Here is a 109055-nt window from a genome sequence, read left to right as displayed (position 1 = left end):
GGCTCAATCCCTAATCCTTAGGTAAGATTTATATTATCGTCGAAGACGGGATGAAAGTATGTCCATATACACATCCCTTGGAACGGCGTCCCTGCCGTTCACTTCGAGATATAAATCTCAACTAAGGGGGATTTAAACGAAGTTATACGCAGTCTGAAATTTATGTGTAATAACAGGTTATTTTGAAGAATACCCTTATCCCAAATAACCAGAAAAACATCATTCCCAATACCCAGAAAAACCGTCATCCCAAAAGAGTCTAAGCGATATTAGGGATCTCCAACCAAGTGCAGAGGAATCACATAATTCACCTTCAATTAGCTCTTAATAACCAGAACAAAAACGTCATCCCAAAAGAGCCAAGGCGATATTAGGGATCTCCAACCAAGTGCAGAGGAAGTTCATAATCCACCTTCAATTGGCTCATAGTTTAAGAACAAAAACCGTCATTCTAACCAAACAGAAAAAACCGTCATCCCCGTAGCTTGTAAAGTTAGGCAGCCACGGCGATATTAGGGATCTCCAACCAAGTGCAGAGCAAGTAAAGTTCGCCCTAAAGAATGCTTGAATATAAATCGACCCAATGAGGATTGAATTGGGTAATCAAATCCTCCTTCCAAATACGTTTCCATTTTTTAAGCGATTTTTCTCTCAAAATGGCATCTCTCATCTCTTCATACTGCTCAAAATACACAAGTTTTGTTAAGTTATATTTATTGCTGAAGCTTTTAGTCAATTTGTGTTTGTGTTGATAAATCCGTGCTTGAATGTTGCTAGTAACACCAATGTATAACGTGGTGTTATGAGCATTAGTAATTATATAAACCGCAGGTGCTTTCATAATTGAATTCCATTTCAATAATTAGAAGCAGAGTATAGCACCCAAAAATATTTTTATTTTCGGAGTCGCTTGCTGGAGATTCCAAATATCGCTGGGGCGATTTTGGAATGACGATATTTTCTAATAAATCGTAGTAAAACTAACTTTTGACCATCAAGTATTTTGAACAGAATTTCAGAATTGAATCTCAACTAACGGGGATTTAAACGAAGTTATATGCAGTCTGAAATTTATGTGTAATAACAGGTTATTTTGAAGAATACCCTTATCCCAAATAAACAGAAAAACGTCATTCCAAATACACAGAACAAAACGTCATCCCAAAAGAGCCACGGCGATATTAGGGATCTCCAACCAAGTGCAGAGGACGTTACAAATATCAGCAACTCTGACCCCACAGGTTTCTTTCAATTGGTCAAAAATACAGTACAAAGACCACCATCCGAACCAAACAGAAAAACGTCATTCCCAATACCCAGAAAAACCGTCATCCCAAAAGAGCCACGGCGATATTAGGGATCTCCAACCAAGTGCAGAGGAATCACATAATTCACCTTCAATTGGCTCAAAGTTACCAGAACATAAACCGTCATCCCAAAAGAGTCTAAGCGATATTAGGGATCTCCAACCGAGCGCAGAGGAATCACATAATTCACCTTCAATTGGCTCAAAGTAACCAGAACATAAACCGTCATCCCAAAAGAGCCACGGCGATATTAGGGATCTCCAACCAAGTGCAGAGGAATCACATAATTCACCTTCAATTGGCTCAAAGTAACCAGAACATAAACCGTCATCCCAAAAGAGTCTAAGCGATATTAGGGATCTCCAACCGAGCGCAGAGGAATCACATAATTCACCTTCAATTGGCTCAAAGTAACCAGAACATAAAACGTCATCCCAAAAGAGTCTAAGCGATATTAGGGATCTCCAACCGAGTGCAGAGGAATCACATAATTCACCTCCAATTAGCTCATAGTTTAAGAACAAAAACGTCATCCCAAAAGAGCCACAGCGATATTAGGGATCTCCAACCAAGTGCAGAGGAAATAACAAAAATCAGCAACTCTGACCCCACAGGTTTCTTTCAATTGGCTGAAATTACGTTTTATACTGACCGACTAATTTCGACATATCTAACGCGAGATCATTAAGCTGCTTACTTATCATGGATGCTTCGGCGGTACCGTTTGCGGTTTCTTCTGCGACTTCAACAATCTGGTGCACGTTTTGGTTTATGGTCTCAGATACCATAGTTTGCTCTTCAGCAGCAGTTGCAATTTGACTGTTCATGTCGTTGATCGTCGTGACTGAATGACGTATTGCTTTTAGCGCTGTGTCGACTCTTTCTGCTTCTGTCACTGTGTGCATGCATTTTTCATTTATTTCAGTTATCGCAAGAACCGCTTCGTTAGTTCCACCCTGCAATTTAATGATCATGCGTTGAATTTCATCCGTGCTGCTCGCCGTTCTTGCCGCTAGGGTTCTAACTTCATCGGCTACCACAGAGAAACCTCTTCCTTGTTCACCGGCTCTTGCTGCTTCTATCGCGGCGTTTAATGCGAGTAAGTTTGTTTGCTCTGCAATGCCTCGAATAACTTCGATTACACCACCGATATTTTTAGATTCTTCACCTAAATTACCAATAACGTCGACGCCAATATTAACTTGGTCACCTAACCCATTAATGATCTCTATTGCACCATCTAGTATTTTCGAAGCGTCAGTGACTTGGTCTTCCGCGTCATGGGCGGCTTTTGCGGCATTGCTAGCGCTTTTCGCCACATCCAAAGCTGTTGCTGACATTTCGTTCATAGCGGTAGCAACTTGGTCACTTTCTAAATGTTGACGTTGCACACCTGATTCGGCTTGAGCCATCAGTTGCGTAAGGTTCACACTTGAGGTCGATAATATTTGCGTCGACCCATTAATTTGCTTAACCATATCTGCAATTTTTGACGCAAATAAATTGAACGCCGCGGAAAGCGCACCTAATTCATGGCCTTTTGATTCATCCAAACGTTGTGTCAAATCACCATCGCCATTGGCTATTTCATCTAAGGCACTCACGGCATGATTTATTGGTTTGGTAATGGTTTGTACTAATTTGATGGAAATAGCAGACATTACTAATAACAAAACAATCGCTAAGCTAATGATTTTAAAGATACTGTCCGACAACATTTCTTGGTTATGTTGTTTAAGAACACCCAGGGTTTTTTCTAATTCGTCGACGTAAAATCCGGTCGCGATAACCCAATTGGTGTCAGGGATCATTACGGCCTTGGCGAGCTTGGGTGATGGTATTGTTGAGTTTTGTTTGGGCCATGTATATTCAACATAACCGCCACCGGTTAGCGCTTTTTCTATATATTCTTTAACCAGATATCGACCCTGCTGGCTTTTAGAGTCTAAATAATTTTTTCCTTCACGTTCTGGATTATCCGCACTAACAATTTGATTGCCCTGGGTGTCATAAACAAAAAAGTAATTATTGCCTTGCTGGTATCTTAAATTACGTAAGATTGTTTTTTTCGCGTCGTCGGTTTTAGCGGTAGCAACTGAGGTAATAGCAAGTTCGATAAATGAGTCGAGTTGCTCTTTTTTTTCGGCCGTCAGCGAAGTGCGTAATTGGTCTTGGCTTTGTAAGCTTATTTGCTCAGATTGTGTGGTCGCCAACAAGGTAATTGCCAGTGCGGTAAGTGCTAGGGGTAATAATGCGATTGTTAATACTTTAAATTTAATTGATCTATTTGCCATGGGGATCTACCTATCGTCATAACTATCCTTTTTATCGGATAAACATCGTCAATCTTTAAATTATTTAAGTCATTTATGTATTCCAGAGTTCTAATCAGTAACGGTCGTGTTTGCAACATTAGAATGAAAATCAACCCAAAGACTGGCATCGCTAGTTACTAAGCCACAGACAACAATATTTTTACTTTGGCAGACATAACAAAAGTGTTTGGAGTGCTTTAACCAAAAGTTAGTGTAGTTGTCACAAAATGCAAGTTCAGGTGTCCTGCATCGTCGTTGTTTACGCATAGTCTTTTGCCCAAAAATAATCTGTACCTAATTGCCATCGACCTTAGGGTAATTAGTCGGTAAAATTGGCGGTCTTTCTTTATTCAGTCCGTTGGTCATTATTCATGAAGTTATTTATTGCGGAGAAACCCAGTCTAGGTCGAGCGATTGTTGACGCGTTGCCTAAACCGCATAAAAAACAAGATGGCTTTATCGAAGCCAGCGACGGCACAGTAGTGACTTGGTGTATCGGTCATTTGTTGGAGCAAGCACCGCCAGAGGATTACGACAGCAAATTTAAAAAGTGGCAAGTTGAACACCTGCCGATTATTCCAACCCAATGGCAATTAAAACCCAAGCCAAAAACGCGCAAGCAATTAACGGTGATCAAAAAGTTAATTGGTAAAGCAACCACTATAGTTAATGCTGGCGACGCCGATAGAGAAGGGCAAATATTGGTTGATGAAGTGATCAGCTATTGTGGTGCTTCAAAGCGAAAAATTGACCAAGCGCAACGTTGTTTGATTAGCGACCTTAATACCGCTGCCGTGTCTAAATCCTTGCATAATCTGCAGTCTAATAAACAGTTTGTGCCATTAGCGGTGAGTGCTTTGGCCCGAGCTAGAGCAGACTGGTTATATGGCCTGAATATGACACGCCTTTGCACATTGCAGGGTCAGAAGTCTGGGTATCAAGGTGTGCTGTCTATTGGGCGTGTACAAACCCCAATTTTAGGATTAGTGGTAAAACGTGACCTTGAAATTGAACAATTTACCGCTAAACCGTTTTATGAGGTGATAGGCCATTTTCAAACACAAAATGGCGAGTTTTACCAAGGGAAATGGCAACCAAGCGATGCCTGCGAACCTTATATGGATGAAGCATCTCGGGTGTTATCAAAGCCATTGGCTGAAAATGTGGTACAGCGGATCACCGACAAACCCGCCGTCATAGACAAAGTTAAAACAGATAAAAAGCAACAGGTTGCGCCGCTGCCGTTTAGTTTGTCTGGTCTGCAAATTGCCGCGGCCAAAGCCTTTGGGTTAAGCGCAAAGCAAGTATTAGATACGTGCCAATCGCTTTATGAGAAACACAAACTCATTACTTACCCGCGTTCGGACTGCCAATATTTACCAGAAGAACACTTTGCCGATGTCCCCAAGGTCGGACAGGCCATGGCCCAATGTTCCGACACATTAAAAAAACTGTTAGAAAAAGCCAATTTATCTCAAAAAGGACGAGCCTGGAATGATAAAAAGGTATCGGCCCACCATGCCATCATTCCCACGGCAAATGCGAGGTCTGTTGGCAATTTGACATCCAATGAACAAAAATTATATGGCATGATCGGCCGTCAATACATCGCCCAGTTTTACCCTAAGTTTGAATACAAAGAAAAACAAATTGATACCCTTGTCGAAGGGGGATGTTTTGTTAGCAAACAAAAAGAGATCACTCAAAAAGGTTGGAAAAGTCTATTTGAATCAAGCAGTGCAAAAAGCAATGCCAAAACGAATGCAAAAACGAATGCAAAAACGAATGTCGATACCGATGACCAAGAATGGGCAACATCTGAATTGCCTCAAGTTACGGTAGGTCAGCAGGTGCATTGCCAACGTGGCGAGTTAGTTGAAAAGATGACCAGCCCACCTAAACCCTTTAACGATGCAAGCTTGTTGAGTGCCTTAACCGGCGTAGCGCGTTTTGTTACCGATCCTGCGATAAAAAAACTGCTGCGAGATACCGATGGACTAGGTACTGAAGCAACTCGGGCAGGCATCATTGAACTGTTATTTAAACGCCAGTTTTTGACTCGTACCGGAAAAAACATAATCGCAACACCGATAGGGCGACAATTAATCCAAGCATTGCCCGACGTTGTATCACAGCCTGACATGACCGCATTGTGGGAGTCGCAGCTTGAGTCCATTAGCCAACAATCTATGGGCTACAAACAGTTTATAACCCAAATAGAACAAAACCTTGCGCAACTCATCGAAGACGTTAAAACCGTTAAGTTTGAATCACTGCCGCAAAGCCCTGCCAATCGAGGCGCATATAAACCCCGACGACCTCGTTCAACGGCTAAAAAAACAGTTAAAAAGAAACGCAGTACTAAACCAGCCTAGCCCAATGCAGTCACTTAATTTAGTGCTGTATGAGTGAGTATTAAGTGCTTTTAGAGTTTTTTAAAGCGGGTATAACTAAAATTTCGGGTGGCGTAAATCTGTGTAGCTGACTGAGTAACTGACTGAGTAGCTGAATATGTAACTGTGACGTTGGCCTTTTTTTGTTTACTTCTCTTTTCTAATCCTTAGTTTTTGCCTTTAACAATACGGTTATCTCGCTAAGCAGACAATAATATAGGCTCGTGACTACGAGCCCATATCAGCTATCGCACTAGGAAATGTTTCTAACATCTAATTCTGGAGGGTGAACAGGTGCGGTGTCTTCAATATAAAAGCTGTCACTGCGGGCTTTGCTCCACCAAATTTGCCACATGCCAGGCAGTGCGTCGTTCAGTAGCTGTTTGGTTTTCAATTCGGGTACTGTATGGGTGTTAGACTCAAGCATGCCGTTTGGGGTTCTGCGTTTGACCATATTGTAAGTGAGTTTATACACTTCATCTAAGCCCATAGCGCCGAGTAATTCATAAAAGCTGTGTAATGTATGGTGTTGGAACGAAGCGACTCGTTTGGCTTTGCGCTCAACGTCAATAGCTTTGCTGCGATTTTTGTCCTGCGTTGCAATGCCGGTAGGGCATTTGTTGGTATCGCATTGTTTGGACTGAATACAACCCACCGACATCATAAAGGTGCGCGCCGCATTAACCATGTCGGCACCAAATGCAACTTTGTTGACTATGTCGAAGCCAGACGCGGTTTTACCCGACGCGATGACTTTGATCTCTGAACGAATACCTAAACCGACTAAAACGTTATTTACAAAATAGACACCCTCAAGGCACATTAAACCAAGGCGATTACTAAACTCAACCGGAGCTGCACCAGTGCCACCCTCGGCGCCGTCAACGGTGATGAAGTCGACAAACACGCCCGTTTCTATCATGGCCTTACCTAAACACAAAAACTCCGCAGGATTGCCTATACACAGTTTTATGCCAATGGGTTTACCACCGCTGAGTTCTCTAAGTTTTGAAACAAAGCTAAGCAATTCTAAAGGTGTTGAAAATTCAGGGTTCATTGGCGGCGAGACGCAGTCGTGTTCTTTGCTTATTCCGCGTATTACCGCAATTTCATCAGTGATCTTAGCTTTAGGCAAAACCCCGCCATGACCGGGTTTAGCGCCTTGAGATAACTTAATTTCAATCATTTTAACTTGCTCTAGGTTGGCGAGCTTTGCAAAGTCGTCGGCGCTAAATCGACCATTATCGTCGCGGCAGCCAAATAACCCTGTGCCTAATTGCCAAACTAAGTCACCACCGTGTTTTAAGTGATGCGCGCTTATGCCGCCTTCACCGGTATTGTGGTAAAAGTCACCTTGTTTTGCGCCAAAGTTCATCGCTTGAATTGCCTCAGCGCTAAGTGCACCGTAGCTCATGGCTGAAATATTAAGTCGCGAAGCCAGATAAGGTTTTTTACATTGTGAGCTGCCAACACGAATGCGTTTGCTTTCTTCCTTTAAAACTTTAGGTGCCATTGAATGCCAAATACTTTGGTAGTTGGTCTGCATTAAATCGCGCTGCGTACCAAACGGTATGGTATCGCTCACACCTTTTGCACGACGATAAACAAGGTTGCGCTGTTCGCGGTTAAATGGCATTTCTTCAATGTCGTTGGCGATAAAATACTGCTGGATTTCAATTCTAATGGATTCAAAAAAGTACCTAAAATACGCTAACACAGGATAAAGCCTATTTAGCGTATGACGGCTACTGGTGATGTCATGCAGGCCAATAAGGGTATAAAGAGACGTGAAGACCATTAAACTCACGGTCCAGCCATTTATAATATTAAGTAACAGAAAAATGGCAAGGGCGTTGCCAAAGGTTGCGATTATCCATAAAACTCGTTGTGCAGTTGTCATCAAATCATATCCATCTAAAAGTCGTTATCTTCAGCGCCTTATTCATCATAAAACGCCGCTAACCGTTAACTTCAAGAATATACGAAATTAAAAATATGGAAATCGATAGTTGCCTGCAAATTTACGGGGTTGAAGGCGTCGAGAGTTCGAGGCCGCGGCTCATATAGATATCGTCATAGGCGAGCCCGCCATTGCCGTAGGGTTTTTTATGTGGTCCGGTATTCGAGTTAGCAAAAAAGTAGATTAAAGGCTGTTCTCGTTTCATTCTAAAAGCTGCGTTTTTAAATACTAAGGTCTGCTTGGCAAATTCGCCACCTTGAAGATACACATCGTAAGTTTGCCCACCGGCCGCCACCGGCGCATTATTGACCACATACCAAATTTGATACCAAATGTTAGTTTGCAGTGGGGTTGCAGAGCGATTTAAATCATAGTTTTGAACATTGCTGTATTGTCGATATTTATCGTCGCTGTCTATTTTTACCATCAAAGTGCCGTCGTTTTTAAAGCCATTGGACTCGGCTTTATCAGTGACTCGTAAAGTTGGTTCAAAGGCGTTATAGGCTTGTTTGATGATCTCATCCGGCGTTAAATTACTAATGCCAAACGCATGATTGTTGGGAAAGCTCTCAACCAAAATACGAGTATAAAATGTATAGGTGTCACCTACCGCAACCGCTTCTGGTAAGGCTTTAAATGTCAGGGCTTTTCTATTGCCAACAACGCCGTCAGCGGCGGGTTTCTTAAGTAAATAGCGATTATTATTTGCTGTTTTAATCACGGTGACTTGCGGGTTAGCAACAAACGGCTTGGTGTCATTTTGTGTATCCACGATTTGCCAATCGGTAAGTTCGGGCTGCTCAAAGTCATCAACCAAGATCCAATTAGATGTAGGCATAGTGTTAACACATGCACCGAGCATAAAAATGGTTGTAAGCACTAAGACGGTTTTCATATTTAATTGTATTTCCATTTTTAATTGCGGTTTTTATGTCTGCCACTTTTTGGGCTTAGCCTAACTTTTCTTAACTTCACTTAGCTTCACTTAAATTAGCGGACTAACTGACCGGCTGCTCTGGACTGTCTAACGACTATCTTTTTGTCATTCTAACGACCGTGGTGTTAAAGGTCTAATTGATTTGGTTTGTTAAACCGCTTGGGTCAAAACTCATACCTAACTTTTCAAAGTAATCTTTACCGTCTTGTTCAAATTGCTTAATAGCCTTTGTAATATCGGACGTTGTTAGTTTTTGCCAGAGGACTTCATCGAATGAAATAATATTTAGGTCTTTGCTTTGATAAATAAAACGTTTGCGTTCGAATTTTTCAAATGGATTCGCTAGCAAATTACTTTGCAGTTTTTTTGTGTCGTTTAAAAATTCAAGGTTGTTATAAGGGCTATTGTCTCTGTCGGCTTTGCCGTTTATTTCGAGCTGCTTTAAATAGAACGCTTGATACTTCGCAATCATAACTTCCAAGTTTATTTCTCCACGCTGATTACAATGATTTAGGATGATCAACATAAAGATGATTTTATAGCTGAAGGAATAATCTCGTTGTGCCAAAAATTCAAAGAAGTCATCTCGGCGAGTTTGTTCGGTGTGCAGCTTGAGGTTCTTTTTGGTTCTGACAACTGGGAGCAAGTCCTCAGAAAAATAGTTTAATGTTTTAGTGCCAAACGGCAATTGTTTAGTCGCCAGTATTTCACCTTTTCGGATCCAACTTTTAAGTGTTCCTGTTGTTATAAATAATTCTCTGGCAAACTGCTCTTCATTAAGTAAATCCCCGAACTCTTTTTCAAAATTAAAGATATTGATAGGCTCAATTCTACGTTCACCTTCGTATAAACCATCAAGTGTAATAATTTCAGTATGTCTTGTTTCGTTGCTCTTAATGACATTTTCAAATGGCGTATATTTTTCTAATCCAAACAAGCTGTGTAAGCTCCACGGGGACAGTGCAGGGCCGTATGCGTCAACAACATCAATCACATATAATGCTTCTTTACCTTCACATTTTCTCGTTCCACGCCCAAGTTGCTGGGTATAAAGCACTTTGCTCATTGTTGGCCTCGCCATAATTACAACAGAAGTATTTGGTACATCCCAACCTTCATTTAGCAAGTCGCAGGCGCAGATGAACTGCACTTCACCGTTTCTATACTGTTCAATACCGTCCCTGTTTTTTCCATCTACGGATACTGATGATATGCCATTTTCGATTAATAACTTTGCCATAGCTTTTGTGTGTTTAACGTCTACACAAAAGATGACTCCCTGTTTAGGACTTTGGTCAGCTATAAGTGGTTTAGCAAAATATTTTTTTACCACATCAACAATAAGTTGGTTTCTGGATGGAATTAAAACTGTTTTATTTAAGTCTTGTTTTACAAATTCCTTACCGTTAAATCGTACTTTCGAAAAGTCGATATTACTTTCTAACCTAAAGGCACGAACTGGTGGTACTAACCCTTGTTCTATAGCTTGTTGCAATGTTAGATCAACATCGTATTGCCCAAATATAGTTTCAAGCTGTTGTTGGTCTGTTCGATCTGGCGTCGCCGTTAAACCTAATAAAGAGTCTGGTGTAAAATAGGCAAGCGCATTGCGTAGTCCAGAAGCTGCTGCTCGGTGTGCTTCATCCACAACAATATAATTAAAGTGCTTTCTGTTAAATGAATGATAGTGGCGCAGTATATACGCTGAAGTCACGACAAAAATGGCTTGCTCACTGCTAGCTTGCGGTTGCAAGGAATCATAAATGTTAATGTCATCTAATTGCTGGTGCAAACGACTAACGAGTTGTTTTCTCAATTCTCTGCTAGGAACAATGGCTAAAACTTTAAATGTTGAATTAATTGTAAGCTGATGGCGCACATCCTCAATAAATACTTCCGTTTTGCCAGTTCCTGTTGGGAGTACTACCAAAAAGGTATTATTTCCGTTGAGGCGTTGTTGGTTAATTTTAACAATCGCGTCGGTTTGATGTTGGTATCTTTCAAAGGTTAGCTTTCTGGCTGCGCGATAATGCGGTGTTGACTTAAAGTCGGATTTATCACCAAAAAATAAACGCATCTGGTCCGCTAATTTTGTTGTATCAGCCATGCCTCTATCAGACCAGCGATAAACCAAATATCCGTCATAAACTAAGGAATTTTGTTTAAATAATTGCGAACGATATTTCTCTACTGAAATGAGTAATGGGTGATGGTAACGTTCACCATTTAGCTCCACAGCAAATTGCATATTTTGAGTGTCTAATACAAAATCAATAAAACGGCGGTGTCCTTCTTTGTCTGTGTAATTAACTTCTGGTTGAAGGGCGTGAATGGATTTTGTTCCAAAGGTTTGTTCAAAAAAGACCGAAAAATTAAATTCAGGTGGCGTTGGGTCAACATGTTGTAACGAACGGTTTGAACCGTACATTGCTAGGTTGAGATCATCATCTAAGACTTCAGTGATAAAAATGTTTATATCTTCAATAAATGATTGTTTATCTGACCATACAAACCGATATAAGCCTTGAAAGTCATGCATTAATTGATTTTGGTGACTTGTATAATTGACGTAAAGGTAAGCTTTAGGATCCAATGAAAACAGTAAGGTATCGACAAAAATAGCAGGAAAGTTTTGTTTAGCAAAAAGTAATCCTGACTCATGTTGATCAACAAATACGTAGTCAAAATCAAATAAAATATCGCTAATTGTTTTATTCAGTAAAGAGTTAGGTGTTACATTTTCTAAATATTTGCCCGATATATCCTTTATTTGATAGGTCATTTATCCTTTAGTCCCAATGTTAAAACGCAGTTAATTATTGTCTTTAAGCAAAATAGCATTTAACCACTTTTCGTTTTCACGACCAGGTCGGTTGTCGCCTGTTATCCATGTTTCACTGATTGTTAACTCTGGCAGATTGTTAATTAACGCAGTCAAAGTGGACTCGTTCATATCGATGAATTGTCTGCCGTGCTCTATACGTTCAGCGTCACCGTATTTAAAGCTAATATACATAACGCCGCCATTGTTTAAGTGGCTGTTCAAGTTTTTCAGAGAAGGTAATAACTCAGATTTAGATAAATGTAGCAATGAAGCACAACACCAAATGCCGTCAACTTTTTCCTGTATAGAAAACCGCTCGAAGGTTGTAATTGCCACCTGTTGTCCTAGCAAGCGTTGGGCTTTATGAGCGAGTTCAATGGAGGCATCAAATGCGGTAACCTTAAAGCCTTGGCTCTTGAAATAAAGGGCGTCACGACCACTTCCACAGCCTGCATCAACAATTTGGGCATTAGGTTTTAGAAAGGGCAAAAATTTCTGGTAGATATTATTCATATCAACATTAACTGTTGCGTCAAAAAAAGCCTCAGCATGTTGATTGTAGTAGTCTAAAGTCACTTGTCGTCCTTGTTCGGCTTACCGACCTGTACTTTGCCATTTTTGTTGAATCGGCGCAAAACTTTGTTCGCCTACTTTGTGTTTATCTGGCTCTTATTACCAAGATTTTTGTTAGCGAATTTAACGTGCATTAAAAAGTCAATTTACGCATAATTGACACGATAACAATTGAACTTCCTACTTCCAGTAAGTTCTAATATGCTACCGCTTGTTTATGGATTTTTCCCCTATTGTCGAAGGAATGTTATGAAAGTTAATGTTTGGTCTTTGTTGTGTTTTGTCTCTGCGTTGTTTGTGTCTCAGTTGGTTTTGGTGGGCTGTTCTAATGATGACAATGCTGCGTCGGTGGTTGGCGTGGATGAAACGTCGATTTCTGAGGGTGATAAAGGCATTGCTTCTTCGGGTATTGGCGAGGAAGAAGCCGCGCTGGATATGGCTCAGGCGTTAATTGATTACAAAGACGCGCCGTTAAAAATTCTTGATGTATCGGAGCGCAGTAAAGACGGTCGTAATTCAATTGCGATTACCTTGTCGGTGCCGGTCGACCCTTCTAAAGATCTACAAAAGTACTTTGGCATTAGCCAGCAAAATGGCAAGGCCGTCGACGGCGCGTGGGTGATTGCTAAGTCGGGTAAAACCATGTGGTTTCCGTACGTAGATCCAGAGGTTAAATACAAGGTCACCATTTACCAAGGGCTTAAAGCGATTAATAACCGAAGCTTGCTCCGAACCCAACATGCCGATGTGGTCACAAGTCGCGTGACGCCAAGTTTTAATTTTGATACCAGTGGCGCGTTTTTAACTCAAGGGTTAGGCAATGGCTTGCCTGTGGTTACAGTTAATGTAAATGACGTCGACATTAATTTTTACCAAGTGCGAGAAAAAGACCAAAAGCGCTTTTTAGAAGAAATGTCTCACCGTCAATATTACTGGGGATAGAGCGTGTTACTCAGTTTGCCGACTTAGTTTATTCAGGTCGGTTTGAGTTTGACGGCGAGCCAAATACGCGCACCAAAAGCAGTATCGATATCGAAGGCATTCAACAGCTAAAACCGCCGGGGATTCATCTCGCAATTATGGCAAAGGCCGGAACGTACAGCGGTCAACAGATGATGTAGTCTTTAGTGCTTATTTGTATTGGTTTGTGTCGACGATTGCAGCCTGAAACTGCCACAACAGAAGTCAAATTCAATTCCAAAACTAAAACTAAAATCATAGTCAGATATTTTGCCGATGCTTCATATTGGTTTTATCTCATACATTTACCACTGGTGGTGTGGTTGCAAATCGCCTTTGCCTAACTCCCCATTTACTGGGGATTAAAATGGCAGTGTGTCATTGATAACAATCGTATTGGCTTTATTGACTTATGACCTCGCGGTGCGTTCGACATTTATTTGAGCCATGTTAAATGGCAAGAAAAACCAGCCTTACTGTTAGAATCAAAAAACTAAGTTCACCTCTTTACCCTTTATTTTACCTATATTTTACCTTGCCCGGTTTATTTTAATGTCATTACGATAATAAATTGAACCGGCGCTAAATCGTCAGAACAGTTAAATGCTTTAATGCCATGACTTAAGTCAGTGATGACAGCCATGTTCAGGCGGTTGGTAGGAAAATAAATGAGTATAGAAATCAAAGTTAGCGAGCTTAGTCATGGATTTGATGACGGATCGCAATCGATTAAGCTGTTAAATAACGTCAACGCACTATTTGAAGCAAAAAAGCTAACCGCGATTACGGGCATGTCAGGCTGCGGTAAATCTACGTTGCTTACGTTTTTAGCTGGGTTAGATGCCCCTGAATCTGGCCAAATTAAATACATAGATACCAGTACCAATCGTCGTATTTATCGGCGCGATCTTAAAAAATGCATGAGTTTAATATTTCAACAATTTCATTTGTTGCCAGAGCTTAATACCGTGCAAAACATTGCGTTTCCTTTGTTACTTAGGGGGGATAAAAGGGCAATTGACAAAGCCAAATTCTGGTTAGATAAAATCAATCTAACCGCCGCTTGCAATCGGCCGATACATCAGCTCAGTGGGGGCGAGCAACAGCGGGTTGCCATTGCAAGAGCTTTTGTCACTGAGCCCAAAATTATTTTTGCCGATGAGCCAACAGGCTCGTTAGATTCGAGCACTGGCGCCTATATTCAAGCGTTATTGTACGACTTCTGTAAAAGTGTGGATACCACGACAATTTTAGTGACGCATAACGAACAGCTAGCGAAGAGTGCCGACCAACAATTAACCTTCATTGATCGTAAGTTGATGCAAGCCTAATGAATATTTTTATATTAGCCTACCGAATACTGCGCTCTAATATTAAAACTCTTAATCATCGACTCTGGGCGCTGACTCACCTTGCATTAGCCATTTATATTCTATTTGTCAGTGGGGGTCAGGGCGCTTTGCAAAAGTATTTAAATAACGACCTTGCAACTATGTTAGGTGCCGACACAGTAGTAGAAGTCAAAACGCCTATCGCACCTACTTTTGCCACTTTCTTAGCGCAATACTCTGATAGGCAAACAGACATACTAATTGTTGAGCTGGTCATGAGTAACGACACTAAGTGGTCTGAAATATTATTGAAAGCAGTAAATAGTACCTATCCACTCAACGGCGAGATAGAGGTTTCTCAAAAGCTTGGCGGCCAGATAGAGTCCGTGTTGTCAGGCCCCAAAAAAGGCGAGATCTGGTTAAGCGAACGAGCCATCGTAAAGCTCAATTATCACATTGGCGACATGGTTCAAGTCCATGACCGTCAGTTACGGTTGACGGCGGTGCTGGTCAATGAACCCGATCGGCTATTATCTTTTGGTAATTTTAAACCTAATGGCTTGTTAAATCGTGCAGACTTGAGCCATAAATATACGAGTGAATCGAGACAAACACATCGTTTTTTATTGCAACAAACTCAACAACAATGGTTTGCTTTACAAGAGACGCAGAAAGCCCAATGGGTAAGCGAAGCTCAGCAGGATGCCAAGTTTATATCGGTTTATTCAGGTAAACATCCACTTTCTAATTTGCAACAACGTATTTTCAACTTTATCGGTCTTATATCCATCGTGTTACTTCTGTTGGCGGCTATCGCATTTGACCTAGCGGGCAACACAATGAGCAATAGGCAAACTCAGTTTTTTACTGTGGCTATGAGTACAGGTTTAACCAAATCTAAAGCCGTACTCATTTGGTTTTCTGCTGCAATGTTGCAGTTTATTGTCGTGATAGTTTTAGCGATTATTATCGTGACTTTTAGCCTGTCTGGATTGTTTTTCGTCGCTCATGAAGTACTGCCAAACTTAAAGTTCAGTTGGTCTTTGGTCGATATTCTACAGCGGATATGTCTGTTACTGATTATCTATTTTGCTAGTTTACTGCCTGTTCTTTGGAACTTATTGCAGTTAAATGTAAAAGCGCTATTGGTGGCCAATTCAAACTCGAAACCTAACCTTAGCATTCGATTGTTGAGCATTTTGATCAGTTTTTGCGTCATTACCTACACCTATAGCGACAATGCAGTTTTAACTACTTATTTGTATCTCGGGTTTGCCCTAGCGGCCGCTGCTATCTATTTGTTTACATTGTTGACTTTGCATTTAACCTGTCGGCTGTTGGCAAAACGATCGGGTTTTACTGCAATCATAGTTAATGTGATGTTGCAGCGTATAAATACAAAAATTGCACAAATTGTTGGTATTGGGCTGTGCATTTTTGTTATTTCGTTTATCTCTATTTTAACCGAAAACTATTCAAAACAATTTCACACATTAAGTTTTAAGCAAGATGGTAACTTGCTTGTCGAGCAGGCAACGCCGCAGGAAATGAACAGTTTTAACCAATGGCTTGAACAAACAGACTCAAGTTTATTACAGTCAAAGCCTTTTGTTTTTGGGAATCTAATCGGCATCAATGGTCAACCCTTAGGACATTATTCACTTAAACCGAATGAAAGCTTGAGCAAAGTACAAAAGGCGATTCGTCTTCATTGGCTTCAGGATATTGCTGGGGCATGGCAAACAACGCGGAGCCCAAACAAGCAACAAACCCAGGGCAATCAAGCCGCCGAAAAAGTGCTACAGAGTGCAGCGCCTATTTCCGTTGTTGACGAGGTTATGACCGACCTTGAATTGTCCATCGGTGACCGTTTAACATTTCAAATCAATGGCGCAACTCGGCAGTACTATATAACGTCAGAACATCGACATATTCCCGGAAAGAGTCTGCTAAGCTTTTGGTTTGTTCACCCTTTACAACAAAAGACTCAGGCGTTTAGCAATGATAAAACGTTATTTGTGGCGAGTACTTCTTTGTCTAAAGAAGCCCAGGCCGAACTAGCTCATTTTTGGCGGCGATTTCCGCTTATTCAAATGCAACCAACCGAACTCATCGCAGAGAAAATACAAAGTTTTTTACAGGCATTAGAGGTCATCGTTTTATTTTATTCTGGTTTTTTAGTCATGCTCAGCACGCTGGTGGTGTGGACTGGGATCAACGCTTATGTCGACTGTGACAAAATGAGAAATGGCTTAATGTTGAGCTTTGGTCTGTCAAAACTTCAGTGTTACAAAATGACCAGTATCGAATGGCTATTCACGTCGTTTATCACTTCGTTTGGAGCATTACTCGGTGCTTATTTAGCGGTTTATTTGTTATACATATATAGCCTAGGTGAGCCGTTTTATTTTAGTGTTACTCAGTTTGTATCTAGTTTGCTCGAAGGCACGTTAGCGCTGTTTTTTGTGGCGTTTATTTTAAATTATTCGTCGTTCAATATTAGTCCCATCAATTTGTTAAAAGGCAATCTATCGGATAGCTTGAGTTCAAACCTAAAATCGGCCCAAAAGCTCAGTAAACAATGCAATTCGAGTACAAGTTTTATTCGAAAATTTAGCGTTAAATACATTGTTTTTATTATTAAAAATTGGAAAAAGATAGTTAGAAGACTTAAGTAGGAAACATTATGAAAACTTGTTTATTCACTGCCATCATACTAATGGTTCATTGGGTTTTGCTACTGCCAGCGATGGCCCATAATCACAAACTGAATTTTGAAGTGTCCGACGTGACATTCTATCAAAATGGCGAAGCGCTCTTATTTGGTGGGTTGGTTCAAAATAAACCATATTTGAAAATTATGGATAGAAAAGGAAATGGCGAACTCAGCACTAGAAGCCCATTTTATTTAGACAATAATCTGTACCAAGGTTTTGCTACCGCGATGTTAGTTGAATCGAGTACGTTAACTCAAAACGCGATTGAACGGCCCGTTTTATTTGGTCACAATGGCGTCTATACCATAGTCGGAACAGAGGTCGTTGAGCTCATCAGAACCGCGTCAATTTATCGCAGCATTGATGATTCTGCGTTTCGGTTGTTGCCCCATGCGCTAGACGTCAATAATGACGGATTGACGGACTTTGTGATCCCAAATTTTGAATCTACCTCGATTTGGACCCAGAAAATCAATGGTAGTTTTAAGCAACAGGTACTCGATTTTTCTCTGCCTACTGAATATTACGTTGACGAATTTGACCGCGCGAGCTTGTTCATTGAAGTTCCTAAACAAGTTATACAAGCTCAGGTGATAGGTAATGAGCTAGTGGATCTTGTCGTAGTATTTGATGATCAAATTTTGATTATTGAAGCCATTTCAGCGGGGCTGTATGCAAGTCAAGCTGGGGCGAGTGGCAAAAAGGGAGTTAAGCCCATTGAAGTGAGACTGCCATTTGCTCTTAAATCTGAGCATGCTGAAGAGCAAAACAAGGCAAACGGCACCACTTATAAGCTGTTAGATGTACAAGATTTGAACAATGATGGCATTGTCGACTTGATTATAGATAAGCGTTATTTTGACGGTACGGATAATGATGTAGGCAATGAAGAACAATCGATAATTGTATTGTTTGGCGCATTAAAGCAATCCGAGTTGTTCTATGCAAAAACGAATAGTGACGAAATCAAACTCGGTGGTGAGATGCTAGATTATGGCTTTGCTGATTTTAACGGCGATGGCCGTAAAGATTTATATTATGTGTCTGGCGAAATTGGTGCAGGGTCAGTTATGTCAGCCCTGTTTGGTGGGGGCTTTGAAGTCGATATTCGAGTTCATTTACAGCGTGAAGGCATGAACTTTACGACTAAAGTCAAGGCTGAAAAAGAAACGCAATTTTTAGTGGATGTCAAAAATGTAGCATTTGGAACTTTTCTCGAGGTGGCCGATATTAATCATGATGGTAAAGACGATTTGATCTTAAAAGAAAGTGAGCGTTATTTATCGGTGTATTTAGGCAATGCGAAACGGGTTTTAGCTAAAAAAGCGCAAAAGATTAAAATGTCGCTACCTGAAAATCCAGCAAAAATTAAACGACTCAGATTAGGCAAAAACCACTTTGTTGTATCTTACGAGAAGTTAGATCGCCTCGTTCAAATCAAATTGGATTAACAACAGAGTGGTATTAGAAACAAGTGCATTGTTTCTAATACCACTCATTTATTCGGAAGCACATTGCACTTGTTTGATTTCAGTAGATGATATTAGCCCCAGAGTTTTGGCGTTAGGCCCTCCACTAATCCTTTATAGTAAGACAGTCCAAAATCACGGTCCTGTTTTAAAATTATTGGGCCATCCAGATCGGCAAGTTCACAAAACTGCGCGACAACAAAAGCCGGCGCCATACTCAACGAAGTTCCCATAAAATTCCCCACCATTAATTTTAATCCCTTACGTTTTGCTTGTTTAACAAGATGAAGAGCTTCAGTAAGGCCACCGGTTTTGTCTAGTTTTATGTTGATCATAGTGTACTTTTTTGCGGCGTCATCAAGTTCACTTGAGTCTAGACATGACTCATCGGCACAGAGTGGAATAGGTGATTCGTAGTCCAATAATTCATGATCGTAACCTCGTGGTAGCGGTTGTTCAATCATAACGACATTTAATTCTTTAAATTTAGGGGCGAGGTCAACAAGTTGTTCAAATGACCAACCTTGATTAACATCAACCACAATAACGGCATCAGGCCTGGCTTTTCGCACTGCAGTTATTTTTTGTAACGGCTCGATGTCATCAAGTTTCACTTTTAAGTATTGTGAATCTAAAGACTTAGCCTGTTGAGCCATATTTTCTGCGCTGTCGATACTTACGGTATAAACCGTATTCACTTCTCGTTGCGGGACATTAGAGATTTGCCAAATGGTTTCACCCGCTAGCTTAGACTCTAAATCCCATAGTGCACAATCGACGGCATTTCTTGCACCGCCCGATGGCAATAAGGTTAATAATTCTGCTCGTGTACATCCAGCTTCAATCTGCTCTTTAATACTGTTTACCTGGGCAAGCATGGACTCTGCGGTTTCGCCTTGATAAAAGACGCCGCATCCTTCGCCGCGGCCTAAGATTGATTGACCCGTTGATTCGTCTCTAATGGTTAAATAAATAACGCTAGAAGCATGAAACGTATGTCCTGTAATGGCAAAAGGTTTTGCATAGGGCCAAGATTGAATTTCTACTGTGAGGTGTCGCATGGCAATTTCCTTAAAAATTGATTAGTCAAAATGGTTGATTAAATTTTGGGTAATTGCATCACAGCCATCAATCAATGGGTCAACGCAGGGTAATTCTAAAATGGCACTGACATCTTGCAAATACTGGACTCTGTTGGTTTTTGGCAGACCTGAAGTATTTATACTCACACCAATGCATACGACATTTGGATTTGTAAGTCGAGCCGCCCGCAGGTTTTCAGAGATACACTCTGCAATGTTTGGCACTGGATAGTCGTCAAAACCCGCAATAGTTGTGCGGGTTGCATCATGGCAAACCACAATTGCATCCGGTTGAGAACCATGTAATAAACCTAAACTGACAGCAGCATATGCCGGGTGATAAAGTGAACCTTGTCCTTCAATTACTGACCAAAGGTCGTCAGAAGTTGCTGGCGAAACACATTCGGCGGCACCAGAAACGAAGTCGGCGACTACGGCATCAATTGGAATACCATTGCCTTCTAACATGATCCCAGTTTGCCCAGTTGCACAGAATTTGGCTTTAATTGACTGCTTTTTCATTGACTGTACAAGTGATAGAGCTGTATATTTTTTGCCTACCGCGCAGTCAGTGCCAACTGTAAGAAGACGTTTTCCTGGTCGTTTTAGACCATTTGCTATTGGTAATCGTTTTGGTGGTGTTCGAACATTAATCAGGGCAACTTGATTTAAGTCCGCAATTTCTTGAAGTTGAGGAATATCCTCAAGCGCGATATGTAAGCCACTAACAATATCTAAACCCGCGTTTGCCGCTTGTCGAAGTACATCTAACCAATGTTGGTCAATGTTACCGCCAATTGGTGCAACCCCAATCACTAAGCTTTTGACCCCAAGGTTGACCGCTTCTTCTATTGTTAGGTCTTTGACGCCCAAATCTAGCGGATTACCTTTAAATCTGAGTTGCCCGGCAACAAGTTCTGGACGCCATTGAACAATACCCGATGCAGTTTTTGCTGCTGTTAAATTATCTGTGTCACCAATAAATAACAAGTATGGTGTTTGTAAGTTCAGTTGACTAAATTGCTTCATGATTTTTTTTGCCTTTTAAAATGAGCTGTGGTTTTTACTCTAACACCACGATTTAATAGCCGTGGTTGTATACAAAAACAGATCTTAAAGTGGCAGTTGTGCAGCAACTAAGCTCTACATGGCGTCATTACTTTTTACCCAGTTATCACCAATTAATAGAAACGTTCGGGTGATGTTTGGTCCACGGAAAAACAATTTCAAGCTCTCCCGCGATTTGCAGTAAGGTCGCTTCGTCACAATATTTACCTGCTATTTGTACGCCAACGGGAAGACCTTCTTGCGAATAGTGTATCGGTAAAGAGATCGCGGGCTGGCCGGTGACATTAAAAATTGGAGTAAATGGTGCAAATTCAGAAACAGATTGGTTCGCCCAAGAAGGTAGACTTAACGTTTTGGTGTTAGAGTTTAAGGTGCCAATGGCCGGAGGCTGACAGGTAATCACTGGACTAATAAATGCATCGTATTGAGTAAAGAAGTTTCCAACATCAGTACAAATCTTATGTAATGCTTGTAAGCTTTTATCAAACTGCATTACCGACATTGTTTTACCATGTTCTAATATAGCTAAATTATTATATTCACGAGTATCTGGGTTAGATTTTTTATTGAGCATGGTTTCAAAAGTATGAATGCTAAGGGGATGCTTGAAAGACCATAGATCGATGAAGGCATCAAACAATTGTTGCCAGTCATAAGGTAACTGTCTTTCGACAACTTTAAATCCTTTGTTTTGGTAATAATGTACGGCTTTTTCTACCGCCTGAATATTGTCTTTACTTACTTTGGAGCCGGAAGGACTCGTTGTTGTATAGGCGATGGTTAAGCGACTAGCTCTAGTTTTTGCTTCTAGCGCAAATGACCTTGTCGGTGGAGTAAGCTGATACAAAGCTCCGGGCTCATTGCCATGCAAGCAATCGAGCATAGTGGCGGTATCTCGTACGCTTCTTGTTATAACATGAGATACGTTAGGCGCAAAAGGTAAGTACAGCTGGCTAGGTGTACGAGATCTTGTCGGTTTTAATCCGACAACACCACAACAAGCCGCCGGAATCCGAATTGAGCCTCCGGCATCGCTAGCCTGAGCAATCGGCACCGCTCCACAAGCCACAGCGACAGCCGCTCCGCCACTGGAACCACCGGCACTTAACTTCGTATCCCAGGGGTTTCTTGTCGCCCCGTATAATACCGATTCCGTTGTTGACGAACTTCCCCATTCGGGCATAGTAGAAATGCCCATTATGGTTACGCCGGATTGTTTTAGTCTTTTAGTGAACTCCGAGTCTTTTGTGATTTGGACGTGTTGGCCCAATCGACTGCCCAACTCAAATGGTTGGTTTTTTAGTTCGGTATCTTTGATAAGAATGGGGACCCCGGAAAATGTCGTATTACTATCACTTAGGCTTATCGCTTTTGTTGTTTCTTGTTTAGTGTGGTGGGCAAGATAGTTGAGTTCTGGGTTCGTTTTGGCTATTGCAAGGTCTGCTGCATCTGCTAATTCTTTATGGGATACCTGCTTATTGCGGATCAACTCAGCTAGCCCAACACCATCGTATTGACCGTATTCTTTAATGTCCATAACCCTCACCTTTATGTTTTCTTGAATATAAAGGAATACGATTACTTATTGGCTATAGCTAGGGTGCGCATTGAGTCACGTTGCCTTAGCTAGATGTCACTATTGTGCGCATTAGCATTATTGATCGTGGAATGTTGAACAAAAATCAACCATACTAATTTTACTAAAACTATTTAAATCGCGGCATAGTATTAGAGGAGTCTACTGTGATGACCAATTATTGTACACCAACGCTCGATATCCCTAACGGGCCTTGGACTTCAAATGACAACGTGATTAGTATCGCCTCAAAAAAAGCCATTACGCATTTTGATGATGATGAGTTTTTGGCCATGCCAGATAATGATGATATTCCCAACTTAGATGGTAGGCTTACTTACATACATATTAGTGATGACTGTATTGCGCAAATTATCGATGTTCATTTAGCCAATCCTTTTAATGATAAAGGAATTACAGAAGCAGGCTGGATAGGTTTTCAGTTTGCCTTATGTGGTAATCAGATCTCGATAGTTGATGGTTACGGTCAAATGACTTATTCAGGCCCAAGGTTTGGGGTTTGTGCCACAAGCCACGTAACCAAGGCTGTTAAGTTCATTCAACCCGGGTATGTAAACTACGTTAATATTATAGTTAGGCCACAGTTTTTACTGCAACAATTTGGCCTAGATCCGCGATCATTGCCGCATCAAATTCAGGCCATATTAGCAGGCAAAAATGAAGGCTTTTATACGTGCAGTCATCCGCTTAATTCACTGATGAGTAATGCAACTGAGGCTTTAATAAAAAGTACCTTTAGCGGGAAGTTGTTTGAAACTTTTGCCAAAATTAAAATCATGGAATTATTGTGTTTTGCATCTGATTTGATTACGCAACAGCATGAAGTTTCACAATGTAAATTAAAACTCAGTGATCGCGATATTATGTTGCTTAATAAGGTTCGTGAAGATGTACAGGACAATTATGCGGACCCTGCGCCGTTAAGTGAAATTAGTAGAAAAATTGGCTTGAATCGCAATAAACTATCGCTAGGTTTTAAAGAGTTATTTGGTACTGGCGTATATGAGTATTGTCAGCAGTATCGAATGTTACAAGCTAAGAAATTACTGCAAGATACAAAAATGTCGATTTTGGAAATTGCCATCGAGGTTGGATTTCAAAACCATTCGAGTTTTAGTCGAGCCTATAAAGATTTTTATAATCGCGCTCCAAGCCAAGATCGCGCAGCGTAATATTTGTTTTCTTTTTAGGGGGGGAATTGTATTTAAGACTATTCCAACCCGAATTGGTAAATATCATATTTTAATTGTTTAAAGTCTTTTTCGAATCGATAATCTTAGTCAGTGATAAATGGGTGGAATCAGTTGAGTTGATAAAACTCTTTTTTACACACGGAATTTGTGAATAAATTTATGATGCCTGAATATACCTTTTCTATAGCCTCGATAATTAAGCTGCTGTTAGTGTTTAACTGTGTATATGGCTGTTTGTTACTCAATCGTCCAAGGTACACTGGGCTTAAATGGCTATTGCTTATCGCTGGATTGGCTACGACACTCGACCTCACTCAAAATGTATTTAATCTGCATCAAGAATTGGCCATAGCAACGGTATTTACCTTGATTTTAGGACCCGGATATTATTGGTTTATCAAAGGTTTGATTTCGCCTGTTAAGTTTCAATGGCAAAATTTAAAACACCTGTTGCCCGCAATTATCGCCTTGTTTATTTTGAACCAACCACAAATTGTCATTGCTTTTGGCACCTTAAGTCAGCTTGCCTATGGTTATGTGATTTTAAGGCTGATAAAAAATTACCATAAGGCAATACAATCAGAAACGTCTTTTGCTGAATCTCTAAACCTCAACTGGGTAAAATACGCTATGGTGGTTTTGATCTTAAGCATCGTATTTGATCTCATTCGGTTAAATTTACAACCTGTGATCCCAAACGACATCAATGAAGTGTCGCAAATTATCTCAAATGGCATTGCGGTGATCGTCACCAGTTTCTTGGTCATCAAATTAAACCAATTGCCCGAAATATTTTCGGACTTTTCGCTACCACAAGACGCTCAAGCACCTGCGGAACAGCCAGTGGCTGATGCACTCGCAGAGGACATGTTTCAACAGCTGCACCAGCAAATTATGGAACAACGGTGGTTTTTAACCCCTAGGTTAACTTTGAGGATGTTGTCTGAGCTAACCGGCCTTGGCGAAAAAGACATTTCCTGGGCAATCAATACCGGTGGCACAGCCAGTTTTAACGATTACATAAATAAACTTAGGTTAACTGAGTTTACCCAGCGTTTTGAGCAAAAAAATCACAACCAAATGTCGATTCTTGATGTCGCTTTGGATTGCGGCTTTAACTCAAAGTCATCGTTTAATTTGGTTTTTAAACGGGAGCTTGGAGTGACACCGTCGCAATATTTAAAAACGCGTAATTCGGAACCTGGGCGAACTTAAAACCAAATACTCACCCGAAGTGGCTTAACTCATACGTAGCTTAATTTATTAGGTTTTATATTAAATTGTTACCGGAGTTAAATTTACATTAATACCAGAAAACTGTTTTAACGGAGGTTCATCATGGAAGTCGGTCCTAATCCCAATCAATTAGCGCCAATACCAGCAGCAGAACAAGTAACGTTTTTAAAAAATATTATAAAGTCACCCAACATCATTGTTGGGGATTATACCTACCTAGATGACCCTGAACTGGCTCGCGACTTTGAATCTCAGGTACTTTATCACTACCCATTTATTGGCGACAAATTGATCATTGGCAAATATTGTGCAATTGCCCATAAAGCTACATTCATTATGAACGGTAGCAACCATCTAATGAGCGGAGTCTCAACCTATCCATTTTATATTTTTGGCAATGGTTGGCAAGAGGCGGCGCCTGAAGCGGGTGACTTACCCTATAAGGGGGATACAATTATCGGCAATGATGTTTGGTTGGGCTACGACTGCACAATTATGCCTGGAGTGACTATAGGTCACGGGGCCATCATTGCGAGTAAAAGTGTTGTGAGTAAAGATGTTCCTCCCTATGCTATTGTTGCCGGAAATCCGGCGAAAGTGATAAAAACTAGGTTTGATGACGCAACGATATCGAAACTGCTGCAACTACAATGGTGGGATTGGTCACCGCAACTCATTACTACAGCATTACATGCCATAACACATGCTGATATAGAGCAACTCGAAGTACTTAAAGCTGAGCAATAATATATAGGCCTATATCAGTACGATGTTTGTTGCGTTAGGCTGAATCGTTGATTTTCGAGTTGATATTGACCGTTTAAACCCGTCCACTGTTTACTACGTCAACTAACTCAACTAACTCAACTAACTCAACTAACTCAACTACGTCAATTACGCTTGCGAGTAAAAATGATAATGACCATCTGCACAATGAAAACGTTGTTTGTGTAAATTTACCTTTTTTTTACCTCCTTATAATTATCCTATGCAATATCGCTAAATACTGAGTCCAGAATCTGTATTTGGGACGATCTAATAAAGAGCGCCGACGATAATCAGTACGTTACAGCAACCCGAGCCTAAGCTGTACTTGAGTTTTGTGATTATCAAGTATAGGTGGAATTTAATTCATTACAGCTCTTTGTATTTGGTGTAGAGCTGTGCACTTTTTATTGTAAGTGATTTGAAATGGAGCAATTTATGGAACTCATCAAAAGTCGTTTTTATAAACAAAGTTTAAGTGAAAATTATATTCCTCGACGTCGTTTGGTTGAATTGCTTAATGTCCGTAACCACAAGGGACTGACTTTAATTTCAGCGCCAGCGGGGTTTGGTAAAACCGAATTATTAGTGGAATGGACAGAACAGAGCCTTTGCCGCACGGCTTGGTTGTCGTTGACACAACAGGAAAGCGATCTGTATCAATTTGCCCGATACCTAATTGGCTGTTTACACGTTGGGCTTAACCTGAGCTTAGACAAGTCTTCAAACTTATGCACTAAGTCGCTCAAAGAAAACTTTGACCTGTTTTTTACGACGTTTATCAATGAACTGGAAGATTATGAACAGCCATTTAACCTGATCTTAGATGATTTTCACTTAGCGGATTCGGCAGACGTCGATCATTTTATCAATCTGCTGATCGAACATTTACCGAGTACCGTGCGCTTGGTTTTAGTTACTAGGGAAGATCCTAAATTACAGTTGGGTAAGCTGCGTATTTCAACTAGTTATCGTGAAGTGAGAGCGGTGCAATTACGGTTTACTTACGATGAGATTGCATGTTTTTTTAGCCAAAATGTAGAAGGTGAAATAGAAGACAAGTTACTTTCCCGCATTGAAGAAAAAACAGAAGGTTGGATTGCTAGTATGCAATTAATGGCATTGAGTTTGGTCGGTTCAAAAAATATTAGTCAGGATATTTACGATTTTTCCGGCAGCAACCGTTTCATTATCGAATACCTAGTTGAAAGTGTGTTGCAAACCTTGTCCCAGCAACATGTGGACTTTCTAATAAAAACGACGGCGTTTGAAAGGTTTACTCCACAACTATGTGACTATGCACTTGGTACAGAAGGCAGTGCTGACATCATCGCTAGATTTGTTGCGAATAATCTGTTCCTTGTGCCCCTAGACAATAAAGGTGAATGGTTTCGTTATCATCATTTGTTCTCTGAAATATTAACGGCTTTAGATCATTCAAACATTGAAAATGGCAGCGAAATTCACAGTCGAACTGCTGAGTGGTTTGAAAGTCACGGCTATTTTCGTGAAGCAATTGAACATGCGTTTAAAGCGGGTGATGAAATGGCGACGTTGTCGTTGATCAACCAGCACTGGCCGGTGCTTTCATTTAGTGAAACTGATGAGTTGCTAATTAGCTGGATGAACAATATAAACGGTGACTATTTAACTAAGTTTCCCTATTTATATGCATTATTCGGACTTAACTTACTCTCCATTGACTTAGCAAAGGGGCAGGTTTATTTAGAGCGGGTTCAACAGCTTGGCGAGAATGAATCGAACAACAGTGAAGCTCAAACTTACCTAGCCTTAGTTGGTTTAGGCAATGCTTACATTTCAGCAGCGAGGGGGCAATTTGAGCAAATTATTCCAAGTGCAGAAAAAGCGTTACAGGCTTTATCGAATGCCGAGCAATTAAACGACAGTGAAATTGTATGGGTTGGCTCTGCCTATGCGCTGATCTCGACAGCGAGTTGGATGAATGGCGACATGAAAGCCACGATTAAATCACTTAAAAAAGCGATTGGTTATATGCAGACGTCCAATAATACCGGGGCGGTATGGTCTACCAATTATATGTTGTTGCAGGCTTATTTAGACCAAGGGGACATCAAAAAGGCTCAATTTTATAACAGCACCATGCTGGAAGCTGTGCAAAGTACGATACAACAAACAGCACAAAACGCTGATAAATCTTCCCCCCAGGGCGGGGCTGAAATTTTTTTAACTAAAGCCTTGGTGGATTACGAAACTGGAGAGCTTGCCAAGGCGTCGGAGCATTTACGTTATGCGATGAATTTGGGGGTTAAGTCACAGTTGCGTGAAGCGGCTCACAAATATCCGATTTTACAGGCAAAGCTTAATTATTTTTCGGATTCCAAGGACCAGGTTCAGGAACAATTAACCCGCTCAGAAGCTATCCGTATTGCTAATCCTATTCCAGATACCTATTCCGCTGAATATTGGCGCGCACGTTTTGCTTTATTGGATCAGGATGACGCTTATTTAAGTGTGTGGTCGGAAGATAAAGGTTTTAGTTTTGACTATCAGCTTACCGTAGTTGATGAGCCGAGTTACGTCATTTGGCTTCATTGGCTTGCGGTAAAAGGGACCTTGTATCAAACCAGCCGCAGGCAGTTGATGTCCGTTTTGGAGCCTCTGATATTAGAAACAAAACAGCAGGGTCGTTACCGAACGTATATAGAAGTGGTCTTGATCCGCGCGTTATTGCAGCTCAATAGTGGTGCAAAATGCGACGTGACTAGTATCGCTGGAGCAATGGTTATGGCTCAAGAGTTGGGGCTGAAACAAACGCTAAAACAATTTCCTGCCCTTAAGAGCTTGCTAAATCAAGAATCTATTACAGAGCAGTTTACCAGACCATTATTGCAATACGTACGAGGCACAATTTTAGGTGAGGAAGCTTTGCGGGAGCTCAATTTACAACAGGCCAAGAAGCTGATGCTCAGCGGCAAAGAAATTGCGGTGTTAAAACATCTTGCGTCAGATAAAACGGGTCCAGAAATTTGTAAAGCGCTATATGTTTCGTTAAATACGTTTCGAACCCACAGCAAAAATATTTATTCAAAGTTGGACGTGAATAGTCGAATGGCCGCGGTAAAAAAAGCGACAGAGATGCAAATTCTGCAGTAGTGCTAGGTACACAGTAGAAAGTGCCGAACTCATTAGCAAAATCACATCATGATGTGATGACCCAGATTTTTGGGGAAGGATAATAGTTATCAATCTTTTAGTCATTCTTATACGAATTTTTTGGCTAACAGAACAAGTAAGTACTTACCAATTGATAGGAAAAGTAAGTTTAGCCTACAGATTTAATTTTAAAATTATAGGAGTCATTTATGAAAGATATATTTAAGGTCAGTATCATTGCACTGTCGGTGCAACTTGGGGCATGTTCATGGTTTGATAGCGACGACGATTCTAGCAACGCGGATCTGGTTACTAAATATGACGGCGTTTGGTTAGCTGAAGCTTATGGTGAAGGCATCAAAATAGAAAATGGTATTTTCATGACTTTTGATTATACGTCTGACTACTGTTTAGTTGAAGATGAAGACACTATTGATTCAGAAGCCGATATTGAGGAGGTAATATATTCGGCAGACAGCGAACACTTTAAATTAATTGCAGGTTACGGCACTAAAGACTTTCATTCTCCGGGTAAAGAATATACTAAAACGGCAAACGGTTTAATGCCAAGTAGTTGTGAAAATGGCTTTATTGCACAACAGGGTGAGTCGGGTTATCAGCGTGATGTGGTTAGAGATTTAGATTTGTTTTTTCAAACATTTGCTGAATATTATGTGAGTTTTGAATTAACAGGCACCGACTGGAATGCGATTTACAACGCTGCGGCGGCGGAAGTTGACAGTGACACGAGCGATGTTGAGCTTTTTGATGTCTTATATAATGCTATTGCAGCATTGAAAGATTCACATGTGTCAGTAACTTCACCAGATATTGGTGTTGCGTCAGTTAATAACGAGCCGGTGATGTGGGAACAATTGTTAAATGAATATGCCGAGCAGAATAATTTGAGTTTACCTATTCCCGCGGAACACTCGGCGGCGGTCAACGAGTACATTGGTGACAATATCGAATTGTATGAGGCCATTATTGAAACTTATGCAGAAGATGAGTCCGATATCAAAACTGACGGCGTCCTAAAGTGGTTCAAAAATGAAGGGGTAGGTTATTTGGAAATCGGCGCGATGGTGGATGTCGCCAGTACCGGTAATCTAGAAGACATTGAGGCGGATATTGCCGCTGCAAAAAGTGCAATTGAGTCGGCTCTGACAGACCTGAGTGATACCGATGCACTTATCCTTGATGTGAGAATGAACAATGGTGGTCGTGATGTTATTTCAATGGCATTTGCGAGTTACTTCATTGAATCGGCTGGTACATTCGCACAAAAGTCGGTGACGGATCAGTTTGGCGTCACTACAGTATCAAATTATGATTTAACCCCTGCCGCTCAAACGTATACTAAACCGACGTTTATATTAACCAGCGCATCGACAGTGAGTGCCGCAGAAACGTTTGTTATTTTGTTAAAAGCACAGGATCATATTGCTACAGTAGGTCAGCCTACGCAGGGGGCATTATCTGATATCTTGGACAAGACCCTACCTAATGGTTTTATGATAAACCTGTCTAATGAAAAATACTTAACAACAGATGGCGAATGGTATGAAAGAACAGGGATCCCGGTTGATGTACAAGTGCCACATTTTGATTTAGAAAGCCGAGAGTTAGTGATTGATAAGTCTATTGAAACGGTTCTTGCAATTTTAAGCGGTGAATAAAAGACAGTACGCATTAAGTAATTTAAAAAGGGGGAAACCCCTTTTTTTGTGCCTGATTTTTGGCTTGTGATCTTAATTTAAAACCTTCGCCAATGATGTGAACTATCATCAAAATCACATCATGATGTGATTCTCTAAAGCGCCGCAATTTTTAACATACTCCCCTAGAAAATTTTGTTTTAACTGCACTTATCTGGCACCTGATACATCAGTAAACGCCTCTAATTGTAGTTAAAACCAATGATTGACCAATTTCACTCAATTTTTAAAAGATAGGTTTTGCAATGCAAGAAGAGACATCAAGTGCTTACGTAATATCACTAAAAGGGCAATTGGATAAAAAGTGGAGTGTCTGGTTTGCTGGTTTTGAAATTACTACCACAGACTCCGACACGTTGCTCATTGGACAAATAGAAGACCAATCTGCCTTACATGGTTTATTAAGAAAAATAAGGGATGCGGGACTCAACCTTAACTACATAAAAAAGATGGCAGGGCCAAACGATGAGTAATCACCAACCTCAATACCACAGCCGGAATCAGCAACTCTGTCAGGGGGTCAATCGAAACCAAAGCCGGCGCCAGAATCAGATCCAAAACCGCAATGTTGAGAACTATGTTTCGCTTAGCTCTAATTCGATATTTCAAGCCGTGTTTGTGGAATTAACGGAGCTAATCTCCAGCAGAGAGCTTTATAAGCAACCTAGATTGTCGGTTAAAGATATCTCGGATCTTACAGGTCTGTCTATTAAAGACATTTCTTTTGCCTTTAGCGAAGGTGGTGGAATGAACTTCAATCGTTTTGTAAACCTCAAACGTATTGAAGACGTGCAAAAATCATTAGCGGTCACGGCAAAACGTCGATCGGTACTTGAGATTGCCTTTGCGTCAGGCTTTAATTCTAAGTCTTCGTTTAACTCTGTTTTTCGAAAAGAAGTAGGGGAGACGCCGTCCCAATTTGCAAAAAGGTGCAAAAAGGTGCAAAAGGCATGTGTAAAGGAGGTAGGAAGTATTGGCCATCAGATAAAAGGCGCTCTTTAAAAGGTATTGTTTTAAAGGTATTGATTAAAAGGTATTGGTCAGGATAAAACGTGATAATGGCAAAATTGTGGCCGCTCACGAATGAACAGCCAGCGTACTAATATTAAATCTTCACCCGAGAGGGATCAGGTTTTACTTTTTATTCTGCAGTTAAATTAGACGTCGACAATAGCGAAATAAGGCCAACAAGTTGTTTCAAGTCAAACGACAATAATGCTAAAAATGCATGGGTTGCGATGAGCGTTTTGTTTATTGGCGCATTGTATTGAAATTGCATTTCTAATAGTTGGGCCATAGCCATGTCATACCCTTTGGTTTTAAACGTTTTTAATATGGTAACGCTATTTTCTTCAGCGGTTTTTGCGCGTGCTACCGGGGTATAACCTAAACTCACAATGATTTGTTCCGATAACTCCCAAACAGACCAAGGGTTTTGGCCGGTGATCAATTTTCCGTCGACCACGACATTATTTAAATACATAGGTCCAGCCTCGAACTTTGCACCCATATCTTCAAGTTTAGTCTGTAATAAATACGGAAAAATAGCCTCCGCTTCGGGAATGAATAACAACTCTTCTTCATTTGTGAAAGCGGCAACGTGTTTGTTTTCCAACAGATATAGGTCATTGTCTAACTTCACGTTGATTAAAGCTGCTGGTCCGTGACATACCGCCGATACAACCTTGTCTTCGATCCAAAACTGCCTAACTAAACGTTGAATATCTTGATTGTTTGGAAAGTCAAACATAGTGCCTTTCCCGCCAACAAAATAGACGGCTTGATAGTCTGCAGCGTCAACTTGGCTGACGCTCAGAGTATTTTTAACTTTTGCCATCGCGGCGGGGTCATTAAGAAACGCAAAATCAAACGCGCCCATATCGTCGTCATCTCTTACCATTGGCGGCTCACCTCCAAGCGGACTGGCGATATCTACCTCGAAGCCATTGACTTTAAAAACATAATAGGCGCGGGACAGCTCAGTAAGTTCATATCCAGCTTGTTTTTGTTGCGGGCCCATAGTTTTAGTGTTTGTAACTATGGCCAGTATTTTACCCCGTTGCGTCGGCAGGGATTGTTGTATATAGGCCAAGTCATGGGCTTGCTGGTTGCTATAATCAACCGATAGTTCATCGGAAAACATGCGTACAAACCAATAACCTAAAACGGCCAATATGGATATAAATGTCACTACGGATAAGATGAATTTTTTTAACATTGCACTCGCTTCCTACTTATTAAGTTGTTAAACAAGATAAGTGAAGGGAGGTAAAGCAAAGGTAAACTAGCGTATAAACTTGTAATAAATTGCTTTTTTATTGGACTAAAATGGGGTCTAAATCGATTTCTACTATATAACTTTCTCCCAGATCCTTTTTGGTATAGGTCAAATGTTGTGAATCTAATAACTTCTCGATTAAATGGGTACCATGGCCAAAGTTGTGTGTAACACGTTTTCTTTGTTTCAGATCTATACATTGATTGGTTATTGTTAGTTTATTATCTGCAAAACTAAGCTCTATTGTTTGCTCTTTATTACCGTGAAATATTGCGTTTTCGATGACGTTTCTAAATAGCAAGGTTAACAACTGCTGGTTTGCTAACACGTAAATATGATTGTCTACATTGAGTTCGATTTCATTTTGGTTTGTTATTAAATTGTCGTGCTGAGAAATCACAACCTGCTCGATTACAGAGATTAAAGTAACCCTTTGCTGACTTAAATTTTCCTGACGAGCAATGGCCAAAAGTGTAGAAATGATATTATTCATTTCGTTAATGGCTTGCGTAAAGTGATTGTACCCAGGATGAGTTGGGTCTAATCCGACTGCATAATTGTTGATGTAAGTGAGCGGCGTACGTAATTCGTGGCTGATGTCTGAGGTGAAATTCCGCTCACGTTTTAGGGCAAATACGATTTGGTTCATGGTGACATTCAATTTATTGGCTAAGAAGCCAACCTCGTCTTTTCTATCGAGTAGACGATTTGAAATGTCACTATCTTGGGTAAAATTATCAACTTCATTCGTTAACAATTTGATTGGAGAGGCAATGTATTTTGCGGTGATTAACGCTAAGAAGGTCGCTATAATTAGCATAAATAAAGTCACGGCAACAAAGAAGTAAGTGAGCTCCTTTGCCAAAGTGGTCACAACTAATAGGTTGGATACTTCTGCGACTAAAATACCAAATCGATTATTGCCATGATAAATGTGTTTTAAATGGTAGTGAACACTGTTATCGATGAAAAACTCGGTTTCCGCGGGGTGTTGTTGCAATTCTTTTCTTAGTTGAGTTGGTAATTCAGATTCGTTTTTATAGTATTTGATATAGGCTGGCAGGGCGTAATTTTTGGGTGTTTCGGATGTGATGTTGGCAGCTTCTAGCGTTAACATTCTGTTTAACAACGAATCTTCAGTTACATAAGCCACTAAAAATATAACCGCGGTATAAACCAGACTAAACACAAAAGTCATAGTAAATAAGATGAAAAAGAGCTTTTTGGTAATATTATTAAACATCGGTCATTTCCAGTCGATATCCGACACCACTTAAGGTTGATATTTTAAGATTAGGATAAGGTTTTAATTGTTGCCTTAAGCTATAGACATGTACTTTTAACGCGTTGGTTTCGGGTGGTTCATCAGCCCAAATATCAAAAATGAGTTCAGACCGAGTTATGGCATTGGGGTAGCTTTTTATAAGTTTTTGTAATATTTGAAACCCAACTTTAGTTAAAGGGATTTCATTATTGTTAATTCTGACGGTTTTATCTCGCTGGCTTAGTTCCATATTACCTAACTGAATGGCATTGCTTTCATGGAGTTCATGTCGCCGAGCAAGCGCTTTACATCGCATCGCTACTTCTCTTAAATCATACGGCTTTGTTAAGTAATCATCTGCGCCGGTATCAAATCCAGTTTCTAAGTCTTCAAACGAATCCCGGGCGGTTAACATTAAGACCGGTGTATTGCGAATATTGTTTGTTTTAATGTGTTGGCAAACCTGTGTGCCATCGATGTCGGGTAAACTTAAATCAAGGATCACGACGTCGTATATATTGTCATTCAGTAAATCTATCGCCATTTTGCCCTTAGCTGCAAAATCGACGGTCCAGGATAAATTTTCTAAAAACGCAATGAGTTGCTCCGCAAGTGAAATATTGTCCTCTACTACTAAAACAGTTATGGGATTGGCCAACATTGGAACGTTTCCTTTTTCAAATTGACGTTTAAATAATGCTCGCAACACTGTGTTTAAATCACAGTTTAGTCAATATTTAATAGCAGGGGGCGTCATTAAAATTAAACTTTTTTGTGTTGTTCGTTGGTACTATTAAACCAATTTTTAGAAATTAAACGTCCATTATCTGTATTTTAGACGACTAATTTTTTACATATTTTACTCTGCTCCTATACGCAAAGCAGGAGATGAACTATGTACTATGTAAATCAATTGGTGAAATTTATATTTTTAATACTGGCCGTGAGTATCATACTTGCCGCGGCACTATACGGTGCTTTTTATTCAACAGGAGCTAGGCTCGATTGGGATAAAACACAGCCAGATTTACTGATCACTAATATCACAATTATCACCGCTGATTTGAATCAACCCGAAATATCAAACCAAAATGTCCTTATTCAAAATGGCAAGATAACAAAAATTTCGTCAGATTTAGATCATTTTAAGTCGCAACTTGGTGAAGTGAAATTTATTGATGGTAACGGCAAGTTTTTAATGTCGGGGATCATTGATGCCCACGCTCATATTGAAGACAGCGCCTATTTAACCTTGGGCCTGTCTAAAGGCGTGACCTTAATTAAAGGTATGCGTGGCAATCAAAGACAACTGGCATGGCGTAACGAAATTAATAAAAGACAATGGTACGGCAGTCGGTTTTTGGTGTCATCTCCAATCTTAGATGGCGTACCTGGCGATCCATTTCATCATTATGTCGATACGCCCCAAAAAGCAAAACAAGCCGTTACGAAATACAGAAATCAAGGTTATGACTATATAAAAATTTATGGCGACTTTGATCCAGATGTATATATGGCGATTGTTGAACAAGCCAAAAAATTAAATATTGAAGTTTCAAAACATGGTCCAGTGCCTGTCGACGGGTTAGGTTTTAGATCATTACGGACGTTGTCGAGCATGGAGCATATTGAAGATATTTTTGCCCATGGAATGCATTATAAATACGACCAAGAGGAGTTGGAACGTCTTGCGCTGCATTATTTGCAATTGCAAGTTCCTATCGTCACTACCTTAGCTGTCTATGAAGAATTGACACTACTGAGCAGTCAAGGGCAGGCCTATTTAGATAAGCAAGCTTTAGAATATATGAATCCGGCGCATTTGTATTTAGCAAAGGCGTTTGGTGTAAACTGCTGGTTGGACTCAAGTCCTAAACTTGCTAACCGTAATAAAGAAACATTGGCAAGGTTATTGGACATAACTAAGTTTTTACATGACGCCAGAGTTAAGTTATTGGTTGGCTCGGACTCCGGAGCATTAATTGGGCAAGCGGGCATCGCAACGATTAGAGAGATTGAGCTGCTGGTGGCCGCCGGTATTTCTCGGCACTCGGCGTTGATCGCCACTACTTATGATAATGCCGTAGCATTAGGGATAGATCAGAAGTATGGGTCGGTTGAAGAGGGTAAAATTGCTGATTTACTGCTATTGCCAAGTAACCCCCTGAAAGATTTGTCGGCTTTACATCAGATTGAAAGTGTAATTTTTGATGGCCAGTTACTTGACCAAAATAAATTAGAAGCCTTAAAAACCAATGCTTTAGAAGTTCAAAATGGTTGGTTCACCTTTACCTCAATCATATTTGATGCGTTTAAGTTAATGCTTTAATCACAGGGTCGTGCGGCAAAATCACATCATGATGTGATTACCGGAAACCCTCGATTAGGCAAAATGGCTGCAACTTAATTGAGGAGAAACAAAATGAAATTTACAAAATTAGTAACAGTAGCAAGTCTTTTGTTAACAACAATCAGTGCGCCTATTTTAGCAGATACCTGGGACACCACATTAAAGGTTGGGATCGGTTCTAAAGCTTTAGAAAGCGAGTGGGAACGGTTTGATGAGCACGATTCAGTTGGCTTTATGTTAGACCTAAAACACCAGGACTATCCAGTATCGATTGCTATTGATGCGTTTGGTACGGGCAAGGAAATAAAGGAAGATGGCGACAAAACTGGCGTATATTCAGCTGAACTCGACTTAGGTTTACGTTATACCTATGAAGATTTTGGCGCGGTTCAACCTTATTTAGGTGGTGGTGTTGCGCTAGGTTATGGCAACATCGAAGTTGAAGAAGGTAATCAAACCATTGAAGTAGAAGACCATGGCACGGGTTATTGGGTTGCTATTGGTGCTCAATTTGAGTTTTCTAACTCTGTCGTTGCGGGTATTGATGTACGCCAATCTAGTTATGATGTTGATTTAGATGGTGACGACTATGATGCTGGCGGCAAACAAGTAACCTTCTTTGTTGGTTATCAGTGGTAATGAGTAGACTATGAACTGGACGAAATTTGTGACTTTGTGACGTGTTAAAATGCCGATAAGTTAAGAAAACACAATATTTGATCAGTAAATTAAAACCACCAAAAGCATAGATGTTTTTGGTGGTTTTTTATTTGTAATTTTAAAACTCACAGCTTTGGTGTTTCGGGCCCAAGGCCTGATGAGTTGATTAGGGAATTAGGTGCCGTTGACGATGTATAACAATAAACAGGTTACAATAGTAGGTGCTGGCTTAGCCGGCTTATGTTCGGCCTATTTTCTAATAAATAAAGGTTATCGAGTTTCGATAATTGAACAACAAAAATCAGTCGCACTTGGAGCCAGCTATGCTAATGGTGGATTATTAACGCCTTCAATGCCAGAACCATGGAATGCACCAGGCATATTCTCGCAATTGCTTAAATATCTTGGCAAAAATGATGCGCCGATGTTGTTAAAACCACGTTATTTGCATCAATACATAAGTTGGGGGGTGCGGTTTTTATCAAACTCTAACTTAAGCCAATACAAATTTGCGACTCTACACAATATGAAACTCGCCATGTTTAGTTTGGCTAAATTAGCAAAAATAAGCGAGCAGCTAGAGGGGACATTTGAATACAAATTAAACGGAACGATCAAAGTTTTCAGGTCAACTCAAGCTTTAGAACAAACCCTTAAGCGGACACGTTTTTTATCCGATAATGGGTTGGCGCACGAGGCATTAACCACGCCGCAACTTATAGAGTTAGAACCTGCATTAGAAGACGCCCAATCTCAATTGTGCGGTGGTATTTATTACCCTCAGGATGCAACGGGTAATGCTCGACAGTTTTGTCATGCATTAGCTAGATACATCACGCTCAATGGTGGTGAATTCCATTTTAATAGTGATGTACATAGGCTAAAGGTACATGGCGGTAAAATATATGGGGTTGTCACAAATAATCAAGAATTTGACTGCCAATCCTTAATTATCACCGCTGGTGCATGGAGTACAGAGTTGTTGAGTTCGCTCGGCATAAATATTCCGGTCAAACCTGTCAAAGGCTATTCGCTGTCGGTACCTGCAAAACAAAGTAAATATATGCCTCAACATGCCATTTTGGATGATGAAATGCACGCGGCAATTACGCCTTTAGGGAAGCAAATACGATTAGCGGGTACTGCAGAATTTAGTGGCTGGAATGCAAAAATAGATCCCAGTCGAATAGAAAACCTATGGCATTTTTTTCAATCACTAATGCCAAACCTATATGCTAATTCCAACCGTCATGAGTCTGAATCATGGTGTGGTTTCAGGCCGATGTCGGCAGATGGACTGCCATTTATTGGTGGAACCCATGTCAAAGGGCTTTATGTTAATACAGGGCATGGTCCTTTAGGTTGGACACAGGCAGCCGGTTCAGCATTTATATTAAGCCAACAAATTACAGGCGGTGTGGCAGGCATAGACGCTTCGCCTTACCAACTTAGAAACTAATTAGGAAAACAAATGAAACCACTATTTTTAGGCAAACCAATTGTGTTACCAAATGGGTTAACTGCGCCTTTATCTGCGGCGGTTAAATGCCAAGATACTATCTATCTGTCTGGGGCATTAGCATTTCAACCGGATGGTAGTTTATGTACAGCGGATATTACTAAACAAACCAGTATTGTATTGAGGAACATCGCAATGACGTTGCAAAGTGTTGAATTAAGTATTGAACATATTGTCAAGGTGAACGTTTGGCTAACAGACGTAGAAGATTATGCTTGTTTCAACACCGCTTATGCTGAGTTTTTTGGAGCGCATCGACCTGTGCGTTCTGTTGTTCGTTCTGACTTGATGTTAGCCGGAGCTAAAATAGAAATAGAGGCCACCGCCGTTATCTTTTAGCACTATGATTTCATTGTAGGCTAATTTCACCTGGGATCACGGTAAATCTTATTTAGAACAATCCGCATCACATATTATGGCGCATCATGAATTCATTTTGGTCTGTTACTGCTCCGTCTGTTGTCACCACATTATGCTCAAGCATAACCGGGATCATTTTAATAAACTTTGTCCAGGTGATCAGTAATGAAGCCGTTACTGTTGTCGCTGTCGGCCAGCGCATTAACTTAACACATTTGAGTTTTGTTATGGGGATAGGCGCCGCCTGCACCGCATTAGTTGGACTGTCTTGGGGACGTGGTGAGCGCGGTTCTGCCGTTAATGCCCTGCGTTCAAGTTTGCTGGTTGGTGGGGCAATTAGCTTGTTAATAGTATGTATAGTGATAGGCTTTAACCGGGAAATTATTGGTTTTTTTAATCTTTCTCCTAATATTGTTGCCGATGGTTATCATTATATCATTGGGTTGACTTTAATTTTCCCGGCGCAACTTGTCATCTATATTCTAGATTCGGCTAACCGAGCGGTTGGCGATGCATATACTCCCTTAAAAGTGAATTTAGCGGCTAATCTCATGACTATTGTATTCGCTTATTTATTGTGTTTTGGTCGGCTGGGTTTTTCTGAATTGGGATTGTTCGGGATTGTAGCTGGTTGGGGTCTTGCGGTTTGGTTGATGGCTGTCGTTTATAGCTATTGGTGGTTAAGTGATAAGTTGAGACTCCCTGTTAAAGCGACAGGCGTTGCTAATAAAACAAACTGGAACGACTTTTGGCATATATCGATGCCGGCATCGATTGAGCCGCTAATTTTACAAGTATCCATGGTGTTTTATACCGGTTTTATTGCCCAGTATGGTGTGAATGAGCTCACCGCATTTGGTATAGGAATTAATATATTCATTATATTTAGCGCTATCGGTACTGGATTTTCAATGTCTGGTTCAGCACTTGTGATGGCGGCACTCGGAGCAGGCTGCAAAGAGACCGTAATTAACAAAGCATATTTAACCATTAGATCTGCAATATTTATGGTTACGATCAGTAGCGTTGGTTTAGCGTGGTTTTCAAATGAGATTGCCAATTTACTGGTTCTTGATGAGAACATCGTGGGTACTACAGCGGCATTTCTGGTTGTTTTAGCGATTGTTCAGCCCTTTGTTGTGTTGGACCAAATTTTGTCAGGAATTCTAAGAACAGCTGGTGACGGACATTTTACAATCAAAGCTATTTTGATTTCTAATTTTGGTGTTCGAATTCCGCTAGGGTATTTTGTTGTATTTAGCCATTGGCCAGTAGAATATTTGTTTTACGTACTCATTATTGATGTTGTCGTAAAGTTTAGTTTTATATTTCCTCGGTTTTATACATATGGCTGGATTTGTCGGCATATAAAGTAGAGGGAATGACTGGCTAGTTAAAAGCACGAATCGCTAGATAATGCCCGGACAAATGTAGTACGGGCATTGATTAAGACGTCACCAAAATTTGTAATTGACCACCATAAAAGCGCTTGTACTACTTGTGTTATCTACGATTGGTGAAGACGCTACGGTATCATCAAGTTTTGCATATCGAGCCGCGAGCATAAACTGCCATTGAGCGTTGAAGGAATACAGGGCTGATACGCCAAGTCCGATGTTAACGCCTGATGACGCTTCATAAGGCTCAAATGTGCTACTTTCACTTTGATCTATTCCAAAATAAAAGTCATTAACTTTTTGGCTTAACCAGGATGTTTCAATTAATGGGGTAATGGTTAATTCAGGACTTACTGTCATTGGATATGCGTATTGTGCAACAACTCTTTGGCCTGAACTTTGGCCCGAAATATCCTGCTCTAATGACGCTGAAAACGCCCCCCAAGTGCCATAAAAACTGACTTTGCTATTTACGTAAAGGCTAAATGAACGGTCATCGAGTTGTTGAATATAAACATCATTTGATTTTGATGCATCCAAGAAAAATTCGCCCGGTGAAATGCCAACTGAAACGGCGTAACTGGCTTCTTGTTTAATGTTATAACTAGCACCAAAGATACCGACTTGAAAATTGCCTTTAGCATAGTTCACGGTGGGGAAAAACATTTGTTGAGTACTGGTTTCTTGATAGGGCATTTCAAAGCCTGCGGCACCAACACCTATCGACAAACTATCGGCTGAGCTAGTAAAACTCATGCCTGACAAAAGGAGAGTCGCGGTTATCGAACTTAAAGTGCGGCGCTCATAACCGCGTTTACCTAATTTGTGCTTTTTAATCATATATCCTCCGAAGTTTTAAGTTGGATTAGTTTTAACTTTGCCTAGAAAGAGCGGCGGTGAAATGGTCTGGTATTGACGATTAAAATTCGACCAACATCTGGATTTTGGACGAACCATTACGTTTTCCTATGTTTAATGCGGATTCTTGAAGATTAAAAGGAGGACTAAAAATGGTTTACGCTACACACTCAATATTTCGACTCGCGGCCTTGTTATGTGCTTTGTGTTATATCGTGGGTATTATTTACATCGCTGTCATTGCCCCTAATTTTGCTGACTCGATAATGTCGCAGTTTCAACATCTAGTGAATTACCCATCAAGCATGATGGTGTGGTATGCCATTTTATACGTTGTATTTGGGTTGAGCTTGTTAATGCTAAACCACAGTGCGCGCTATGTTTTACCGCGGGAAAAAGCCAATGCATTGTGGTCTTTCTCTTTTATACTGGGTGATATTTGGTCCGGTTTTGTATTAGCCACTGGATTTATCATGATTTCAACCATAGGTTTTTTCCAACACCATGGTGAGTTGCAGGGATCTTTTCAGGTAATTTGGCAAACGGTTTATATCTTAGTGCAATCTATTGGTGGTGGAATCGAACTGCTAGGCGGTCTGTGGATGATGGCCATTAGTATGATATGTCGACAGAACCAATTGATTAACAAATTGACACTTTATATCGGCATTATGATTGGCTTGGCTGGGGTGCTGACGATATTCCCAGCTCTAGAACAACTGACTTTGGTTTTTGGCTTAGGGCAAATACTTTGGTTCTTCTGTTTAGCTGGTGGTGAAATGGCAACGAAAAAATAGATTGTTATATGAATACAAAGCCTTTTTAGTAAGCGAATAAGGTGGATACGGCTAATATTTAATTATTGCTGTTTCGCAATGTATATACGAAGGTGATGATTGGTTACGCAACAGTGACTACAGGCTAATCTTTACCTAGGTGTAAATGGCAGACTCAAATGGAAGTTAAGCAAATTGAATATTTTAAAATAATAAATTCTATTTTTGGGAATACCAACATGAAACGTCAAATATCAAACTTAGCCACAAAAAATCGCTGGATTCTGTCAGCCTCGTCTATTTCTGTAATGTTAGCATTAAGCTCTCATTCATTTGCTGCTGATACCGCATTAGATCAGGATAATGTGAAACAAGAAGAATCGTTTGAAGTCATTACTGTAACAGCCACTAAACGAGAAAAGTCGCAACAGGATATTGCTGCAAGTATTTCCACTTACAGTACATCAGATATCGAAACACTTGGTATCGATGATTTAGAAGGTATCGCGAGGTCGATGCCTGGGGTTACTTTAAATCAACCTATTAAGAACCGATCAGCCTTCAATATCCGCGGTATCGCAACATCGACAAGTGGTGGCAATACGCAGGATCCAGTTTCGGTTTACATCAATGATATGCCTGTCACGGATACTTTTGGCGCTTCAGTACAACCGGATTTACGCCTTTATGATGTAGAACGAGTTGAAGTGTTACGTGGGCCACAGGGGACATTATTTGGTTCGGGATCTTTGGGCGGGACGATACGAGTGATCACCCGAAAAGCCGAGTTAGATGAGTTTGAATCATCTGCACGGATTGATTTTGCCAATACCAAAGATGCCGGGTTACGCCAGCGATACGACGGAATGATCAATTTTCCTGTTGTCGAAGAAACGCTTGCGGTTCGTGCGGTGGGTTACTATCGTGATGAGGCTGGTTGGGTTGAAAATATTGCATTGGATACCGACAACTCGGTAGTTGAAAAGGGTGGGCGAGTATCGGCTCGTTGGCAAGCCGCTGATAATTTGGACGCGACTTTCGAAGTGTTATATCAAAGTAGCAAACCTGAAGACAGTGATGCCTGGGCACCTGATTTAGGAAAGTTTAAAAAATCTTCAGCACAATCTGAAGGGCGTCCTTCAACATTAACCAGCTATAACGCAACCATTAACTATAACGTGATGGATTTTGCTACTCTAGTATCATCAACTTCTTATACCTCGTCAGAAACCGCGGTTCGAATTGATTATGGCGACATAACGGGACTTGGATTTCCACTATTAGCGAATAATGAGCCATGGGAAGTAGAATTTGTTTCGCAGGAATTGCGCCTTGTCTCTAACGCCGAGTCGAAGTTAGAGTGGATAGGTGGTTTGTTTTATATTAACCGTGAATCCAATGCTGATTTTCAATTTACTTTACCAGGGTTCGCTGATTACATTAATACTAATGTTGCTGCGGGGTTGATGGAAGATGACATATTTCTTAAAACAAATACAAAAACAGAGTCGGAAGAGTTAGCGGCTTTTGGTGAACTAAGTTATCAGTTTACCGATGAATGGGTTGGAACAATAGGTGCTAGGGTTTCAAATGTAAAAGTGAGCATTAAAGAGCCAGAACGGCAAGTGCTCAATTTTGCTACCTTTGCTAAAGAATCTGTTGAATTTTTCAATCAAGGAGAAGATAACGGCACAACTACGTGGCGCGCATCCTTGTCATATCAACCGTCCGACAATTGGCACCTTTACAGCAGTGTCGCAACGGGTTATCGAATTGGTCAAACTAACCCGTTCGTAGGAAAGAGCCCTGTAGATCCTGACGATCCTCTTGATATACCTAATTTGTATGGCCCCGATAAAACGTTAAATTATGAATTTGGTGTTAAATCTTTCCTTTTCGACCGACAAGTTAGACTAAATGCTGCGCTGTTTTATATTGAGTGGAGTGACATTCAAATAGATGCCATTCGTTTGTCTGATGTTGCCAATTATATTGCCAATGCGGGAGAAGCTGTTTCTCAAGGTGCCGAATTAGAACTAGAGCTCAGAGTTGTAGACGATTTAAAACTCAATCTGGCTGTGACATTACAAGATTCTGAAATTACTGAAATCAATAGCGCAGATAGCATTCGTTCAGGTGTCGTAAAGGGGGATTCATTACCTGGCGCGGTGGATTACCAAGTTGCAGTGTCGGCGCAATATGATTGGGATGTTTACTCTAAATACGAAATGTTTGCGTATGTTGGTGCGCAATTTGTTGGTGATTCACTCAATGGCTTTTCTAATCAGGCCGGTGCGACAACAGCAAACCCATATTTAGCTGAAAATGACGCTTACGAAAATGTAGAAGCAAGTGTCGGTATTTTTGTTGATGAATGGGAAATCAATGTCTACGCGGAAAACTTAACCAATAACGATGATTTTATTCTCAATAGTGGTGACTTATCTTCAAGTTATATCAATACCTTAAGGCCGCGAACAGTTGGCTTACGGTTACATTATAGGTTTTATTGAGGTTAGGAATCAGATGAGTTTAAAAAGCAATATCTTGATCCAAAAACTTATCGCGCCGATTGTTATCGGCGCGGCTAAGGTGGCCCCCCAATTGGTTTTCCCGGTTGTTAAACGACCTAGCCCGGTGGGGCCTTATCGAGTTGGGTTAAAGAATGTGCAGGTCAACCTGTCAGAACAGTCCTCAAATCAGTCAAATCAAACGCCTTTTTTACCATTAAAACTATGGTATCCAGCGGCGTCAGTTGACGGCCATTTTCGAACGCCTCTGTTTAAATCTGCTGAATTGGCGGAGATCAAATCGGAGTTGGCAGCCGCGCTAGGTCTGCCGGAAAAACTGCTGCCACAAATGACCAACTCGACAACATGGTCTTACGAAAATACGCCATTGTTGAAATCGGCCCCTAAAACACGGCCAGTGGTGGTTTTTTCCCATGGGTTTGGGCAATTAAACAATAGCAATACCCAGTTATGTGAACATCTTGCGAGTTGTGGCTATATTGTTATTTCTGTCGCCCATGTTGGGCACTGCGGTGTTGCTAAGTTAAATAATGGCGAGGTAGTGACGATGGATCAAGCCGCTGCTCAATTGATGCAAACAGGCAAGTTATTTAACGCGGTTCTTCCACTGATTAACGCGCCATCCTTAGTTCAGCGAGAACAGTTTACTCGAATCTGGTCCAGCGTAGAGGAAGCTAAAGTCTTAGAGGCACAGTGGGTAGATAATATAAAGGCTGCGTTAGATTTTGTTGAAAGTGGGGGGGCGGATGATGCACATTGCGCATTCAGCCAATTTGCCGATTTTAATCATATTGCCGCAGTTGGCATGTCATTTGGCGGTTCCGCAAGTGCGACTTTCGGGCATCAAGATGCGAGAGTTAAAGCTGTAGTAAACCTTGATGGTGGGCAGGTGGGGACTGAGTTGATGGATACAAACATTGCGACGCCACTGCTAATGTTACACTCTAACGCCATTAAATTAAAAAGTCCTGGTGGGTTTAACGACTTTCATTATGAAACCTATGACAACACTGGCAATAACCCAAATGTAATTCGAGCTGTTATTAATGGCGCTGCACATAATGACTTTTCTGATTGGGCACTATTACAAGGAAAAATACTGCGTTCTCTTTTTATGTTAGGCCCCCTAGAAGGTGAGAAAACAGTTCAAATTATTAATGAATTAACCTCAGCCTTTTTGGCGCAGCATTTACCGAGCGAAGCAATAAAGTCGCCAAAAAATCAGGTTTCAAGTTATCACTATCCTGAACTTGACTGGCTAGACGGTGCGCATATTCGCAATGCTGCAAGCGCAATAGACAGTAACAAAATTCGAAAGGGGAAACACAAAAATGTCCCTCACTAATTTGCTCATTGAGCATGTTCAATCTTATAAGCAATGTTTTGACGAACTGCAGTCATCTGCTGGTTTCGAGCACTTAATTTTATTTGGTGGCACGACCGAATACCCTTATAAAGATGATATCCCGTATTCGTTTAAAGCAAGTTCAGAGTTTAACTTGCTGTGTCCTATTTTAAATATTCCTGATTGTTGGATTGTGAATACAATTGGTAAAAAGCCAAAACTTCTTTTGTTTTTACAAAGTGATATTTGGACATCGAAGCAACAATTGCCCTCAGAAGACTGGTTAAATCAATTTGATGTAATTGAAATGTACCAGCGAGAAATGGCAAAACAGTTTTTTCCAAATACTGGTCGAGTCGCTTTTGTTGGACCTCAAGCCGACTTTTTTTGTCACTGGCCGTTGGGAGAACGCAATCCGTCGAGGTTAATTAATTCTATAGATTGGCAACGGGCAAATAAAACGCAATATGAACAAGAATGCATACGTCAGGCAAATCATACGTCCGTAAATGGACATGTGGCAGCGGAACAGGCATTTAATAGCGGCGCTAGCGAATTTGAAATCAATTTGGCATTTTGTCGCGGCTGTCAACAGTCTCAATTTGAATTAGCCTATCCAAGTGTGATTGCAACGAATGCCCATGCAGCCATTTTGCATTACGGAGAGTTTGAACGGCAAGTCACTCCCGGCAACCGCAGTTTATTAATAGATGCGGGGGCGACGCATCATGCGTATAAGGCTGATATTTCACGCACATATGCCGCTAAAAACAAAGTGCCTAGTGATGCTAAGCAACTTTCCATTGAACCATTTTCAGAGTTAATTACAGCCCTTGATGTAACCCAACAATCCATAGTTGATGAAGTGGCACACCATGCTAATTTTGAAAGCTTAAATCTTTCGGCGTTTACCCAAGTGGCGACATTGTTAGTTGATTTTGGTGTGATTAAATCTTCCGTTGAGTCGGTTTTAGCAAATGGGTTATTACGGTATTTTATGCCTCATTCCATTGGACATTTCATCGGATTACAAGTTCATGATGTCGGTGGTCGGTTTGCCAATAGCCAAGGTCAAATTTATATTAGTGAATCAAATGAGAATATCAAGATGGGTAGAGCAATAACCAATGATCAAGTGTTTACCATTGAGCCTGGTGTATATTTTATCGATTCACTGCTGAGTTCATTATTTGCCGGTCAACACAAACACGACATTGATTGGCGTTTAGTTAACGCACTTAAACCTTTTGGTGGCGTTCGTATTGAAGACAATATTTTAGTCGGTTCCAGTGGCGTAGAAAACTTCACTCGACAGGCTTTTAGCCAACATGCCACAAATCAATTACAGGACGTTTTATTATGACGACTATTAAACAACCACATACTGATACTGAAAGTGCTCAATTATCCTTTAGCCAAGGATATAAGCGTTATGCTTTGTTTCTTCTGGTGATGGTTTCGATATTTAATGCGATAGATAAAACCGTATTTTCGGCGTTGTTAGAACCGATCAAAGTCGAATTTATGTTAAGCGACCTGCAATTGGGAATTGTATCGGGACTGGCATTTTCATTGTTTTACGCGACGTTAGGGTTGCCTTTCGCTCGGTGGGCTGATCTAGGGAACCGACGTACGCTTTTAACTCTGACCGTCGGGTTTTGGAGTTTTATGACTGTACTTACGGGGTTAGCTCAAAATTACTGGCAAATGTTTTTAGCACGAGTTGGTGTGGGGATTGGAGAAGGCGGCGGTCACCCAGCGGCACTCTCTATGTTAAGCGACCTGTATAGCACCAAAAGTGGTGGCTTGGCTATTTCGTTATTTTTAATTGGCGGCACAATTGGCAGTGTTGTTGGTTTAGCTGGCGGTTCCTTTATTGCAGGCGAATGGGGCTGGCGCTATGCATTAGTCTTAATGGGTGCGCCTGGGATTTTGTTGGCGCTATTGATTCGATTAACAATGAAGGAACCAAGAAAAGTATGCCGTTTTCCTAATTTTTCAGAGGTACTGGGCAAGGGGTTTATGTCTGCTTCCAGAACTTTGTTCAGTAAAAATAGTTTCTTCTACTGTATCATTGGTTTCACCGTTTTTGCTGTATTTGGCCAAGGAAGTGGACAATGGACAATGAGTTATTTAATTAGACATTTTGAGTTGGACTTAGCGCAAGCTGGCGGCTCATTAGGTTTTGTTATGGGCGTAAGTGGGGTTTTAGGCATGTTGTTTGGCGGACTTATTTCTAACTTCATAGGTAAAGTAAATGTTAAGTGGTATATCTATTTTCCAATACTGGTCATTATACTCTTGATTCCCATAACCGTTGCCATTTACATCTCTAGTTCATTGTCGTTAGTTTACTGGATGCTAGGAGTTTCCGGTACCTTAGTTGGTCTAATGACGCCACCGATATTTGCCCTCGTATTTGGTATATCTGGGGTGACAAATAAAGCGCTAGGAATCGCAATTTTGGGTATGTTGGCAACATTGGTTGGTGGCGGCTTAGGCCCCATGATAATTGGTGGGATAAGCGATGTGTTAAGTAATTATTATGGCGATGACGCGTTACGACTGGCCCTGTTAACGAGCGTTTTATTTTTACCTTTATCCATATTGTTTTTCTATTTAGCGTCGAGAACTCTTGAACAAGAGTTTGAAAATTAAACATTCTCTTACTTTCCATACGATTAACTAGAATGAGGTAACCTTCATTCTAGTACTTTTATTTAAAACACCTCTTTTACCAAATTAGTATTAAAAATAAACGTAGGAAAACAACCAAACGCACCTTCAAACCTAATTTTTAAGTCTTCCGTGATAATTCGTTAAGTCTTTGTGATGAAAGGTAGAACAGCCTTTTATTACTTGTGTAAAGCTAGATTCATACGATGTTCTCAAAGCAAATGTTATAGCTTTTGTTGGCACAACGACGTTGTTTATAGCCTTGCGGTGAGTCGTTTCGCTAATCTTAAAGATGGAGTGATCAGTACAATATGAATATTTTTACTGCCTGTCTAAATACAGAATCCAATACCTTTTCTCCTCTACCTACGGGAATTGACGACTTTGTTTATCTTACAAATGATCAATTTCTGGCTGACCCATACATTGTTGATGGCAAAGGGCCTGTGTCTGTGTGGCGAAGTTTGTGTGAGGAGTATAACTATAAACATCATTTTGGTTTATTAGCGCTTGCTGAGCCGTCTGGTGTAATAGTTCGTTCAGTTTATGAGTCGATGCGCGATGAGTTGCTATTTAGAATAGCAGAAACAAAAACGTTGGATATCATCCTGTTAGATCTACATGGTGCCATGGTCGCTGAAGGTTATCCAGATTGTGAAGGCGACCTATTAAGTAAAATTAGGGTACTGGTAGGAGACAAAGTTGTTATCGCGATTGAGTTGGATTTGCATGGGCATATTAGCCAAAGCATGTTGGATCATGCTGATATTATTGTTGGTTTAAAAGAGTACCCCCATACCGATATTAACGAGCGTGCAGAAGAAGTTTTCCATCTCGCAGTTAAGGCCAAGCGACGGTTGATTAAACCAACGATGGCAATATTTGATTGCAAAATGATTGGTATCTTCCCGACAACTTCGGATTGTATGCGTTTATTTGTATCACAAATGTATGCCGAGGAGGCGACTGAACTCGTCTTATCGATGACATTGATGCATGGTTTTCCATGGGGAGATACGCCAGATAGCGGCATCAAAATGTTAGTGATCACAAATAACGATTATCAACTAGCAGAGTCTATTGCCATGCAGTTTGGTATGAAATTTTTTGCATTAAGAGAGCAGGTTAAATTTGATTCTATCCCACTAAATGAGGCGCTGCTAAAGGCTACTAAGAGTGATAATTTTCCTGTGGTAGTCGCCGACCAATCCGACAACCCTGGCGGTGGTGCACCCTCTGATTCGACATTCGCTCTCAAATGGCTTATTGATCATAATATTCAGACTGCATTAATTGCTTTTATATATGACCCTGAAGTTATAAAGGTGGCCAAAATTGCCGGTGTTGGCAGTAAAATCCAAGTCCGAGTTGGTGGTAAAATGAGTGCGCATTCTGGCCAACCTGTTGATATCCTTGCTAAGGTTATTGGTATCGCTGAAAATTATATTCATACATTTCCGCAATTGGAAAATGAAGACTTTGTACAAAATATTGGTGACGTTGTAGTGTTAAGAGTCAATGGTATTGATTTAATCCTGTCGTCAAAAAGAAGCCAATGTTTCTCTCCCGATTTTCTAGATTACTTTGGATTAGTTGCAAGTAATTACAAAGTCATTATTCCAAAGTCTACTCAGCATTTTTATTCATCATTTTCAAAAATTAGTAACGAAATCATCTATATGAGTGCATTTGGAGCAATTACGCCAAATGTTAAATTAATTCCATACAAGGTGACCAATACTGAATTTAAATACCCATGGTGTCAAAACCCTCATATTGCTAACCAGGCAGACACTTTAACTAACCACCTTTAGGAACATAATAATGAGCCATACACTATTGGACAGATTAGATCTCGATACTTTATTAGAGCAACTGCGGATTAAGTACAACGTGGTTGGAGCAACAGTGGCAGTGATGCATCAGGATAAAGTTAAGACTGCATCTTCAGGCGTTTTAAACAAAAATACCCAAGTTGCGGCAACAGATGACTCGTTGTTTCAGATTGGTTCTATTTCTAAAGTGTTTACAACGACTGCGATGATGCAACTTGTCGACGAAGGGAAGGTGAATTTAGACGATTGTGTTATCGATTATTTACCTCGATTTAAGGTGGCTGACGCTGTTGCGACAAAAACAATTACGATTAGAAATTTATTGTGTCATACCAGTGGTATGGAAGGGGACTTTTTCCCTGAGGATGATCCGTTTCAACCCACTGTAGAGAAACTTATCGACCGCTGCTACCTATTGCCGCAATTGCACAATGTTGGCGAATATCTTTCATATTGCAATACCGGTTTTACTTTAGCTGGGCGGATCATTGAGGTTGTAACGGGTCAACCGTGGGCGAAAGTCATCGAAGATAAAATACTCAAACCTTTAGGACTAACCGAATCAACTTCTGAACCGACAGAAATGTTAAGGTTTCGTGGTGCTGTAGGTCATATTCCAAATGAGGAACTTGGTGGTGAATTACAAGTCGCGCCAAAATGTTACTTGCCTTTAAGTCATGCACCAGCGGGAACCGTGTTGTCTATGTCCGCAAGAGACTTGTTAACTTTTGCGAAGTTTCACTTAAATTCCGGTTTGAAGAAACAAGATATCGAAATACTATCGCCCGACTCGGTGGCGGAAATGCAACAAAAACAATATGTCTTGCCAAATATCGGCAGTGGGATAACCGAGTGGGGTCTAGGTTGGTATTTAGTAAACCGTCCCGAGCGAACGATGTTTGGACACACAGGCGCGACAATTGGGCAACTTGCGTATTTAGCGGTATACCCAGAACAAGGTTTGATTATGTCGTTACTTACCAATAGCCCTAGCGCGATGTTGTATATAGAGTTGGAGAATATTCTTTTAGACGCTTTGACAAATGAAAAACGAGAACCAGATTTAAGTCCTTCTAAAGGGAACGTTGACCTTTCACAATATGTTGGCAGTTATGCCAGTATTGGTAGTCAAATAGAAATCTATGAGCAAGAAAATAAATTGCTTTGTCAATTCCCTAATGTTTCCGGTGGGGTATTTGAACTTGAATTAAACCATGTGAAGGATAATGTGTTTGTTTGTTTTAGTGGTGAAAACGAGCCAGCTAGAAACATCATGTTCTTAATCGAGAAGCCGTCCAGTTATTTATTAACCGGTGGACGAATGTATAGAAAAATTTCATAAGTGTGTTAACTACTGGCTTTGACTGACAATGGATGTCGGTCTTCCTGTTTTTATAATCGAACTCTTTATCATTTTGCAAAGGCTGGTTATGACGGAAGTCTAACCTTTTTAGAGCGACAACAGTTGTGTCGCTTTATCAAACATCAAACATCAAACATCAAACATCAAACATCAAACATCAAACATCAAGCACACTCACATTAATAGAACTGGCTTTAATCACATCATCATGTGACTCATTTGTCAGCGGAACTCATTAACATTAACTGAGCGAATTAATTCAAGCTAGGAAAATGAGGAGAAGGGTATGCAAGTTCAACCAAACAAGTTGATTCGATTTATTGGTAAAAGCACGACAATTATGGGCGCGATATTAGCCATTTACCTCGCAATTGCTTTTTTGTTAATCGTGTTTGGTGCCGCAAATGAGTTCACTTTGAGCGCGCCACAAAAACTGCACAAAACATTACCAAAAGAGGGATCGCTGCTTGATAACGAATTTCCCAATGAAGCTGTGCTGCACTTGCCAGTCGGTAATGGAGATACATTATATTCCCGTTATATCCAACAAGATCCTGAGCAAATTATTGTCTTTTTACATGGTGTGGCAGCAACCTCAGAAACCTTAGTCGAATCCGCAAGAATGTTGGCTAAAGCAACAGGTGCCAGTGTAATAACACCAGATTTAAGGGGGCATGGAAAATCGCATGGGCGGCCCTTTGATTTGGATTATATAGGTCAATATGAAGATGATTTGTTGGCCATGTTATCTGCAATAAAAAGTAGGTTTAAAACCGACAAAATATATATAGCTGGTCACTCAATGGGCGGTGGCATTGCGTTAAGGTATGCCCTTAAAAAATCTAAAGTAATACCCGCTGGCTATATTTTATTTGCACCCAATATGGGGGAAGGACCAACAGAACGTAAAAGCTCAAATACCGAAAATAATGATCCAGAAAACGCACTGGTTGTTTTTGACCTTAAACGGTTCATTGGGCTCATCATGCTAAATACCATTGGCAGTCACAGTTTGGACCACAACGCGGTACTGACATTTAAATTCAGTTATCCGCCTATGATCTATTCATACCGTTCGATTATGTCGGCGCAACCGATCAGACCAAATACGTCGGATGTTGCATTGCAAGCCATACAAGCGCCTTTGGTTGTGGTTGTTGGTGAAAATGATGAAGTGTTTAACGCCGCTAATTACCCTGAATTTGTAGCGGAAAACAGTCATGGTGAAACCTATTTAATTCCCGACGTGGACCACAATGGTGTTTACGAATCACCACAGGCATTTGACCTAATTGGCAAATGGTTTCAAAAAACCAAGCACTAAGCTGTAACCAGTTTTTAAATCGTGACGAGTTTTGCGACAAGCAAGGCAGTTGAGTTTATTGGCTATGAAGAAAATTTGATTAAAAATTAAGATAAAAAACGACAAGAAAAATGGAGAGAAAAATGACAAAAGTCGCACTGGCGGGTAGCACAGGATACCTTGGTAGTTACATTGCTCGTGAGTTAACATCACAAGGCTATTGGACTCGATTATTGGTTAGAAATAAAGCCAAACTAACAAGCTTAGCAATTTCATCTAATGAGGTTGTTACGCTTGATGTTACAGAAAGTGAAGAACTAGATGGCGCCTTAGATGGCATTGATGTGGTTATTACCACTATCGGCATTACAAAGCAGCGTGACGGTCAAACTTATTACGATGTTGATTACCAGGCGAATTTGAATATCTTGCTGGAAGCAAAAAAGTCAGGGGTCAAAAAATTCATTTACGTATCTGCACTGAATGGCGAAAAGCTAACAGAGTTAAAAATTTGTGAGGCAAAAGAAGCGTTTGTAGCGGTATTGCAACAATCGGGTTTGGACTATTGTGTGATTCGTCCAAATGGCTTTTTTTCCGATTTAGGAGAGTTTCATAAAATGGCGCAGCAAGGCAGGGTGTATTTGTTTAAAGACGGTAAACAGAAAACAAATCCTATTCATGGGGCTGATTTAGCAAAGGTATGTGTCAGTGCAATTAGCGCGTCCGAGCAAGATGTATTAGTGGGAGGCCCAGATATTTTAACTCACAATGAAATCGCAACCATGGCATTTAATGCGGTCGGTAAGCCTATAAAAATAAGCTATGTGCCAGAGTGGATGCGTAGGTCGATTCTTGGATTTATACGTTTAGCGCTAAGTTCAAAAACCTACGGGCCAATTGAGTTTTTTCTCACTGTATTGTCAATGGATATGGTTGCCCCTAAAACTGGTGAGCATCACTTGGATGACTATTACACAAATTTATCTAAATAATTTGGTATTAGAGCTGCGTAAAGTAGAGCCTAAACTAGGCTCTACTGTTAGGTGGAATTGTTCCTACGGATTTGCACCACCTCGGGTTTGTTAACCAATAATGGTGGCTCGTTTTAAATGTCTCAAATTGTAGGTGAATTCTTCAGCGGCCGAAAATATAGTGTTGTTGACTAGAATGTACACCGGTGTATCGAAAAAGCTTTTTAGAGGTGCTTATTTAGTCCAAAACTCACGAACGATTTTATGCTTAGGCTAATGAATTGTATTTAGTAAAGTGAGCTCGCGATAAAAGTAACTTCTTATATATTGAACCATATCTGGACGGCCCCTTTATTTTCCGTTAAGTTCAAAATTTATGCGTCAACGCCCTGCATCTGGAGAAAGATATTATCCAAAATAGCTTTGCCTAGTTGATTTGGTTCGGCAAATCCCCAAAAAGACACATAACCTATGTTTCCCTCTAGTATTTTCTTTTGAAATGCAACCAAAACTGCAATGTGGGTCGATTGGCTGTAAACTAGTTTTAAGAAAATTTGCTATTTTTTTTGTCGTTTGTAAAAACTAGATTGAACTGGCCTGTTGCAAAATGGCGGCATGCACTTTAGGCAATAGTTCTTTTTCAACGTAGTGTTCGGTGATCAACGTTGTCACTTCCGCGAAGATTTGTTTTTTATTGGCAAGTGGCGCGTTGGTTGCTAAAAGTGGAAAGCTCAACACTAATGTTAGTGTCATTGTTAACGCTGTTGTTAAGGATTTTGTTAGTGATATTGCTTTCAGCGATGCGGGAATCGCTAAGTTCATATTCTCGTAACCATTGGCAAATTAAAAAAATGGCCTATGTTTGACTAAAAACCCCTATTTATCAATTGCTCACTTCCAGATATTGGACGTTTTATCATTTGAAGGAAAACTGAAAATAGGGAAGTCATCGGTGTTCGAGCTGGTGTCACTGTTAAATTGACTGAACGTTTACAACTTTCAGCCGTGTTTGACCTAGCAGAATATGATTACATCGTCTGTTTTTACACTCATTGGTTCCATGTAGCGGCTTTTTTGTAATTGTCCTATTTATTTTAGTGCGTTTAGTGCGCTGTTTGGCGATAAAAACTAAGCAGAATGATGACATGGCACAGGCCATAAAGCCAAGCACTAACGGGCCAAAAGTACCGTTATAGTGGGACCCAATCAAGCCACCGATAAATACAGAAATGAATGTTTGTACCGATGTCACCGTAGAGTTGGCAACACCTGCAATATGGCCAAGAGGTTGTACGGCTAAAAGGGCTATAAATTCGCGGGCCGTTTTACTTGAACAGTAGAGCCGTTATGGGGCATTTAAGGTCTCAATTTTTTAGCTAACTCAGCGCTATTTTACCTTTTATGCGCGCCATCCTGTAGTGGTAAGTTTAAAATTGTTTTTATTCTGTTTTTTTGATTTTATACTGCTGATATTAAGTGTTTTTTTTGTATATCGATGGTGGGTTTGAATATTGCCTTTTTAATGCATTTTTTAAATAAATATTGTTTCCCAGTTTTAATTACCTAACATACCGATATTTGTAACTTTATTTTAGCCAGAATTAATTAAACTCAATGCGGTTTGATTGATCCTACTTTATTTACCAATTCCCCAATTGTCGAAGGAATGTTATGAAAGTTAATGTTTGGTCTTTGTTGTGTTTTGTCTCTGCGTTGTTTGTGTCTCAGTTGGTTTTGGTGGGCTGTTCTAATGATGACAATGCTGCGTCGGCGGGTGGCGCGGATGAAACGTCGATTTCTGAGGGCGATAAAGGCATTGCTTCTTCGGGTATTGGCGAGGAAGAAGCCGCGCTGGATATGGCTCAGGCGTTAATTGATTACAAAGACGCGCCGTTAAAAATTCTTGATGTATCGGAGCGCAGTAAAGACGGTCGTAATTCAATTGCGATTACCTTGTCGGTGCCGGTCGACCCTTCTAAAGATCTACAAAAGTACTTTGGCATTAGCCAACAAAATGGCAAGGCCGTCGACGGCGCTTGGGTGATTGCTAAGTCGGGTAAAAACATTTGGTTTCCGTACGTAGATCCAGAGGTTAAATACAAGGTCACCATTTACCAAGGGCTTAAAGCGATTAATAACCGAAGCTTGCTCCGAACCCAACATGCCGATGTGGTCACTAGCCGCGTAACGCCAAGTTTTAATTTTGATACCAGTGGCGCGTTTTTAACCCAAGGGTTAGGCAACGGCCTGCCTGTGGTTACAGTTAATGTAAATGACGTCGACATTAATTTTTACCAAGTGCGAGAAAAAGACCAACAGCGCTTTTTAGAAGAAATGTCCCACCGTCAATATTACTGGGGGATAGAGCGTGTTACTCAGTTTGCTGACTTAGTTTATTCAGGTCGGTTTGAGTTTGACGGCGAGCCAAATACGCGCACCAAAAGCAGTATCGATATCGAAGGCATTCAACAGCTAAAACCGCCGGGGATTTATCTCGCAATTATGGCAAAGGCCGGAACGTACAGCGGTCAACAGATGATGTGGTTCTCAGTAACCGATATTGGTTTGCATGCGCGTTTTTACGAACAACAACTTGATGTTTATGCCTCGTCGTTACTTACCGGGAAACCGATTGAACAAGCGCAAATCCAGCTAGTAAACGACAAGGGCGAAATACTGCAACAAGTATTAACTTCCCCATCGGGTGAAGCGTCCTTTACCACCGATCTTAAATCTGCGTCGCTTATCGTCGCGCAAAACAAGCAACATTTTTCTGTGGTTGAAATTAATAAACCGGCATTGGATTTATCCGACTTTGACTTAGGCATGCGTGCTAACCGAGCTCAGGAACTCTTTATCTATGCGCCACGAGACTTATATCGTCCGGGCGAGTTTGTTGACTTCAATGGCCTTTTACGGGACGCCGACGGAAAATTGGTGGCAACCGATATGTTAAGCGTGTCGATTAAAAGCCCGACGGGGGCCAAAATAAAATCCTTTAAATGGCACGGCAATGATATGGGGTATTTTCATTACCAATGGCAAATTCCAAGCAGCGCACAAGTGGGCAATTGGCGTTTTGAAGTGGAAAGCATCACCAAACAGTTGTTTGTTTACGACTTTAAAGTAGAAGAGTTTTTACCCGAACGTTTAAAGCTGACGTTTAATCCAGAAGACGTACATACCACGCAAATTGTCGACAAATGGCAACAAATCAAAGTGCCTGTGTTAGGCGAATATCTATTTGGCGCACCGGCGTCTAATAATCGCCTGTCTACCGATGTCAGTGTGTCACTGTGGCGTAAGCCGGTAGAGCGTTTGCCAGACTTTGAATTTGGCGATATCAAACAATCTGGTCTCGCGAGTCGTGAGTCACTTGACGACATTCAACTTAATGAACAAGGCATTGGTGAGCTTTATTATAAAGGCGACTGGTCGCAGTTACACAGTCCGCTAAATGTTAAGTTTATCAGCAGTTTATTTGAAACCGGCGGGCGTCCGGTATCGCGTTCGTATTCAACCTTAGTGTGGCCAAGTGATAAAATGATAGGAATTCGAGCTGACTTTGGCGACAACAATCCAGAGGCCAATTCTAAGGTTCGATTTGACTTAGTTAAAGCCTCAATTAATGGCGACAAACACCCTGCAACAAATCTCGACGTAAAACTAATTAAAGAAGACCGCCGTTATTTTTGGGTTTATTCCGACCAACAAGGTTGGCATTACAAATGGAACGACAACGAGTTTACCGAGCTGACAAGGTCGGTTGATATTGCCAAAAACGGGTTAGGGACTGTGGAATTCCCTGTGTCTTACGGTCGTTACCGTATTGAAGTGCGAGACCCTGCGGATAACCTATTAACCAGCAAACAGTTTTACGCTGGTTGGAATTGGTATGAAGATTGGCAGAACAGTCGTTCGGGCAGTGGTGCGGCGCGTCCAGATAAGATCACGATGGCATTGGATAAAGGAGCCTATGAGGTAGGCGACAACGTTGAAGTGAATATTATTCCACCTGAGGCCGGTGAAGCGATTGTTATTGTTGAAGGCGATACGCCATTGTGGTCGACCCGCTTATTTATTCCTGCCGAAGGTGCGACGGTGACTATTCCTGTCGCGAATGATTGGCAGGAACATAACATTTATATCAGTGCTGTGGTATTGCAGCCTGGCGATAAACTAAAAGCCCTTACCCCAAAACGAAGCTTTGGTTTAGTGCATCTGCCATTGGCCAGAGCGTCGCGACAATTAGCGGTAGAGTTTGACGTCGCAGAGAAGGTATTGCCAAATAAAGTTATGCCGGTCAATGTCAAAGTCACCGATCCCCGTTTAACGGGCTTAACCGACTTAACCGCAGTTGGCGAACAATCGGTATTTATGACATTAGCAGCGGTTGACGTGGGCGTATTGAGTGTCAGTAATTTTGAGTCACCGGACCCGTTTGACGCGTTTTTTGGTCAACGCCGTTACAGCGTTGATTCGAGAGACGTATACAGCAAAGTGATTGAAATGAGCCAGTCGACAAAAGCCAAAATGAAATTTGGTGGTGACGACGACTTAACCCGCGGAGGCGATGCGCCGCAGTCAGACGTTCAAATCGTTTCTCTGTTTAGTGGCTTGGTCAAACTCGATGAAAATTTAGAAGCGCAGATCCCGGTAAATCTACCTGACTTTAATGGTCGAATTAAACTCATGGCCTTGGCGTTTTCAGCAGACGCATTTGGTCATGGCGAACAAGAAGTCACTGTGGCCGCGCCGGTTGTAACCCAAATTGCAATGCCGCGATTTTTAGCCAAAGGTGACAAAACACGCATCGCACTGGATGTAACTAACTTAAGTGGTGAACGTCAAGAATTGCAGGTGACATTTGCAACAGCCTTGGAGGATAGTGAAGAAGCTGTAGCAAAAGCCGAGCCAAGCGTTGAGCCAAAGACAGAACTAAAAGCAGAGCTAAGCACAACAAGACATTCGCCAGTTAAGGCTTTTGATACCACACAGACTATTGTGTTGGACAATGGCGCAAAACGCACATTGCTTTACGACATAGAAGTAACAAACCACACGGGAGTCGCAACGTTTGAGCTTAATGTTAGCGGCGACCAACTTGCCGAAGCAATTCAGCGTCAATGGACGCTAGGCGCACGTCCGGCTTACCCAGCAACGTTTACTAATATGCAAAAAGTACTTAACAATGGAGAACGCTTCACGATTGATGAAACCGCCATTGAGTCGCTCATCGACAGTTCCGTTGTGGCGTCTGTGGCCATTTCACCGTCTGCGAATATCGACTTAAATAACCAGTTAGATCAGCTTTTACAATACCCATATGGCTGTTTGGAGCAGACCAGTAGTCGCGCTTATCCTTTATTATTTGCCACCCCAGTTGTGCAACAGGCGTTTGGCATCAACGCCATAGATGAAAGCAAACGGGTTGATATGATCAACAAAGGGTTTGAGCGACTCGCATCTCTGCAACTCAGCAGCGGCGGCTTTGGTTTATGGCGTAATACCTCAGATGAAGAACATTGGTTAACTGCATATGTTGCCGACTTTTTGTTAAGTGCTCGGGCTATGGGGTTTGCTGTCCCAGAGGACATGCTGAAAAATACGTTAACGCGTTTACAGCAATATTTAGCGCGTAGTGGCCGTTTTTATAACGAACGTTGGAGTAACGATCCTGGCCACTATCATTTTGCCTACAAAGCTTACGCAGCTTACGTATTGGCGCGAGTAAATCAAGTGCCGTTGGGCACATTACGGAGTTTGGCGACCAACAATAGTCGTTACGCGCGAACCGGTTTATCACAAACGCATTTAGCAATTGCACTGATAAAAATGGGTGATAAAAGACGTGGCGAACAACTAATGGAAGATGCACTAGCTAATTTGCCAAAACAACGACAACAATACCTAGGCGATTACGGTAGCCAAACTCGAGATTTGGCTTTGATGATCCACCTAATGCTGACCCATAAAATAGCCGAATCTAAGGCAATATCGTTGAGCTTTACGCTGGCCGAGCAGCTAATCAATCGTCAGTATCTTAGTACGCAGGAACGCAATGCGCTGTTTTTGGCGGGCATCGCCCTGAAAGAATTTGACGGTGAAAGCTGGAATGCTGATCTGATCATTGGTTCGGCGACCACAAAGCTCAGCATGACTTCCGGATTCCAAACCCGACTTGGGGCCGAAGACATTAATAACTCGGTATCCATTGAGTCGGCGTTTGCCCATCCATTGTTAGCCAATATTAATATTAGCGGTTATGGTAAAACACCGCCTGAGGAAAGCGCCAATGGCCTTTCGATTCAGCGTCATTGGTTGAACCTTAAAGGCCAAGAAATCGACCTTAAACAAGCCGAAGTAGGTGAGTTGTTTTTGGTGCAATTAGAAGTGAATGCTGAGCAAAGAACACCAGATGCGTTAATTATCGACTTACTACCTGCGGGATTTGAACTTGAAAATCAAAACCTTGAACATGCAATTAAACTCGATGAAATAAAAGTAGATGGTAAATCCATAGCACAGTGGCTTAACCGCAATCCAACCAAATATCAAGAATACCGAGATGACCGATTTGTTGCCGCAGCGCAAGTGCGCAAGCGCCAAACGGTGAATTTGTTCTATCTGGTTCGTGCGGTTACGCCGGGAACATATAACGTGCCTTCGCCTTTGGTAGAAGACATGTATCGCCCGGAAATCCGTGGTATTGGCAAATCCAGTTCGGCCATTACGATTGTCCAAAAATAACTTACATTCAAAGGGCAGGTTAACAACTGCCCCCGTTAACGGTCAAAACAGTCAAGACGGTAAAAGCGGTCAAAACCTTTACATATCGGGTCTGCCGTTTTTATTGTTAATCGTGCGCCGTTTTGCTCGGTATATTGGGCGGTTCCGTCTATTAACGGTATTTGTTTTGGGTCTAATGTTTGTCGGAATGTTAGATCAACTTTATCCATTAAACCTGCCTAAAAACAACAACCTTTTTGCGCGAGTCGTCGTAGATGAAAACAATCGTCCCCTGCGCACCTTTGCCGATCCAAACGGGATCTGGCGATATCCAATAGAGTTATCTGACGTATCTCCGCTGTATATTGAGGCATTACTCACCTATGAAGATCGTTGGTTTTGGCTTCACCCAGGCATTAATCCCTTTGCGGTTTTACGGGCGACATATCAAAACCTGACCAATGGCCGAATTGTCTCTGGTGGCTCAACAATTTCAATGCAAGTTGCCAGAATTTTGCATCCTCACAATCGAAGCTTCACCGGCAAGTTGCAGCAAGTATTAAGAACCTTGCAACTCGAATGGCATTTAAGTAAAAACCAAATTTTGCAAATCTACCTAAATACCGCGCCATTTGGCGGCACAATTGAAGGCGTTGAAGCAGCGAGTTACACCTATCTTAATAAATCCGCCAATGATCTTACGCACTCAGAAGCTGCATTGTTAGCGGTACTGCCCCAGGCCCCAACACGGTTTCGTCCCGATATTCATAATGACGCCGCCCAGCGGGCAAGAGACAAAGTACTAAAGCGGCTTGTTAAATTTGGTGTTTGGTCCCAAGACGAGGTCGACGATGCGATGTTAGAGCAGGTCTATAGTTTTAACTTTAAGCCCAGGCAACTTGCGCCGTTACTGGCGCGGCGCTTGTTGGCTTTTTCAGATGGTCAGTCGGCAGTAAAAAGCACCATTAACAGTGACCTACAACAGAGTTTGCAGGACGCACTTAGCTCGTATATGAGTGACATGCCAAAACAAAGTTCGGCCGCCATTTTAGTGGTCGACAATAAAACGTCTGCGGTTAAGGCGTATATTGGCACCGTAGATTTTGCGAATGAAGATAACTTTGGTTATGTCGACATGGTGCAGGCAACACGTTCTCCGGGCTCGACGTTAAAGCCATTTTTGTATGGCATGGCAATGGATGAAGGGCTTATTCACTCCCATTCATTATTAGCGGACGTACCGCGCAATTGGGGGAATTACCGGCCGGGCAATTTTAACGGTACGTTTAATGGCCCAGTTACCGCAGAAGAAGCATTGCAACGTTCGTTAAACATGCCCGCAGTAGATTTGCTTGAACGCCTTGGTGTCAATCGATTTGCCGCCCGTCTCGAAAACGCCGGTTTAGCGTTAGTTATCCCCAATAATAAGCCAAACTTGTCGATGATTTTAGGTGGCGTTGGTTCGTCGCTTGAGCAACTTGTTGAAAGTTATACCGCGCTGGCGAATCAAGGTAATGTCAGTGAGCTGCGTTATCTCACTGATGAGTTAACGCAACCTAAAGTGACAAAACAGATGTTATCGCCATCGAGTGCGTGGATCATTCAAAATACGTTGTCGGATATTGACCGCCCAGACAGCATTCAGTCAACCGCCAGTATTATTGAAAACTCCCCATTAGCGTGGAAGACCGGAACCAGTTATGGGTTTCGCGACTCCTGGGCCATTGGCGTAAATAACGACTATACCATTGGGGTTTGGATTGGCCGCCCCGATGGTACGCCAATGCCTGGGCACTTTGGCCGTAAAACCGCTGGGCCTTTGTTGTTTATGGCTGCAGATCAATTGGCTGGTGGCTTAGGGGTTAATACTGCTATTGCCTTTGATAGCGAGAGTCAGCAGCCGTATTTAAGTAGCAGCTCTAATATAAGTGCTAAGGGCAATGCAGATCCTAATTCAAACAGTGCTACAGACGATAGACTAAGCCAACCTGAAACGGTGACACAACAAACCATTTGTTGGCCGTTGGGCGTAGCAAAAGACGACAAGAACGCAGCCTTTTGTCATCAACAATATAAAGCGTGGGTGATAAACAACGTTGTACCGCCAACCTGGCATGTTGCTGATGCAGATACCTGGCAAAGTGGATTGTTTACTTATTGGGTAAACCCCGTAACTGAGCAACGCGTGACAATGGACTGTAACGTAAGTAATAAGCAGGTGGAGCAAGTGGCTGTTTGGCCAAAGGTGGTTGAACCTTGGTTAAACGCTAAATATCGTCGTGCGGCTGTTATACCTACGCTCGATCCACAGTGTATTAATAGTGAAATAACCGCCAGCGCCAGCTTAAAAATTACCGGTATTGACAACAACAGTGTGTTTCGCAAAGCAGGTCAAAACGGAAAACACCCCAGTGTTTGGCTCAAAAGCCTTGGCGGCTCAGGCAATAGAGTGTGGTACATCAACGGCAAATACAAATATAAAACTGGACCAAATACCTCGGTGGAACATGTATTCACGGGCACCGGTAAACAGCAAATTGTGGTGCAGGATGAGCTAGGTAATACCGACGTTGTGGTGGTTTTTGTTCAGTAGTTTTTCTTTTTCTCCTCCTCCTTCTCGTTCTCTAGCTCCAGCCTTCTTTTACCTTGCAGTGCACCAGCGAGTTTTTGTACTATTTTTGTTTGATCATCATCCACCTTTTACATGTAAATAAAAATTCACGAGCAGTCCATTTTTTCAAAAATTACCTTAACTTATTAGTATTAAAGCAGTTTATTTATTGTTAAAGTGATGCGCTGTTTATTTGAGCATTCTGTTTTCTGGTTAAATGAAATAATGCTGTAACCCAGACAACATCGATGTTTTGTACACGCCATTTTCTAATTACATTTATAAATTCTCTATAATTGTTAACATCTGTAAAAGGATTTTCCATGGGTTTAAGTAGTAAGTTGTTCCGAATATTTGTTGTATCGGTTTTGCTAGTCTCGGTTTTTGGATGTGGGAAGTCAGACGATAAACAACAACAAGATGTTAAAAATCTCAGTCCAACAGTTTCAATCGCTTTAGACTCTTCCAGTGCCTCCGGTTCTGACATATTAGAAGTTGTTGAAGGCAATCCCAACCTCATTGTAATACATGCCACCGCAAACGATCCCGAAGGGCAATCTCTTTCTTATGAATGGAACGTTACTTCCGATTTGAGTTTGGATTTGGGGAATGTAAATACCAACAAACTTGAGTTTGTTGCCCCAGATGTAAAAGAAGACAGTGTTTTTGACGTTACCGTAACAGTGACCGATGTTAAGGGCGCATCAGCGCAAGCGTCGTCTAGTTTTACAATTAAAAAAGTAAATAATGCGCCGATTATCACTTTAGATGAAACCATGTCGGTCGGTGAATTATCTGCGTTTACGCTAGCGTCAGTGGCCACAGACGCGGATGATGACGAATTAACGTTTTTGTGGGAGGTGACTAATGACAACGGCACGGGCTTTGTCATTAATGATCCAAGTTCCTCTGTTTTAAACGGCACTATTGGCGATGTTGCCGGTAATGTTGCAATTGAGTTAGCGCTAAGTGTTACCGATGATGAAGGGGCAACAACCACCAAAGCGGTTTCAATCAATGTATTAAACGACGCTGACGCGCCGACGGGAATTCAAATCGTATCGGCTTCGGCAGAGTCAATTACAGCCATCACCTTAGATTGGTTGGAAGCGGTGGATAATGTCAGTAACGCATCGCAATTATCGTATAACGTGCATCTGAGCGACCAAAATGGTTTTGTGCCATCGGCGACGACATTACATAGTTCCATTGCTGAGCAATTTACGACTACGGTTGATGACTTAGTCAGTGATACGCAATATTACGTGATCATTGAGGTGGTTGATAATTCAGGTAACAGCGCGTTTTCTAAGCAAGTTGCGGTGTCGACATTGGCCAAACAAACCGTTGTAAACACGGCACAAAAAGTCAGTAATGTAGCCCCTGCAGGCTTTTCCAGTAGTGAAGTTTCTTATCAATTAACCAACGAAGAAGTCGCGCCTGCAACCGGCGACATTGTGGTAAGTACCGATAATGATGGCATGTTACGTAAGGTGACTGAAGTTGTTGTTGATGGCGATACCGTAACATTGCAAACGGAAGCCGCTGCAGTAAATGAAGTTTATGAACAGCTCGATATTTCAACCAATATAAAACTGATCGATGTGTCAAACGACAACCTTGCAGCGGGTCAAAACCGTTTGGCCCAGCGCGGCGTAAGATCAAAGCAAGTCACCTCTGGCGGTAAAAAAGTCTCGTCGGCGACCTGGGTAAGATCAGGCCTGACAATCGTTGATGAAAAAGCGGCAGTCGTGACACCAGTTGTGCCAGTATTAAAGTCAGTGGGTGCTGCGGGTCAAAAAAGTGCAAACGCTAAAGCGGCAAATGCCTCTAATACAACTGATGAATATCAAGAATTAGATGAAGACAATTTGCGACTGCAAGGACCAAAACAAAAGTTGTTCGTGCCAGGTAAATTAACGCAATTTGAGGTCAGCGCTCAGGTTATTCTTGATACCGAAGACAAATTTGATTTAGAGTATTTTAAGCTGGTTAAATTTACCCATCCTAGATTTGGCTCTAGCCATGATCACGGAGCGAATGTCACTGAAGTTCAAGCGGGTGACGGCAGCGATAAAGTTGATTTACTGTTTAGTTGGGTGCCTGGCAAAGACCATATAGATACTGAAAACTACGAACCGTATACCGCTATTTTTGAAGCCAAAATAGATAAAGTTGGTTTGTTAGACGGCAATGATGTTTTAAAAATAGAAGTGGACGTTTATGTTGGCTACGAACTTGAAACAAAATCAAATGAGTCGATTAATGGCGACGGCAATGACGCGTTAGTTAAACTCACCGCTGATACTAATTTTAGCTTTGAGCCAACCATCGACATTAAAGTTGATATCGAAAGCGGCAAGCTCGTAAAAGCCCATGCATTTGTAAAAGGTCTCACTAAATTTGATGCCACGTTATCCATCGAAAGTGATGGTTCTAAAGACTTACACGGCTCTAAAAACTTAATCAGCCGGTCTTTTGTAAAGGTCATTGCGCCCGGAGGCGTGCCAATTATTGTGCGAGGAAAATTTAAACTCGACGCAGAAATTAATGGTAAAGCCGAGGGCAGCGTTAAGCTCAGTCATATTCTCGAATCGACGTTAAACATCACAACGGGTTTTGCCTACGATAATGGCAATTGGGATCCGAGAACGCATTTTGATCCCACCTTAAAATATCGAATTGAAGGGGAAGCCCAGGCGAAAGTTTATGGCGACGTTCGACTGATCCCATCGCTTGAATTGTTTTTTTACGAAGCGGCAACCGGCAAAATCATTGTTGAACCCTATCTATATGCCGAGGCGGGAGTTGAAGGGCATTATCGTTCAGAAGCCAGTTTAGAAACCGGTGTAGATACTCAATTAGATTATCGTTTTACTGAAATGGCCGCTGGCATTGGTGCCGAGTTAAAGCTTAGAGCCGCGTTAGAGATTTTTGATAAAACCATTATTGGCTGGCCGAGCCGAGATAAAGACGAATACAAAACGATTACCTTGATGGCCAAAACCCCTGTGATTGGAATTCCGTCAATTGCCATAGAAGATATCACTAACCCACTAAACGTAAACAGCTGTTTGATAGAGCTAAAAGCCACGGTTACGCCAATTTATAAACCCTTCTCTAGTTCGGAACCGTCTATTGCGTGGCAGTCGGACTCTATAGGCTGGGCAGGTTTTCCACTTGCTGCAAACGATACGATTTGGGCAACCACAAGCAATGGCGAAAACGAGTTTTACGCGCAGGCAACACTAACCTCAAAAACCGATTACGACTTACGTTTTGGTGGACACAGCAGGTTGGGAAGTTGGGCGCGGCAATACCAAGATTTATCTATCGATTTTAGCCCTGACGATTCAAGTTCATTACCAATCTATTGGGCAAATCGTTACGGTTTAAGCCAAGCACTTGCTGATGACGACAACGATGGCTTAACGAATATCGAAGAATTTGAAAACTGCACTGTGCCTAACAATCGTGACTCTGACGGCGATGAAATGTTAGACGGCGACGAGATTAAATATAATCTTAACCCACTTGTTAACGACGCGTCAGACGACGCCGACAACGACGGCATTCCTAATTTAGTTGAGGTACAAGAGGGCGGCAACCCAAATGTCGCCAATGAAGCGCCGACCGCCAAAATTATTAATTTGCAATATAATGTAGAAGCTTCAACCTTAGTCTTAGGCGTTGAAGCGAGCGACCCTGATGGTCAAATCATCAGCTATAAATGGCGAGAAGAAGGTACGAGCGTCGCCACGATAGAGTCGCCAACCAGCTCACAAACCACTATCTATTTGCCCATTGTTCAACAAGATACGGTTCTGCGTTTTAGTGTCACTGTCGAAGACAACTTATATGTAACAACCACTGAGTATTACGAAGTTGTTGTGCCTTATATCGAGCCGGTAAATCAACCGCCAGTCGCGGTTATTGAAGCTAAAATTGTTGATCTCGAAGTTTTGATCGACGGGGCAAAAAGCTCCGATTTAGAGGATGATGAAGCAGGCTTGCCATTAAGCTACTTGTGGGAGCAATTGGCTGGGCCAAATGTCGTTATTAATGATCCAACCTCGGTCAATACTTGGTTTGATTTCCCAATTGTAGAGGAAGACACCGAATTGGAGTTTGTATTGACGGTTACGGATTCTGACGGAGCGAGTTCGACATCTAGTTTAAAAATACAAATTGATGGTCCTGAAAATAGTAACCCGATTGCCGATGCGGGCGACGACCAAGTTGCAGAATCTGGGCAGGTGGTCATTATTTCAGGGGCGGGATCTGAAGATTTTGATAACGATGCCTTGTTTTATACTTGGCAACAAACCGACAACTCGGGCTTTAGCGTAGATATTTCTAATCCAAATGAGGTTATTGTTAACTTTGTTGCACCGACGGTCACTGAAGATACAACATTAAGTTTTGAGCTTAGTGTAACGGATAATAAAGGTGAACCTTCTACAGCTACGGTTAATGTTGTGGTCTCGCCTCAATCGACTGATATAGAAAGCGGTCTTATTGCTTATTTGCCTTTAGACGGTGACCTTGCGGAGTTAACTGGGATATCAGCCTCGATAAATGAAGTTGGCACTGTCGTTTATGTTACTGGTGCAGTGGAAGAGGGGGTTGATTTAGATGGCAGTTCAAGTTTGATAGCCATTTCAGAAGCACCAAGAGCAACAAATCAATTGACAATTTCTGCTTGGGTCAACCCTAAAGAACAAACAAATGATGAATACACCGGCGGTGGCGTTGTTATCAATTCACCAATTTATGAGTTGTCGTTAAATAGCACTAACAATACAATTTTATATTCCTTGACGGATAACTCGCGGGTCTCAAATAAAGTTGATACCGGTGTACATGTGCCACAGGGAGAATGGTCGCACATTGTCGTTGTTTATAATGGTGTGCAGGTTGTCATTTACTTAAATGGCGTAGAAGTTAATCGAGTGGATTACTCTGAAGAAATGCCGGGCGGCACTTGGCCTATGGGTATTGGAGCAAAGTATATACCGGTTGAATTAGGTGCGCCTGAGTCAGGTTGGTATTCGCATTTTAAAGGCTCTATAGATGAGGTGCGGTTATATGACCGAGCGATAAACACAAGCGAGATTGAAACTTTGTTTGCCCAACAAAGTGAAACCTCTGAAACCCCAGCCGCCAATACATTATTAGAGTCTGTTTCATTATCTGAGCTTGAAGGGACCATAGTAGAAATTCGTGGCAGTGACGAATCTGATGATTGGGTATGGGTGCTCAAGTTCACTCATGATTGGCCAATGGATAATTACTTTTTTACTTATTTAGGGAAAAAATCAAGAGCGAGTGACGGAGAGTTTGAGTGGCAAGGATATGATTCAGCGTGGCAATTAACCGACAATAATTTAACAATTTCAATTGGAAATAATGAGTCTGTATTGCCATTTGAAGATGGTGAAATCAACTTAGGTGAAAGCTTAAGTGCTGTAATCGGTGACGGTGCATATGTCTCGGCAATTTATAAAGCTAATGTGGTTGAGTTCAGTGACTTGCCAGGACATCGTCTTATCATCATGCGAGCTCCACTAAACTCTATTATTGATTTAAAACCCAATGGTATAGCTGAGTTTTATCATGAAGGTAGCAATACTAAAGAAACTGCTACCTATGTACTTAATAACAGAGTTATTGAGTTTTATGAAGGGACAACTCAGGCATTTACAATAGGTGAATATTCTAATTTAACGAGTTATCAAGAAATTTATGGCATTTCATTTACGAACTTTTTAAGTCATGTCATGCCAATCCCAGTTGAGGATGGTGCGGTTTCAGACCCCGCTGCTTTTGCGACGTTATGGTCAGTTGACGCTGGCAAGTCAATAACCCTTAAAACCAGTTACAACCAAACTTACGACTATATGGTGGATTGGGGAGATGGCTCTGAACCAACACAAGAAAACGGTAATGCAACACATACCTATGCCGTTGATGGTGAATATACAGTTCAAATTACAGGTTCGGTTCCTCATATCGAGTTGTGCCCATGGGGAACAGAAGCAACCCTGAAAGATGTGACTCAATGGGGAACTCAACAGTGGCAATCAATGGTTAGGATGTTCCAAGGATGTCGTGAGGTTAATTTTAGTGCGACTGGAGCGCCAGATCTGAGTTTAGTTAAAGATATGGGGTATATGTTTGCATTTACTGACAAGTTTAATAGCCCGTTAAATCATTGGGATGTAAGCGGTATTGAAAACATGGATAGTTTGTTTTTGGCTAATCCGGTATTTGATCAGGATTTAGCTGATTGGAACGTAAGCTCTGTTACTAATATGAACGGCATGTTTTCCAGCGGCAGCACATACAATGGTGATTTATCAAGTTGGGATGTCAGTGCGGTTACGAGTATGTCGAGTATGTTCCGCCAAAATGCAAAGTTTAATCAAGATTTAGCAAACTGGGACGTAAGTTCGTTAGAAAATATGGATTACATGTTTAGTTATGCAAGTGCATTTAATGGCGACGTGTCAACATGGAATGTGAGCGCGGTTACGTCTATGCAAGTGTTATTTGAAAACGCGACTGCATTTAACAGTGATATTTCAAAATGGGATGTTAGCCGTGTCACCAGTATGAGAAATATGTTTAAGGAAGCTAATGCGTTCAATTCTGATATCTCTGGTTGGGACGTGAGTTCCGTAGTAGACATGAGCGGCATGTTTTTCAGAAATTTAGCATTTAACGGCAATCTCAATAATTGGGATGTGAGCAATGTAATTTCAATGGATAGTATGTTTTACAGCGCAAATTATAATAACGACTTATCCGCTTGGGATGTCGGTTCCGTCACGACCATGAACTCAATGTTCCATAGAACACCGCTGTTTAACTCTGATTTGTCTCAATGGAATGTAAGTGCTGTTACTAATATGGCCTCGATGTTTGACGAAGCGCGAAGTTTTACTTCCGATCTCACACATTGGAATGTGGGTAATGTGACTAATATGCGTAGATTATTTGCTTCATCTAATATGCAAGGAGATATATCAACTTGGGATGTAAGTAATGTCACCGACATGAGTTATATGTTTGGGAGTGCTGGCGCTTTTAATCAAGATTTAACAAACTGGAATGTTTCTTCTGTACAGAATATGACAGGCATGTTTTCTGGTGCGCGCAGATTTAATGGCGACATTTCAAGTTGGGATGTGAGTTCAGTTAAAAATATGTCGACCATGTTTAGTTACGCTGTTTTATTTAATAGTGACCTTTCAGCGTGGGACGTAAGTTCTGTAACTAATATGAGAACAATGTTTTATGGAGCAGGTCGTTTTAACAGTGACTTGTCTGGTTGGGACGTGAGTTCAGTGACTCAAATGTCCTATATGTTCCATAGTGCCACTTCTATGACTGCTGACTTAAGTGAATGGGATGTGAGCAATGTCACGGAACATACCAGCTTTTCATATAGAGCAAATATAGTTAGCCCAGTTTGGCCTTAACCTTTATTAGATTAAATAACTGAATTAAAAGGCAACCATCAGGTTTGGTTGCCTTTTATTTTAATCTTTTTTACTGATCACAACTTCAATATTTTTGCTTGTACCTGCAAACCACTTTTGCACATAAATACTGCCGATAACCGGCGGCATGCCGTCTTCTGGCACTTCTTTGTAGCGAATGCTGTTTTTGTTTTGTTTTTCAAATTCGAATTTAACGGTTTTTTCAGTCATGGGGGATCCTAAGGTTTCTGATCTGCTTTGATGATATAGGGAGTTGTTGGCAGTTGCTATAGATTTGAAACTGTCCTACTTGTTTTTAGTCTTTACATTTTAGTGTTTGGGTTTTGTTTTTTTAGTTAAATTAAATAGCTTTTAACTTTAGATACCCGCTTGTTTGTTTTTTGAATAATTATTTTTATTGTTTGTGAATGTTATTTTAATTGTTTAATTTCAAATGTTTACTGTTGGTTTTCGGGGTTTTTAAACCTGATGTCGTAAAAAAGTGAAAAAAATTGTCAGGTTTTGTCGTTGTTTATCGACTGTTAGGTAAATCACTTATAAAGGAAGCTAAAACATGACAACAATTACACAAACATACAATGACACTATACCAACATCACGCAGCCTTGTTTGGTTCAAACAAGGCTGGCAATTAATGAAGCAAGCGCCTTTTAAATTATTCTTGTTTTTATTTTCGTTTTTGATCATCGAAGGCGTGATCCAAATGTTACCAGCACCTTATAGCGTTGTAGTGTCCAAGTGGGCAATGGCATTAATGGCCGCGTCAACCTGGCCATTGTTACAACATTTAGCCAAGCATCAACGTTTTTCACTCAAAGCCATTTTTTGCAGTGGTTGGGGAAAAATGCTCGGACTCGCCATTGTCTTGATATTGCCTTCAGTTATGCAATTATGGACGGCAAATGCATTACTAGGCGCCGATGGTTTAGCGCTATTAATATACGGGACTATGGTTGAGGTAACACAATTACAGCTTGGAATTATTTTTGCGTCAGCCACACCAGTGATGCTCTTTTTAAGCTTTGCATCGGCAAGGGTATTACTTGCGGATGATAGCATCACTGCCGCAATCCGGGCCAGTGTGCAAGCGGTCATCCGTGCGTGGCGTCCAATGTTAGTTATTATGATGGTAAATGCAGTTTTGCTTTTATTGGTTCCGTTTACCTTTGTATTAAGTGCATTATTAACGGGTCCATGGCTAGCATGTGTTACTTATCAAGCCTATTGTGAGTTGTTTGACAATGACTCAAACACCACTCAAATTATCAAGGAAATGTAGTGAGCGACAAGCTTGATATCGCAACCTTACTTAAGGAACACGCGCCGCTAATGGCGCGTGTTGCGACAACTTACGAAGCGGATGAAAGTTTGCGGGAAGATTTGATCCAAGACATGTCCCTTGCCGTTTGGCGCGCACTCGAAAGCTTTAGAGGCGAGGCCAATATTAAAACCTTTATTGCCCGTATTGCCCACAACCGAGCGGTAGATCACGTATTAAAAGAAACTCGACGCCACGACCGGCATAACCTCGATGAGCCATTAGAGAGCATAAGCAGTTCAGTGACCTCTAATAAACAAGATATTGAAATAGATTTGATGACGGCATTGCGTAAGTTAGCTATAGGTTACCGACAAGTGATAGCGCTGCAACTAGAGGGATTTAATCAAGCTGAAATTGGCATCGCCCTGGGACTTACGGAAGCAAATGTGGCGCAACGTGCTCGGCGCGGGCGGGCACAACTAGAGCAGATTTTGAATCGGAGATGAATATGGATCCACAATTTGAAAGTTGGCAGAACGCGTTTAAACAAGCGACGCCAAAAATAGATGTTGATAAATTACTGTCTCAGGTTAAAGCCAGTAAATTCAGACAACAATTAAAAGCGTATACCGATATGTTAGTTGGCGTTGCTGTAAGTGCGTATAGTTTTTATGCGGCACTGTGGCTTGCTGACAGTATGGCGCAAACCATGCTGTTTATAACATTAACGCCTATTCCAATTGCTTTTAGTGTTTGGTCATTTGGTCAACATTCGCGCCTCTGGCAACAGCAAACGTTAGACATTAGCGCTTTATTGGCTTTTAAACGTGACGAATTGGTTATGCGATTAAAGTACTGGCGGATAAGCACACGGGTTTGCATAATTCTGTACGTGGCATTAGCAATCATCGCCGGTGTTAATTACCTTTTGTATAACACGGTTTTTGTTTGGCTAGTGCAGCTCGGCATCAACGGCGCCATATTATCGGCTGTCATACTGCGCTACCGTTATTTAGAGCAACATTTGCCACAAAAGCTTAAAGAAATAGATGATATGGGAAAGGCGTAGCGGAATCTGACAATGGTGATAGATATTAGGTGCTAGCTATCAGACGGTAACTGTCTAGCGGCCTTGTTTGAATAAACCCACGGCGCATAGCTGTTTATGCGCCGCTTTAATTGACAACCCAATTTTGATTGGGAATAACGACAATTACCAACTTAGTTTTTGTTTTATAAACGCGGTTAACTTATCTGCGTTGTCCACATGTTGATTAACTCTAGGGTGAGCGCCGTAGCCGGTAAATCTAAACATTAAGGTATCTATATTTGTGGCTTGGCCATTTGCTTTAGCCTGTTGTTTTATATTGTGAACGGCTGTAGTTATGTATTCTGGCCAATGGTTATCGCGGTTATTAAAATCGGTGGCGTCCATGCTGCCCAATGCGCAGATAAAATAGGCGTTAGGGTGTTTTTCCCGAAGGGTTTGAATGAAATTGTTATACGCCCTCACGATTTGTTCAGGCGTAGCTGTAAGGCGTTTCTGATCGTCTATCAACCAACTGTCATTTTGCCCTAAATTAACCACTACCACATCAGGTTGCCAACGGTTAAAGTCCCATTGGCTCTGATTATCATTCTCGCCCGTAAGTTGGTCGTAGTATTGTGGCATGATGAAGTCGAACCAACTGATCATAAAACCAATACCGCTTTTGGCGATACTTTGAAATTCTGCATTTAAGTTCCGAGCGGTTATTGCGGCATAAGACAGATAGTGATTTTTATCGACAGGGTTGCTATCTCCCGTATTGTGCGGGGCTTCGTTACCCATGCCAGCGGTTATCGAGTCGCCGTAAAATACTATTTTTCGAGTCGGGCTAACAGGGGGGGTGAGCAGTTTTGCGTTTTGCCCTAGCTTGACCGCAACTAAGTGTGTGCCACCTTCATCCCCTTCGGTACGTTTAAATATCTCTACTGTGGTTACTTCGGTATTTATCATATGGCTTAGGTTGTATTCGTGAAGCCCTTTTTTAGCCGCCAGCACATATGGAGTTTGGTTCTGGCCATTAAAAATCACGTTAAATAGGTTTCTGCCATTATCGTCATTTAGTTTTAGGCGCAGTTGATTGCCGGTAAATCGAAACTTTACGCTGGTGCCTGGCCACGTTAAATAAGGGCCCGGAACTTGATTAAAGTCAATGCGTCCCGAATATGAAAAGTTATCAGCGATTTGCAGTTGGCTTTTTGTGAACTCAACAGTCGCTTGGTCAGCATGAGAAAAAAGGCTAGATGTTATCAGCAGTAATGCAACAAGCGTTAAGCATGACGACTTTATTGTCGTTAGAGAGGGTATTGAATTAACGGATAGAGAAACCGAAAATAAACGCATGAATGACTCCGTTAGAGATGAGATTAATTGGGTTTACGAGTCTACAACATGTTGCATTTGGTAAATGCCAATGACGTATTATCGCAATAAATAGCCACATTACCGAATAACCAACCAAAAAGCTGTTTATGACTACAAGTTATCTATTTATCATATTTTGTAATTTATGATTGGCCCGCAAATTAAGTAGTCATTAATTCGTCAGTGATTAGAGATGGGCCATTACGTATCAATCTCTTTGTTATTAAAGAAAAGAGTTGAGCCTTTACACTATTTTCAGAGTCATACAAATCAATCCGTTAGAGCTAAAGGCGACGTCAATAATTGCCTCACCTTTTGTGTTGTTGAAAAAACAATCAAAAAAAGCCAATGTTTAATAGGTTGTAGACGCTAATTCCTGTACAATGCGCGGCCTTAAAACTTTGCGCTTTTTTGTAATTTAGAACTAAGCCATTCAATACACATATGTACTAGGAAATATCTCTTTTGATCACTACGTCTAACATTACAATGCAATTTGGCGCAGAGCCTTTGTTTGAAAATATCTCAGCTAAATTTGGCAATGGTAACCGTTATGGTTTAATCGGTGCGAATGGTTGTGGCAAGTCTACGTTTATGAAAATACTGACGGGCGAACTAGTCCCAAGTTCAGGTAACGTTTCAATTACGCCGGGCCAAAAAGTCGGTACATTAAGCCAAGACCAGTTCGCATTTGAACAATACAGTGTTATCGATACTGTGATCATGGGTGACGTTGCGCTTTGGGAAGTTAAACAAGAGCGTGATGCAATTTATGCCAACCCAGAAATGACGGAAGCTGATGGCATGCGCGTTGGTGACTTAGAAAGCCAGTTTGCTGAAATGGACGGTTATAGTGCAGAAAGTCGCGCCGGTGAAATTTTACTCGAAGCGGGTATTGAAGAGTCGTTTCATTTTGGTTTGATGGAACAAGTGGCACCGGGTTGGAAATTACGTGTTTTACTTGCTCAGGCCTTGTTTGCTAATCCGGATATTTTATTGCTCGACGAACCAACCAATAACTTGGACATTCATACGATCAGTTGGTTAGAAGCCGAATTGAACAAACGTAAATGCACCATGATTATTATTTCGCATGACAGACATTTCCTTAATTCTGTATGTACACACATGGCTGACATTGACTACGGCGAGCTTCGTATTTATCCAGGTAACTATGAATATTTCTTAGAGCAGTCTGCGTTAATTCGTGAACAGCTATTGTCTGGTAATGCGAAAAAAGCCGCTGAAATAGAAGAATTGCAAGACTTTGTAAATCGTTTTGGTGCCAATGCCTCAAAGGCAAAACAAGCCAGCTCTCGTGCCAAAAAGATGGATAAAATTAAACTTGATGATGTGAAATCGTCAAGCCGTATTACACCGCATATTAACTTTGCACCGGGTAAAAAAATGCATCGCCAAGCGTTAGAACTTGATAATTTAGGTCATGGTTTTGACGGCGAAATGTTATTCCAAAACGGTGACTTGTTATTAGAAGCCGGTGCTAAACTTGCCATTATTGGCGAAAATGGTGTGGGTAAAACAACCTTCCTTCGTTGTTTGATGGGCGAACTTGCGCATCTTGAAGGCGTGGTTAAGTGGTCTGAAAATGCGTCTGTTGGCTATTGCCCACAGGACAGTGGCAGCTATTTCGATAACGATTTGACCCTTATGGATTGGATGTCACAGTGGCGTCGTAGCTGCCACAACGACCTTATGGTTCGTGGCATGTTAGGCCGTTTGTTATTTACTGAAGACGACGCCAATAAAAAAGCCCGCAACTGTTCAGGTGGAGAGAAAAACCGCTTGTTATTTGGCATGTTGATGATGCAGGACATTAATGTCTTAATCATGGACGAACCGACTAACCACATGGATATCGAAGCCATTGACGCGTTAAACAATGCGCTAAAAGGCTTTGAAGGTACATTGATATTTGTTAGCCACGACCGTGAATTTGTATCATCGTTGGCAAACCGCATTATTGATATCAAAGATAAAGCCATAGTAAACTTTGACGGCACGTTAGACGAATACTTGTCGAACCAATTGACGGCAAAAAAAGTAGCATAAGCTACACTAAAATAGGCGATGAGTTCATCAACTTGAAAAACGAGGGTTCACTTATTTTTTCAGTAGATGTTTCAGTTGCCTAATTTGATTAGACGTTATCTAAATAGTATTTGACGAAAGTCAGCAGAGAAGATTATGAGTACAGAAGAAATTTACAAAAACAATCCATTACACGGAACGAGCTTAGAGCAAGTTGTTGAAGAACTTGTGGCGCATTATGGCTGGGAAATATTACATGCCTATATGAATGTTAGTTGCTTTAAGATAAATCCAAGTATTGAGTCGAGCTGTAAATTTTTGAAAAAAACACAATGGGCTAGAGAGAAAGTCGAAGCGTTTTATCTTTATAAGCTTAAAAACTTACCTAAACCAGATAATACACAATACGACTTACCACCACGTGACCGCATTGTCCCTTTGACTGATAAGCCTCGTGAACCTAAAGAACTAAGTATTAAAGACGCAGAACGAGTAAAAGCGTTAAAGCAAAAAGCCAATATGCAACGTGCCAGTCGCCAAAGCCGTTCAACGCCGTCAAACCCTTGGGGTGTGTAGTTTAAAAATTTTATTTTCGAGTTTCCATTAAACGGTCAATGAAAAATTCATTGACCGTTTTTTATGGGGAAGTGTAAATATTGTTAATATGTTTTTATGTATGGGCAATAAAAATTGCCCTTACATAGGCCGTGAGTCGAACAAAGTTTGTCTTTATGTATTGTCTAAACTTTGAAAATACTCGTCGTGTTGTGGTTCCCAATCGTCAGGGTCTAGCTCGATGACAGGTACTGCTTGATTCGCACTAAAGTAAATACAAGCTGGTGACGAATAAAGCGGTACTCCGTCGTAGGAAAATACCGAGTAGTATTTTGGAATATTCGGGTTGCCAAAATCATCGATTGTATATTCATCTTGACCACCATAAATTTTAACGCCGTCCTGCGGCGATTTTGGCGGATGGAATCGATTACGGACCACAAATGCCCCAACAAAGTTTTTGTCTTTTGGATTTGTCCACGTTAATTTTGCGAGGTTTTTTTCCAAAGTCACGGTGAAGTTGGTTGGTGCAGGTAAAGGCACTTTTGAACGTTCGATATACTCAATTACCAATTTCGGTTGCTGATAACTGGGTTTGTTTAGCCAGTTAATTAATTCATTTTGACCTTTTCTATTAGGCGAAGTTGCACGAATTAAAAAGCAAATAGGCGTTTGTTCACTATATAAACGCTCAAGTTCTGTTCGAGCAAAACTGTCAAAGTTGAAATAATGTGGTTTTTTGTCGCGCAGTTCACTGTGGCTAACTTCATACCCAATATATTGAATACTATCGCGCAATTTTACTGAGTTATAAGACAAGTTGTCGACTTCGGCTAGTTCGACCGAAAAACGAATATCTTTTTTAGGGCCTAATGCGTTGGTGTTTTGTATGACTAAATAGGCATCGGTGATCACAGTAAAATTAGGATCGGGCATACCCTGCATCGCAAAGGCAAGTTGCCCATAAACTTTTTCGCCATCAGCGTCGAAGCCAGCTGAAAGTATCCCGGTTTCAGTATGAGTTTGATAAATACTGTTAACAGCTGTCGGGTAAAGTTCGGCAATTTGCGGTTTTCGTGAGTAGGTGAGTTCAATGCTTGGTCGGTAATGAATACCCGCCCCAAAACGACCAAAACCAATGTCAAACTGCATCATTTGTGACTCATGTCCGCGTGGCAATGTTGTTGGGCCTTCGATGCGGATCAATAAACTGCCTTGAGCGATAAAATGTTCCAGTAATTTTCGTTCGCTGCCATTAAACGACCAATTACTCCATACACCTTGTGTTAGCTTGTCCGACTCAATTGCCTGACCGGTATGCAGTACAGTCGCATTTTGAATGGCGTCAAAATTACGGATATCTGGCACGCTCGTTGGGTCAAGAATTGAAATTCCCCACTCACCGTAATTTTCTATTTTTGCCCCCACTCGATTAAGTGGATAGAGCGAAAATGATGCGGCTTCTATTTGCGCGTCGTCCGGAACTTTATCCAATTTAAACTCGATGACGCCATAACATACGCCGCGGGATTTATTTACCCCAATAAATAAGGAGTTTTGACCAAAGTGCTCACGGTTTTTTTCTAGCGTATATTCGCCAACATAACCGATGTCATTTTTTAGTGGGAATAAGGTTCGACTAAAATGGTGTGTTGCTAGACTTGTTTTTAGTTTTACCTCTGGCGCATATGGCCCCGCAATTTTTTGATCAGCAAAAACGGCTCTTATTTTGTAGTAATAATAGCTGCCACTTTGAAGCTGCACATCTGTAAAGGTCGTGGCTTTAGTTAAGCCAACTAAGTTATCTTCAGTACAGGGACTTTTGTGTTGTTCATTGCGGTATATTTCAAAGTAGACCGCTTCATTGCCCGAGTATTCCCATTCTAACGTTGCCTCTGTTGCAGCAACGTCTTTAATCGTAAAATTACTGACTCGAGCAGGTGCTATTGAGGAATAACAAATTGCTGAATTAAGCGCATGGACTAATGCCGGAATATTTTCGTTAACACTTTGCGACATATTCTCCATGTAGTCAGGAATATTTCTGGTGCCAACTTCGACTACGGTCGCAATAATGCCTTTGTCGTAATAGTATTCGCGACCACTGCCATTAATTAAGTTTGTTGGTGGTTTACCTCGATGAATACCATATTTTGTACCTGATACTTTTTGAATTTCGTGGGCCATGTTGGCGCATAAAGTATTAAGGTCGGTGGTATCTATTTCAGCTTCGTGATTAAACTTATGTGCTGGGAAAAATACATTGCCCTGAGAATGGTAATCAAGAGAGATAGTAATGTTTTTATGGTTATCTACAAAATCCCTTATGGCACGAGTTTCAGGCTCTGAAAAGGCTTCTGGTCCGCCGTAAGTTGTGGCATTGGTATCGTTTCGTTTTTTAAATCGGCTTCCAAAGTTGCGGTTTAAGTCTACACCATAGGTGCCGTCGCCATTGTTTCTTCTATTTTTACGCCAGAAAGAAAAGTGTGTACGCGAAAACTCAAAACCGTCTGGGTTTAAACAAGGCACGATATACAGGGTATTGTTGCTTAACGCCTGTTTCAGTTTTGGATTAAATTGGTGATTGTCTACGATATATTGCACAAAGCTATTGGCGAGTTCGATGCCAATCCATTCTCGAGCATGAATAGTTCCTGTGTACAATAGAGCTGGTTTGCTATCGGCATTTTCTAAGTCTAAAGAAATAGTTGCCAATACTATCGGTCTTCCTTCCCACGTTTCGCCGATGCTTTCTATTCGGATAAGGTTGGGATGTTCACTCTTAACCTGCTCAAGAAACGCCATAGTTTCTTTATAAGAAGTGTATTGTTTTTTCATCAGTGGCCTATTGTCCGGTATTTAAAAAGCCTAAATTATCAAATTTAGGCTTGTTGTGTTTACCTTTTTCTATTTAATTTAAAGGTGACTCGTTTGTTTCATCGGACGCTGGTATCTCACCGTCACTTGCTGCCGCTTTGTCTATAGCTATATCTGCAGGTGCTTCCGTAATGTCTTTTGCTTTAGGTGCTGAGTGAGGCACATTAGCCGCAGATTTATCACTGTTTTGGCGACGAACATAATTGTCCTGTCGGTTCCATTTTTCGCTTGGCCACTCTTCGTTAGACATGTCTTCATCAAGTGCCACGATAGGGTAATTATCTTCACTGATCTTAGAAAATGTTTCACCGCTATCACAACTTGGAAAAACGTGTTTGCCAAAGGTAATATATCGCATAGTTCGCAGTAACGATGGGCTAATTTTACCCAGTTCTTCCCAGTTATATAACGGGATGTGAGGAAGTCTAAATTGACCGTCTGAAATATTCCACATGATGTATTGGCCAATCCAATCGCGAATGTATGGGAATGCTGCAAATGCCGTTGCGCATTCTAATATTCTCAATTTTCCGTCTATACCGACGGCAATATCGCATGCCCAATATTCCGCATTTGCGGCTTTAGACACCTTAACAGCTAAATCTAATACTTCGGTTGGAACATCTTGGTAGTCCATGCTACCGCCTTGGCTGGTATTTGTAAGCCAGTCGCCTTCAGGCGGTCTACGCCAAAACGCACAAACTGGCTTGTGTCCAATTAACATCACGCGGATGTCGGCACTCATAGGCACAAAGTCTTGGACATAAACAGGGTAGTATTTTTTCTGGGCTAAAAGATCTTTAGCTTCTTTATAGCTATCCGCTTTGTGAACAAAATAACCGCCGTAATTAGATGGACCATAGGATTTTTTAATTATTTTTGGGTACGTCGTTGTTTTTAAAAATGTGTCAGCATCAGCCAATTCGTAAAATATATTGGTTGGTGGGATAGGGATTTGATACTTTTCGCAAAAATGCGTTACATTTTCCTTCGACTTATTGCTGAATTGAGTGTCGAGTGACGGCAAAAACCGGACATTTGGTAGAGCCCGAGAGATCTCCCGGAAAGTTTCATAAGCTGTGGCAGGAATATTACCAACCAAGATTCCAATTTTTTTTCGTTTAATTTCATCAATCAATCGGTTTTTATCGTTGCCCCAATGGTAAACCACAGTTTCGATTTTATCAGGCCAACCTTTAAAGTTGGATTTGTCAAAAAAACGCATAACGTGATCAAGATAAAGTAGGCCGAGTTTAGGCAGTGTGTTTTTGCTCATAAATACTGTCTTCTATTCGTTCGAGTAATGGGAGGGGTTGCGGTTGAATAAATACGGTGCGCTCGATGAGTTCAGCAATGGTATCTATTTTTTTCGTATTAAAATCAATCCCTAGTTTTTCTTGTTCAGGTGTTGCGAAGGCTGGAATGCCATTAACTTCTAGAACAACATATTCTTCTGCATCTAAATCGTAGAGCAGGTCAACGCCGGCGATTTCTAGGCCAGTGACTTTTGCAGCTTGTATTGCAAGTTCAATAACCTCGTCGGATGGTTGTCGAGTGATGACACTGCCGCCACTTGTGACATTTGTTTTCCAGCTGTCTGTAGGGGCTTTTCTGCCGTAACAACCGATGTATTTGCCATCGACAATATCTACTCGATAGTCAGATTTGTCGTAATTGATGTATTTTTCAAGATAGAAGTGAGGCACATCTAAGCGGTTTAGAAAAGGAACGAGTACGTCTAAGGAACGTTCATCTTCAATTTTAACTATGCCTGTTCCACCCCAACCGTCGGTAGGTTTATAAACCACTCTGCCATTCCATTCTCTAACGGTATCTCGCAGTCCTGAAATATCTTCGCGGTTAAATACTCGATATTCTGGACAACGAATGTTGGCTTGGTTGAGTGCGTAGGTGGTAAGAAACTTGTCTTCACTTAATGAAAACGATTCGAAGTTGTTGATTGTTGGGACGAGTTTATTTATCGCTTGGTATAAATACAATTGATAAGGAGTTTGTGCGCCAGCGTTGTAAGAAAAAAATAAATCCAGCTCCTCCATCGTTACGCCGTTACAAATAATCTCTCCGTTTTGAGCGGAAGCGCGTGCTAAATCCAAGCCTGTTATCACATTTATCCCGCGTTTAGCGAGTTGCATAATAAGCCGGTTTTGGATCTCATCCCCGCCACTATTTTGGTACATCCACATCCCTATAGTAGGGCCATTTTTTGCAATTAACTTGTTACCCATATAGACCTCTAAAGCTCTCAAATATGATGTATAGAACGTTAAATTCATACCCTACGTCAGTTATAAAACAGCAATATTAATGCCATATGATTTCACTGGTTCAGTAATTGCAGAGTTCAGTAAATGGCCTGTTCAACAGTGTAGATAAATTCTTTGTGTTGGTGAGTCAATAAATTGCCCAAAGGCATTCTACATAGCGTCAACGAAGACTTTCACGGAATTAGATTAAGTTTGGAATGAAAAATATGATTAACTTTGCCGAATTAAAATCGATTATTAATTTAAATTCGTACACCAAAAATAAGCAGGGTGTAGATCAAAATGGTGCAATATTTCGCACTTGGATGGAGCAATTGGGATTCCATACTGAAACTTTTCAACGAGAAGAAATAGGGGATCATTTATTATTTTGCAGTTTACATAATTCTAGTTTTCCTAGGGTCCTGTTGTTAGGTCATTTAGATACGGTTTTTCCGCCGAATACGTTCGAAGGATTTAAGGAAGATGCGGATTGGGTTTACGGGCCAGGCGTGTGTGATATGAAGGGCGGCAATATAGTCGCATTAGAATCCCTCAAGCGATTGGAGCGCACACAAGGCGGCTTATCTAATATTGACATGTTGTTAGTTAGCGACGAAGAAAGTGGCAGTGATGATAGTAAACACTTGAGTTCTGAATTAGCCAAAAATTACGATATTTGTTTGGTGTTTGAAGCGGCAGGGAAAGATCACGAAGTTGTTGTTGGCCGTAAAGGTGTTGGCACATTTACGATTTCATTGGTGGGTAAAGCGGCACATGCAGGTAATCACTATGCAACGGGATGTAATGCTAATCTTGCAGCGGCGCATATGGTGATTGCACTTACCGCGCTTACCAGGCTCGAAGCTGGTAGCACAGTTAATGCAGGTAAAATATCAGGTGGAATTGGTGCCAATACTATTTCACCTAAAGCCTCAATTGTAGTTGAACTGAGATATACACAAACACTTGAACGTGATCGATTATTAAAAGGCCTAAATGACATTGTTGCTACAACTTTTGTTGAAGGGGTAAGTGCCGAACTTGAGGGCGGTATCCAGCGAGATGTAATGCAACCGTCGGCAAAACAGGCTGATTTACTCCAACATATTGAAGCGCTTTTGGGTTACCCATTAAAAACAGAAAAACGTGGTGGTGTTAGTGACGCAAATATTGTTTCTGCAGCAGGGGTTGCGACTCTAGACGGGTTTGGGCCATTTGGCGATGGTGACCATACGATACACGAACGGGCAAGCAAACTAAGTTTTGAAAGACGAATAGACGAAGTTTCTAAAATATTGCTCGCTTATAACTGCTTTGGCAAAACGTGATAGTGAAAAGCGAGTAAGGCAAGAAAAAGAAAAAGAAAAAGAAAAAGGAAAAGGAATTCTAAATTAAACGAAAATTTTGGTTACCTTAATTTTCGATAATTTATCGTGTTTTTTATTTTGATCCTCACTTTTTGCACATTTGTACGTTAGAATTTTGATCATAGTTATTAATTATGGTCATAAGATGTTGATATTAAATTTAAAAACGCCATGTTGCGCAGAATTATTTAGTACATTACCAAGGCTTAAATCAGCGGCATTGTCCAAGTTTTTGGGTTTGGTTTGCCTTAGTTTATTGTTGTTTGGCTGTGGTAGCGACTCTTCAGAACCTGACGTTGAAGTGCCTGTTGAAGTTACAAATAGCGCGGTAACTGGAACTGTCACAATTCATGGTAGCTTAGACGTTGGTGAGGCATTATCAATCACACAGACCTTGACCGATGGCAATGGTTTGGGGGATTTTAGCTATCAATGGATGCGCAACGGCAATGACATTATTGGTGCAACCAATTCGACCTATACCTTAGTTCAAGAAGATGTAGGGTTTACCCTATCTGTGGTCATCACATTTGTTGATGGGGATGGATTTAATGAAACAGCGACAAGTGCAGGTCGCCTATTTAATGATCCCCAAGCGTCCAATGACAAGCCCAATATTTTATTGATTATTTCTGACGATCAGGGCATCGACGCCTCTGCGCAATACCCGTATTCAAATGATGCCCCCGTTACACCAACATTAAACTCGCTTGCGCAATCTGGGATCGTTTTTGAAAATGTTTGGGCAACACCGGCTTGCACGACCACTCGCGGCTCAATTATCACCGGGCAACATGGTGTTAACAGTGGCATAACATACGTACCGGCAAAATTGGACTCCAGTTCTACAACATTACAGTCGTATATTAAGACGCTTTCCGGCGGCTCAGTGTATCAAACTGCGGTTTTTGGTAAGTGGCATTTAGGTGGTGGTAACCCAGATGACACTCATCCGAATGACAGTGGTGTAGATCATTTTGCGGGTAATATTAGTAATTTAACCGATTATTATAATTGGTCTTTAACCGAAAATGGCGAAACCACGCAATCGTCTCTATACCATACGACGCAAATTACCGACCTAGCGATTGATTGGATTGCCCAGCAAAATGGCAATAATACGCCTTGGTTTACCTGGTTGGCGTATTCAGCACCCCATACGCCACTGCATTTACCGCCTAGCGATTTACATCAACGTACAACATTAACCGGCACCGATAATGATATTAATTCAAAACCACGGGAATATTTTTTAGCCGCAATTGAAGCAATGGACAGTGAAATTGGCCGATTGCTCAACTCAATGTCGCAAGCCGATTTAGACAATACATTGGTGATTTTCATTGGTGATAATGGCACAAGTGCCAAAGTACTCGACAATTCGGTATTTAGTCGCTCGAACAATAAAGGGTCGCTAGGTGAAGGGGGCGTTCGTGTCCCTATGGTGGCTTCTGGTAAAGGCGTGACAAGACAAAATGTCCGCGAAGCAGCTTTAATCAACTCAACCGATCTGTTTGCAACCATAAGCAGTGTTGTTAAAGGCGATGTGATCCAGTATCAAAATAGCTATAGCGTATCAGAGTTGTTTACCTCGGAGGACGCAGGTCTTCGCAGCTACAATTATACCGAGTATGAAAGCGATAATGTGACTGGTTGGGCGGTTAGAAATGATGAATACAAACTGGTTGAATTAGCCGATGGAACGCAATCTTTATTTCATGTTGTTAACGACTTAGATGAGAACAATGATCTAATAAACGATAGCCAATATGCGTCGATAGTTACTGAATTGGCACAATACGCGGCTGTAATACGGGGAGAACAATCTGCAGGTCCTATCGACATTACTGATATGATCCTCACCTCCCGCAGTGGCAATTGCGTCGACTATGTTGAAAGTTACGAATCGACTGTTTTAGACGTAAATAACTCAACTGTATTTAATGGCGATTTAGAGATATCAGTTGTAGGGGACAAGTGCCTGTTTGCCACTAACATGATCCCAAATCACGACTTTAACGATGGCGTCAATGCTTTTCCAAATCAGGTCAGTGCTCAGGACGAAACGTTTGAGATAACAACATCGCCGAGCCACGCGGCTACGATAACCGACCTAACGCTGATGATGGATAATGCGTTAATGTTAAACGGCGTTAAGGTCGACTTGATTGCGGCAGCTTGCTACAACGTTGGTAACGAAAAAATTGGTTGTAATGACATGTCGACCCCATGGCGTTTTGACCCGGTATATATCCCCAACGGATTCCGCGTCGACAGTCATAACGCGCATACTCAGCCGGACGGCAGCTACCATTATCATGGTAACCCTAATGCCTTATTCTGGGATGGCGACGACACTGTGGTATCGCCGGTGATTGGGTTTGCAGCCGATGGATATCCAATATTCGGGAGCTACTTTGACGACAACGGCGTTATTCGTAAAGCGCAATCGAGCTTTAAACTCAAAGCGGGCAGTCGTCCAAGCGATGCCAGTAGCCCTGGTGGCACCTATGATGGTACTTATCGTGATGATTATGAATATACAGCGGGGGCAGGGGATTTAGACGAATGTAATGGGATGACAGTCGACGGAGTTTACGGTTATTTTGTTACCGATGGTTATCCTTATGTCATGAGTTGTTTTAAAGGTACGCCTGATCCTTCATTTTATAAATAAAATTAACGTTATCGGCAGTCTTTGATTGTCGTTAACGTTCACGTAAAGATGAAGGGGCCGTATAACAAGTGACGTTATTTGACGTAAATTAGCTGCTAAATATTGAAAATTACCATTCTATTTCATCGTTTTCGCAGTAATAGAAACATGGGCCCGTTGGTAGGTTCATTTTTATCACTGTCAAATTAGTCGGTTTTTGCGTATGATACTGGGTCATTTGTTCAAATTATCGTTACATAGGCGCGAAGTATTTAATGCGAAAATTGCTCTCATCTCCAGTCCAAATGGGTCTTTCGGAAGCCGAAAACACTCTATATCAAAACATATTAAAATATGCCGCTGAGCTTAGCCTCAACCTAATGGCAGTTAAAGTTGAAGATCGACCTGAAAATTTTTTGGCGTGGTGCGAAGAATTGTATCGTTTATGTCGTGATGGCATCAACTACGATTTGATGGAGCCTGCACAACTCGTTCCTCTTAAAAAAATGCAGGACTTGTTAATTAAAGGCATTAGCATCGGTCGCATCAAGATGTTACGAATCGCGTCATGGCCTGTATTTGCTGAATTTATTAAAAAGCAAAATGCAGACGTATTAGCCGAAAAACTGCGTTTACTTGATTTTGTAAAACCATTGGCTGGAAAGCCCCTTGGTGAATTAACTAGCTTAGACTTATTAACCATTCTTGGTAAACATACACAGGATCACGATCCTAGCGTTTATCAATTTGACGTTGAATGGTTTGGCGCGACTAAAGGCGCTAAAACATTCCAGTTGTTGTTAAGTGAGCAAACTGAAAAATTTGATCAAGCATTGGAATTTATTCCACTTGAAGGACCTGTAACAAAAGCTGATTTCGACAAGTTTGTGGCAAGCTACAGTGCAATTTTTCATTCGTACACTGAAGATAAAGCCAATGGCGAAAAAGCGCCATTGGTTCCAGCAACTCGTTTGCTAGGTATGCGTCGTCCAGATCAATTTGTTGTGTTAACCGCACCTAAGATTGACGTATATTGCCAAGGTTTGGCTGTTTCTAAATTTAATGGTTTTGACTTTGATGGCTACTGGCAAGATCTTGTAGAGACGGTTCACAATGCTTCATGGTGGCGTCAAGCAGAGCCAGAAGATGAACTTGAAAAACAAATTTGGAACGCTCGTGCTGTATTAACAGATATGTATTTGTTTGCTGACGATAATATCGCAGAGCAATCAAACTACGTTAAGTTAAAACTTAAAATTGAAGCTCGCATGAGTAAAGTGGCTGCCGGGGGCGCACCTCGTCGTCGCAGTAAAGAAAGTGCTGAGTCATTAGTTGACAGACGTTTGGCTGAAGACGACATTCCTGAGTACCTTCACGGCAAACGAGATTCGTTAGTTCATGAAGTGAAAAACGGAAAGTCTGTAGACCAAGCTATTAAACTTTTCCGCGCTATATTTGGCTAGTCTCCTTTAAGGGTCACGTCGTTGTTCGTTATGCCATAGCATATGCCTGAACAGCGGGTGACCTTATATTCCTCTTACGTTACCATTACGCCTTTCTATTCTTTGTTGGATCCCACATGTTTGGTGCAGATATTATTGATATCGCTCAGCTCTTCGGCTTATTGAGCTTTGTCATTGGGACCTATACTTTCTCGCAAAAAAACGACCAAAAATTAAAGTTCAGTTTGGGCTGTTTGTTTTTGTGTCAGACCTTACATTTTTATTTATTAGGCTCGACAAACGGCGCTATTGCTAATGGCATCAGTTTTATTCGAACGGTTATTTCCATTAAGTTTCATGGCAAATATTTGGGGTGGATTTTTCTAGCGCTAAATATTCTGTGGGGTGTGCCAATGGTTGAAAGCGCAGTGGATGTTTTGCCAATAATTGCGGCTTGTTGTGGTACGTTTGCTATCTTCTTTTTGCAGGGAATAAAAATGCGTTTGGCCTTTATGACAGGCGCTGTATGCTGGATTGTCAATAATGTTATCGTAGGCAGTATTGGCGGTGTTATGTTGGAGTCTATGGTTCTGATCACTAATTTAATTACGATAATAAGACTCAAGTTTGCGACCAAATTGCCAGTGGCCCCTTAGTTTTAATATTACGAACGACTAAACTCGCAATTGTTGTTCGCTTGTACCACTGGCGTTCGTGGCGGCACTGATATGTAGCTCGGGACAGGGCCAGCTATCATTGAGTTGAGTCGGCCAGCTAAAATTAAGCACGCCGCTAAATGGCACTTTACCAAAGATGACATCTGCGACCCCTTGGCCCTCTGAACCCGGCAGCCACCCAACGATAAAGCCGTCTGATAATGCGAGTTCTTGATCCACATTGAGAGGGCGTCCCGAAATTAAGATGGTAATAACCGGGATCCCTTTGGCTTTTATTGCTTTGATAACAGCAATATCTTCAGGGTGCAGTTCGGCCAATGTGATCGTTTCGCCATAAGGTTTTATGACGTTAAATTTACCCTCAATATTAGATACATAATCACCAACAGCATGCTGCTCGTCTCTAATGTCGCCAAGTCCTTCGGCGTAGGGTTTTTCGCCAATAACCACAATGGCTAAGTCGTGTTCTAACGGATCGGCAGCGTCGGCAAGGGGCTCAAAGGTGATCTGCGCATTTGGTGAAATCGCTTGGATCCCTTGCCAAATACTGGTGGCATTGTCTAACTCTTTGTTTCCGCTAAACCCTTGCCAGTTTATGGTAAATCCGCCACATTGATGTCCAATGTTATGCGCATTTTTGCCGGCTACTAAAATACGTGATGCAGGGTTGATGGGCAGAACATCGTCTTCCCCTTTTATTTTTATCAGAGATTGTTGTACGGCACGTCTTGCTAAGTCCCGGTGCTGTTTGCAACCTATAACATTTTGTTTTACCAAACGATTCTCTGACGGCATTGGCGCGTCAAATAGACCCGCTGCAATTTTAACCGAAAGAATGCGCCGTACAGCATCGTCTATTCGAGTCATTGAAATGGAGCCAAACTCAATGTGGTGGTGCATATATTCAATAAACAGTAACCAGTTTTGAGGCATCATAAACATATCTATGCCAGAGTTCACGCCCTGTGCAACGGCTTGATAAAAGTCTTCACTTAAAAAGTCGATGCCCTCCATATCGGATAAAATAAAACCATCAAAGCCCATTTTAAGCTTTAATAAACGCGTTAGTAATTCGTGATTTGCGTGGCACTTCACGCCATTCCAACTGCTAAACGACGCCATAATCGTTAAAACGTTGGCGTCCACAGCGGCATAATAAGGCGCAATGTGTTGCTCATGTAATTCATATTCGGTTAACCGAGTGTCACCTTGGTCAACCCCAAACATAGTACCACCATCACCGACAAAGTGTTTTGCACAGGCAATTACAGCTTCAGGTTGGTCGATGTTTTGTGTTTGATAACCAATCACCAAGGACTCGGTTAGACTTGTTACGTATTGTGTTTGGTCTGAAAAACTTTCGTAAGTGCGGCCCCAGCGCGTATCTTTTGCTACAGCGAGATTAGGGCCAAACACCCAATTTACACCTGTTGCTTTAAGTTCTAACGCGGTTGCGCGGCAAATTTGAGCGATAAGTTCTGGCGATTGTGTTGCACCAAGGCCGATTTGATGTGGAAAAATGGTAGCGCCTTTAAAGTTTCCGTGGCCATGGATTGCGTCAACACCGTATAAAATCGGGATCCCCGAGTTATTTGGCTGCTGCGAAATAGAGGCGCGCCAATATTCGTCTACCATATCGAGCCAGGCTTGTTGGGAATTGTCACCGGGGTAAGAACCCGCAGCACTTAAAACTGATCCAATATGGTATTTTTTGACATCATCAACACCACAGGTACTTCGTTCAACTTGGGTCATTTGACCTATTTTCTGGGCAAGAGACATACTAGCCAGCAACGAATTTGCACGTTGAAGGATATTGTCGTTTAAAAATGTTGAAGGCATTTACACTTACTCCGCCACAATGAAAATAATGAACCAAAACATTAATAAAGCCCTGAACGAGGCATTAATATTAGTGAGGCAATTGGTTTGACTCACTGTACTTACTATTTAATTACAAAAGAATAACTGCAAAAATTGCATGGTTATTGAAATTAATCGAAATTAAATAGTTATAACAACAAACAGTAAGCCACTGAGAATTCAATATTCCGATATGCCGTCAGTGATGATCTTTAACTGATTTCTATACGGCCGGATGCATCGGAATAAATAATATTAGGTTGAACCGATAATTGTACTAGCCAAATAAGTTAAAGCGGACTCATGGCAAGTTGATGTGGAATTTGTGTGTGCTTCATACTGGAACAGTTGTTTTTCCATGGTGAAGTGGCAGACGGTGGCTGTTCTTTTGCGAGACCACTTGGTCGTAGCCCTATGCCCTTTTCATCGCTTTTCACTTGTCGATGAAAATTCAAGCAGTACTGTAGAAACATGTAATCGCATCACAATGTTGGTTTGAACATCATTGATTTCAACATCATTGATTTCAACATCATTAGTTTCAACATCAGTTGCGAGCATTAATAGAGTTCCCACAACTAAGCGCATCTATTTTCCCGGTAGATGCGCTTTTTTTAAATGGATATTTTCATGTCAAAAATAATAAAAATAAATAATCGTTCAGCAAACGCACTCGTTTGGTTTGTATTACTTTCAACATTATCAATATTACCAGGATGCAGTGAAACCGAGTCAGACAAACCTACCGATATTGAAAATCCAATCGAGGATGACAATTCAACGGATGATGGCAATTCTACTGACGGTGAAACGGATGAAGGCGAAACCGACGGCGGTGAGGGCGAAACGAATGAAGATGACGATAAAACGGACGATGACTCTGGCGATGAGGAAGGACAAATTGAGATTGAGCTACCTTATACCATCGAAGCAGAAGATTATGTTGCGTTTACCGATTCTGACTCGATAAATGAAGGCGGTGCTTTAAATACAGACGGTGTCGATATTGAAGCCACAAATGATTCCGGAGGGGGTTACAACATTGGCTGGACCCAAGTTGGCGAAACGTTGTCGTATTCCATTTCATTACCAAAGGGCGATTATGAACTGCAAAGCCGAGTGGCATCAGAAGTCGGTGGTGGTGCCTTTTCCGTCACTATCAATAATCAACTTATAGGGACTGACCAAGTTAGCCCAACCGGCGGTTGGCAAACATTTGAAGATCATATTGTTGGTGGGTTTCAAATTGCAGAAGGCGGTGAATTTAGTCTTGTATTAACGGTGACGGGGGCAAATTTCAACCTTAATTGGCTAAAAGTGGACTCGATTATTGATACCGATGCCGATGGCATTAAAGACAGTGGCGACCTATGTCCGACAACTCCAGCGAATATGAGTGTCAATAAAGATGGGTGTCCTGATAGTGATGCCGATGGCATATTTGATAATTATGACCAGTGTGCTGACACAGAAGCCGATACCCAAGTGGACTACCACGGGTGCGAGCTAGTTTCACCATTACTCGAAGTCGCTGAAGCCAGTTTATTGTTAGTGGGTGGTCAGGACTCAAGTAAACCGAATTACACTCTTTATGTGTTTGATGCAGACATTGGTCAATCAACAAGTCAGTGTAACGACCAATGTGCGGTTAATTGGCCGCCATTATTGGCTGAAGATAATGCAGCAAATGGGGTAGCTGGACTAGGATTGATCACACGTAACGACGCAACACAGCAAGTGACATTTGAAGGCAAACCTTTGTATTTTTACATTGGCGACCAAGCTGAATCAGATAAGAAAGGAGACGATGTCCCAGGCTGGCATAGTGTTTCCGTCGGGCAAGTGGGCGACCTAACAGCGTTATACAATGTGGGAACAGTGCAAGAACCCGCAATCCATTACGTTTTTGAAGACAAAGTTATTACTAAATTAGCAGACCGTGGACGTGACAGACACGCCAAAGAAGATCAGTTCCAGCAATACGACCACTATTTATCGCATTATTGGACACACCGTACTGCACGATTTAAATTTACCGATAATGTTGCCTCAGGCGGTAATAAAATCTTAGTGGAATGGGTATCAGAGTGGAAGTTACAGGCACTCGAATTTCGCGCTTGGTACTCGGGTATGAATACCGTTGCGCAATATCATGGCAATTATGAACCAGATGTTGTTGAACATGGTAAAGGCACTTATGACAACGAAATGGAAAAAATAAGTGATGAGGGCGACCAATATAAATATTCTTTAGAAATTAATGAATATCGTAATTTACATGGTAGTCGTGAGTCATTAGCCGTTGGCCAATATATGGAGATTGAGGTGAGTCAGTTTTTAGATGGCGTACCTGAAGGACGAACAAACTATTATGGCACGACCTATTTATATCAAGTTGGAACGGGCGGCATGGTGCCGTGGAAAACGGTCGGGGACTTTGATGATAAAAGCTCTGAGCGCGAAAATTCCCATCCAATCGACCAGGCAGCTTGGTTGGGGGGCAAAACCACGTTGCCGTATCAATATACCAATGAACCGAACGATCACTATATGCAGATGGCAACAAATTTGTCATCGGTTAATGGCCAACCATTTGTCTTAGGGCGTCGAGTGCACCACACCTCATTTGTTGACGGTTCTCATGATGAAGACCCTGCCAATGGCACGTTCAATGCGCTTAAAGACTTATCAAATACAAGGATGGTGAATCATAGTTGCGCAAGCTGTCATGAACGAAATGGCCGTGCAGCACCAGCTGAAATTGGCGAGTCGTTGACGAAGTGGGTTTTTAAAGTGGCGACTGCCGATGGCGAAACTCACCCGACATTAGGCAATGTTTTACAACCAGATACTTTGGCCGATTTTGATTCAGAAGGACAAGTGGTTATCGCCAATTGGTTAGAAGAAGACGGTCTTCGCCAACCGCAATACCAGTTTACTGGCGTTCGCCCGGATAAATTTTCTGCTCGTATTGCCCCACCTTTGATTGGACTCGGTTTATTAGAAGCAATTGGAGAGCAAGCCATCATTGCACTTGAAGATGTTGACGACAAAGTTGCACCGTTTGGGATATCAGGTAGAGCGCAAAAAGTAATAGATCCGGTAACTGGCGACACGCGATTAGGTCGATTTGGTTGGAAGGCTGCGACATCGAGTGTTAAGCATCAAGTTGCGGCCGCACTAAATACCGACATAGGGGTAAAAACCACGGTATTACCTGTGCTCGACTGTGGTTCAGAACAAAACGCTAAACATCAATGTGATAAAGGTTCTGCGACTTTAGACGATGAACACCTAGACAACCTTGTAAAATATATTTCGTTATTAGGGGTTCGAGCGCAGCGCGATATCGACCAAACAAATGTAATTAATGGTAAGGCTTTGTTTAGTCAAATCGGGTGTGCCGATTGCCATACTCCGACTTTCACCACTGTAGAATATCACCCACTGGTTGAGTTGGCTGGCCAAACAATCCACCCTTATAGCGACATGCTGTTGCATGATATGGGACCCGGACTTGCGGACAATTTGGGCGAAGGACTCGCGTCTGGTGCGGAGTGGCGTACAACCCCACTTTGGGGAATAGGATTATCTGCCTGTGTCACCGGCGGAGTTGTTAATCTTATTGGCGGTCAAGGAAATGAAGTCTGTACGCCGGTACACAGTTATTTGCACGATGGCAGAGCTCGTACATTAGAAGAAGCCATTTTGTGGCATGGTGGTGAAAGTGAGGCTTCTAAAGAACAGTATGAGCAACTATCCGAAGACGAAAAGTCTGCCGTGCTGGCATTTTTAAAGAGCCTTTGATATTTGTTTAACCATTTGCAAGCGGTATCTCCATCACATTAATTGAAAGTTGGGGGTAACGGGTAGTGCTTAGATTCCAAAAAACCAACCGAGTTAGGTTGGTTTTTTATTTGAAATACCACTGAAGCACTTAATTGTTAAAGCCTTCTAAAACAGACAATAAATAAGCCCGTGTACGGACATCTCGATTATGTGTGCGGCGCTTTAAATTTGGTCTAGGTCTAACTTTAACTTTATTCTGAACTTGTGTCAGGCACTGATCTGTCCAAGGTATATCGAACCGCGACAATGCCGCACGGGTATGCTTTTGAGTGTTCGAGTTTGAGTTTTTGCGGCTGCTGACATTCACTAAAAATGGCAATACCTTTGCCATTGATTGTTGGGTTAATAAAAAGATTAAACTCGTCGATAAGTTCATTGGTAATTAATGACGCTACAAACGCTCCGCCGCCATAAACAATAATATCCTGACCTTCTTGTTGTTTTAATTTGTTTATTTCTTGAACCAAATCGCCATTGGCGAGTGTAGTGTTCGGCCAGTCAGACTTCGTTAATGTTTTACTCACAACAATTTTATGGGTATTCACAAACTTTTGACCTGCGGAATGTTCAGGGTGGTTTTTATCATCCGCCACTTTAGTCCAGTGAGGGATAAATCCCTGGGCCAAATTTTTACCCAGCAAAATAGTATCTACCGACTCTGTTAAGTCTGCAACCGCTTGTTTTAGCTCGTCATCCCAGTCCCATACCATCCAATCCATTTCACCGTTGGTGCCGGCAACAAAGCCATCTAAGGTCATTTGCATTTGTAGCTTTAGTTTTCTCATGATTGCCCTGAAATTTGATTTTAAAATAAACGTATTATGTAAAACATTGAAAGTGAAGTGTTGCTCATCGTTCCCGTTATTTGTTGATATTGCAGACTAAAGCGTGAACTTCAACGGTTTGAACTAAGCTACAGTAAGCCATAAGGTTAGTCGACCAAAATTGAGTGATCAAAGGCGGAAATTAACAGATGAATTGTGCCGTACTATTTGGGCTGACCATTGAAGTTAGTGTCAGCCAACTGACTTATCTATTATCGGAATGAAGTTATGGCGATAGAAATAATAAGGGAAATTGATTTTAGATTTAGAGTCGCGTGTTGAAGGCCAGATCGGGACAAATGAAAACGCCCTTAAACCGAAGTTTAAAGGCGTTTTTTAAGGGTTACACTAAGGACAATTTATGTACTTAATAAAAGTACAGGTTGTCAATGAAGATCGTACCATTCCCAGTGTTTTGCGCATCAAACTTAAATTGAAATGCATTTGTTAAGTCAACGACTGAAGAGAAATCACTAAGTGGGATCTCAACACTCTGCCAACCGCCTTGAGTCGTGGTGATGGTGTGATTCGTTTCTGCCCCAGGGCTGATTAGGAACAATTCGAATGCTGTTGCATCGGCAGTCCAATAATCGATGTGTAAGGTCGTTTTACCTGAAACATCTTTATTAGGAAATTCAATTCCTTGGTAGGTTAAACCATCCATTTTAACCGTATTGTTACCCTCAATACTTACAATTGAGGTAGCCGTTGATTGGCCCCAATCTGGGTTTACATTTACGCCATCGATATTGGTAAATGCATCGCTAAATATTGAGATTACATCGGCATCAAGTGCTGTTGGTGTTGGTGCCGCTTCAGTTGGACCGGTTGCAACCGGAGGGGTAACAGAACCATCGGCAGATGAGAAGTACAAGTTGTCGACATAAATTGTACCGCCACCGGTATTTTGTGCGTCAAACTTAAATTGGAATGCATTTGTTAAGTCGACAACAGAAGAGTAGGTACTCAGCGGAATGTCTAGACTTTGCCAACCGTCTTTAGTTGTCGTTACAGTATAATTTACTTCTGCGCCTGGGCTAATTAAGAATAACTCAAATGCGTCCGCATCAGCTGTCCAGTAGTCAATATGTAGACTCATTTTAGAAGATACATCTTGGTTCGAGAACTCAATACCTTGGTAGTTTAGGTTTTCCATTTTGACGGTATTATTACCGTCGACATCAACAATACTTGTGGCAGTCGCTTGACCCCAATCTGGATTTACATTGACACCGTCAACGTTGGTGTATGAATCACTAAATATTGAAATTACGTCAGATGCTGATGCCATTGGCACCGGCGCGCCCGCAGTAGGACCCGTTGTTATTACTGCGCCTGAGCCTGAACTGAATGTAATATTATCGACGTAGTTTACGGTCGCTTGAGCTCTACTACCGGTTCTGTCTGGGAACACGACAAACGCACCGATATCATCATTTTCAGGTAAACCAATCATACTGCAGAAATTAAACGAGAGTTTTTCCCACTGATTAACAACGGTATTGGTAGCCGAAACTGTGCCATGAGAGCCCCAACCATCACCATTGAATTTTTCAAATTTAACGTCAACTGGACTTAAGGTATCTTTGTAAACATCCATAGTTACCAAACAGTTTGAATCACTTAGCGCAAAATTATCGATGCCCTCAGTTCGTGCTCCGATCCACTCGCCATCGCCTTGAGCAACGTTAAACAGACCTGCAGTGGCAGAGGCATTGATCCCCGTTGTGTTTGGATTGCTTTCAAACATGATATTGGCTGTGTCAAACGATTCCCAAGTCAGTTGTGAGCCTTCAAAGTCGATACCTAATGCAGTCGTTGTGGTTGCGCCATTGCCATTGCTGTTTGAAATCGCGCCGTCTGCATTAAATGCCACGTTATCTAACTTGAACATTGCGCCATCGCCTTGGCCCCATTGTGGGAATACCAATACGATATCAACTTTTGACATGTCGAGTCCGTTGTCAGCTAAACTTTTAAGATTAAACGTATACGTCTGCCAAACATCTAATACCGGTGTTACGTGACCTTCTTGGCTAGTGGAAATATTAACTTCTACAGCTGTACTTGGATCTGATGTTTCTAGTTTAACAAACCAAGAAACGGTTCCTGCGGTAGGTGCCTGCGTCATTTTAAGGTCAAAAGACAAGGTACCGTCATCTGTAATGCTACTTGCGTTGTGGATTACGCCATTTGTCGCACCGTGAGCTTCTCTCGTTGTGAAACCTACAACCGTGCTACCTGTAATTTTAAATTCAATGGCCTGGCCGTGATCAGCGTCATCGGCACTTACTACTGGTGGGTATGTACCAGAGTCGTCCCAAGCGAACCAACCCGTTTGCGTACTTTCATCAAAAATACTTAAGGCGCCAGTTGTCGGTGTGAGGTCGACTACGCCCGCCGCTGCTACGGATATCGTAAAGGTGTCAGTAATAGCGTCGGTACCGTCAGATATAGTTAAGACTACACTATGATCACCAACGTCTGCTTGAGCAGGTGTGCCACTTAATACGCCGCTATTTGCGTCAAATGATAGCCAACTCGGAATAGTCGTGGCACTAAGGGTTAATGTATCACCATCGGCGTCAGAACCGGTTAATGTGTAGCTATAAGCGGTATTTTCAGTTGCTGCTGTCATTGAGGTACTTGTGACCATAGGGGCAGTATTTGGAACTGTAACTGAAATCGTAAATGAAGATGTTGTTGTATCTGTGCCGTCGCTAACCGTAATAGTAACGTCGTGATCACCATTGTCGGTTGCCGTAGGTGTACCGCTGAGTGTCGCGGTTGCTGTATCAAAACTTAACCAGCTTGGTAATGTTGTTGCGGCATACGTTAACGTGTCGCCGTCGGCATCTGTTGCAGTAACGGTGTAAGTGTATGCATCGCCGGCTGAACCTGACGTTTGAGCTGTACTTGAAATCGCCGGTGCAGCATTGACTGGGTCTGTAACGACAACTTCTTCGTCATCATCAGAACTACAAGCACTCAGTGCCATAACCATTGCGCCAAAAACCAGCGATTTATTAAATTTAGTGTAATTTGAATTCATGTTAACCCCATTATCGTACGACCAAATAGTCGTTCTTTTTTATTATTTGCCAATTCGGCTGAATCCACTGTTGGTTATTTAATCCATTACGACAATCGAAACGCGACAGGGCGGTGCAAATTTTGCGACTAGGTGGAATACCGATAAATTTGAAACTATAAATAGGTGAGCATAAACGCCTGCTCTTCTTTATGTTCTCTGACTTAAAATAGGAGAGGATTTAGCAGGAATGACTTTACGGCCAAAGGGCAAAAACGGTGATTTGTCCGCTTTATCTTTCTAACGTCCCGCCTTGGCGATTATTTTAATAGCGCATCAAACTGCTGTGTTAAAAATTACCCTAGCGAAATATACATTTGGTAACGATACGTTTTAACTCTCAGCTCGGGAGTAAAAACAATAATAATAATTCGAGTACCCAATAAATTCACATTGGAGATAAGTAATGAAACTCAACAGGGTTACACAATATGCAAGATGGCGTTTGCTTACAGTCGGACTTGCCTTATCTGGAGCCATAGTCGGCTGCGGAGATACCATTAAAACAGAATCTGATTTCACCCCACCGGACTTAAGAACGCCGAGTTCTGACTGGGAGTTGGTATGGAGCGACGAGTTTGATGGCGCCAGCTTAGACATGTCAAAGTGGTCGTTTGAGATCAATTGTAGTGGCGGCGGTAACAATGAAGCGCAATGTTATACCGACTCTCCTGAAAATTTATTTTTACAAGAGGGTATTCTAAACATCGTTGCCAAGCCTACAACACCGGGGTCGGGTTTATCGAAACCGTATACTTCTTCAAGAATCGTCACCAAGGGAAAGGGGGACTTTAAATATGGTCGTATTGAGATAAGAGCTAAATCACCTGAAGGGCAAGGGACGTTTGCTGCAGGTTGGATGATGCCTACCGACAGTGTTTATGGTGGTTGGCCACATTCTGGCGAAATAGACATTATTGAATGGGTCAATATAGGTGAACTACGCGCAGATGGAGAAATTGATTCTCATGTGCATGGCACACTGCATTACGGTCCACTTTCTGGCAACCATGACTATTCGGGTAATGAATATGCTTTGCCAACTAACCAAGGTCCTGAAAGCCAATTTTATACCTATGCCGTTGAGTGGGAAGAAGGCGAAATTCGCTGGTATGTGGACGATGTTTTATTTGGCTATCAACGTGATTCTGAGGTGACTTACCGTGCGATAGATAATGAGGCGAACGGGTTAAGTACTAAAGGTTGGTATACCGTAGATCAAAACTCTGTAGATAAAGACATCATGTATGGTCCAGCACCATTTGACCAAAACTTCTTCATCATTTTAAACAATGCCGTCGGTGGTGATTGGGCTGGCAATGTCAATCAAGCGTTCGACTATCAGGTTGGCGATGACAAAGGCACGTTAGCTAATGGTGTGTCTCATTCTGCGTTTGCAAATGGCAATGCGTTGCTGGTGGATTATGTGCGGGTTTATCAATGTTCCAAAGATCCGGTTACGGGTAAAGGCTGTGCGACAATCAATTCAGATTATTACAATAATACCTTTATTCGTGGTGCCGCTCCTGTACCTATTCCGCCAATTTTGCCTGTACCGGTTGGCGTAGACTTGTTTGAAGACAGTGATTCAAGTTGGAATTTAGTGGGTGATTCTGCGTCGATAGTTGATTCAAATGATGAAAACTATGGCGAAGTTGCGTTATTTAGCAATGCATCATTAACAACCGAGTTTGGTTTTTCGGGTATCGCATATGACGGCACTTTGTTACCAGATGACGCAAAAATCGAATTTGATGTCAAAGTGGTAAGTGTCCCGCAGGACGCATCTCTCGATTGGACAATTAAAATAGAATCGACTAAAACCGACGGCACTACACAGGAAACAACGGTTACTGCTGGTGAAGTGCTTTTATCGTCTAATATTGATGGTGTATCGCTCGTCTCGGGTGAGTGGCAACATGTTATGTTCGATATTGGTTCATTTCGAGCTTTAGGGTTAGATACGTCAGCAATTACTGCGATAAAATTTTTAAACGCTCTTGGTGAATTTCAAATCGATAACGTGAGCATAGGTGCGGCGTTTGAAGGCGCAAAATTAACGTTATTTGAAGACGACGTAAATCAAAACTGGCCAATGTGGGATTCTAGGGTTGCTGATGGTGAGAGTGACGCTGTACCAATGGTGGTGCAAGATGATGATGAACATGGCAATGTCGCTGAGTTTCATATAACGGGAGCAGCCGTTGTTGGATTTAATGTGCGGTCTGATCAAGGTGGTTCTGGTTATCCTTTTGACGGCAGTTCACTTTCACAATCTGGCGTAATCGAGTTTGATTTAAAGTTAATGTCCCCACCATCAAATCCTAACGCACCTTGGTACTTAAAAATTGAATCAAATGGCGGAACGGCATTAGGCGGTACAGCCGACGAAATTCGTTTAACAGATAGTCCCATTCTAAATGAATGGGTTCACTACAAACTTCCTCTAGGTCCACTTGTTGAAGATGGATTTGATGTCTCTGCAATTGACGTTGTGTTGGTTTTTCCTGCCTGGGGACAAGGCGATGGCGCAATATTTCGTTTAGATAATTTTAAGATACATAGTTCTGGCCCGGTTGACGGCGGCACAGGTGACGTGAAAGGACCAGATAATACCGTTTATGACCGTGCATATACTCTTTACCAAGACGCAGTAAACAGTGCTTGGAGATTATGGGACTGCTGTGCATTTTTACCTCAAGTTGAAGCCGAAGATGATGCTGAGCATGGCAGTGTTGTTGAATTTACCATAGGTGAAGGTAGTGATGGTGGCACTGTCGTAGGATTTTTTGGTCGAGATACCGGAGGCGTCGCAGATGTTGATGATTATATCAACGAAGGTGTTTTACGTTTCGACATGAAAGTGGTCACAATGCCAGACAATGGTGAAACAAGCTGGTTATTAAAGTTAGAAAGTGCCGGTGGGAACACCGCTGCAGAGGTTGAGCTGACAACAAGCAAACAAGGCGAAACACCAGTACTTGGTGAATGGCAAGCATATACTTTTCCACTAATAGAATTAGCGTCTGCCGGTTTAGATTTGACCGCTATTGATATTGTTATGATCTTCCCAAGTTGGGGCAATGGTACCGGCGCAGTTTACCGAGTAGACAATATTTATTTTGGTATCCCGTCTGATGATGACATTTCAAATGATATTTCAGAGCAAAAAGGCAATGGAGAGGAGCTTATCCTCAATGGCATGTTCGACAGTTCTGCAAATTGGGGCGGCACCGACGGAATGGTGGACAGCATATCTAACGGCATATTCACTGCGGATGTTGCAGTCGCTGGAAATCCATGGGACGTGAGTTTAAAGCAAAATATGACTTTAATTGCCGACCGCACTTATGTCTTGAAGTTTGATGCACGTTCAGACGATGCTCGCGACATTATCGCCGGACTTGGTCTTGACCATGATCCTTGGACCAATGTTGTCGAAACAGTGACGCTGACTAATGAGTGGACAACTTATATGGTCACTATCACAACCGTTGGATTTGGTGATGACAATAGTCGCGTGTTGTTTGACCTTGGGGCAGCCGTAGGCGAAGTTCAACTTGATAACGTCAGTGTTCAACTTGTCGGTGAGGGCTCAGGAAATGGTGGCGGTACTGTCGTAACAACTCCAGGCGAAGAGATCGTCGCCAATGGTGGTTTTGACTCTGCAGCAAGTTGGGGCGGAACTGACGGAATGGCAGCAAGCATTAGTAATGGAATATTCAGTGCCAATATCGCCGCGGCTGGAAACCCATGGGATGTGAGCTTAAAGCAAAACATGACCTTGGTTCCGAATACGACTTACACATTGACCTTTGATGCACGTTCTACTGATTCTAGAGAAATAATGGCTGGACTTGGTTTAGACCATGATCCTTGGACCAATGTTGTTGAAACGTTGACCCTAACGCCAGATTGGACAACCTACACGTTTACGATAACCACGACCGGTTTTGGCGATGATGCAAGCCGAGTGTTCTTTGACTTAGGCGCCGCGACGGGCGAGGTTCAATTGGACAACATTAGCGTGAAAATCGTTGATGACGGCAGTGGTACAGGAAGCGGTGGCGGCACTGGTGGTACTGCAGGTGGCGAATTATTAATAAACGGTGGTTTTGACTCAGCAACCGGTTGGGGCGGAACAGATGGTATGGCGGCAAGTGTTGGTGGTGGCATCTTCAGTGCTGATATAGCCGCAGCTGGTAACCCTTGGGACGTTAGCTTAAAGCAGTCCATGACCTTGGTGCCAGGTACGACGTATTTATTGAAATTTGACGCGCGATCAGACGACTCCAGAGAAATAATGGCAGGGCTTGGTTTGGATCATGAACCTTGGACTAATGTCGTTGAAACGTTAACGCTAACGCCAGACTGGACAACTTACACGTATACGATTACTACGACCGGCTTTGGTGATGATACCAGTCGCGTATTTTTCGACATGGGCGCGGCCGTTGGCCAAGTGCAGTTGGATAATGTCAGCGTCATGGTTCAGCAATAGCTGGGATTTACATGGAAATAAGGGTGAGTGAGCTTGCCCTTAATAAAAGTGAACTAAAACTATTTATCAATGTTTTCAACCAAATGAGTTTTAGTTGTTCAGTAAACAAATTATTAGAAGAGAAGTTATGAAATCACTTAACTTTAAAAAGAACAAATTGGCGTCGTCATTGGCCATTATCCTTGGTACAGCTGTTGTGCTTCCAAGTTTTGCAGCCGAAGATGACAAAATTGCCGACGACGAAATTGAAGTCATTCAGGTCAAAGGGATCCGAGGTAGCTTAATTCGATCAATGGATCTAAAGCGAGACAGTTCAGGGGTTGTTGATGCAATTTCTGCCGAAGAAATGGGTAAATTTCCGGATACGAACCTAGCTGAATCCTTAGGCCGTATTACTGGCGTATCTATTAGTCGGTCAAATGGCGAAGGAAGTCAGATCACGGTTCGTGGTTTTGGCCCTGAGTTTAACTTAATCACGCTTAATGGCAGACAAATGCCGGGTACCGGTTTTACCCGTTCGTTTAGCTTTGAAAACTTGTCGTCAGAAGGTGTAAGTGCACTAGAAGTTCAAAAAACGGCTCGGGCAGAAGTGCCTACCGGTGGTTTAGGGGCAACCGTTAATATTGTTACGGTTAAACCTTTACAATCACCAGGCGAGAAATTTAGCTTGATGGGTAAAGGTATTTACGACTCTTCAAACGTGGCTGGAGATGATATTACGCCAGAATTTGGTGGCATCTACAGCAATACGTTTTTAGACGAAACCTTTGGTGTTGCCCTGTCTGTTTCTCACCATCGACGTGACTTTCAAAAGCAAGAAGCCAACATTCAAGGTTGGCAGGCCAATGTAGGCCTCCCAACATTAGATGATGACAAGGTTATTGACCCTCGTCCTATGGACAGTGAAGGTAATCGGATTGGTAATCACTATTTTGCCAAAGACATGAACTACGGTATTGCCGACGTTCGTCGCGCCCGCACGAATGGTCAACTTACTTTGCAATATGCAGTCAATGACGACTTTGTTATTACAACGGATTACACAGCAACCAATGCTGTGACCGCGACCGAATCTATTGGTTGGGGGATTTGGAACAACTTTGGTGCCAATATCAACAGCTATGAACTTGATAGCAATGGTACGGCTATTTATGCTGATATTAGTGGTGACGACGGTTCATTTAGCGCGAGCAAAGATACTACCGAAGTTAAGTCTAGTTCATTCGGTATTAATTTCGATTGGCAATTAACAGACGATTTGCATATCGAATTGGATTACCACGACTCCATCACTGAAATAGATAATGGCGCAGATAAAGGCAGCGGTAACTCGGGTCAGGTTATTTTGGGTTCGGACCAATTAGCATCTAAAATTTATGATTATCGTGAAGGTGAAATCCCAAGCGTAAATATACTTTGGAAAAACGGTACAAATGAAATACTGCCGAGTGAAATTGACTCTAACTTCAGTCAATTTTTACATAATCCAGGTGAGTCTACTGTGCAGCAATTTCAATTGCACTCAACCTGGGCTAACCCATATAACTCATCTCTAGCGTATGTTAAAGCAGGCGTTTCAAGCACCACACAAACCATGAGCGGTTCGTCTGCTTGGAGTGGACTGCGTGGTGGACCAGGGTTTGATCCTAGTTTTGTTGAAATGTTGCCAGACGATATGTTTGTTAGACACGATACGGGAAATTTCCTCGACCAGTTTGACGGTGGTGGCAGTGATTTAACCCCAGGATATTATTACACATACGACTTTGACGAAGCAGTTGCGAGACAAACCGCGGTGTTGACTGAAGATGTGTTAGGGGCGAATGCTTATGTACCAGATGCCTATTACAGTGGATCTGTTCCACAATCGTTAGTTGAAGAAACAACAACAAGCTTTTATTTGCAGACAGAATGGGATCTTGAAGTTGGAGATTTCCCTGTCCAACTAAATGCTGGTATTCGTTATGAAAAAACCGAAGTGGTTAGTCCTTCAGAAAGCCAAATTCCATTGCAGGTAAATTGGGTTGCGGCGTCTGAGTGGATAACTGACTTTAAACCAGAATTAGAAGAAGTTACCTACACCGGTGAATACGACCTTATTTTACCTATGTTAGACATCAAAGTTGATTTAACTGATGAGTTGGTCGGTCGTATGTCGATGGGTAAAACCATTACACGCCCTGGTTTAGGCAATTTATTAGGTTCGTTTTCGGTCTCGGGTAGCCCTAAAATTGGTGCGCGCACCGGTGGCAGAGGTAACCCTAACTTAGAACCATACCAATCAACCAACGTAGATGTGTCATTCGAATATTATTACGACGATGCAAATTATTTGTCTCTTGGCCTATTTGCTAAAGAAGTGGATAAATGGATTGATAACTCACAAGTTGAGATCACGATTGATGGTATTCACGACATCTATTTAGGTGACCGCTGGAATGCCGCGGTAGGCCAAATAGAAGCGCGTGGCGAACAAGCGACTGACAGTGCAATTTTTCAGCAGATGTTAGCCAATAACAATGGCAACCTAGATGGCGTAATCGAACCCGATCCAGCAACCGATCCATTAGTAACGTGGACAATCAGTTCACCTGAAAACGTGGACGAACGTTCTGTATATGGTTTGGAATTTGCGGTGCAGCACGTATTTGGAGAATCAGGCTATGGTTTTGCGTTCAACTCGACATTTGTTGACGGTGACGTTGAATATGATCCTGAATTACTTGAAATCCAAGCCGTGTTACCAGGTTTAAGTAACTCAGCTAACTTCCAACTGTTTTATGAAAAAGACGGTTTGTCGGTTAAAACTACATATTCATGGCGTGATGAGTACTTGATTGGTCAAGGCCAATCTCAAGGTTCGTCAGATGTTCCACCACAATTTGCGAAAGAATTTGGCCAATGGGATATCAGCGTGAATTATGACGTAACTGAGCAGTTTACGGTCTTCTTTGATGGCGTAAACTTGAACAATGAAACCGAACAAGGTTTTGGCCGATACGAAGAGCAATTTTTATACGCTCGACAATACGGTACACGTTACGTAGTTGGTGCTAGATACAGCTTCTAATGTTGTCTAAGTTGTAACGCTAAAGGCCGCTGCAGTTGTTGTAGCGGCCTTTTTACGTTTTGTTCTAAGTAAATGACATTACTTTTCTGGCTTTGACAGGGGAAAACTGGGGGGGGGTGTCTACGTTGTTTTTCTTTAGGCTTTGACAGGGAAAACTAGGGTGGGTGTCTGCGTTGTTTCTCAGGCTTGGGCAGGTGAAACTGAGGTGGGTGTCTACGTTGTTTCTCAGGCTTGGGCAGGTGAAACTGAGGTGGGTGTCTACGTTGTTTTTCAGGCTTGGGCAATTAAAACTGGGGTGCGTGTCTGCGTTGTTTTTCAGGCTTTGACAGGGAAAACTAGGGTGGGTGTCTACGTTGTTTTCCAGGCTTGGGCTGGTGAAACTAGGGTGGGTGTCTGCGTTGTTTTTCAGGCTTTGACAGGGAAAACAGGGGTGGGTGTCTTCGTTGTTTTCCAGACTTTGATAGGGAAAACTAGGGTGGGTGTCTGCGTCGTTTTTCAGGCTTTGACAGGGAAAACTAGGGTGGGTGTCTACGTTGTTTTCCGGGCTTGGGCTGGTGAAACTGGGGTGGGTGTCTGCGTTGTTTTTTGGACCGCTGAATTTGGGTTAAATGACCATTAGCTCCAATAAGTTATCGCGGTCGCACTGGCCGTTAAAAATGTCCACTTTGTCTGATTTTAATTGTAATGCTATTTATTGAGGTTAATGTCGTTTCTTTGGTGGTTCTAAAATTTACAACTATTGACCGTGAATAAACGGGTTAACATAGGCAAGTAATACATGGTGTGCTAGGTTTAACCGACTGTTTTAAAACGTAATGGCGCTATGATAAAAACAAGAATGTCGCAATTTTGGGTAATGCAGGTAGGCTTTTGGGCTTTTCTTTGTATTATCAGTCTGTTCACGCTAACGCTTTGGTATGCACAACTCAATTTAATTTATGTTGGCCATACTTTGCTGCAAGGTATTGTTGGGTTTATTGTTTCGATTCCCTTGTACAAAGTGTTTATGAGTGTATGGAATAAACCCGCCTCTATTAGGTTAACGGTTGGTTTTATTTGGATCATGCTCGTGGCTGCCATTTGGACCGCAATTCGAATTGAAACCTACATGTTTATGACGAACGAAGGTGGCGTTTGGCGAGATTTTGGCGGTTGGTATTTTGGCAGTATTTTTATCTTTTTATGTTGGGTAAGTATTTTTCATGGATTGCGTTATTATCAATTACTCGAAGAAGAACATCGAATTATGTTACGGGCAGAGGCCGAAGCTCGTGAAGAGCAATTAAAGCGTTTAACCGCACAAAGTGTTGCACGAGACGCCAAAATTAAGATGTTGCGATATCAGTTAAACCCTCACTTTTTATGTAATACGCTCAATGCAATAAACTCCCTAATCGAAGTTGAAGCATCAGAACAAGCACAAAAAATGACGGTGCAATTAAGTAAGTTCTTACGTTATTCATTAGATAACAATCCAGACACTAAACTGCCTTTAGACAAAGAGCTTAATGCGCTAAAATTGTATTTGGAAATTGAAAAAACACGCTTTGGCGAGCGCTTAAAACTCGACTTCAATGTGAGTGAAAACTCAAAATTGGCTTTGGTACCTAGCCTATTAATTCAGCCCATTATTGAAAATTCGATGAAACACGTTATTGCTCAGAATGAAGAAGGCGGTACGATAAGTTTAAAATCTTACATTCAAAACGATAAACTGATCCTCGAAATGAGCGATACTGGGGCTGGACCAGAAGTCGGTCGTCAGGCGTCTAAGAGTAAAGTGGACTTCAAGCAAAGCCGAGGTGTTGGATTAAGAAATATCGACGAACGATTAAAAGTTATTTACGACAATAACTACAAATTTGAGCTCGAATCCAAATCGTCTGGTGGGCTTACAACAATAATAACCATACCCTATGAACCAATGGCATAGATGGAACAGAGCATATGAAAAAAATCACTACATTGATTGTTGATGACGAGCCGTTAGCCCTGCAGATCCTGCGTTCGAAGCTAAGCAAAATCGACAATATCGACATAATAGGCGAGTGCTCAAATGGGCGCCAAGCCATCGAAGTGATAATGGAAAAAAGTCCAGATTTGGTTTTTCTCGATATTCAGATGCCGGGAATAGATGGTTTTGGTGTTATTAAAAAATTACAAACAGACGTTATGCCACTTATTGTATTCACAACCGCTTACGAACAATATGCTATTGATGCTTTCGACGTCCATGCTGTTGACTACATATTAAAACCGCTAGATTTAGAACGTTTACAGCTGGCAGTAATGCGAGTGCAAGAACGAATATTAAGTGAAGAAAAAGACGGTAAAAATCGGATTATAAGTGCTATTGATTCATTTCGTGATGATGATTCGATGACAGAAGAAGATTTAGCTCGTGCCGCTAAAAACAACCCTAACCTAGAGCGTAAAGTCCTGATCAAAGACCGAGGCGATATCACCCTGTTAAAACAGTCGGAGATAGAGTGGGTCGACGCCGCCGGGGATTACGTATGTCTTCATGCTGGTGGTGTTACACACATAAAACGCAGTACGTTAAAACAATTGCTAGAGGAATTAGATCCGACAATATTTAAACGAGTACACCGCTCTACTATTGTAAACTTAACGTATATTAAAAAAGTAACACCGCATACTAAAGGTGAGTTTTTTCTGCAGTTAGGAGAATATGATCAGGTAAAAGTAAGCCGTAATTACAAAGATGTCATTAAGCAATTTTTGGTTGATATGTAGATTGTCGAGAAGCTCTTCTTTGTGACGATAGACTGCTCTAATAGGTAAATTGTGCAATCCTTGTATTAAAAATTTGTATTAAAATATACGTTACAAACGTGGTTAGCTTTTTAACTTTGCTAATGCCGCTTGCCACTCTTCAGGTCTGTTGGAATTATACAATACGTCAACATCTTCTAATTTTATTGCTTCTGCATTTATTTTGTCTAAAAAGTGAAACATAGATAAATTTTTCTGAGTATCGGTTATTTCAATTAACGTTTTAAGTATGTCTAAAGATGGCCGGATCAAAACGGGTAGTGGTTGTCGATGAAATGTCACGGCATTTTCATTTATTAATGAGTACTGGGCCAATTGAGTTAACGTTTGTGGTTTGAGCAAAGGTAAGTCGACAGGAACAAATAGGAAGTTGGTTTTGATATCTTGATTGATTGCATAGTCTAAGATCGACAATATGCCACCAAGTGGGCCTAACGAAGACGTTATGTCGGCGATTTGATTAGAGGCAACTGTTTCAAAGCCAAATGGGACAGAATGCAAAACCTGCCGAGCTCCAGCTGTGGTAAGACACTCTGCGGTAAAGTCCGCCATGGTTTTACCATGACGCTCTAATAAGGCTTTATTGGTC

General features: G+C 41.6%; 70 protein-coding genes (1 of these 70 cut by a window edge). 44 read left to right on the top strand and 26 right to left on the bottom strand.

Translation table 11 applies throughout. From position 1 onward, the window contains the following. Positions 1-553: 553 nt before the first annotated feature. The 3 genes from KO525_RS11020 to KO525_RS11010 form a co-directional block, all read right to left on the bottom strand. On the bottom strand, positions 554-841 hold the full coding sequence (locus tag KO525_RS11020; RefSeq protein ID WP_215963853.1) for a GIY-YIG nuclease family protein: 288 nt from the start codon (positions 839-841) through the stop codon (positions 554-556). Positions 842-1303: 462 nt separating this feature from the next. After that, positions 1304-1840 (bottom strand): hypothetical protein, encoded by a 537-nt coding sequence (locus tag KO525_RS11015; protein ID WP_215963852.1) that lies wholly within the window; start codon positions 1838-1840, stop codon positions 1304-1306. Positions 1841-1942: 102 nt separating this feature from the next. Then, on the bottom strand, positions 1943-3601 hold the full coding sequence (locus tag KO525_RS11010) for a methyl-accepting chemotaxis protein (RefSeq protein WP_215963851.1): 1659 nt from the start codon (positions 3599-3601) through the stop codon (positions 1943-1945). A 392-nt stretch (positions 3602-3993) separates the two neighbouring features. On the opposite strand from KO525_RS11010, the gene KO525_RS11005 reads away from it, so the two are divergent. Further along, a complete protein-coding gene (locus KO525_RS11005; protein ID WP_215963850.1) occupies positions 3994-5997 on the top strand; it encodes a DNA topoisomerase III in 2004 nt (667 codons plus the stop codon). Positions 5998-6268: 271 nt separating this feature from the next. Here the strand turns inward: KO525_RS11005 and KO525_RS11000 are convergent, their stop codons facing one another. From KO525_RS11000 to KO525_RS10985, 4 genes are all read right to left on the bottom strand, one after another. Further along, entirely contained in the window at positions 6269-7915 is a 1647-nt protein-coding gene (locus KO525_RS11000; RefSeq protein WP_215963849.1) for an FMN-binding glutamate synthase family protein, read from the bottom strand. Positions 7916-8036: 121 nt separating this feature from the next. Beyond that, positions 8037-8870, bottom strand: coding sequence for a hypothetical protein (locus KO525_RS10995; RefSeq protein ID WP_371744403.1), 834 nt, complete (start codon positions 8868-8870; stop codon positions 8037-8039). Positions 8871-9045: 175 nt separating this feature from the next. Beyond that, the gene (locus KO525_RS10990; protein ID WP_215963848.1) at positions 9046-11694 is read right to left on the bottom strand and encodes a DEAD/DEAH box helicase; all 2649 of its coding nucleotides are present in this window, start codon (positions 11692-11694) and stop codon (positions 9046-9048) included. A 30-nt stretch (positions 11695-11724) separates the two neighbouring features. Further along, complete coding sequence (locus KO525_RS10985) at positions 11725-12312, bottom strand: class I SAM-dependent methyltransferase (RefSeq protein WP_368668272.1); 588 nt, start codon at positions 12310-12312, stop codon at positions 11725-11727. A 246-nt stretch (positions 12313-12558) separates the two neighbouring features. Between KO525_RS10985 and KO525_RS10980 the strand changes: the two genes are divergently transcribed. The 5 genes from KO525_RS10980 (at position 12559) to KO525_RS10965 (ending at position 18768) form a co-directional block, all read left to right on the top strand. Continuing rightward, positions 12559-13251 (top strand): hypothetical protein, encoded by a 693-nt coding sequence (locus KO525_RS10980; protein WP_215963847.1) that lies wholly within the window; start codon positions 12559-12561, stop codon positions 13249-13251. Next, on the top strand, positions 13236-13430 hold the full coding sequence (locus tag KO525_RS20000; RefSeq protein WP_368668251.1) for a hypothetical protein: 195 nt from the start codon (positions 13236-13238) through the stop codon (positions 13428-13430). The genes KO525_RS10980 and KO525_RS20000 overlap by 16 nt, the downstream gene beginning before the upstream one ends. A gap of 507 nt (positions 13431-13937) precedes the next feature. Continuing rightward, positions 13938-14600 carry an ABC transporter ATP-binding protein gene (locus tag KO525_RS10975; RefSeq protein ID WP_215963846.1) on the top strand — a complete coding sequence of 221 codons (663 nt, stop codon included), beginning with the start codon at positions 13938-13940 and terminating at the stop codon, positions 14598-14600. Next, complete coding sequence (locus KO525_RS10970) at positions 14600-17278, top strand: ABC transporter permease (protein ID WP_215963845.1); 2679 nt, start codon at positions 14600-14602, stop codon at positions 17276-17278. Before KO525_RS10975 ends, KO525_RS10970 begins: the two co-directional genes overlap by 1 nt. 8 nt (positions 17279-17286) lie before the next feature. Continuing rightward, positions 17287-18768 carry a VCBS repeat-containing protein gene (locus KO525_RS10965; protein ID WP_215963844.1) on the top strand — a complete coding sequence of 494 codons (1482 nt, stop codon included), beginning with the start codon at positions 17287-17289 and terminating at the stop codon, positions 18766-18768. A gap of 92 nt (positions 18769-18860) precedes the next feature. On the opposite strand, the gene dgcA is transcribed toward KO525_RS10965, so the two are convergent. The 3 genes from dgcA to KO525_RS10950 form a co-directional block, all read right to left on the bottom strand. Continuing rightward, on the bottom strand, positions 18861-19847 hold the full coding sequence (dgcA, locus tag KO525_RS10960) for an N-acetyl-D-Glu racemase DgcA (protein ID WP_215963843.1): 987 nt from the start codon (positions 19845-19847) through the stop codon (positions 18861-18863). Positions 19848-19868: 21 nt separating this feature from the next. Continuing rightward, positions 19869-20897, bottom strand: a complete 1029-nt coding sequence (locus KO525_RS10955; protein WP_252736672.1) for a DUF1611 domain-containing protein — start codon at positions 20895-20897, stop codon at positions 19869-19871. Positions 20898-21042: 145 nt separating this feature from the next. Next, positions 21043-22473: an amidase gene (locus KO525_RS10950; protein WP_215963842.1), complete on the bottom strand. Its 1431-nt coding sequence runs from the start codon at positions 22471-22473 to the stop codon at positions 21043-21045. Between the two features lie 209 nt (positions 22474-22682). On the opposite strand from KO525_RS10950, the gene KO525_RS10945 reads away from it, so the two are divergent. From KO525_RS10945 to KO525_RS10915, 7 genes are all read left to right on the top strand, one after another. After that, positions 22683-23705 carry an AraC family transcriptional regulator gene (locus KO525_RS10945; RefSeq protein WP_252736674.1) on the top strand — a complete coding sequence of 341 codons (1023 nt, stop codon included), beginning with the start codon at positions 22683-22685 and terminating at the stop codon, positions 23703-23705. 168 nt (positions 23706-23873) lie between these two features. Further along, positions 23874-24941: an AraC family transcriptional regulator gene (locus tag KO525_RS19995; RefSeq protein WP_215963840.1), complete on the top strand. Its 1068-nt coding sequence runs from the start codon at positions 23874-23876 to the stop codon at positions 24939-24941. A 123-nt stretch (positions 24942-25064) separates the two neighbouring features. Continuing rightward, a complete protein-coding gene (locus KO525_RS10935; protein ID WP_215963839.1) occupies positions 25065-25709 on the top strand; it encodes a Vat family streptogramin A O-acetyltransferase in 645 nt (214 codons plus the stop codon). A gap of 456 nt (positions 25710-26165) precedes the next feature. Continuing rightward, entirely contained in the window at positions 26166-28862 is a 2697-nt protein-coding gene (locus tag KO525_RS10930) for a LuxR C-terminal-related transcriptional regulator (protein ID WP_215963838.1), read from the top strand. Positions 28863-29071: 209 nt separating this feature from the next. Further along, positions 29072-30541 (top strand): S41 family peptidase, encoded by a 1470-nt coding sequence (locus tag KO525_RS10925; RefSeq protein ID WP_215963837.1) that lies wholly within the window; start codon positions 29072-29074, stop codon positions 30539-30541. 284 nt (positions 30542-30825) lie between these two features. Then, complete coding sequence (locus KO525_RS10920; RefSeq protein ID WP_215963836.1) at positions 30826-31053, top strand: hypothetical protein; 228 nt, start codon at positions 30826-30828, stop codon at positions 31051-31053. Next, positions 31046-31582 (top strand): AraC family transcriptional regulator, encoded by a 537-nt coding sequence (locus KO525_RS10915; RefSeq protein WP_215963835.1) that lies wholly within the window; start codon positions 31046-31048, stop codon positions 31580-31582. The genes KO525_RS10920 and KO525_RS10915 overlap by 8 nt, the downstream gene beginning before the upstream one ends. A 139-nt stretch (positions 31583-31721) precedes the next feature. Here KO525_RS10915 and KO525_RS10910 read toward each other — a convergent pair whose 3' ends face one another. The 3 genes from KO525_RS10910 to KO525_RS10900 form a co-directional block, all read right to left on the bottom strand. Then, complete coding sequence (locus KO525_RS10910) at positions 31722-32798, bottom strand: type 1 glutamine amidotransferase domain-containing protein (RefSeq protein ID WP_215963834.1); 1077 nt, start codon at positions 32796-32798, stop codon at positions 31722-31724. A gap of 97 nt (positions 32799-32895) precedes the next feature. Then, a complete protein-coding gene (locus KO525_RS10905; protein WP_215963833.1) occupies positions 32896-34101 on the bottom strand; it encodes a HAMP domain-containing sensor histidine kinase in 1206 nt (401 codons plus the stop codon). After that, complete coding sequence (locus KO525_RS10900) at positions 34094-34783, bottom strand: response regulator transcription factor (RefSeq protein WP_252736671.1); 690 nt, start codon at positions 34781-34783, stop codon at positions 34094-34096. Before KO525_RS10900 ends, KO525_RS10905 begins: the two co-directional genes overlap by 8 nt. 234 nt (positions 34784-35017) lie before the next feature. Between KO525_RS10900 and KO525_RS10895 the strand changes: the two genes are divergently transcribed. The 5 genes from KO525_RS10895 to KO525_RS10875 all read left to right on the top strand — a co-directional run bounded on the left by KO525_RS10895 (position 35018) and on the right by KO525_RS10875 (position 40387). Continuing rightward, positions 35018-36451 carry an amidohydrolase family protein gene (locus tag KO525_RS10895; RefSeq protein WP_215963832.1) on the top strand — a complete coding sequence of 478 codons (1434 nt, stop codon included), beginning with the start codon at positions 35018-35020 and terminating at the stop codon, positions 36449-36451. 93 nt (positions 36452-36544) lie between these two features. After that, complete coding sequence (locus tag KO525_RS10890) at positions 36545-37111, top strand: outer membrane beta-barrel protein (RefSeq protein ID WP_215963831.1); 567 nt, start codon at positions 36545-36547, stop codon at positions 37109-37111. Positions 37112-37322: 211 nt separating this feature from the next. Further along, complete coding sequence (locus KO525_RS10885) at positions 37323-38591, top strand: D-amino acid dehydrogenase (RefSeq protein WP_215963830.1); 1269 nt, start codon at positions 37323-37325, stop codon at positions 38589-38591. 12 nt (positions 38592-38603) lie between these two features. Beyond that, positions 38604-38990 (top strand): RidA family protein, encoded by a 387-nt coding sequence (locus KO525_RS10880; RefSeq protein ID WP_215963829.1) that lies wholly within the window; start codon positions 38604-38606, stop codon positions 38988-38990. A gap of 86 nt (positions 38991-39076) precedes the next feature. Next, positions 39077-40387 carry an MATE family efflux transporter gene (locus KO525_RS10875; protein WP_215963828.1) on the top strand — a complete coding sequence of 437 codons (1311 nt, stop codon included), beginning with the start codon at positions 39077-39079 and terminating at the stop codon, positions 40385-40387. A 78-nt stretch (positions 40388-40465) separates the two neighbouring features. Here the strand turns inward: KO525_RS10875 and KO525_RS10870 are convergent, their stop codons facing one another. After that, complete coding sequence (locus KO525_RS10870) at positions 40466-41248, bottom strand: MipA/OmpV family protein (protein ID WP_215963827.1); 783 nt, start codon at positions 41246-41248, stop codon at positions 40466-40468. Positions 41249-41418: 170 nt separating this feature from the next. Here KO525_RS10870 and KO525_RS10865 point away from each other — a divergent pair, with 170 nt between their 5' ends. The 9 genes from KO525_RS10865 to KO525_RS10825 all read left to right on the top strand — a co-directional run bounded on the left by KO525_RS10865 (position 41419) and on the right by KO525_RS10825 (position 54087). After that, complete coding sequence (locus KO525_RS10865) at positions 41419-42063, top strand: hypothetical protein (RefSeq protein WP_215963826.1); 645 nt, start codon at positions 41419-41421, stop codon at positions 42061-42063. A gap of 218 nt (positions 42064-42281) precedes the next feature. Beyond that, a complete protein-coding gene (locus KO525_RS10860; protein ID WP_215963825.1) occupies positions 42282-44555 on the top strand; it encodes a TonB-dependent receptor in 2274 nt (757 codons plus the stop codon). A gap of 13 nt (positions 44556-44568) precedes the next feature. Continuing rightward, complete coding sequence (locus KO525_RS10855) at positions 44569-45918, top strand: hypothetical protein (protein WP_215963824.1); 1350 nt, start codon at positions 44569-44571, stop codon at positions 45916-45918. Continuing rightward, positions 45905-47281, top strand: a complete 1377-nt coding sequence (gene pepQ / locus KO525_RS10850) for a Xaa-Pro dipeptidase (RefSeq protein ID WP_215963823.1) — start codon at positions 45905-45907, stop codon at positions 47279-47281. The genes KO525_RS10855 and pepQ overlap by 14 nt, the downstream gene beginning before the upstream one ends. After that, positions 47278-48576: an MFS transporter gene (locus tag KO525_RS10845; protein ID WP_215963822.1), complete on the top strand. Its 1299-nt coding sequence runs from the start codon at positions 47278-47280 to the stop codon at positions 48574-48576. The genes pepQ and KO525_RS10845 overlap by 4 nt, the downstream gene beginning before the upstream one ends. Before the next feature lie 329 nt (positions 48577-48905). After that, positions 48906-50408, top strand: coding sequence for a M81 family metallopeptidase (locus KO525_RS10840; protein ID WP_215963821.1), 1503 nt, complete (start codon positions 48906-48908; stop codon positions 50406-50408). Between the two features lie 10 nt (positions 50409-50418). Beyond that, entirely contained in the window at positions 50419-51771 is a 1353-nt protein-coding gene (locus KO525_RS10835) for a serine hydrolase (RefSeq protein ID WP_215963820.1), read from the top strand. Positions 51772-52078: 307 nt separating this feature from the next. Continuing rightward, positions 52079-53116 (top strand): alpha/beta hydrolase, encoded by a 1038-nt coding sequence (locus KO525_RS10830; protein WP_215963819.1) that lies wholly within the window; start codon positions 52079-52081, stop codon positions 53114-53116. Between the two features lie 122 nt (positions 53117-53238). Further along, on the top strand, positions 53239-54087 hold the full coding sequence (locus KO525_RS10825) for an SDR family oxidoreductase (protein WP_215963818.1): 849 nt from the start codon (positions 53239-53241) through the stop codon (positions 54085-54087). A gap of 90 nt (positions 54088-54177) precedes the next feature. Here the strand turns inward: KO525_RS10825 and KO525_RS19990 are convergent, their stop codons facing one another. Next, on the bottom strand, positions 54178-54270 hold the full coding sequence (locus KO525_RS19990) for a S41 family peptidase (protein WP_215963817.1): 93 nt from the start codon (positions 54268-54270) through the stop codon (positions 54178-54180). 378 nt (positions 54271-54648) lie between these two features. Next, the gene (locus tag KO525_RS10815; protein ID WP_215963816.1) at positions 54649-54888 is read right to left on the bottom strand and encodes a hypothetical protein; all 240 of its coding nucleotides are present in this window, start codon (positions 54886-54888) and stop codon (positions 54649-54651) included. Positions 54889-55737: 849 nt separating this feature from the next. Between KO525_RS10815 and KO525_RS10810 the strand changes: the two genes are divergently transcribed. The 3 genes from KO525_RS10810 to KO525_RS10800 all read left to right on the top strand — a co-directional run bounded on the left by KO525_RS10810 (position 55738) and on the right by KO525_RS10800 (position 70890). Continuing rightward, complete coding sequence (locus KO525_RS10810) at positions 55738-60816, top strand: alpha-2-macroglobulin (RefSeq protein WP_215963815.1); 5079 nt, start codon at positions 55738-55740, stop codon at positions 60814-60816. After that, positions 60803-63388, top strand: a complete 2586-nt coding sequence (gene pbpC / locus KO525_RS10805; protein ID WP_215963814.1) for a penicillin-binding protein 1C — start codon at positions 60803-60805, stop codon at positions 63386-63388. Before KO525_RS10810 ends, pbpC begins: the two co-directional genes overlap by 14 nt. A 341-nt stretch (positions 63389-63729) precedes the next feature. Further along, positions 63730-70890 carry a BspA family leucine-rich repeat surface protein gene (locus KO525_RS10800; RefSeq protein ID WP_215963813.1) on the top strand — a complete coding sequence of 2387 codons (7161 nt, stop codon included), beginning with the start codon at positions 63730-63732 and terminating at the stop codon, positions 70888-70890. Between the two features lie 60 nt (positions 70891-70950). Here KO525_RS10800 and KO525_RS10795 read toward each other — a convergent pair whose 3' ends face one another. Beyond that, a complete protein-coding gene (locus KO525_RS10795; protein WP_215963812.1) occupies positions 70951-71121 on the bottom strand; it encodes a hypothetical protein in 171 nt (56 codons plus the stop codon). Positions 71122-71464: 343 nt separating this feature from the next. On the opposite strand from KO525_RS10795, the gene KO525_RS10790 reads away from it, so the two are divergent. From KO525_RS10790 to KO525_RS10780, 3 genes are read left to right on the top strand one after another with little or no spacing between them, the layout of a single operon-like run. Continuing rightward, positions 71465-72190, top strand: coding sequence for a hypothetical protein (locus tag KO525_RS10790; protein WP_215963811.1), 726 nt, complete (start codon positions 71465-71467; stop codon positions 72188-72190). Beyond that, a complete protein-coding gene (locus KO525_RS10785) occupies positions 72190-72678 on the top strand; it encodes an RNA polymerase sigma factor (RefSeq protein ID WP_272180266.1) in 489 nt (162 codons plus the stop codon). Before KO525_RS10790 ends, KO525_RS10785 begins: the two co-directional genes overlap by 1 nt. 2 nt (positions 72679-72680) lie before the next feature. Continuing rightward, a complete protein-coding gene (locus KO525_RS10780) occupies positions 72681-73241 on the top strand; it encodes a hypothetical protein (RefSeq protein ID WP_215963810.1) in 561 nt (186 codons plus the stop codon). Positions 73242-73385: 144 nt separating this feature from the next. Here KO525_RS10780 and KO525_RS10775 read toward each other — a convergent pair whose 3' ends face one another. Beyond that, the gene (locus KO525_RS10775) at positions 73386-74561 is read right to left on the bottom strand and encodes an SGNH/GDSL hydrolase family protein (RefSeq protein WP_215963809.1); all 1176 of its coding nucleotides are present in this window, start codon (positions 74559-74561) and stop codon (positions 73386-73388) included. A gap of 486 nt (positions 74562-75047) precedes the next feature. On the opposite strand from KO525_RS10775, the gene KO525_RS10770 reads away from it, so the two are divergent. Next, positions 75048-76652: an ABC-F family ATPase gene (locus KO525_RS10770; RefSeq protein WP_215963808.1), complete on the top strand. Its 1605-nt coding sequence runs from the start codon at positions 75048-75050 to the stop codon at positions 76650-76652. A 135-nt stretch (positions 76653-76787) separates the two neighbouring features. After that, positions 76788-77207: a VF530 family DNA-binding protein gene (locus KO525_RS10765; RefSeq protein WP_215963807.1), complete on the top strand. Its 420-nt coding sequence runs from the start codon at positions 76788-76790 to the stop codon at positions 77205-77207. A gap of 153 nt (positions 77208-77360) precedes the next feature. On the opposite strand, the gene KO525_RS10760 is transcribed toward KO525_RS10765, so the two are convergent. The 3 genes from KO525_RS10760 to KO525_RS10750 all read right to left on the bottom strand — a co-directional run bounded on the left by KO525_RS10760 (position 77361) and on the right by KO525_RS10750 (position 82309). Further along, a complete protein-coding gene (locus KO525_RS10760; RefSeq protein WP_215963806.1) occupies positions 77361-80024 on the bottom strand; it encodes a M14 family zinc carboxypeptidase in 2664 nt (887 codons plus the stop codon). Positions 80025-80097: 73 nt separating this feature from the next. Continuing rightward, positions 80098-81339: a RimK family alpha-L-glutamate ligase gene (locus KO525_RS10755; protein ID WP_215963805.1), complete on the bottom strand. Its 1242-nt coding sequence runs from the start codon at positions 81337-81339 to the stop codon at positions 80098-80100. Next, positions 81317-82309: a RimK family alpha-L-glutamate ligase gene (locus tag KO525_RS10750; protein ID WP_252736681.1), complete on the bottom strand. Its 993-nt coding sequence runs from the start codon at positions 82307-82309 to the stop codon at positions 81317-81319. The genes KO525_RS10755 and KO525_RS10750 overlap by 23 nt, the downstream gene beginning before the upstream one ends. A gap of 245 nt (positions 82310-82554) precedes the next feature. Between KO525_RS10750 and KO525_RS10745 the strand changes: the two genes are divergently transcribed. From KO525_RS10745 to KO525_RS10730, 4 genes are all read left to right on the top strand, one after another. Then, complete coding sequence (locus tag KO525_RS10745) at positions 82555-83658, top strand: M20 family metallopeptidase (protein WP_252736682.1); 1104 nt, start codon at positions 82555-82557, stop codon at positions 83656-83658. A gap of 184 nt (positions 83659-83842) precedes the next feature. Beyond that, positions 83843-86374 (top strand): YHYH protein, encoded by a 2532-nt coding sequence (locus KO525_RS10740; RefSeq protein WP_252736683.1) that lies wholly within the window; start codon positions 83843-83845, stop codon positions 86372-86374. Between the two features lie 254 nt (positions 86375-86628). Further along, complete coding sequence (locus tag KO525_RS10735; protein ID WP_215963803.1) at positions 86629-87816, top strand: hypothetical protein; 1188 nt, start codon at positions 86629-86631, stop codon at positions 87814-87816. 116 nt (positions 87817-87932) lie between these two features. Beyond that, on the top strand, positions 87933-88451 hold the full coding sequence (locus KO525_RS10730) for a YgjV family protein (protein WP_215963802.1): 519 nt from the start codon (positions 87933-87935) through the stop codon (positions 88449-88451). Positions 88452-88469: 18 nt separating this feature from the next. Here the strand turns inward: KO525_RS10730 and KO525_RS10725 are convergent, their stop codons facing one another. Further along, positions 88470-90314: a glycoside hydrolase family 3 protein gene (locus KO525_RS10725; RefSeq protein WP_215963801.1), complete on the bottom strand. Its 1845-nt coding sequence runs from the start codon at positions 90312-90314 to the stop codon at positions 88470-88472. A gap of 444 nt (positions 90315-90758) precedes the next feature. Then, positions 90759-90923 (bottom strand): hypothetical protein, encoded by a 165-nt coding sequence (locus KO525_RS10720; protein ID WP_215963800.1) that lies wholly within the window; start codon positions 90921-90923, stop codon positions 90759-90761. Positions 90924-90965: 42 nt separating this feature from the next. Between KO525_RS10720 and KO525_RS10715 the strand changes: the two genes are divergently transcribed. Further along, positions 90966-94142 carry a di-heme oxidoredictase family protein gene (locus KO525_RS10715; protein ID WP_215963799.1) on the top strand — a complete coding sequence of 1059 codons (3177 nt, stop codon included), beginning with the start codon at positions 90966-90968 and terminating at the stop codon, positions 94140-94142. A gap of 233 nt (positions 94143-94375) precedes the next feature. On the opposite strand, the gene KO525_RS10710 is transcribed toward KO525_RS10715, so the two are convergent. Both KO525_RS10710 and KO525_RS10705 read right to left on the bottom strand, forming a co-directional pair. Further along, positions 94376-94969: a dihydrofolate reductase family protein gene (locus KO525_RS10710; protein WP_215963798.1), complete on the bottom strand. Its 594-nt coding sequence runs from the start codon at positions 94967-94969 to the stop codon at positions 94376-94378. Between the two features lie 406 nt (positions 94970-95375). Then, on the bottom strand, positions 95376-98060 hold the full coding sequence (locus KO525_RS10705) for a putative Ig domain-containing protein (protein WP_215963797.1): 2685 nt from the start codon (positions 98058-98060) through the stop codon (positions 95376-95378). A gap of 445 nt (positions 98061-98505) precedes the next feature. On the opposite strand from KO525_RS10705, the gene KO525_RS10700 reads away from it, so the two are divergent. The 4 genes from KO525_RS10700 to KO525_RS10685 all read left to right on the top strand — a co-directional run bounded on the left by KO525_RS10700 (position 98506) and on the right by KO525_RS10685 (position 108427). Further along, positions 98506-102600, top strand: a complete 4095-nt coding sequence (locus KO525_RS10700; RefSeq protein ID WP_215963796.1) for a carbohydrate binding domain-containing protein — start codon at positions 98506-98508, stop codon at positions 102598-102600. A 127-nt stretch (positions 102601-102727) separates the two neighbouring features. Further along, the gene (locus KO525_RS10695) at positions 102728-105670 is read left to right on the top strand and encodes a TonB-dependent receptor (protein WP_215963795.1); all 2943 of its coding nucleotides are present in this window, start codon (positions 102728-102730) and stop codon (positions 105668-105670) included. 838 nt (positions 105671-106508) lie between these two features. Beyond that, a complete protein-coding gene (locus KO525_RS10690; RefSeq protein WP_252736684.1) occupies positions 106509-107603 on the top strand; it encodes a sensor histidine kinase in 1095 nt (364 codons plus the stop codon). Between the two features lie 14 nt (positions 107604-107617). Then, on the top strand, positions 107618-108427 hold the full coding sequence (locus KO525_RS10685; RefSeq protein WP_215963793.1) for a LytTR family DNA-binding domain-containing protein: 810 nt from the start codon (positions 107618-107620) through the stop codon (positions 108425-108427). A 102-nt stretch (positions 108428-108529) separates the two neighbouring features. Here the strand turns inward: KO525_RS10685 and KO525_RS10680 are convergent, their stop codons facing one another. Beyond that, positions 108530-109055: the 3' portion of a molybdenum cofactor guanylyltransferase gene (locus KO525_RS10680; RefSeq protein WP_215963792.1), read on the bottom strand. It continues 59 nt past the right edge of the window; 526 of the gene's 585 nt are visible here — the last part of the coding sequence; its start codon lies off the right edge, out of view — the gene reads right to left on this strand; it ends in the stop codon at positions 108530-108532.

Origin of the sequence: Psychrosphaera sp. B3R10, assembly GCF_018861025.1 — a bacterium.
In the GTDB taxonomy this organism is placed as follows: Bacteria; Pseudomonadota; Gammaproteobacteria; order Enterobacterales; family Alteromonadaceae; genus Psychrosphaera; species Psychrosphaera algicola.
Note: the sequence above shows the minus strand (reverse complement) of the source record. Positions and strands in the feature narration are given on the sequence as shown.

Coding starts and splice junctions, on each gene's coding strand:
- dgcA (WP_215963843.1), bottom strand. CDS start 19,847: ATGCGACACCTCACAGTAGAAATTCAATCTTGGCCCTATGCAAAACCT.
- KO525_RS10990 (WP_215963848.1), bottom strand. CDS start 11,694: ATGACCTATCAAATAAAGGATATATCGGGCAAATATTTAGAAAATGTA.
- KO525_RS10900 (WP_252736671.1), bottom strand. CDS start 34,783: ATGTTGGCCAATCCCATAACTGTTTTAGTAGTAGAGGACAATATTTCA.
- KO525_RS10995 (WP_371744403.1), bottom strand. CDS start 8,870: ATGAAAACCGTCTTAGTGCTTACAACCATTTTTATGCTCGGTGCATGT.
- KO525_RS11010 (WP_215963851.1), bottom strand. CDS start 3,601: ATGGCAAATAGATCAATTAAATTTAAAGTATTAACAATCGCATTATTA.
- KO525_RS10750 (WP_252736681.1), bottom strand. CDS start 82,309: ATGGGTAACAAGTTAATTGCAAAAAATGGCCCTACTATAGGGATGTGG.
- KO525_RS11000 (WP_215963849.1), bottom strand. CDS start 7,915: ATGACAACTGCACAACGAGTTTTATGGATAATCGCAACCTTTGGCAAC.
- KO525_RS10790 (WP_215963811.1), top strand. CDS start 71,465: ATGACAACAATTACACAAACATACAATGACACTATACCAACATCACGC.
- KO525_RS10795 (WP_215963812.1), bottom strand. CDS start 71,121: ATGACTGAAAAAACCGTTAAATTCGAATTTGAAAAACAAAACAAAAAC.
- KO525_RS10775 (WP_215963809.1), bottom strand. CDS start 74,561: ATGCGTTTATTTTCGGTTTCTCTATCCGTTAATTCAATACCCTCTCTA.
- KO525_RS10880 (WP_215963829.1), top strand. CDS start 38,604: ATGAAACCACTATTTTTAGGCAAACCAATTGTGTTACCAAATGGGTTA.
- KO525_RS10870 (WP_215963827.1), bottom strand. CDS start 41,248: ATGATTAAAAAGCACAAATTAGGTAAACGCGGTTATGAGCGCCGCACT.
- KO525_RS10970 (WP_215963845.1), top strand. CDS start 14,600: ATGAATATTTTTATATTAGCCTACCGAATACTGCGCTCTAATATTAAA.
- KO525_RS10730 (WP_215963802.1), top strand. CDS start 87,933: ATGTTTGGTGCAGATATTATTGATATCGCTCAGCTCTTCGGCTTATTG.
- KO525_RS10895 (WP_215963832.1), top strand. CDS start 35,018: ATGTACTATGTAAATCAATTGGTGAAATTTATATTTTTAATACTGGCC.
- KO525_RS10855 (WP_215963824.1), top strand. CDS start 44,569: ATGAGTTTAAAAAGCAATATCTTGATCCAAAAACTTATCGCGCCGATT.
- KO525_RS10915 (WP_215963835.1), top strand. CDS start 31,046: ATGAGTAATCACCAACCTCAATACCACAGCCGGAATCAGCAACTCTGT.
- KO525_RS10875 (WP_215963828.1), top strand. CDS start 39,077: ATGAATTCATTTTGGTCTGTTACTGCTCCGTCTGTTGTCACCACATTA.
- KO525_RS10800 (WP_215963813.1), top strand. CDS start 63,730: ATGGGTTTAAGTAGTAAGTTGTTCCGAATATTTGTTGTATCGGTTTTG.
- KO525_RS10830 (WP_215963819.1), top strand. CDS start 52,079: ATGCAAGTTCAACCAAACAAGTTGATTCGATTTATTGGTAAAAGCACG.
- KO525_RS10860 (WP_215963825.1), top strand. CDS start 42,282: ATGAAACGTCAAATATCAAACTTAGCCACAAAAAATCGCTGGATTCTG.
- KO525_RS11020 (WP_215963853.1), bottom strand. CDS start 841: ATGAAAGCACCTGCGGTTTATATAATTACTAATGCTCATAACACCACG.
- KO525_RS10935 (WP_215963839.1), top strand. CDS start 25,065: ATGGAAGTCGGTCCTAATCCCAATCAATTAGCGCCAATACCAGCAGCA.
- KO525_RS11005 (WP_215963850.1), top strand. CDS start 3,994: ATGAAGTTATTTATTGCGGAGAAACCCAGTCTAGGTCGAGCGATTGTT.
- KO525_RS10725 (WP_215963801.1), bottom strand. CDS start 90,314: ATGCCTTCAACATTTTTAAACGACAATATCCTTCAACGTGCAAATTCG.
- KO525_RS10710 (WP_215963798.1), bottom strand. CDS start 94,969: ATGAGAAAACTAAAGCTACAAATGCAAATGACCTTAGATGGCTTTGTT.
- KO525_RS10955 (WP_252736672.1), bottom strand. CDS start 20,897: ATGAAGCAATTTAGTCAACTGAACTTACAAACACCATACTTGTTATTT.
- KO525_RS10835 (WP_215963820.1), top strand. CDS start 50,419: ATGAGCCATACACTATTGGACAGATTAGATCTCGATACTTTATTAGAG.
- KO525_RS10760 (WP_215963806.1), bottom strand. CDS start 80,024: ATGAAAAAACAATACACTTCTTATAAAGAAACTATGGCGTTTCTTGAG.
- KO525_RS10905 (WP_215963833.1), bottom strand. CDS start 34,101: ATGTTTAATAATATTACCAAAAAGCTCTTTTTCATCTTATTTACTATG.
- KO525_RS10720 (WP_215963800.1), bottom strand. CDS start 90,923: ATGCGCTTAGTTGTGGGAACTCTATTAATGCTCGCAACTGATGTTGAA.
- KO525_RS10930 (WP_215963838.1), top strand. CDS start 26,166: ATGGAACTCATCAAAAGTCGTTTTTATAAACAAAGTTTAAGTGAAAAT.
- KO525_RS10920 (WP_215963836.1), top strand. CDS start 30,826: ATGCAAGAAGAGACATCAAGTGCTTACGTAATATCACTAAAAGGGCAA.
- KO525_RS10700 (WP_215963796.1), top strand. CDS start 98,506: ATGAAACTCAACAGGGTTACACAATATGCAAGATGGCGTTTGCTTACA.
- KO525_RS10910 (WP_215963834.1), bottom strand. CDS start 32,798: ATGTTAAAAAAATTCATCTTATCCGTAGTGACATTTATATCCATATTG.
- KO525_RS10695 (WP_215963795.1), top strand. CDS start 102,728: ATGAAATCACTTAACTTTAAAAAGAACAAATTGGCGTCGTCATTGGCC.
- KO525_RS10740 (WP_252736683.1), top strand. CDS start 83,843: ATGTTGATATTAAATTTAAAAACGCCATGTTGCGCAGAATTATTTAGT.
- KO525_RS10885 (WP_215963830.1), top strand. CDS start 37,323: ATGTATAACAATAAACAGGTTACAATAGTAGGTGCTGGCTTAGCCGGC.
- KO525_RS10825 (WP_215963818.1), top strand. CDS start 53,239: ATGACAAAAGTCGCACTGGCGGGTAGCACAGGATACCTTGGTAGTTAC.
- KO525_RS10865 (WP_215963826.1), top strand. CDS start 41,419: ATGGTTTACGCTACACACTCAATATTTCGACTCGCGGCCTTGTTATGT.
- KO525_RS10810 (WP_215963815.1), top strand. CDS start 55,738: ATGAAAGTTAATGTTTGGTCTTTGTTGTGTTTTGTCTCTGCGTTGTTT.
- KO525_RS10780 (WP_215963810.1), top strand. CDS start 72,681: ATGGATCCACAATTTGAAAGTTGGCAGAACGCGTTTAAACAAGCGACG.
- KO525_RS10755 (WP_215963805.1), bottom strand. CDS start 81,339: ATGAGCAAAAACACACTGCCTAAACTCGGCCTACTTTATCTTGATCAC.
- KO525_RS10705 (WP_215963797.1), bottom strand. CDS start 98,060: ATGAATTCAAATTACACTAAATTTAATAAATCGCTGGTTTTTGGCGCA.
- KO525_RS10815 (WP_215963816.1), bottom strand. CDS start 54,888: ATGAACTTAGCGATTCCCGCATCGCTGAAAGCAATATCACTAACAAAA.
- KO525_RS10745 (WP_252736682.1), top strand. CDS start 82,555: ATGATTAACTTTGCCGAATTAAAATCGATTATTAATTTAAATTCGTAC.
- KO525_RS10980 (WP_215963847.1), top strand. CDS start 12,559: ATGAAAGTTAATGTTTGGTCTTTGTTGTGTTTTGTCTCTGCGTTGTTT.
- KO525_RS11015 (WP_215963852.1), bottom strand. CDS start 1,840: ATGACGTTTTTGTTCTTAAACTATGAGCTAATTGGAGGTGAATTATGT.
- KO525_RS10715 (WP_215963799.1), top strand. CDS start 90,966: ATGTCAAAAATAATAAAAATAAATAATCGTTCAGCAAACGCACTCGTT.
- pepQ (WP_215963823.1), top strand. CDS start 45,905: ATGTCCCTCACTAATTTGCTCATTGAGCATGTTCAATCTTATAAGCAA.
- KO525_RS10890 (WP_215963831.1), top strand. CDS start 36,545: ATGAAATTTACAAAATTAGTAACAGTAGCAAGTCTTTTGTTAACAACA.
- KO525_RS10685 (WP_215963793.1), top strand. CDS start 107,618: ATGAAAAAAATCACTACATTGATTGTTGATGACGAGCCGTTAGCCCTG.
- KO525_RS10840 (WP_215963821.1), top strand. CDS start 48,906: ATGAATATTTTTACTGCCTGTCTAAATACAGAATCCAATACCTTTTCT.
- KO525_RS10950 (WP_215963842.1), bottom strand. CDS start 22,473: ATGGACATTAAAGAATACGGTCAATACGATGGTGTTGGGCTAGCTGAG.
- KO525_RS10845 (WP_215963822.1), top strand. CDS start 47,278: ATGACGACTATTAAACAACCACATACTGATACTGAAAGTGCTCAATTA.
- KO525_RS10925 (WP_215963837.1), top strand. CDS start 29,072: ATGAAAGATATATTTAAGGTCAGTATCATTGCACTGTCGGTGCAACTT.
- KO525_RS10690 (WP_252736684.1), top strand. CDS start 106,509: ATGTCGCAATTTTGGGTAATGCAGGTAGGCTTTTGGGCTTTTCTTTGT.
- KO525_RS10965 (WP_215963844.1), top strand. CDS start 17,287: ATGAAAACTTGTTTATTCACTGCCATCATACTAATGGTTCATTGGGTT.
- KO525_RS10735 (WP_215963803.1), top strand. CDS start 86,629: ATGCGAAAATTGCTCTCATCTCCAGTCCAAATGGGTCTTTCGGAAGCC.
- KO525_RS10975 (WP_215963846.1), top strand. CDS start 13,938: ATGAGTATAGAAATCAAAGTTAGCGAGCTTAGTCATGGATTTGATGAC.
- KO525_RS10765 (WP_215963807.1), top strand. CDS start 76,788: ATGAGTACAGAAGAAATTTACAAAAACAATCCATTACACGGAACGAGC.
- KO525_RS10945 (WP_252736674.1), top strand. CDS start 22,683: ATGACCAATTATTGTACACCAACGCTCGATATCCCTAACGGGCCTTGG.